111 protein-coding genes, 1 tRNA gene, 3 rRNA genes and 2 pseudogenes (2 of these 117 only partly in view) are annotated in these 115,343 nt (G+C 40.1%); 47 read left to right on the top strand and 70 right to left on the bottom strand.

Going from position 1 to position 115,343, the window contains the following annotated elements; all coding sequences use genetic code 11:
* The 7 genes from rplL to NYR60_RS07240 all read right to left on the bottom strand — a co-directional run.
* Window positions 1-82, bottom strand: the start of a protein-coding gene (gene rplL / locus NYR60_RS07210) for a 50S ribosomal protein L7/L12 (protein WP_015674252.1). It extends 287 nt beyond the left edge of the window; only the first 82 of its 369 coding nucleotides appear in the window; its start codon is at window positions 80-82; its stop codon lies off the left edge, out of view.
* A gap of 60 nt (window positions 83-142) precedes the next feature.
* Complete coding sequence (rplJ, locus tag NYR60_RS07215) at window positions 143-634, bottom strand: 50S ribosomal protein L10 (protein WP_150538281.1); 492 nt, start codon at window positions 632-634, stop codon at window positions 143-145.
* A 288-nt stretch (window positions 635-922) separates the two neighbouring features.
* Complete coding sequence (rplA, locus tag NYR60_RS07220) at window positions 923-1,612, bottom strand: 50S ribosomal protein L1 (RefSeq protein WP_005599212.1); 690 nt, start codon at window positions 1,610-1,612, stop codon at window positions 923-925.
* A 4-nt stretch (window positions 1,613-1,616) separates the two neighbouring features.
* Complete coding sequence (rplK, locus tag NYR60_RS07225) at window positions 1,617-2,045, bottom strand: 50S ribosomal protein L11 (RefSeq protein ID WP_005599211.1); 429 nt, start codon at window positions 2,043-2,045, stop codon at window positions 1,617-1,619.
* 282 nt (window positions 2,046-2,327) lie between these two features.
* Window positions 2,328-2,891: a transcription termination/antitermination protein NusG gene (gene nusG, locus NYR60_RS07230; RefSeq protein ID WP_279466413.1), complete on the bottom strand. Its 564-nt coding sequence runs from the start codon at window positions 2,889-2,891 to the stop codon at window positions 2,328-2,330.
* Between the two features lies 1 nt (window position 2,892).
* Entirely contained in the window at window positions 2,893-3,306 is a 414-nt protein-coding gene (gene secE, locus NYR60_RS07235) for a preprotein translocase subunit SecE (protein WP_279466415.1), read from the bottom strand.
* A gap of 110 nt (window positions 3,307-3,416) precedes the next feature.
* Entirely contained in the window at window positions 3,417-4,436 is a 1,020-nt protein-coding gene (locus NYR60_RS07240; protein WP_279466416.1) for a LacI family DNA-binding transcriptional regulator, read from the bottom strand.
* Window positions 4,437-4,652: 216 nt separating this feature from the next.
* Between NYR60_RS07240 and NYR60_RS07245 the strand changes: the two genes are divergently transcribed.
* The 3 genes from NYR60_RS07245 (at window position 4,653) to NYR60_RS07255 (ending at window position 8,522) form a co-directional block, all read left to right on the top strand.
* The gene (locus NYR60_RS07245) at window positions 4,653-4,925 is read left to right on the top strand and encodes a PTS sugar transporter subunit IIB (protein WP_279445496.1); all 273 of its coding nucleotides are present in this window, start codon (window positions 4,653-4,655) and stop codon (window positions 4,923-4,925) included.
* Window positions 4,926-4,938: 13 nt separating this feature from the next.
* On the top strand, window positions 4,939-6,297 hold the full coding sequence (locus tag NYR60_RS07250) for a PTS ascorbate transporter subunit IIC (RefSeq protein WP_279466417.1): 1,359 nt from the start codon (window positions 4,939-4,941) through the stop codon (window positions 6,295-6,297).
* A gap of 218 nt (window positions 6,298-6,515) precedes the next feature.
* Window positions 6,516-8,522, top strand: coding sequence for an OPT family oligopeptide transporter (locus NYR60_RS07255; RefSeq protein ID WP_279466419.1), 2,007 nt, complete (start codon window positions 6,516-6,518; stop codon window positions 8,520-8,522).
* Window positions 8,523-8,565: 43 nt separating this feature from the next.
* Here the strand turns inward: NYR60_RS07255 and dprA are convergent, their stop codons facing one another.
* On the bottom strand, window positions 8,566-9,720 hold the full coding sequence (gene dprA, locus NYR60_RS07260; RefSeq protein ID WP_279466421.1) for a DNA-processing protein DprA: 1,155 nt from the start codon (window positions 9,718-9,720) through the stop codon (window positions 8,566-8,568).
* 185 nt (window positions 9,721-9,905) lie between these two features.
* On the opposite strand from dprA, the gene def reads away from it, so the two are divergent.
* Together def and rfaD are read left to right on the top strand one after the other, a co-directional pair.
* The gene (gene def / locus NYR60_RS07265) at window positions 9,906-10,418 is read left to right on the top strand and encodes a peptide deformylase (RefSeq protein ID WP_279466423.1); all 513 of its coding nucleotides are present in this window, start codon (window positions 9,906-9,908) and stop codon (window positions 10,416-10,418) included.
* A gap of 140 nt (window positions 10,419-10,558) precedes the next feature.
* On the top strand, window positions 10,559-11,485 hold the full coding sequence (gene rfaD, locus NYR60_RS07270) for an ADP-glyceromanno-heptose 6-epimerase (RefSeq protein WP_279466424.1): 927 nt from the start codon (window positions 10,559-10,561) through the stop codon (window positions 11,483-11,485).
* A 194-nt stretch (window positions 11,486-11,679) separates the two neighbouring features.
* Here the strand turns inward: rfaD and NYR60_RS07275 are convergent, their stop codons facing one another.
* Window positions 11,680-13,086 (bottom strand): surface lipoprotein assembly modifier, encoded by a 1,407-nt coding sequence (locus NYR60_RS07275; protein WP_431831741.1) that lies wholly within the window; start codon window positions 13,084-13,086, stop codon window positions 11,680-11,682.
* Between the two features lie 145 nt (window positions 13,087-13,231).
* Window positions 13,232-14,917 carry a Slam-dependent surface lipoprotein gene (locus NYR60_RS07280; RefSeq protein ID WP_279466425.1) on the bottom strand — a complete coding sequence of 562 codons (1,686 nt, stop codon included), beginning with the start codon at window positions 14,915-14,917 and terminating at the stop codon, window positions 13,232-13,234.
* A 136-nt stretch (window positions 14,918-15,053) separates the two neighbouring features.
* On the opposite strand from NYR60_RS07280, the gene NYR60_RS07285 reads away from it, so the two are divergent.
* The 4 genes from NYR60_RS07285 (at window position 15,054) to NYR60_RS07300 (ending at window position 17,536) form a co-directional block, all read left to right on the top strand.
* Window positions 15,054-15,464: a helix-turn-helix domain-containing protein gene (locus NYR60_RS07285; protein ID WP_279466427.1), complete on the top strand. Its 411-nt coding sequence runs from the start codon at window positions 15,054-15,056 to the stop codon at window positions 15,462-15,464.
* 163 nt (window positions 15,465-15,627) lie between these two features.
* Window positions 15,628-16,122 carry a hemerythrin domain-containing protein gene (locus tag NYR60_RS07290; RefSeq protein ID WP_279466429.1) on the top strand — a complete coding sequence of 165 codons (495 nt, stop codon included), beginning with the start codon at window positions 15,628-15,630 and terminating at the stop codon, window positions 16,120-16,122.
* 371 nt (window positions 16,123-16,493) lie between these two features.
* Window positions 16,494-17,006: a hypothetical protein gene (locus NYR60_RS07295; protein WP_279466430.1), complete on the top strand. Its 513-nt coding sequence runs from the start codon at window positions 16,494-16,496 to the stop codon at window positions 17,004-17,006.
* Window positions 16,997-17,536 (top strand): stationary phase growth adaptation protein, encoded by a 540-nt coding sequence (locus NYR60_RS07300; RefSeq protein ID WP_279466431.1) that lies wholly within the window; start codon window positions 16,997-16,999, stop codon window positions 17,534-17,536. The genes NYR60_RS07295 and NYR60_RS07300 overlap by 10 nt, the downstream gene beginning before the upstream one ends.
* 182 nt (window positions 17,537-17,718) lie before the next feature.
* Here the strand turns inward: NYR60_RS07300 and NYR60_RS07305 are convergent, their stop codons facing one another.
* Together NYR60_RS07305 and NYR60_RS07310 are read right to left on the bottom strand one after the other, a co-directional pair.
* On the bottom strand, window positions 17,719-18,048 hold the full coding sequence (locus NYR60_RS07305; protein WP_279466433.1) for a DMT family transporter: 330 nt from the start codon (window positions 18,046-18,048) through the stop codon (window positions 17,719-17,721).
* Window positions 18,049-18,136: 88 nt separating this feature from the next.
* On the bottom strand, window positions 18,137-18,427 hold the full coding sequence (locus NYR60_RS07310) for a YfcZ/YiiS family protein (protein WP_005602339.1): 291 nt from the start codon (window positions 18,425-18,427) through the stop codon (window positions 18,137-18,139).
* 202 nt (window positions 18,428-18,629) lie between these two features.
* Here NYR60_RS07310 and NYR60_RS07315 point away from each other — a divergent pair, with 202 nt between their 5' ends.
* The 3 genes from NYR60_RS07315 to NYR60_RS07325 are packed head-to-tail and all read left to right on the top strand — an operon-like array spanning window position 18,630 to window position 20,274.
* Entirely contained in the window at window positions 18,630-18,938 is a 309-nt protein-coding gene (locus NYR60_RS07315) for a helix-turn-helix transcriptional regulator (RefSeq protein WP_279457169.1), read from the top strand.
* A complete protein-coding gene (locus NYR60_RS07320; RefSeq protein ID WP_279466435.1) occupies window positions 18,926-19,243 on the top strand; it encodes a HipA N-terminal domain-containing protein in 318 nt (105 codons plus the stop codon). The genes NYR60_RS07315 and NYR60_RS07320 overlap by 13 nt, the downstream gene beginning before the upstream one ends.
* Window positions 19,243-20,274: a type II toxin-antitoxin system HipA family toxin gene (locus NYR60_RS07325; protein WP_279466436.1), complete on the top strand. Its 1,032-nt coding sequence runs from the start codon at window positions 19,243-19,245 to the stop codon at window positions 20,272-20,274. Before NYR60_RS07320 ends, NYR60_RS07325 begins: the two co-directional genes overlap by 1 nt.
* A 46-nt stretch (window positions 20,275-20,320) precedes the next feature.
* Here the strand turns inward: NYR60_RS07325 and NYR60_RS07330 are convergent, their stop codons facing one another.
* The 12 genes from NYR60_RS07330 to NYR60_RS07385 form a co-directional block, all read right to left on the bottom strand.
* The gene (locus NYR60_RS07330) at window positions 20,321-20,953 is read right to left on the bottom strand and encodes a tellurite resistance TerB family protein (protein WP_279466437.1); all 633 of its coding nucleotides are present in this window, start codon (window positions 20,951-20,953) and stop codon (window positions 20,321-20,323) included.
* A 140-nt stretch (window positions 20,954-21,093) separates the two neighbouring features.
* Window positions 21,094-21,378, bottom strand: coding sequence for a putative quinol monooxygenase (locus tag NYR60_RS07335; protein ID WP_279466439.1), 285 nt, complete (start codon window positions 21,376-21,378; stop codon window positions 21,094-21,096).
* Window positions 21,379-21,393: 15 nt separating this feature from the next.
* Window positions 21,394-22,206, bottom strand: a complete 813-nt coding sequence (locus NYR60_RS07340) for an urease accessory protein UreD (RefSeq protein WP_279466441.1) — start codon at window positions 22,204-22,206, stop codon at window positions 21,394-21,396.
* A 166-nt stretch (window positions 22,207-22,372) separates the two neighbouring features.
* Window positions 22,373-23,008, bottom strand: coding sequence for an urease accessory protein UreG (gene ureG / locus NYR60_RS07345; protein WP_279466442.1), 636 nt, complete (start codon window positions 23,006-23,008; stop codon window positions 22,373-22,375).
* A 20-nt stretch (window positions 23,009-23,028) separates the two neighbouring features.
* Window positions 23,029-23,712 (bottom strand): urease accessory protein UreF, encoded by a 684-nt coding sequence (locus NYR60_RS07350; protein ID WP_279439193.1) that lies wholly within the window; start codon window positions 23,710-23,712, stop codon window positions 23,029-23,031.
* Between the two features lie 11 nt (window positions 23,713-23,723).
* Window positions 23,724-24,287 (bottom strand): urease accessory protein UreE, encoded by a 564-nt coding sequence (gene ureE, locus NYR60_RS07355; RefSeq protein ID WP_279466445.1) that lies wholly within the window; start codon window positions 24,285-24,287, stop codon window positions 23,724-23,726.
* A gap of 7 nt (window positions 24,288-24,294) precedes the next feature.
* Window positions 24,295-25,146: a DNA damage-inducible protein D gene (gene dinD / locus NYR60_RS07360; RefSeq protein WP_279466446.1), complete on the bottom strand. Its 852-nt coding sequence runs from the start codon at window positions 25,144-25,146 to the stop codon at window positions 24,295-24,297.
* A 112-nt stretch (window positions 25,147-25,258) separates the two neighbouring features.
* On the bottom strand, window positions 25,259-25,876 hold the full coding sequence (locus NYR60_RS07365) for a glutathione S-transferase (protein ID WP_279466447.1): 618 nt from the start codon (window positions 25,874-25,876) through the stop codon (window positions 25,259-25,261).
* Window positions 25,877-25,972: 96 nt separating this feature from the next.
* A complete protein-coding gene (ureC, locus tag NYR60_RS07370) occupies window positions 25,973-27,691 on the bottom strand; it encodes an urease subunit alpha (protein WP_279466449.1) in 1,719 nt (572 codons plus the stop codon).
* Between the two features lie 11 nt (window positions 27,692-27,702).
* A complete protein-coding gene (gene ureB, locus NYR60_RS07375; protein ID WP_279466450.1) occupies window positions 27,703-28,008 on the bottom strand; it encodes an urease subunit beta in 306 nt (101 codons plus the stop codon).
* 96 nt (window positions 28,009-28,104) lie between these two features.
* Window positions 28,105-28,407 (bottom strand): urease subunit gamma, encoded by a 303-nt coding sequence (gene ureA / locus NYR60_RS07380; protein WP_005599005.1) that lies wholly within the window; start codon window positions 28,405-28,407, stop codon window positions 28,105-28,107.
* A gap of 57 nt (window positions 28,408-28,464) precedes the next feature.
* Entirely contained in the window at window positions 28,465-29,367 is a 903-nt protein-coding gene (locus tag NYR60_RS07385; protein WP_279466452.1) for an urea transporter, read from the bottom strand.
* 506 nt (window positions 29,368-29,873) lie between these two features.
* Here NYR60_RS07385 and NYR60_RS07390 point away from each other — a divergent pair.
* Entirely contained in the window at window positions 29,874-30,773 is a 900-nt protein-coding gene (locus NYR60_RS07390; protein ID WP_279466455.1) for a LysR family transcriptional regulator, read from the top strand.
* An 81-nt stretch (window positions 30,774-30,854) separates the two neighbouring features.
* Here NYR60_RS07390 and NYR60_RS07395 read toward each other — a convergent pair whose 3' ends face one another.
* From NYR60_RS07395 to NYR60_RS07455, 13 genes are all read right to left on the bottom strand, one after another.
* A complete protein-coding gene (locus NYR60_RS07395) occupies window positions 30,855-31,316 on the bottom strand; it encodes a nuclear transport factor 2 family protein (protein WP_279466457.1) in 462 nt (153 codons plus the stop codon).
* A 212-nt stretch (window positions 31,317-31,528) separates the two neighbouring features.
* Window positions 31,529-33,385 carry an SLC13 family permease gene (locus tag NYR60_RS07400; protein ID WP_279466458.1) on the bottom strand — a complete coding sequence of 619 codons (1,857 nt, stop codon included), beginning with the start codon at window positions 33,383-33,385 and terminating at the stop codon, window positions 31,529-31,531.
* A gap of 63 nt (window positions 33,386-33,448) precedes the next feature.
* Window positions 33,449-33,973, bottom strand: coding sequence for an MltR family transcriptional regulator (locus tag NYR60_RS07405; protein ID WP_279466459.1), 525 nt, complete (start codon window positions 33,971-33,973; stop codon window positions 33,449-33,451).
* Window positions 33,973-35,112, bottom strand: coding sequence for a mannitol-1-phosphate 5-dehydrogenase (locus NYR60_RS07410; protein ID WP_279466461.1), 1,140 nt, complete (start codon window positions 35,110-35,112; stop codon window positions 33,973-33,975). The genes NYR60_RS07405 and NYR60_RS07410 overlap by 1 nt, the downstream gene beginning before the upstream one ends.
* An 86-nt stretch (window positions 35,113-35,198) precedes the next feature.
* On the bottom strand, window positions 35,199-37,088 hold the full coding sequence (locus tag NYR60_RS07415; RefSeq protein ID WP_279466462.1) for a PTS mannitol transporter subunit IICBA: 1,890 nt from the start codon (window positions 37,086-37,088) through the stop codon (window positions 35,199-35,201).
* Window positions 37,089-37,379: 291 nt separating this feature from the next.
* On the bottom strand, window positions 37,380-39,212 hold the full coding sequence (gene glmS, locus NYR60_RS07420) for a glutamine--fructose-6-phosphate transaminase (isomerizing) (RefSeq protein WP_279466464.1): 1,833 nt from the start codon (window positions 39,210-39,212) through the stop codon (window positions 37,380-37,382).
* 90 nt (window positions 39,213-39,302) lie between these two features.
* Window positions 39,303-40,064, bottom strand: coding sequence for a DeoR/GlpR family DNA-binding transcription regulator (locus NYR60_RS07425; RefSeq protein WP_279466466.1), 762 nt, complete (start codon window positions 40,062-40,064; stop codon window positions 39,303-39,305).
* 138 nt (window positions 40,065-40,202) lie between these two features.
* Window positions 40,203-40,403 (bottom strand): glycine zipper 2TM domain-containing protein, encoded by a 201-nt coding sequence (locus NYR60_RS07430; RefSeq protein ID WP_279466468.1) that lies wholly within the window; start codon window positions 40,401-40,403, stop codon window positions 40,203-40,205.
* Between the two features lie 144 nt (window positions 40,404-40,547).
* Window positions 40,548-42,572, bottom strand: coding sequence for a UDP-glucose:protein N-beta-glucosyltransferase (locus tag NYR60_RS07435; protein WP_279466469.1), 2,025 nt, complete (start codon window positions 42,570-42,572; stop codon window positions 40,548-40,550).
* A gap of 20 nt (window positions 42,573-42,592) precedes the next feature.
* Window positions 42,593-43,924 (bottom strand): 30S ribosomal protein S12 methylthiotransferase RimO, encoded by a 1,332-nt coding sequence (rimO, locus tag NYR60_RS07440; RefSeq protein WP_279466471.1) that lies wholly within the window; start codon window positions 43,922-43,924, stop codon window positions 42,593-42,595.
* A gap of 199 nt (window positions 43,925-44,123) precedes the next feature.
* Window positions 44,124-44,822, bottom strand: a complete 699-nt coding sequence (gene mtnN / locus NYR60_RS07445) for a 5'-methylthioadenosine/S-adenosylhomocysteine nucleosidase (RefSeq protein WP_279466473.1) — start codon at window positions 44,820-44,822, stop codon at window positions 44,124-44,126.
* Window positions 44,819-45,532 (bottom strand): thiol:disulfide interchange protein DsbA/DsbL, encoded by a 714-nt coding sequence (locus NYR60_RS07450; RefSeq protein WP_279466474.1) that lies wholly within the window; start codon window positions 45,530-45,532, stop codon window positions 44,819-44,821. Before NYR60_RS07450 ends, mtnN begins: the two co-directional genes overlap by 4 nt.
* Before the next feature lie 60 nt (window positions 45,533-45,592).
* Window positions 45,593-45,814 carry a SlyX family protein gene (locus NYR60_RS07455; RefSeq protein WP_279467978.1) on the bottom strand — a complete coding sequence of 74 codons (222 nt, stop codon included), beginning with the start codon at window positions 45,812-45,814 and terminating at the stop codon, window positions 45,593-45,595.
* Between the two features lie 79 nt (window positions 45,815-45,893).
* Between NYR60_RS07455 and fkpA the strand changes: the two genes are divergently transcribed.
* The 5 genes from fkpA to tusB all read left to right on the top strand — a co-directional run bounded on the left by fkpA (window position 45,894) and on the right by tusB (window position 48,430).
* On the top strand, window positions 45,894-46,625 hold the full coding sequence (fkpA, locus tag NYR60_RS07460; protein WP_279466475.1) for an FKBP-type peptidyl-prolyl cis-trans isomerase: 732 nt from the start codon (window positions 45,894-45,896) through the stop codon (window positions 46,623-46,625).
* 112 nt (window positions 46,626-46,737) lie between these two features.
* On the top strand, window positions 46,738-47,397 hold the full coding sequence (locus NYR60_RS07465) for a helix-turn-helix transcriptional regulator (RefSeq protein WP_279466477.1): 660 nt from the start codon (window positions 46,738-46,740) through the stop codon (window positions 47,395-47,397).
* Window positions 47,397-47,774 (top strand): sulfurtransferase complex subunit TusD, encoded by a 378-nt coding sequence (gene tusD, locus NYR60_RS07470; protein WP_279466479.1) that lies wholly within the window; start codon window positions 47,397-47,399, stop codon window positions 47,772-47,774. Before NYR60_RS07465 ends, tusD begins: the two co-directional genes overlap by 1 nt.
* 2 nt (window positions 47,775-47,776) lie before the next feature.
* Window positions 47,777-48,148 carry a sulfurtransferase complex subunit TusC gene (tusC, locus tag NYR60_RS07475; RefSeq protein WP_279466480.1) on the top strand — a complete coding sequence of 124 codons (372 nt, stop codon included), beginning with the start codon at window positions 47,777-47,779 and terminating at the stop codon, window positions 48,146-48,148.
* Between the two features lie 12 nt (window positions 48,149-48,160).
* Entirely contained in the window at window positions 48,161-48,430 is a 270-nt protein-coding gene (gene tusB / locus NYR60_RS07480) for a sulfurtransferase complex subunit TusB (protein ID WP_279466481.1), read from the top strand.
* Between the two features lie 575 nt (window positions 48,431-49,005).
* On the opposite strand, the gene rrf is transcribed toward tusB, so the two are convergent.
* From rrf to mnmG, 15 genes are all read right to left on the bottom strand, one after another.
* Window positions 49,006-49,121, bottom strand: a 5S ribosomal RNA gene (gene rrf / locus NYR60_RS07485).
* Window positions 49,122-49,296: 175 nt separating this feature from the next.
* Window positions 49,297-52,195, bottom strand: a 23S ribosomal RNA gene (locus NYR60_RS07490).
* 190 nt (window positions 52,196-52,385) lie between these two features.
* Window positions 52,386-52,461, bottom strand: a tRNA-Glu gene (locus NYR60_RS07495).
* A gap of 120 nt (window positions 52,462-52,581) precedes the next feature.
* Window positions 52,582-54,121: ribosomal RNA gene (locus tag NYR60_RS07500) — 16S ribosomal RNA — on the bottom strand.
* The 16S, 23S and 5S rRNA genes sit together here with 1 tRNA gene alongside, the layout of an rRNA operon.
* Before the next feature lie 502 nt (window positions 54,122-54,623).
* On the bottom strand, window positions 54,624-55,043 hold the full coding sequence (locus tag NYR60_RS07505; protein WP_279466482.1) for a F0F1 ATP synthase subunit epsilon: 420 nt from the start codon (window positions 55,041-55,043) through the stop codon (window positions 54,624-54,626).
* Window positions 55,044-55,082: 39 nt separating this feature from the next.
* Window positions 55,083-56,456 (bottom strand): F0F1 ATP synthase subunit beta, encoded by a 1,374-nt coding sequence (gene atpD, locus NYR60_RS07510; RefSeq protein ID WP_005599061.1) that lies wholly within the window; start codon window positions 56,454-56,456, stop codon window positions 55,083-55,085.
* 13 nt (window positions 56,457-56,469) lie between these two features.
* Window positions 56,470-57,336: a F0F1 ATP synthase subunit gamma gene (gene atpG, locus NYR60_RS07515; protein ID WP_279466483.1), complete on the bottom strand. Its 867-nt coding sequence runs from the start codon at window positions 57,334-57,336 to the stop codon at window positions 56,470-56,472.
* 22 nt (window positions 57,337-57,358) lie between these two features.
* Window positions 57,359-58,900, bottom strand: coding sequence for a F0F1 ATP synthase subunit alpha (gene atpA, locus NYR60_RS07520; protein ID WP_279466484.1), 1,542 nt, complete (start codon window positions 58,898-58,900; stop codon window positions 57,359-57,361).
* Between the two features lie 12 nt (window positions 58,901-58,912).
* Entirely contained in the window at window positions 58,913-59,446 is a 534-nt protein-coding gene (atpH, locus tag NYR60_RS07525) for a F0F1 ATP synthase subunit delta (RefSeq protein ID WP_279466485.1), read from the bottom strand.
* Between the two features lie 13 nt (window positions 59,447-59,459).
* Window positions 59,460-59,930, bottom strand: coding sequence for a F0F1 ATP synthase subunit B (gene atpF, locus NYR60_RS07530; protein ID WP_279466486.1), 471 nt, complete (start codon window positions 59,928-59,930; stop codon window positions 59,460-59,462).
* 59 nt (window positions 59,931-59,989) lie between these two features.
* Window positions 59,990-60,244, bottom strand: coding sequence for a F0F1 ATP synthase subunit C (atpE, locus tag NYR60_RS07535; protein WP_005599073.1), 255 nt, complete (start codon window positions 60,242-60,244; stop codon window positions 59,990-59,992).
* Window positions 60,245-60,362: 118 nt separating this feature from the next.
* The gene (atpB, locus tag NYR60_RS07540; protein ID WP_279466487.1) at window positions 60,363-61,151 is read right to left on the bottom strand and encodes a F0F1 ATP synthase subunit A; all 789 of its coding nucleotides are present in this window, start codon (window positions 61,149-61,151) and stop codon (window positions 60,363-60,365) included.
* A gap of 24 nt (window positions 61,152-61,175) precedes the next feature.
* The gene (locus NYR60_RS07545) at window positions 61,176-61,559 is read right to left on the bottom strand and encodes an ATP synthase subunit I (RefSeq protein ID WP_279466488.1); all 384 of its coding nucleotides are present in this window, start codon (window positions 61,557-61,559) and stop codon (window positions 61,176-61,178) included.
* A gap of 321 nt (window positions 61,560-61,880) precedes the next feature.
* Window positions 61,881-62,495 (bottom strand): 16S rRNA (guanine(527)-N(7))-methyltransferase RsmG, encoded by a 615-nt coding sequence (gene rsmG, locus NYR60_RS07550; RefSeq protein WP_279466490.1) that lies wholly within the window; start codon window positions 62,493-62,495, stop codon window positions 61,881-61,883.
* A gap of 97 nt (window positions 62,496-62,592) precedes the next feature.
* Window positions 62,593-64,485, bottom strand: a complete 1,893-nt coding sequence (gene mnmG / locus NYR60_RS07555; RefSeq protein WP_279466491.1) for a tRNA uridine-5-carboxymethylaminomethyl(34) synthesis enzyme MnmG — start codon at window positions 64,483-64,485, stop codon at window positions 62,593-62,595.
* 470 nt (window positions 64,486-64,955) lie between these two features.
* Between mnmG and NYR60_RS07560 the strand changes: the two genes are divergently transcribed.
* Window positions 64,956-65,756, top strand: coding sequence for a Cof-type HAD-IIB family hydrolase (locus NYR60_RS07560; RefSeq protein ID WP_279466492.1), 801 nt, complete (start codon window positions 64,956-64,958; stop codon window positions 65,754-65,756).
* A 37-nt stretch (window positions 65,757-65,793) separates the two neighbouring features.
* On the opposite strand, the gene NYR60_RS07565 is transcribed toward NYR60_RS07560, so the two are convergent.
* From NYR60_RS07565 to NYR60_RS07595, 7 genes are all read right to left on the bottom strand, one after another.
* Window positions 65,794-66,576: an amino acid ABC transporter substrate-binding protein gene (locus tag NYR60_RS07565; RefSeq protein ID WP_279466493.1), complete on the bottom strand. Its 783-nt coding sequence runs from the start codon at window positions 66,574-66,576 to the stop codon at window positions 65,794-65,796.
* Between the two features lie 207 nt (window positions 66,577-66,783).
* Window positions 66,784-67,260, bottom strand: a complete 477-nt coding sequence (locus NYR60_RS07570; RefSeq protein ID WP_279466494.1) for a YchJ family protein — start codon at window positions 67,258-67,260, stop codon at window positions 66,784-66,786.
* A gap of 5 nt (window positions 67,261-67,265) precedes the next feature.
* Window positions 67,266-67,640, bottom strand: a complete 375-nt coding sequence (locus NYR60_RS07575; protein WP_279466495.1) for a hypothetical protein — start codon at window positions 67,638-67,640, stop codon at window positions 67,266-67,268.
* Between the two features lie 88 nt (window positions 67,641-67,728).
* Complete coding sequence (gene manZ / locus NYR60_RS07580) at window positions 67,729-68,556, bottom strand: PTS mannose transporter subunit IID (RefSeq protein ID WP_279466497.1); 828 nt, start codon at window positions 68,554-68,556, stop codon at window positions 67,729-67,731.
* A 10-nt stretch (window positions 68,557-68,566) separates the two neighbouring features.
* A complete protein-coding gene (locus tag NYR60_RS07585; RefSeq protein WP_279466499.1) occupies window positions 68,567-69,361 on the bottom strand; it encodes a PTS mannose/fructose/sorbose transporter subunit IIC in 795 nt (264 codons plus the stop codon).
* Between the two features lie 14 nt (window positions 69,362-69,375).
* Window positions 69,376-70,344: a mannose/fructose/sorbose PTS transporter subunit IIA gene (locus tag NYR60_RS07590; protein ID WP_279466500.1), complete on the bottom strand. Its 969-nt coding sequence runs from the start codon at window positions 70,342-70,344 to the stop codon at window positions 69,376-69,378.
* Between the two features lie 191 nt (window positions 70,345-70,535).
* Window positions 70,536-71,885 carry a GntP family permease gene (locus NYR60_RS07595; protein ID WP_279466501.1) on the bottom strand — a complete coding sequence of 450 codons (1,350 nt, stop codon included), beginning with the start codon at window positions 71,883-71,885 and terminating at the stop codon, window positions 70,536-70,538.
* A 177-nt stretch (window positions 71,886-72,062) separates the two neighbouring features.
* Here NYR60_RS07595 and NYR60_RS07600 point away from each other — a divergent pair, with 177 nt between their 5' ends.
* A complete protein-coding gene (locus tag NYR60_RS07600; protein ID WP_279466502.1) occupies window positions 72,063-72,575 on the top strand; it encodes a gluconokinase in 513 nt (170 codons plus the stop codon).
* Between the two features lie 77 nt (window positions 72,576-72,652).
* On the opposite strand, the gene gntR is transcribed toward NYR60_RS07600, so the two are convergent.
* Window positions 72,653-73,651: a gluconate operon transcriptional repressor GntR gene (gene gntR, locus NYR60_RS07605; RefSeq protein ID WP_279466503.1), complete on the bottom strand. Its 999-nt coding sequence runs from the start codon at window positions 73,649-73,651 to the stop codon at window positions 72,653-72,655.
* 137 nt (window positions 73,652-73,788) lie between these two features.
* Between gntR and NYR60_RS07610 the strand changes: the two genes are divergently transcribed.
* From NYR60_RS07610 to napF, 11 genes are all read left to right on the top strand, one after another.
* Entirely contained in the window at window positions 73,789-74,778 is a 990-nt protein-coding gene (locus NYR60_RS07610; RefSeq protein ID WP_279466504.1) for a substrate-binding domain-containing protein, read from the top strand.
* Window positions 74,779-74,898: 120 nt separating this feature from the next.
* Window positions 74,899-75,318, top strand: coding sequence for a D-ribose pyranase (rbsD, locus tag NYR60_RS07615; RefSeq protein ID WP_279466506.1), 420 nt, complete (start codon window positions 74,899-74,901; stop codon window positions 75,316-75,318).
* A 12-nt stretch (window positions 75,319-75,330) separates the two neighbouring features.
* Window positions 75,331-76,812, top strand: a complete 1,482-nt coding sequence (gene rbsA, locus NYR60_RS07620) for a ribose ABC transporter ATP-binding protein RbsA (protein ID WP_279466507.1) — start codon at window positions 75,331-75,333, stop codon at window positions 76,810-76,812.
* A 56-nt stretch (window positions 76,813-76,868) separates the two neighbouring features.
* Window positions 76,869-77,828 (top strand): ribose ABC transporter permease, encoded by a 960-nt coding sequence (gene rbsC / locus NYR60_RS07625; protein WP_275218147.1) that lies wholly within the window; start codon window positions 76,869-76,871, stop codon window positions 77,826-77,828.
* Between the two features lie 24 nt (window positions 77,829-77,852).
* A complete protein-coding gene (rbsB, locus tag NYR60_RS07630; RefSeq protein ID WP_279437004.1) occupies window positions 77,853-78,725 on the top strand; it encodes a ribose ABC transporter substrate-binding protein RbsB in 873 nt (290 codons plus the stop codon).
* Between the two features lie 72 nt (window positions 78,726-78,797).
* Window positions 78,798-79,709 (top strand): ribokinase, encoded by a 912-nt coding sequence (gene rbsK, locus NYR60_RS07635; RefSeq protein WP_279466508.1) that lies wholly within the window; start codon window positions 78,798-78,800, stop codon window positions 79,707-79,709.
* A 232-nt stretch (window positions 79,710-79,941) separates the two neighbouring features.
* Window positions 79,942-82,362: a DMSO/selenate family reductase complex A subunit gene (locus NYR60_RS07640; protein WP_279466509.1), complete on the top strand. Its 2,421-nt coding sequence runs from the start codon at window positions 79,942-79,944 to the stop codon at window positions 82,360-82,362.
* A gap of 9 nt (window positions 82,363-82,371) precedes the next feature.
* Window positions 82,372-82,989, top strand: coding sequence for a DMSO/selenate family reductase complex B subunit (locus NYR60_RS07645; protein WP_279466511.1), 618 nt, complete (start codon window positions 82,372-82,374; stop codon window positions 82,987-82,989).
* Between the two features lies 1 nt (window position 82,990).
* Window positions 82,991-83,824, top strand: a complete 834-nt coding sequence (locus NYR60_RS07650) for a DmsC/YnfH family molybdoenzyme membrane anchor subunit (protein ID WP_279466512.1) — start codon at window positions 82,991-82,993, stop codon at window positions 83,822-83,824.
* Window positions 83,825-83,879: 55 nt separating this feature from the next.
* On the top strand, window positions 83,880-84,485 hold the full coding sequence (gene dmsD / locus NYR60_RS07655; RefSeq protein ID WP_279466513.1) for a Tat proofreading chaperone DmsD: 606 nt from the start codon (window positions 83,880-83,882) through the stop codon (window positions 84,483-84,485).
* 3 nt (window positions 84,486-84,488) lie between these two features.
* Entirely contained in the window at window positions 84,489-84,998 is a 510-nt protein-coding gene (napF, locus tag NYR60_RS07660; RefSeq protein WP_279466514.1) for a ferredoxin-type protein NapF, read from the top strand.
* Window positions 84,999-85,174: 176 nt separating this feature from the next.
* On the opposite strand, the gene NYR60_RS07665 is transcribed toward napF, so the two are convergent.
* The 3 genes from NYR60_RS07665 to NYR60_RS07675 all read right to left on the bottom strand — a co-directional run bounded on the left by NYR60_RS07665 (window position 85,175) and on the right by NYR60_RS07675 (window position 88,312).
* A complete protein-coding gene (locus NYR60_RS07665) occupies window positions 85,175-85,855 on the bottom strand; it encodes a 3-keto-L-gulonate-6-phosphate decarboxylase UlaD (RefSeq protein ID WP_279466515.1) in 681 nt (226 codons plus the stop codon).
* A gap of 111 nt (window positions 85,856-85,966) precedes the next feature.
* Window positions 85,967-86,434 carry a PTS sugar transporter subunit IIA gene (locus NYR60_RS07670; protein ID WP_279466516.1) on the bottom strand — a complete coding sequence of 156 codons (468 nt, stop codon included), beginning with the start codon at window positions 86,432-86,434 and terminating at the stop codon, window positions 85,967-85,969.
* 66 nt (window positions 86,435-86,500) lie between these two features.
* Window positions 86,501-88,312: a PTS ascorbate-specific subunit IIBC gene (locus NYR60_RS07675; protein WP_279466517.1), complete on the bottom strand. Its 1,812-nt coding sequence runs from the start codon at window positions 88,310-88,312 to the stop codon at window positions 86,501-86,503.
* A gap of 470 nt (window positions 88,313-88,782) precedes the next feature.
* Here NYR60_RS07675 and ulaG point away from each other — a divergent pair, with 470 nt between their 5' ends.
* From ulaG to NYR60_RS07695, 4 genes are all read left to right on the top strand, one after another.
* Window positions 88,783-89,874: an L-ascorbate 6-phosphate lactonase gene (gene ulaG / locus NYR60_RS07680; RefSeq protein WP_279466519.1), complete on the top strand. Its 1,092-nt coding sequence runs from the start codon at window positions 88,783-88,785 to the stop codon at window positions 89,872-89,874.
* A 96-nt stretch (window positions 89,875-89,970) separates the two neighbouring features.
* Window positions 89,971-90,717: an HTH-type transcriptional regulator UlaR gene (gene ulaR, locus NYR60_RS07685; protein ID WP_279466520.1), complete on the top strand. Its 747-nt coding sequence runs from the start codon at window positions 89,971-89,973 to the stop codon at window positions 90,715-90,717.
* An 83-nt stretch (window positions 90,718-90,800) separates the two neighbouring features.
* Window positions 90,801-91,661, top strand: a complete 861-nt coding sequence (locus NYR60_RS07690) for an L-ribulose-5-phosphate 3-epimerase (protein WP_279466521.1) — start codon at window positions 90,801-90,803, stop codon at window positions 91,659-91,661.
* The gene (locus NYR60_RS07695) at window positions 91,655-92,368 is read left to right on the top strand and encodes an L-ribulose-5-phosphate 4-epimerase (RefSeq protein ID WP_279466522.1); all 714 of its coding nucleotides are present in this window, start codon (window positions 91,655-91,657) and stop codon (window positions 92,366-92,368) included. Before NYR60_RS07690 ends, NYR60_RS07695 begins: the two co-directional genes overlap by 7 nt.
* A gap of 243 nt (window positions 92,369-92,611) precedes the next feature.
* On the opposite strand, the gene purL is transcribed toward NYR60_RS07695, so the two are convergent.
* The gene (gene purL / locus NYR60_RS07700; RefSeq protein WP_279466523.1) at window positions 92,612-96,508 is read right to left on the bottom strand and encodes a phosphoribosylformylglycinamidine synthase; all 3,897 of its coding nucleotides are present in this window, start codon (window positions 96,506-96,508) and stop codon (window positions 92,612-92,614) included.
* A gap of 269 nt (window positions 96,509-96,777) precedes the next feature.
* Entirely contained in the window at window positions 96,778-98,106 is a 1,329-nt protein-coding gene (gene uhpC, locus NYR60_RS07705) for an MFS transporter family glucose-6-phosphate receptor UhpC (RefSeq protein WP_279466524.1), read from the bottom strand.
* Window positions 98,107-98,276: 170 nt separating this feature from the next.
* Between uhpC and deoC the strand changes: the two genes are divergently transcribed.
* The 9 genes and pseudogenes from deoC (at window position 98,277) to fucO (ending at window position 107,998) form a co-directional block, all read left to right on the top strand.
* Window positions 98,277-98,951 carry a deoxyribose-phosphate aldolase gene (deoC, locus tag NYR60_RS07710; protein ID WP_005613266.1) on the top strand — a complete coding sequence of 225 codons (675 nt, stop codon included), beginning with the start codon at window positions 98,277-98,279 and terminating at the stop codon, window positions 98,949-98,951.
* Between the two features lie 20 nt (window positions 98,952-98,971).
* Window positions 98,972-99,718, top strand: a complete 747-nt coding sequence (gene deoR, locus NYR60_RS07715; RefSeq protein WP_279466528.1) for a DNA-binding transcriptional repressor DeoR — start codon at window positions 98,972-98,974, stop codon at window positions 99,716-99,718.
* A gap of 149 nt (window positions 99,719-99,867) precedes the next feature.
* Window positions 99,868-100,613: pseudogene (locus NYR60_RS07720) on the top strand (DeoR/GlpR family DNA-binding transcription regulator).
* 222 nt (window positions 100,614-100,835) lie between these two features.
* The gene (gene fucI, locus NYR60_RS07725; protein WP_279466529.1) at window positions 100,836-102,602 is read left to right on the top strand and encodes an L-fucose isomerase; all 1,767 of its coding nucleotides are present in this window, start codon (window positions 100,836-100,838) and stop codon (window positions 102,600-102,602) included.
* A gap of 77 nt (window positions 102,603-102,679) precedes the next feature.
* Window positions 102,680-104,112: pseudogene (gene fucK / locus NYR60_RS07730) on the top strand (L-fuculokinase).
* A gap of 134 nt (window positions 104,113-104,246) precedes the next feature.
* Complete coding sequence (gene fucU / locus NYR60_RS07735; protein ID WP_279466530.1) at window positions 104,247-104,681, top strand: L-fucose mutarotase; 435 nt, start codon at window positions 104,247-104,249, stop codon at window positions 104,679-104,681.
* Between the two features lie 51 nt (window positions 104,682-104,732).
* Window positions 104,733-105,383, top strand: coding sequence for an L-fuculose-phosphate aldolase (locus NYR60_RS07740; RefSeq protein WP_279466531.1), 651 nt, complete (start codon window positions 104,733-104,735; stop codon window positions 105,381-105,383).
* A 54-nt stretch (window positions 105,384-105,437) separates the two neighbouring features.
* The gene (gene fucP, locus NYR60_RS07745) at window positions 105,438-106,727 is read left to right on the top strand and encodes an L-fucose:H+ symporter permease (RefSeq protein WP_279466532.1); all 1,290 of its coding nucleotides are present in this window, start codon (window positions 105,438-105,440) and stop codon (window positions 106,725-106,727) included.
* A 119-nt stretch (window positions 106,728-106,846) separates the two neighbouring features.
* Entirely contained in the window at window positions 106,847-107,998 is a 1,152-nt protein-coding gene (fucO, locus tag NYR60_RS07750) for a lactaldehyde reductase (protein ID WP_279466534.1), read from the top strand.
* A gap of 95 nt (window positions 107,999-108,093) precedes the next feature.
* Here the strand turns inward: fucO and mscL are convergent, their stop codons facing one another.
* The 4 genes from mscL to NYR60_RS07770 form a co-directional block, all read right to left on the bottom strand.
* On the bottom strand, window positions 108,094-108,492 hold the full coding sequence (mscL, locus tag NYR60_RS07755; protein WP_279466535.1) for a large-conductance mechanosensitive channel protein MscL: 399 nt from the start codon (window positions 108,490-108,492) through the stop codon (window positions 108,094-108,096).
* Between the two features lie 101 nt (window positions 108,493-108,593).
* Complete coding sequence (gene hemG / locus NYR60_RS07760) at window positions 108,594-109,121, bottom strand: menaquinone-dependent protoporphyrinogen IX dehydrogenase (RefSeq protein WP_279466536.1); 528 nt, start codon at window positions 109,119-109,121, stop codon at window positions 108,594-108,596.
* Between the two features lie 32 nt (window positions 109,122-109,153).
* Complete coding sequence (locus NYR60_RS07765; protein ID WP_279466538.1) at window positions 109,154-110,632, bottom strand: TrkH family potassium uptake protein; 1,479 nt, start codon at window positions 110,630-110,632, stop codon at window positions 109,154-109,156.
* 87 nt (window positions 110,633-110,719) lie between these two features.
* Window positions 110,720-111,346, bottom strand: coding sequence for a YigZ family protein (locus NYR60_RS07770; RefSeq protein ID WP_279466539.1), 627 nt, complete (start codon window positions 111,344-111,346; stop codon window positions 110,720-110,722).
* Between the two features lie 164 nt (window positions 111,347-111,510).
* On the opposite strand from NYR60_RS07770, the gene NYR60_RS07775 reads away from it, so the two are divergent.
* The 3 genes from NYR60_RS07775 to modF all read left to right on the top strand — a co-directional run bounded on the left by NYR60_RS07775 (window position 111,511) and on the right by modF (window position 115,247).
* Entirely contained in the window at window positions 111,511-112,461 is a 951-nt protein-coding gene (locus tag NYR60_RS07775) for a TAXI family TRAP transporter solute-binding subunit (protein WP_279466541.1), read from the top strand.
* A 295-nt stretch (window positions 112,462-112,756) separates the two neighbouring features.
* Window positions 112,757-113,707, top strand: coding sequence for a methionyl-tRNA formyltransferase (gene fmt / locus NYR60_RS07780; RefSeq protein WP_279466542.1), 951 nt, complete (start codon window positions 112,757-112,759; stop codon window positions 113,705-113,707).
* Window positions 113,708-113,789: 82 nt separating this feature from the next.
* Complete coding sequence (gene modF, locus NYR60_RS07785; protein WP_279466545.1) at window positions 113,790-115,247, top strand: molybdate ABC transporter ATP-binding protein ModF; 1,458 nt, start codon at window positions 113,790-113,792, stop codon at window positions 115,245-115,247.
* 61 nt (window positions 115,248-115,308) lie between these two features.
* On the opposite strand, the gene NYR60_RS07790 is transcribed toward modF, so the two are convergent.
* Window positions 115,309-115,343, bottom strand: partial view of an ABC transporter ATP-binding protein gene (locus tag NYR60_RS07790; protein WP_279466547.1) — the final stretch only. The gene runs 616 nt beyond the window's last position; 35 of the gene's 651 nt are visible here — the last part of the coding sequence; its start codon lies off the right edge, out of view; it ends in the stop codon at window positions 115,309-115,311.

The raw sequence follows: 115,343 nt of genomic DNA on the forward strand, positions 1-115,343 counted from the left end.
CCATCGCTGCGATTAATTCAACGATTTCTGATACTGATTTTGAAGCGATCGCTTCGATTAATTGTTCGTTAGTTAATGACATGACAATCAATTCCTAAAGTAAATAAGTTGTTAAACGAGTTAAGAAGTTTTCTGCTAAAAATTATGCAGCTTCTTGTAATTTGTCGCGTAATGCCGCAAGAGTGCGAACAAGTTTGCCTGCCGCAGCTTCTTTCATTGTGCCCATTAAACGTGCAATTGCTTCTTCGTAAGTTGGTAATGTAGCTAAGAATTCTACATCTTGTACTTTACCTTCAAAGGCTGCACCTTTAAGTTCAAACTCTTTGTTTGCTTTCGCAAATTCAGTGAATAAACGAGCTGCTGCGCCCGGATGTTCGTGAGAGAATGCGATAAGAGTCGGACCAGTAAACGTATCTTTTAAACACTCGAACTCTGTGCCTTCAACCGCACGACGTAATAAAGTATTACGTACAACACGCATTGTTACACCAGCTTCACGAGCAGATTTACGTAACTCAGTCATTTTCTCAACTGTTACGCCACGAGAATCCGCGACAACAGCTGAAAGGGCACCTTTGGCAGCTTCGTTTACTTCAGCAACAATCGCTTGTTTGTCTTGAAGATTTAATGCCATTGGTTTTAGCTCCTGATACACTCCACCAAAGTGGAATTTACAAAAAACCTCAAAAAACTTACCGCTTGCATTGCAAGTAGCAATCTTCTGAGCCTAAGGTGTCCAGAAGCAGAAAAATCTGTCTGTTCACCATCTACGTAGGTTTTAATTAAGAATAAGAAAACTTATTCACCTACGGTCTTGGACGGGGCTTAGATAGGCTAAGCACCATCAGCTTGCTCTCGCAAGTTAAGGTCGCAAATTATACAATAATCTACGACCTTGTAAAGTTTTAACTTCTATTAGAAATTAAAGTGATGCTTGATCAACAGCAACACCAGCACCCATAGTGGTAGAGATGCTTACTTTCTTGATGAAGATACCTTTAGCTGTTGTTGGTTTAGCTTTGTTTAACGCCGCTAATAACGCAACTAAGTTATCTTTTAATTGTTCAGGTGCGAAGTCTGCTTTACCGATCGTTGTATGAATAATACCATTTTTGTCGTTACGGTAACGGATCTGACCTGATTTAGCATTTTTAACTGCTTCAGCAACGTTTGGTGTTACAGTACCAACTTTCGGGTTTGGCATTAAGCCGCGTGGGCCTAATACTTGACCTAATTGACCTACAACACGCATTGCATCCGGAGAAGCGATAACAACGTCAAAGTTCATTTCGCCTTTCTTGATTTGCTCTGCTAAATCTTCCATACCGACTAAATCAGCACCTGCTGCTTTAGCGGCTTCTGCATTCGCGCCTTGTGTGAATACTGCTACGCGAGCTGTGCGACCTGTACCATGTGGTAATACTGTTGCACCACGTACGTTTTGGTCTGATTTACGAGGGTCGATACCTAAGTTCACCGCTACGTCTACGCTTTCAACGAATTTAGCTGTTGCGAATTGTTTTAAAACTGCGATCGCTTCGTTGATTTCGTAAGCTTTAGTAGAATCTACGCCAGCTTTAATTGCTTTCATTTTTTTAGTCAATTTAGCCATTGTATTATTCCTCTACGATTAAGCCCATTGAGCGAGCTGTACCAGCGATTGATTTCATTTTAGTTTCGATAGTCGCACCAGTCATATCTGCTGCTTTAGTTTCAGCGATTTGACGTAATTGCTCTTGAGTTACTGTACCCACTTTATCTTTGTTCGGTTTACCTGAACCAGATTTGATACCTACAGCTTTTTTAAGTAATACTGCTGCCGGTGGAGTTTTAGTTACGAAAGTGAATGAACGGTCTGCGTAAACTGTGATAACAACAGGGATTGGTAAACCTTTTTCTAAGCTCTCAGTACGAGCGTTGAATGCTTTACAGAATTCCATGATGTTAACACCTTGTTGACCTAATGCAGGACCAACTGGTGGTGAAGGGTTAGCCATACCAGCTGCAACTTGCAACTTAACGTATGCTTGGACTTTTTTTGCCATTTTATAAGTTTCCTCTAAGTGGGTAATAACGCCGAAAATCGGCTCCCCTGTTACACAAAAAACGAGTTAGCAAGCCAACTCGTATAGACTGATTATTCTAAATAAATTGCGATCATTTTTCAAGCAAAACTATTTGGAATAATAAAATTTTATTGCTGAAAAATTCATATGTACCATAAAAGATACATTACAAAATGAAACAAGCGGTCATTTTTGAAAATTTTTTGCAAAAATTAGGTAAAAATAAACCGCTTGATTTCAGCTAGATTCTGCACAAAACAATTACGCTTGTTTTTCGACTTGACCGAACTCAAGTTCAACCGGTGTTGCACGTCCAAAGATAGATACAGACACTTTTAAGCGACCTTTTTCGTAATCCACTTCTTCAACCGTACCGGTAAAGTCTGCGAATGGACCTTCGGTGACACGAACATTTTCACCCGGTTGATATTCGTTACGATGACGTGGTTTTTCCGCTGTTTCTTGAACACGATTTAAAATACGATCTGCTTCACGTTTAGAAATCGGTGCCGGTTTATCCGCTGTACCGCCGATAAAGCCCATAACACGCGGCACGCTTTTGACTAAGTGCCATGTATCGTCATTCATTTCCATTTGCACTAATACGTAACCCGGGAAGAATTTACGTTCTGTACGACGACGTTTACCGCCTACGTTTTCAACAACTTCTTCAGTCGGTACTAATACTTCACCGAACTGATCTTCCATTTGATGTAATTTGATATATTCACGCAACGTTACTGCAACACGGTTTTCAAAACCTGAAAATGCTTGTAATACATACCAACGCATTTTTGTTACTTCTGTATTTTCTACTTCGCTCATCTTAGAACCTTAAATTTGTTAAAAACGTAACCAATGTAACGATAATAGAGTCGATACCCCATAATACTAACGAAACCACCACACACATTGCTAACACAATTAATGTAGTTTGAGTCGCTTCTGGGCGAGTTGGCCAAATAATTTTTCTAAGCTCTGTACGAGATTCTTTGATAAAGCCAATCGCTTTTTGACCTTGGTTAGTGATTGCTGCAAGTACAACCGCACCAACGATTAATACGACAAGTAATAATACGCGTACAACTAATGAAAAATGCGATGCAAAATACGCATTACCAATCGCAGCTACAGCAAGTAATGCAATCGCGACAAACCATAATGCCCCGTTTACACCCTTACTTTTAACGCCCTTTTCTTCGATCTGTTCAGGGGCTTTCTTGTTAATCTCAGTTGCCATATAAAACCTAAATATTGTAAAAAAGAGAACTATTATTTTGAAAAGCGTTGGATTCTAACATTTTTAGCCTTACTTGCCACGATCTTTTGTGAAATTTTATCCAAAAAAATCTAAACGCTTTTCCTTACTAAGAGTTTTATCGGCAATTCCACAATACGATCTTTTTCCATTATCGTTTCTTGCGTCAGTCTTGCGAGTAATTGCTTACCAGCAACTTTGCCCATTTGTTCATAAGGAATAGCAATTGTAGTTAAATTCGGGTAAGACACGCTACCGACATCTAAACCACCCAATCCGACTACTGCAATATCTTGAGGGACGGAAATATGTCGTCTTAATGCTTCATATAATGCACCACACGCCAATTCGTCCGATAAAAAGACTAATGCATCAATATTTCCCCATTCTAAATAAGCGTCATTAAATAATTGTACGCCTGAGGAAAATGAAATTTCATCCGTAGAATACCGTACTAATTGCGGATCTAAATGTTTACTTAATAAGGTTGTTCGCCAACTTTCCAAATAATGCTGGAAAATAGAAAAATCGTGTTTAGCCCCCAATAAGCCGATTTGTCGATGACCTTGATCTACCAGAAAATCGATCATCGTTTTCATTGCGACTTTACTATCAATACCCACACTCATATCTATTGGTGTTGATTTTTTATGACCGATTTCAACTGTTGGTATATGACTTTTTTTAATCCATTCCGCTGCATTCGGCGGACAATCTAAATTTAATAATACGATTGCTTGCGGTGTGTGATTAATCAGCTCTTGTAACCAAGAGGGTTGATCCGCAACCAATATCACGATTTGTAATTCCAATTTCGCTAAACTTTGGCGTAACGCCGATAAAATCAAGTTATTTTCGGTCGAAGTAATTGATGATGTCACAATCACTAAATTTTGTGAGGAAGCCGATGCAAGTTGTCTAGCGGCAACATTCGGTACATAGCCTAATTCAACTACCGCCTGTTCAATTTTTTTTCGTAGCGGCTCAGAAACTGCTTCAGGTGTACGTAATGCCCTTGAAACCGTCATTTGACCAACGCCAACAAACTTCGCAACATCTGCCAATGTGATTCTTCCCGATGTTTTTCTTGTTCTTGTTGATTCATTTGCCATACGTTCTCCTCATCCTGTGGCGATCTTATCATTAAAAATCAACTTTTCATTTTGGCTATATCAAAAAATCTCATCATAATTATTTTACAGAAAAAATAAAAAATGTTACCGCTATCACACTTTTAAAAATTGCTTGTTGATAGCGGTAACATTTCTCTCTATATTGTATTTAACATCTATTTTTAATCTAATTTCTTTCACTATGAGGGTTTAACAATGAAAATTATGGCTGTATGTGGTAACGGTATCGGTAGTAGCTTTATGATGGAAATGAACATCAAAAAAGTCTTGAAAAAATTAAATGTGGAAGCAGAAGTCGGTCATACGGATCTTGCCTCGGTAACAGCAGATGATGCGGATATTTTTGTGATGGGTAAAGATATTGCCAGTAGTGCAACCAGTTTACCGGCAGAGCGTATTATCATTGTGACTAATTTAATTAGCCCGGTTGAATTTGAAGAAAAACTTACCGCTTACTTCAATCGCTAAAGCGAGGTGAACTATGGACTCTATACTTTTCTTCCTTTTAGATATTTTAAAAGTACCGTCAATTCTGGTCGGTTTAATTGCGTTAACCGGTTTACTTTTACAGAAAAAATCCTTACCGGATACCATTAAAGGTACGGTAAAAACCATTTTAGGTTTTCTTGTATTAAGTGGTGGTGCAACCGTTTTATTAAGTTCGCTTACGCCTCTCGGCGGTATGTTTGAACACGCATTTAACGTGCAAGGCATTATTCCGAATAATGAAGCCGTTGTATCAATGGCAATGGAAAAATTCGGGACAGCAACAGCACTCATTATGGCATTCGGCATGGTTGCCAATATTATTGTTGCACGTTTTACTCGTTTGAAATTCGTTTTCCTAACTGGACACCACACTTTCTTTATGGCGTGTATGGTAGCGGTTATTTTGGTGGTCGCAGGCTTTGAAGGGGTTCAACTTGTCTTTACCGGTGCGTTAACACTCGGTTTAATTATGGGTTTCTTCCCAACGATTGCTCATCGCTATATGAAAAAAATTACTGGTAGCGATGATGTTGCATTAGGTCACTTCGGTACTATTGCTTATGTACTTTCCGGTGCAATCGGTCAATTAGTCGGTAAAGGTTCAAAATCTACCGAAGAAATGAATTTGCCGAAAAACTTAAGTTTCCTACGTGACAGTTCTATTTCTATTTCGCTTACGATGATGGTGATCTATGTATTCTTAGCTCTTGCATCCGGTAACGAATATGTTTCGCAAAACTATAGTAACGGTCAACATTATGTGGTTTATGCGATTATTCAAGCGATTACTTTTGCAGCCGGTGTATTCGTCATTTTACAAGGCGTACGTCTTGTATTAGCGGAAATTGTACCGGCATTTACCGGTTTCTCCGAAAAATTAGTCCCTGATGCAAAACCGGCATTAGACTGTCCAATTGTTTTCCCTTATGCACCTAATGCGGTATTAATCGGTTTCTTAGCCAGCTTTGCCGGCGGTGTCGTCGGATTAGCGGTACTAGGTCAATTAAATTGGGTATTAATTTTACCGGGTGTTGTGCCTCACTTCTTCTGCGGCGCAACTGCCGGCGTGTTCGGTAACGCAACCGGTGGTCGCCGTGGTGCAATTATTGGTGCATTTGCACACGGTATTTTAATCACCTTCTTACCGGTGTTCTTATTACCGGTTCTCGGCTCATTAGGTTTTGCCAATACGACTTTCTCTGATGCGGATTTCGGTGGGGTCGGTATTGTTTTAGGCTATATGGCACAAGTATTTAATAAAGACATTATTACCGCAATTATTGTCGGATTATTTGCTCTTTTAGTTGCTTACAATTACTTAGCAAAAAAACCAGTAAATAACGCCGAATAACGAGCGGTTAATTTTCCATAAAAATTTGCAAAAGTTGCATTAAAATTCAATTTTAAACATTTAAACTAAAGCCGGTTTTCTTAAATCGGCTTTATTTTTTGCGTAATATCACATTTTTATGAAAATATTAGTAAGAATGAGTAAAAAATAGACTGAATAATTATCTACACTTTTTACTTTCTTGATAATATAGACTCCTATTTATTTTTGGAGGACTTATGAATAATCCTACTACTCTACGAGAACTTACCTTAAGGGGTATGATTTTGGGGGCGTTAATTACTGTGGTATTTACCGCTTCTAATGTTTATTTAGGACTGAAAGTGGGGATGACGTTTGCATCATCTATTCCTGCTGCAGTTATCTCAATGGCTGTACTCAAAATGTTTAAGGGATCAAATATCCTTGAAAACAATATGGTACAAACGCAAGCCTCATCTGCCGGTACACTTTCTTCGGTAATCTTTGTGATTCCAGCATTATTAATGATGGGCTATTGGCAAAGCTTCCCATTTTGGCAAACCTTACTTATCTGTATTTCTGGTGGGATTTTAGGGGTAATTTTTACCGTACCGTTACGTAATGTTATGGTGGTAAAAAGTGACTTACCTTATCCGGAAGGCGTTGCCGCAGCGGAAATTTTAAAAGCTGGCGATGAAAGCGATAATAAAGACAGCGGTATTAAAGAAATCGTATCCGGTGGTTTATTAGCCGCATTCGTCAGCTTCCTAACGAACGGTTTACGTGTGGTTGCCGATGGTGCAAGCTACTGGTTTAAAGGTGGTAATGCAATATTCCAATTACCGATGGGCTTCTCTTTTGCCTTACTCGGTGCCGGCTATTTAGTCGGTATGATGGGCGGTATTGCGATGCTAGTCGGCACAATCTTTACTTGGGGTGTTGCCGTGCCATATTTCACCGCAACAACACCAATGCCTGCCGATACGGATATGATTAGTTTTGCGATGGGTTTATGGAAAAGCAATGTTCGCTTTATCGGGGTCGGTACGATTGCGATTGCGGCAATCTGGACTTTACTCGTGCTATTTAAACCAATGGTACAAGGTATGTCACAAGCATTCCGAGCATTGAAAGATCCTGCATTACAAAATGTCGATCGTACTGCACAAGATCTCTCGCCGAAAACAATGCTCTATACTATTTTAGCGAGTATTATTTTAATCATTATTGCATTAGTGAGCTTCTTACAACCGGTCGGTTTACCGATTGAATTAGCGTTCTTATTAGTGGTTATTTGTACCATTTTAGCGGTTGTGGTCGGTTTCTTGGTTGCTGCAGCATCCGGTTATATGGCTGGTTTAGTCGGTTCGTCATCAAGCCCAATTTCAGGTATCGGTATCATCTCAATCGTGATTATTTCCGTAATTTTGATGATGGTCGGTAATGCTGCCGGCTTAATGGAAAATGCAGACGGACAACGTTTCTTAACCGCATTAACCATTTTCACCGCATCAATCGTATTCTGTGTTTCAACCATTTCAAACGATAACCTACAAGATTTAAAAACCGGTTATTTAGTGAAAGCAACACCGTGGCGTCAACAGTTTGCGTTAATTATCGGTTGTATCGTTGGTGCATTAGTTATCACACCGGTATTGGAAATCCTTTACCACGCATACGGTTTTGCCGGTGCAATGCCTCGTGAGGGAATGGATGCGGCACAAGCACTTTCTGCACCGCAAGCGACCATTATGATGACCATTTCCAACGGTATTTTCTCAAACAGCCTTGAATGGACTTACATTTTAGTCGGTGTCGCTTTCGGTATCTGTTTAATTATCGTGGATACCTTACTGAAAAAAGCCAGCGCAGGTCGTTTAGGTTTACCGACTTTAGCGGTGGGTATCGGTATTTACTTACCACCGGTGGTAAACGTACCGTTAATTATCGGTGCATTACTTTCTTGGTTGGTTAATCGTCATATTCAACGCCATGCAAAACGTACTGGTAAAGATGTTGAAGCGGTAAGCAAAAAAGCAGAACGCTACGGCACACTTTTCGCAGCCGGTTTAATCGTGGGAGAAAGTTTAGTCGGCGTACTATTAGCCTTTGTGATCGCTGGTTCAGTAACCTCTGGCGGTTCTGATGCACCGTTAGCATTAAATCTCGAAAACTGGGGTGGAATGGCAGAATTACTTGGTTTAACATTATTTGTGATCGGTTGTATTATTTTCGCACGTCGTGTACTGCAAGCGAAAAAATAATTTCCCTTCTTTGCATTAAACGGCATCTTCGGATGCCGTTTTTTTATTGTCTGACATAACCGCCGCTCACCTGCTTAATTACACTTAATAATTCCAAACTCAGTAACTCAACTAATAGCGTTTCCACTTCCAATGCGGTCGCTTTCGCTAAATCATCAATCGAAATTGGCTCAAGACTAATATGCTCCACAATTTGTTGCTGACAAGCGGTCAATTCCGGCAATTTTCTTACAAGATGATTGACCTTATTTAGCACGTTGGCTTTTGCAAAAAATGGGGCTTTTTCGACCGCTTGTTCTGCTTCAAACAGCACCTGTTGCCGAGGCTGATTCGGCAGTTGATATTGAATCGCCTGTAAAATATCCTCTATCGTTTCGGTTAAGACCGCCCCTTCTTTAATCAGTTTATGACAGCCTTGTGCATACGGATTTTGTACCGAATTCGGTAACGCAAAAACTTCTCGCCCTTGCTCCAACGCATAACGGGCGGTAATCAGCGAACCGCTATTTAATGTGGCTTCCACCACTAACGTACCAAGCGATAAGCCGCTGATAATTCGATTACGACGCGGGAAATTCTCGGCAAGCGGCGGTTGATTCGGAAAAAATTCCGACACTAACGCCCCACCGCTTTCGACAATCTGTTCCGCCAATTTTTTATGTCTTGCCGGATACACTTGATCTAAACCGCTGCCCAACACAGCAATGGTGATACCCTGTTCCGCTACCGCTCTCTGATGACAAAAGCCGTCTATACCGATTGCGAGTCCGCTAGTAACTGCCAAATGATGTTTAACCAATTGCTCACTAAAATAGCCTGCCCAGTATTCACCATAGGTGGAAAAATCTCGGCTACCGACAATTGCAATTTGCGGTAAACTCAAACTGCTTACAGAACCTCTGACAAATAACACCGGCGGTGCGGTGCTGATTTGCCGTAATAAAAACGGATATTCTTCATCAAATAAGCTTAATAAATGTTGATTCGGTTGTTCCGCCCACGCCAATGTACTCTCAATCCAACGCATTTCCGGATTGAACCAGCGTTGAATCTGTTTCTCGTTCCAACCGATTTGTTGTAATTGGCGTTTGTCATATTGGCAAAATTGGGTGAAATCCACTTCGGACAACAGACGAGCTATTCGCTGCGCCCCTAGTTGCGGAATTTGTAATAATTTCAGTAAAGCGATTTGTGGCATTAATCTATTCCCTAAATGAATGATGGTTAATTAAAAGGAAACATAGACAAATAACGATTAAACAGGTAATTTAGTCAGACGTTTTATCTTATTTAGCTATGTTTTTCACAAAATAGCCAATCATAAGAAAACGAATTAATTAACCAATTTATAATTTTTTATTTTTCGATTGAGATCACAAAAAAATGTCAGTTTTAGAAGTTGTACTTTACCCGGATGAAGGGTTAGCAAAAGTGTGTGAGCCTGTTGCACACGTAGATGATGAATTAAATCAGTTCATCGATGATATGTTTGACACGATGTACGAACACGAAGGTATCGGTCTTGCCGCACCGCAAGTGGGCGTATTAAAACGTGTTATTACGATTGATATTGAAGGCGATAAAACTAACCAAGTGGTACTGATTAACCCGGAGATTTTAGAATCATGCGGCGAGACCGGTATCGAAGAAGGATGTTTATCTATCCCTGGTCATCGTGCGTTAGTGCCACGTAAAGAAAAAGTGAAAGTAAAAGCGCTAAACCGTAAAGGCGAAGAAGTGATTTACGATGCGGACGGTTTATTCGCTATCTGTATCCAACACGAAATCGACCACCTCAACGGTGTGCTGTTCGTGGACCACATCTCTGCACTTAAACGCCAACGCATTAAAGAAAAAATGCAAAAACTCAAAAAACAAATTGAGCGTGCGAAATAATCCTACCCATTAAGAAAAAGCGAGCATTGTCTCGCTTTTTCTTTCTTCGCTAACAAGCGGTCTAATTTGTTGCAAAATTTGCAAATCCGCCCCAATCCACCGATAATATCCCCGTTTTTAATTTCAAAAAGGAAAAAGCTATGATTATCGTAACAGGCGGCTTTGGTATGATCGGTAGCAATATCGTCAAAGCATTAAATGAAATCGGCAGAAAAGATATTCTTGTTGTAGATAACTTAAAAAACGGCGAAAAATTCGTAAATTTAGTAGATTTAGATATTGCGGATTATTGTGATAAAGAAGATTTTATCGCCTCTGTTATTGCCGGCGATGATTTCGGCGAGATTGATGCGGTATTCCACGAAGGTGCTTGCTCGGCGACCACCGAATGGGACGGCAAATACTTAATGCACAATAACTACGAATATTCAAAAGAGTTATTACATTTCTGTTTAGATCGCCAAATTCCGTTCTTCTACGCATCAAGTGCAGCAACTTACGGTGGTCGTTCGGATAACTTTATCGAAGAGCGTAAATTCGAACAACCGCTCAATGCTTACGGCTATTCAAAATTCCTATTTGACGAATATGTACGCCAAGTTTTACCGGAAGCAGATTCGCCGGTATGCGGTTTTAAATATTTCAACGTGTACGGTCCGCGTGAACAACACAAAGGTTCAATGGCAAGCGTAGCGTTCCACTTAAATAATCAAATGCTGAAAGGCGAAAACCCGAAATTATTCGAGGGTTCAGAAACCTTCTTACGTGATTTCGTGTATGTGGAAGACGTGGCGAAAGTGAATATTTGGGCGTGGCAAAACGGTATTTCCGGTATTTACAACCTCGGAACCGGCAAAGCGGAATCATTCCAAGCAGTGGCACAAGCGGTGATCGACTTCCACGGCAAAGGCGAAATCGAAAAAATCCCATTCCTGGATCATTTAAAGTCTCGCTACCAAACCTTTACCCAAGCGGATCTAACCAAACTCCGTGCGGCAGGCTATACAGGTACATTTAAAACCGTAGCCGAAGGTACGAAAGAATATATGGCGTGGTTAAATCGTTAATATCTAGCCTTATATTAAAAACAAAGCGTAAGCTGCTATAAGTGCTACTTAATTAGGTGAAAACTACCATAAATGTTAAGAAAAGATGCCTAACGGCATCTTTTCTTCATATAAATATTTAATGATACGAGAGAGAACTCTCACATCATCGTTAGCGATTTTTTGTTGTTTTCTTAGCAAAAACGGCTTACAAGCTACCAACTCTTCTCTACCGTCATAAACCATTCACTTCCCGATCGGCTATAAAAAGCGGAAATATTGCTGTCAATTTTACGATAACGATAATTTAATTTTGGAACAAAACCTTGCCATTGAATTTGGTTATGCCACAAACTAGCATTTACACTATATTCATCATCCAGTCGCTTTTTCGGGAAATAGAAGTTATCCGCTAAGAAATCACGCTTTATATAACGCAAACTGACTCGGCTCACAACATCGCCATAACGCACTAGCGTACCAAGATTAATTCCTTTACGAATAGACGTTTCTGCCTTATCTCTCGTGCGATCTTTACTCAACTCTACCCCACTGAACACCACCCAATTCGGATTGACGGTATAGCTTAACGAAGCCGATAAGCCATTGATATAACCATTATAACGTTGTGCAATATTTTCATCGGCATAGCGTTTCTGTGTATGGTTAAAATTGGCGGAAAATGACCATTGGCGGTTAAGCTGACGGCGAAACTCAATATTTGCACCGTAATTTTGGCTGTAACGTGGCGAAGCGAGCCAGTTTTGTTCAAAGAACGGCAAAATGCCCCAAGATTGCAATGCAGAATGTTTACGATAACCGAATGAACCGTATAACGATTTTTCGCTGTAATCTTGGTTATCCCAATAATGCACACCACTAAATCGTCCTTCAAATGCTACAAAATGATTGCCGCTTAGATTTATTTCTCTACTTGCTCCCAAACCGTAACGAAAACCGTGAGCTTTTTGCGGTAAAGAATCCTCATTTTTTAAGAATCGTAAACCACCGATTTCCACTTCTCGTTCGCTTGAAGCGTTATTTACATTATCGGTTTGTGTATATTGCAATTCTGCATCCGGTTGCCAATTTTGACGCTCTGCCATTGCTTGCAAATAACGTTCAACTAACGGCTGCATTTGCGGATCAAGAGATTTTCTTGCTTGGTTTAATTGCTGTTTCGCTTCACGATATTGTTTATTTTCAAACAACATCACACCCAAATCGAAACGTGGATAAGCTAACTGCGGTTGAGCCTGTAAAATTTGTTGGTAAAGCTCGATCGCCCCGTCATAATCTTGTTCCGCACGCAACATTGCTCCTTTCGCATAGCGATATAAAATCGGATCGAAGTTCGCCTGTTTAGCATAATACTCCAATGCTGGTTTTAGGGCTTGCCACTGTCTATTCACTAATAAAGCAGTAATCGTTTGATCCAAATTCGCTTGTTCGGTTGGTGTAAATATCGGGGGATCAGCGGTTAAATTCGGTGAGTTTTTTGCAAATTCCGCCGGTTTTAGATGATCGGATTTATCCTCAAAAAAGAGTGGCTTAGGCGTGGAAAGGGTTTCTGCTAACAGAGTTGAGGGAAGTATAAAAAAGATAAAAGGTATTGATTTCATTAGATTTTATTAGAAGTGTGTTATATCTGCAGGGACACACTGTGTACGCCCGTAAGCGGTTAAATTTGTACAAAATTTTGCAAATGCAACCGTCAAATACGGACACACGCCGTGTGTCCCTACCATTATATGAAATAGTTAAAAACTATTTTTTGATTTCGCCACGTGTACCGCCGAAGCCGACTACGTCTTTTCCATCAAATGATACTTTACCACTCACTTCTTCAGCATTTTTGCCATAGAAACCAAGAGAATATTCCCCAGATTTATAACTTTGCGTTGCTGTAGCAGAAATACCGGTTCCGTTGATACTACCTTGTTCGAGCGTAATATCATTACCTAATCCAGTAATTGAACCCGACCCTGTTTTATCAGCAAAGTTTACGTTATAAGATAATTTACCTTCAATTGGTGCGTCAGGATCAGAATAACCAACAATCGTGCCATTAAAGGCTTTACCGGAATAAGTTGCACTACCTTGCAATGGCAATGCATTTTCTTCCGTGCGAAGACCTTTTACTTGAATAGCCGTATCACGATTATCATTAAAAATATAACCAGTAGAATTGTTATAAGATACAGAGCCTGCATAATTACCTAATACCGCAGAATAGGACTGATTATAGATAACTTGGTGAGTACGCTGTTCATTGGTCAATCTATTCTCTGTGCCACCAGATGACGCCGATGTTTTACTTGTTAATGAATCTACTGGATAAGAGCTATTAGAGATGCCTTTAAGTCTTTCCGCTTCTGCAAGTACTTTTTCTTTAAGGAAATTATCTAGTGCAGGTTGCTCTTGACCATTAGAAAGATCGACATTTTGTTCAGCAAAATCTTTAGCATCACTATCGGATAAGCCTTTTCCTTTTACAAAGGCAATAAGATCTTTCATTTTTTGTGCAATACGAGCTTCTTCTTTCGCTCTAGCTTCTGCTTCAGCTTTCTCTCTTGCTTCTTGTTCTGCTTTAGCTTTTGCCTCTGCTTCAGCTCGTGCTTTCGCTTCTTGCTCCGCTTTAGCTTTTGCCTCTGCCTCAGCTCGTGCTTTTGCTTCTTGCTCCGCTTTGGCTTTTGCCTCTGCTTCAGCTCGTGCTTTTGCTTCTTGCTCCGCTTTGGCTTTTGCCTCTGCTTCAGCTCGTGCTTTTGCTTCTTGCTCCGCTTTGGCTTTTGCCTCTGCTTCAGCTCGTGCTTTTGCTTCTTGCTCCGCTTTAGCTTTTGCCTCTGCTTCAGCTCGTGCTTTTGCTTCTTGCTCCGCTTTGGCTTTTGCCTCTGCTTCAGCTCGTGCTTTTGCTTCTTGCTCCGCTTTAGCTTTTGCCTCTGCTTCAGCTCGTGCTTTTGCTTCTTGCTCCGCTTTGGCTTTTGCCTCTGCTTCAGCTCGTGCTTTTGCTTCTTGCTCCGCTTTGGCTTTTGCCTCTGCTTCAGCTCGTGCTTTTGCTTCTTGCTCCGCTTTAGCTTTTGCCTCTGCTTCAGCTCGTGCTTTTGCTTCTTGCTCCGCTTTGGCTTTTGCCTCTGCTTCAGCTCGTGCTTTTGCTTCTTGCTCCGCTTTGGCTTTTGCCTCTGCTTCAGCTCGTGCTTTTGCTTCTTGCTCCGCTTTGGCTTTTGCCTCTGCTTCAGCTCGTGCTTTTGCTTCTTGCTCCGCTTTAGCCTTAGCTTTAGCAGCTGCTTCTGCTTTTGCCTTAGCGTCTTGCTCTACTTTAGATTTAGCTGTTTGTACCGTTTGTTGTACTTTTGAAACTGGTTTTGTTACATTACTTGAACCGCCGCCACTGCTCCCACAAGCAGTTAAACTGAGTAAAATTGCGGTGGCAATAGAAATACGTTTAATAGACATAAAGGACACCTCATAAAATAATATGCTTAAAATTAAAGCTGTTCTAATTTATACTAGTGCCATAAAACAGACCATAGACTATTGATTACAGTCTATTACCTTGTTAAGCAAGGTAACCTACCTTAAAAGGGCAATTATGAAAATTAATGAGAAAATCCGCCATTTACGAGAAAATCATCATCTTTCCCAAGAAGTCATGGCAGATAAATTAGGTATGTCGGTAACCGGTTATGCCAAAATCGAGCGAGGCGAAGTGCGTTCCAATTTACCTCGTTTAGAACAAATTTCTGAAGTGTTTGATATGGATATTTGCGAATTATTGTCTTACGGAGAGGAAGGGCAGATTTTCTTTCATAATACAGATAATGATTATAGTAATTCCAATAACTTTTTAACGGTCGGTCATAATAGAAACAACCAAGAAATCGAAAAATTACAACAGTTATTAGTGCATAAAGAAGAGTTAATGGCACAAAAAGATAAGTTAATCGAAAGCCTTGAACGTGAATTAGCATTGCTCAGAAAGCTGACAAGCGGTCAAAATTAGTCAATTTTTTACCGACGATATATCGTAAAAGAAGTTCTTACTTAAATAAGTAAGAACTTTTTGATTTAAGTCTAACCGCTACCCCGTCTTGATTATAGAGCCACTAAATATCCAAATTTATAATTCCTACTAATTTAATCAACTATATTATTAGGAGTTTACGATGTCTGTTTTAACTGATAAAGATTGGCGTACTGCCCCGCTTGGTGAAATTATTGATTTTATTATCCCTCGTTTTCACGATACACATCGCAACCAATTACCGATCCTGATTGAATTGGCGGAAAAAGTGGAATCCGTTCACGCAGATAGTGCTGATTGCCCGAAAGGTTTAGCGGAACTTATTCGTAAAGTTTATGCGGATTTAGTGAATCATATGATGAAGGAAGAACAAATTCTATTCCCATTGATTAAAGCCGGTAGAGGAAAAATGGCGGCAGCACCGATTTCCGTGATGGAAGATGAACACGATGAAGCCGGTAATGATGTCGAAGAAATGCAAAAACTGACCAATAACTTTACTCCGCCTGAAGGCGCTTGCACATCTTGGCGTAATCTATATCAAGGCTTACAAGAATTTGCCGCCGATTTAGATGCGCACGTTGATTTAGAAAATAATAATTTATTCCCTCGTGCGTTAGCAGGTGAGCAGCCTTAATCGAAAACAAGCGGTTGATTTTTAATAAATTTTCAAAAACTAGGATGAAAAACAACCGCTATTTAGAACCCTTTATTCCCTTCCTTAACAATCTAACCCAATCAGCACATAAGCACCTATAGTACTATTAGCACACTTAGCACATTCAGCACCCTCAATAATTTATAACTTATTGAATAAGAAGGAAAAAATAATCTACTCATGTAATATATATTACAACTAAAAAGGTTAGTTGCTAAATATATCGAAACTTAAATAAAATACAGTTATATTTATCACTTAATAGCAAAGTGCAAAATTATACATAACTCATTGAAAAATAAGCACTTTATTGTATCATTCAATTATAAAACTGAACATAAGGAGTTAATATGACAGTAAAAGCAGAAAGACAGAGAAGAAAAACTTATGCAGAAAGAAATCGTGAGTTCATGACAGAATTATGGGGGAATAAGTTAGAGGAATACTCAAGATGGAATAGAACTAAACACGATGGATTCAGTACAATCCCTAGAGCATTACCTCAAATTAATCGAATTTTAGATGCTTTAGCAGGAACAGGAAAACCACTTTCTCAAACATATACGAGTTTATGGTGTAGAACAAATGATGAAGGATTTATTAATGTTACGGACAAAGAAATTTTAGCATACGAGGCTGGCTTTAGTGGACAGAGAGCTGTTACAACATGGCAATCACGCATTAAACTTTTAGAAGATCTTGGTTTTATTACTACCAAATCTGGCACTAAAGGAGACTTCCAATACATTTTATTACTCAATCCCTTTACTGTCATTCAGTCAATATATAAAACAAAAGAGAAAGATCAACGCTATCTCGCACTATTTGAACGGATGCAAGAGGTTGGTTCAAAATGGAATTAGATAAACAAAAACATTTCAAACCTTTTATATATGGTAATCAGATATATGATTTATCTCATTTAGATGCTTGTATTATGGAATATATACAGCCTGCGTTAAAAGACCATAAAGCGATCTGTTATAAATTTTATATCACTTATTCTATGCACTGCTTTACAAAAGATTATCCGGAACAAACAGAGGAGGAAAAATTAGCGTTAATGTATAACACAGAGAGAGAAAGCAGACCTTTTTGTGAAGAAAGATATAAATTATCAAAGCATCTTCCTCAAATTATACAAAAATTACCGGAAAGTTATATTGGTTTTGCAGGATATGATAATTTTGCAACCATTGAAATGATTGATCAACAGACAAAGCAAGCTATTTTTTATAAAGTCACTTTTGTTGCTTATCGGTTTAAACGTAAACTCAGATTACATATCACAAGTGCTTATCCGATACCGAAAAGGGAAAAACTCAAACCGATAGGATTTTTTAAAATCGCGAATAATTTACTAAAAAATAAATCTATCCCAACTCCTAAATAACAAACCCCTCACGAGGAGGGGTTCGCTCAAATACAAATAAATGATTTGAGTATCCAGAGCACCATTACCGGGCTTTGCCTCGACCACCATTGTGGTTGTGGAGTGTCTGTATTACATACAGTCTGTCGCACTCTTGTTTGATTATAAAGAAAACTCTCGATAAGTCAATTTTAAACTTATCACTAAGCGGATGCTTTTGAGAACAGGTTAATCACTAACACGCCGGCAATAATCATTCCCATACCGATAAAGCCTGCCAAATCCGGTTTTTGTCCGAAAGCGAAATACGCCACTATGGCGGTCAGTACGATACCAACTCCAGACCATACCGCATACACAATACCAATCGGCAACGTCTTGGTAATCACCGATAATAAATATAACGCTATCACAAAAGCGCCAATTGCCACTACGGTCGGTAGCGGTTTGCTAAAACCTTCGCTTGCCTTAATGCAATTACTGCCAATCACTTCAATGACAATCGCAAAGCCCAATAAAACCCAAGAGTTCATAAATTTCTCCGAAAACAAAAGCGGTTGGATTTTGCTTATTTTTTGCAAATTTCTAGCAAAATCCAACCGCTTTTCAAATAACTACAATTTAGATTGCACGTGTACCTAATTGGAAAATTACCACTTCCGCTTGGCAACTAAAACGGAAATTCGCGTCCAGTAAAAAACCACCTTCTACCGCTTTAATTTCGCTGGTGATTTCACACGGTTCGCTTTCCGTATCACGAGCTTTTTGGGTTAATTTCACAAGTGCTTGTTCTGCTTCCGCTTGTGTTTCATACACTTTTTCAAATTTCGCATCTCGTTCACTGTTATCAATGATTGAGCCGACATCAAAAGTATTACAACCCACACATTCAACCGGTTTATCTGATTTCATAAAAACCCCTATAAATTTTAGTTAATCATATGAATACTTTAATACTAAATAGATTGTTAAGCAACATACTTGAATCATCATATATGAACTATAAATGTATAATATTATCCGTTATGGGTTAAAAAAGATCTTTATTTTATTAAAAAACTCAAATATGATACTTTTAAAGTTAAATTAAACAAAAATGGTTTACATATAAGCTATGACAGATATAAATTTACTATTAGAAGAACAAATTGATGCATTAAAAACGTTGCAAAAACAACTATTAGTGTATGAACAGGCTAAAAAGCAGCAGTTAATTGAAGGAAAAATCGAAGATTTGACCGCTTTCGGGCAACAACTTAACCAAAAACGTAAAGCGTTAAATATTGATTTATACACATTGGAATTACAAACCAATATTTCATCATCAACATTAAAACGATTGTTTCAAGATCCAAGCCAAGTGAGATTTTCCACCGTGTTACTTGTTGCCAAAACATTAGGAGTTTCATTATGCGCCGTATAAAACGTTCGGCAAAAGTTTTTTTATATGATGAACCGGTCGGGTATCTTTACCAAGATGATATGGGATTTCATTTTTCTTATTTTAAAGATTATGTCGGTATTCCGCTGTCGCTTAGTTTGCCGGTCACGCAACAACACTTTCGTTCAGAACAATTGTTTCCTTATTTTGCCTCATTAATTCCTGAGGGTTGGCTCAAAGCAAAATATAACGTCTTACAAAAAATCGATGAACAGGATCAATTCGGGTTATTACTCAATAATGGGGAAAATATGCTTGGTGCAATCACGATTAAGCGGGAGGAATAATGCAAAATTGCAAAGTGCTGCTCACACCACTTACTGATACAGAACAAAAATCAGGATACAGTCAAAAGGGATTGCTCTATTTAACCGGACAAGCTGACTTTATTCCGGTTTTACCATTCAATCGTCAAGATTTCAGTACGGTAGAGCCTCGTAAACAGCAAGGAATGAGTATTTCCGGTTATCAACCTAAAATTCAATTAGTAATTCACGAAAAGCAATTTCAAAGTATTGCTCAACAAGGTACTTATATCTTAAAACCTTCTCCCGAGGATTATCCATTTTTAGCGGAAAATGAACACGCAACGATGCAGCTTATGGCTAAATTAGGATTTATTGTGCCGGAGAATGGTTTAATTCCGTTCCAAGCAACCTCGGAACAAACGGAATATGCCTTTGTCATTAAACGTTTTGATCGCACAAATGATAATAAGCCTATTCATCAAGAACAGTTAGATGGCGCAATGAGCGTTACGGAAAAATACGGTAAGATAGGAAGCGATAACGAGCAATATATTAGCTATGAACAAGCGGTTAAATTTATCTTAAAACATACCGAAAATAATCTCGCTCAACAACAGGAGTTATTTAGACGGATTGTTTATGCCTATTTACTAGGCAATAATGATTTACACCTACGCAACTTCTCTCTGATTTACTCCAAAACGGGGGAAGCAAAGCTCGCTCCGATTTACGACTATGTTTCCGTTGTACCCTATAAAGCGATATTTGAAGGAACAATTTTAGCTTTACCCTTGCTTGCTAAAGAGGAAGGAAACAAAGAACTCGCCCATGGCTTTACTACACAATACGGTGAATATATCGGACAAGATTTTATTGAATTTGGCGAAAACATTGGGTTAAATCGAAATGTAATATTAAAAAAATTACTACCGCAAATACTAAAAGAAAAGGCGATAGTCGAAAGTGTTTATCAGCATTCCTTTATGCCGTTGGCACACCAAGAACTTGTCTTAAAAAATTACTCTCGGCGTTTACAGTTACTGCAAATCATTGATGAACCTAGCTTGTAACACAAAAGCCTTTAAGTATATTACTTAAAGGCTTTTTCTCACTTAATTAAAAACCAGCTTGTTGTTCCAGTTGTTCTACTAACGCATCGTCTAAACCGAGTGCTTCGGCAAGGTCGGCAAGGAACACTATTTCTTTGCGAGCTAAATCGGCACACACCACTCGAGCGGCTAAATAAACTTGCGCCGCTAATGCCGGGTTGTTACCGACTTGTGCGGCAATTTGTTGTACGGTTGCCGGTTGGTACATCGCTTGTTCAATCCATTGTTGGATTTCCGGATCTTGACCTGCTTCGCCTAAAATCGCTTGTCTTTCTTCATCAGAAATCGCACCGTCAGACGCTGCGGCTGCAATCATCGCTTGTAAAATCACTTGGCTACTTGCCTGAGCATTTTGTTCTGTCACCGCAAAATTTTCTTCACTCACTGGTGCAGCCTGTGTTTGGTTTTGCTGATATTTTTGGTAAGCCTGATAAGCAAGACTACCGATTGCCGCCAATGACCCTAATTTCGCTAAGCTAGAACCGCCGTTACGACCGAAGATCATCGAAAGAATGCCGATTGCCGCCGCACCGCCACCAATTTTGGCGACTTTATCGGTTGTGGTATTGCCGTTCATTGCATTTTTTGCCGATTCTTGGGCAACGCTTAGCACTTGATTTAAAATTTTGCTGAAATCCATAGAGTTTCTCCAATAAGAGTAAAGATAAATATCTTAGCCAACTAAGTGCCTATTTGTACATTAAATGGCTCAGAAGTTCCGTCTTCATCAAAAAACAAACGGTCGTAAATTCTCGTGAAAATACGACCGCCTGTTTTAAATTACAGTAAATCTACAATGTTAATCTCTATCGGTTGACTTAATAACTCAGCAAATTTAGCACCGGCATCAATAAAATGTGCCTGTTGAGCGTGTAAGGCTAAATCTTGTTGCGATTGCCATTGCTCTACAAAAGTATAAACATTCGGCTGACCTTGTACCGCACCACAGCCGTAAGAAATACAACCTTGGTCGTTAAGTGAAGCACGAATTAAGTTTTGTGCTAATGCTTCAAATTCTGCGATTTTATCCGCTTTTACATGACATACTGCATAAACTGCGATCATAATTGCTCTCCTAAATTAAACAATATTGGACTGAGCTTTTAAAACTTGCCCAATCCGCTCAAATAAATGTTGAATGATATCTGCTCGATGTGCAAGCACTCGAACCATTAATCCGCCGTCATTTAACTGAGATACGCCAATTAGCATCTCTTTTTGTTCGGACATTGACTCTTGTAATTCGTTCACGATTGCTTTTATTTCTAAAGCCGTTTTTGCCAAGTTGATATAGGTTAATGATCCCTGATGCGAAAAATCTTCCATTTGGCTCAATGAGGTTAATGCTATTTTTGCCGGCAGCCACTGAATACGGTCGGTCACAAGCGGTCGATTTTGATGAGAAATCCGCAAATAGGACGCAAAATGACGGAAGGCAAATCGCTCGCCGTTTAGCACACGCCCAATCGCCACAATCTCACCGTAAATCAGCTCAGACTGCTCACCCATCTCAATTTCGGTAGTTTGCTTAAATCCGCTGTCTTTATGCAGCACCAACGGATGCGGAAGATAAAACAAGCGGCTATTTTTGCCCAATTTTATGCACGTTTTTTGCGTGGCATAATCGCCATCATTCATTGATTGCACACGGGTAAACGCCTGCGTGTTCAATGAAAGAGAAGTATCATCCGCCAACGAAATCTCAATATCAAGCAGATCGCCTGCCAGTAATCCTGGTGAGGACGACATCTGCATCGCATTCAAGCCGCTTTGCCAAGCATCATCATAAACTGGTAAAGTCATAACCTTAAACGGCGGCGATACAAAATATTGATCGAGCTGCGTTTTGCCCTGTGAGGTTAATTTTGTTGAGAGTAAAAGTTTGCTTTGCATTTTGCAGTCTATTTTTTTAAATCTCCCCCTCTCCCCTCTTTACAAAAGAGGGGAGAGAAACTAGAGAAAATGGAGATCGCCAAATCTCTCTCTAATATGTTCCCCTCTTTAGTAAAGAGGGGAGAGGGGAGATTTGTGCGATGTTCAAGCGATTATTTTTTGAAAATTAACAAACTAAAGATACCGGATCTTCAATATTTTTTAACAATGCGTATTTTTCGATCCAACCGATCACGCCATCAAGGTTTTCGTTTTTCATCAAGTTAGTGAAAATAAACGGCTGACCGTTACGCATACGGCGAGCATCACGCTCCATCACGCTTAAATCCGCTCCCACAAAAGGTGCTAAGTCGGTTTTATTAATCACTAACAGGTCTGAACGTGTGATACCCGGTCCACCTTTACGTGGAATTTTCTCGCCTTGTGCCACGTCAATTACGAAAATGGTTACATCCGCTAAATCCGGGCTAAAGGTTGCTGAAAGGTTATCGCCGCCTGATTCAATAAAAATCAGCTCAACTTCAGGGAAACGAGCCACCATTTCGTCCACCGCTTCAAGGTTCATTGAAGCGTCTTCACGAATCGCCGTATGTGGGCAACCTCCGGTTTCCACCCCCATAATGCGTTCAGGTGGAAGCAAACTGTTTTTCGTTAAAAACTCCGCATCTTCTTGGGTGTAAATGTCGTTTGTGATTACCGCCACGCTGTATTTGCTTGCAATTTCACGGGTTAAACGTTCGATTAATGCAGTTTTTCCCGCACCCACAGGGCCTGCCACCCCAATTTTGATATATTTACGCATTGGTTTTCCTATTATTCAAATTAAGACATATAAAGTCTTGTATAAAGCTGTTCGTGTTGCATTGAGCGGATATCGCTTGCCAGCGTTGCCGCACCGAGCCACTCAGGATCAGGATTTAGGCTATTTTCGACCGCTTGTGCAAGTGGTGTGCGTAGTGCAAATAAAATATCTTGCCCGTCCATTTGGCTTAACGGCACCAGTTTCACGCCGTTAGTCACCACTCCGACTGCCGCATTGTAGTAGAACGCATAGAGTGTTTCGGCTTTGTCGAGATTCATCGCTTGCGCTACCATCGCAAACACAATCGGGAAATAACCCTGACAACGTTTTTCACTGATTGCCTGTTGAAATTCGCTCAGTAACGGGTGATTTTCATAACGAATAAAAATCTTCAGCAATCGTACACCTAATTTATAACTGCCCTCTCGACTCTCACGAGCGATTTTACTGGCAGCAAGTTCTTGATCTAGTTGCAACAATCGGCCTAAATCGTGGTTTGCCATTGCATCAAATGCTAACGACAAATACGCCCCGTCATTGTAAATCCAGTTCTGCATCAGCTGAGTTTGCACGTATTCTTCAAGGCTGGCTCGACTGTTCACTTTGCCTTGTTGCACAAAGGTTTCTAAGCCGTTTGAGTGGTTAAAACCACCAATCGGCAATGTGGGATCGACCAAGTGCAATAACGCCCCAAGTTGCCCCATTCGGGCGAAATCTAGTGCTTGTGCCAATTTCCGTCTCCGTGATGATGATAGCCGTGATGATCGTGCGAATGGCTATGACTGTGCGAATGTCCGTGTCCCTGCGCGGAATTTGCTCGCAACGCTTGGCTTAAACGGCGTTCTGCTTTTTTCGGTTCAAATCCGGCCGCTTGTAGCCATTCAAACATCGGTTTGTCGTACGGCAGCGTGACTTCATCACCATCTAAAAATAATGGCGAATGTTTATTACCGATTTCATAGCAAGCACGAGCCATCTCAGGCAAGGTTTTCGGCGAAAGCACAATCACTTCGCTTGGCACGATTTCAATCGTAATCACTAGGCTCTCGCTCACAAAAACTACATCATCATGCTTCAAACGTTGCCCTTCTTTCAGCAAACGAAACGCCACTTCACGTCCTGATTTCGACGTTTTACGCAATATATTGCGTTCACTTTCATACCATTGCAATTCAACGGTGTCGATTTGTTGATTGATAATTTTGCCTGAGGCTTTTAGCTCGGCAAGATTACCTAAAATATCTTCCATTACTGGGAGGATTGGGTTAAGGATTTGCATAATAATTTTAGTTCTCTTTAGGTAAACTTTTCACGTGTTTCGCTAGTTTCTTATCTTCAGACTTCACTTTTCTTTCAAGTTTTTGTAAATCGGGTTCTGCTGGTAAACTTTCTGGTTTTATTCCGCGTTGCCCCAGCATTTCTCGAATAGTTTTATTATTCTGCACATGCTCATCAGAAATAGCCGTTTCGCCTTGTAAATCATCTTGCAAGGTATTATGATTTGTTATTTCTGTTGCAAGATTTTTCGCTGCAATAGTTAATGTCGGTAAAAAATCTGCTAACGCTCTATTAGGAACAATCCCATATTTTTCTTTCATTGCTTTGGTAGTAAAACCACCAAATAACGCCTGATCACCCTTCGAACGAATACGACCAAAGCCGGCATCATCAACACCTCTTTCATATAAGTTTTTTGAAAGTATTTTTTCAGATTCCCGCAAACGCTCTCTTGCTTCAATACGAACCTGCAACTTCATTCGCTCTTCTATTACTTCTTGCTTACGAGTCTGTACAGCAAAATAACTCTGAGCAAAGGCGATCTCAGGCTTACGAGGATCTCCATTTTGTGCAAGTAAATAACAAGCGTAACGAGTCAGCATAAAATCTTCAATTTTTCTCTGACTACCACTACCCAATTTAACCATTTTCGTGATGCCACGAAAATGGTCTGACACAGGGAAACCACTAGTTTCACAAGCCTCCATTGCTCTTAAAATCGTAAGTTTAAAGTTTTCCCAACGGCTATACCCCAAATAAGGTTGTAAATCGCGAGCAAACCAATACTCAATATTATCTTGATCAATACGCTGCACTAATGCTTCTAGCGATAATTTTAATGTTTGTAATTGTTGATCCATACAAGTTCTCCTTTTAAGTAATATAATTTAATCATTATACTGAAATAATGAACAGTTATCATTCCTCAATGATTTCAAACAATCGTCAAAACATTAGGTCATATAAAAAATATCACACCCTAGGTTTTGTCTCTGCCAACACTACATATTTGTCATTCATTTGTTCCGCCCAAGCGGTCAAATTCGGGTGATGTTTTGCAAGATCGTAACCAAGTTTTTCGGCACGGAACTGCAACCAATCAATTAAGCAAACTGCAGTAATTGTGCCGATATTTAGCTCTGTGCCGAATGGTTCAATCGCTTTTTCAAGCTGTGGTAATGAGCGAATATTACGATCCATTAACTGTTCTTGGCGACTTGTCCACCATTCATTTTCAGGGCGAAGCATACGTTCAGCAATAATCGGAACGGTGTTTTCTAAAATACCGTCCGCAATGTTATGTAACGCTAATGCCGCCCAGCGTGGTTTACCGCTTTCCGGGAATAATTTCGGTTGGTCGCCTTTTTGATCGAGATATTCGCAAATCAACTGGCTACCGAATAACCAATTTCCGCAATTACGTTGTAGAGCGGGTACACGTCCAAGCGGATTGTCTTGGTTGTGTGGTGAATTTGGATCAAATGCTGAACTAATCTTTAATAGTTCGGTTTTAGCTTCTAATTGTTGATGTTTTAATGTGACTAACACTTTACGCACAAAAGGGCTAGTGGTGGAATACCAGAGTTTCATAGGTTCTCCTTTTGAGTTTGGGACGCAAGCATTGCGTCCCTACCAATCACGCTGAATTGAGAATGAAGTAGGGACGCACTGCGTGCGTCCATTTACTTAGAACAAGAAATAACGCTGTGCAAGCGGTACTTTGGTCGCAGGTTCACAAGTAATATGTTCGCCGTCCACACGTACTTCGTAGCGTTCCGGATCTACAGTAATTTCAGGGGTGGCGTTATTGTGAACGAGATCTTTTTTGCCTACATCACGACAGCCTTTTACCGCTAAAGTATCTTTCTGGATACCATATTGGGTTTTGATATCCGCCTCTACACTCGCTTGGGAAACGAAATAAACTGCACTTTCAGTATTCGCTTTCGCATTTGCCCCAAACATTGGGCGGTAGAATACCGGTTGTGGCGTTGGGATTGAAGCGTTCGGGTCGCCCATTTTCGCAAAGCTGATAAAACCTTTTTTCATTACAAATTCCGGTTTTACGCCGAAGAATTGCGGTTTCCATAGTACGATATCCGCCAGTTTACCCACTTCAAGCGAGCCAACGTATTGGCTGATACCGTGAGCGATTGCTGGGTTGATGGTATATTTCGCAATATAACGTTTAATGCGGAAGTTGTCGTTACCCTCATCGCCCAATGCACCACGTTGTTCTTTCATTTTATCCGCTGTTTGCCACGTACGAGTAACCACTTCGCCAACACGTCCCATTGCTTGACTGTCTGAACTCATAATTGAAAACACGCCCATATCGTGCAGAATATCTTCTGCGGCAATGGTTTCAGGACGGATACGGCTATCGGCAAATGCGACATCTTCCGGCACACGTTTATCTAAATGGTGGCAAACCATCAGCATATCCAAATGCTCGTCAATCGTATTCACAGTAAATGGGCGGGTTGGATTGGTTGAAGCCGGTAATACGTTCGGGTACATCGCCGCTTTAATAATATCCGGTGCATGACCGCCGCCGGCACCTTCGGTGTGGAAAGTGTGAATCACACGTCCGTTAATCGCTTTCATTGTGTCTTCTAAGAAACCACTTTCGTTGAGCGTATCAGTGTGGATTGCTACTTGTACGTCCATCTCGTCCGCCACTTTTAACGCTGCATCAATTACCGCCGGTGTTGCACCCCAGTCTTCGTGAATTTTTAAACCTAATGCACCGGCAACCACTTGCTCTTTAAGCGGTTCAAGCGTAGAACAGTTACCTTTTCCGAAAAAGCCGATATTAACCGGTAAGGATTCACAGGCTTGGAACATTCTCGCAATGTTGAATTTACCCGGTGTACAAGTGGTGGCGTGCGTGCCGTCCGCCGGGCCAGAACCTCCACCAATCATGGTGGTAATGCCGTTTTCGATCGCATGTTGTGCTTGTTGCGGACAAATCCAATGAATGTGGGTATCAATACCGCCGGCGGTTGCAATTAAATGCGCACCGTTATGCACTTCGGTACTTGCGCCGATAATCATATTTGGCGTGACATTATCCATCGTATCCGGATTACCCGCCTGACCAATGCCGACAATGCGTCCGTCACGAACCCCAATATCCGCTTTGATAATGCCTAATTTTGCGTCAATAATCATCACGTTAGTGAGAGCAAAATCTAATACATTCGGATTATCACGGGTAGCGGTACTGGATTGTGCCATACCGTCACGTACCGATTTACCGCCGCCGAATTTACACTCATCACCTTTGGTTAACAAATCTTGTTCAATTGTCGCCCATAAATCGGTGTCGCCTAAACGGACTTTATCACCGACTGTCGGACCGTAAGTCGCTACATACTGACTGCGTGGGATTGTTAATGCCATTTTCTTACTCCCTATAATTTGCCGTCGATTTCGTTATGGAAACCGTAAATCACTTTATTACCACCAAACTCAACCAGTTCCACTTCTTTCGCTTCACCAGGTTCAAAACGCACCGCATTGCCTGACGGTACATTTAAACGCATACCGCGAGCCTGCAAGCGGTCGAATTTTAGGGCGTTATTGGTTTCAAAAAAATGGTAGTGCGAACCGACTTGAATCGGGCGGTCGCCTGTATTGACTACTTCTAATTTGACGGTTTTGCGACCCACATTCACTTGTACATCACCGTCTGCTAATTGGTATTCTCCAGGGATCATTTTTTATTCCTTTTCTTTTTATTATGTAGGGGCGAACACAGTTCGCCTTTAACAATTCGCACATTAGGGCGAACACAGTTCGTCCCTACGCAAAAACTAACGAATTGGATTATGCACCGTCACTAATTTGGTGCCGTCCGGGAACGTCGCTTCGATTTGCACTTCGTGCACCATTTCCGCAATACCTTCCATCACATCATCCACCGTCAGTAACGTTGCACCGTATTGCATTACTTCCGCCACCGACATACCGTCACGAGCAGCCTCTTGCAAATGGCTGGCAATATAAGCGATTGCCTCCGGATAATTTAATTTCACACCACGAGCTTTGCGTTTTGCCGCCAGCTCTCCGGCAAGAAACAACATCAGTTTTTCTTGTTCTCTTGAAGTTAAATGCATTTTGTACCTTCTTTTTCTCTCAGACTTTGTTAGATTTTTTTAAAAATAGACCGCTTACTAAGGATTAAGCAATCTGACTAATTTATTTTTATCAAAAGCGGCTTTATCCAGTTTAGATTTTATCGTGAGCAAGCACCAACTTGCGACAATAAAACCAATCGTATAAGTCGGAATCCCCATTTTAGCAACACTAAACTGGATCAAGACCGCAAGTAATACGCCGAAAATCACATAAGCAAAATTTCTTCGTCTTGTACCGGCAAAGGCACAAGCTACTAAAATTGGTGAGAAGCCATAAATCCCATTGGCAAGGCTGTTCTGATCCACACCAAGTAAATGATAAGCAAAGGTTGATCCTATTGCTGCCGCCGCCAAGCCGTACATTGCCGCAATCGGAGAACTAATCGCAATCGCCAAAAATAATAAACCACCGGTAATCGCACTCGAACCAAAATTCACTTCCGCCCAAGCATAAAACGGTGAACGCATCGCATCAATTGTATTAGTGTAGTCACTTAATGCCGGCGTAGTTTGGGTTAAATCCAATAATTCAAAAGAAGAAACACCCCAACAAAACACCCAACTGGCAAGCACAAATGGAAAAGTAAAAGCAACTTTGCCTCGTTTGGTAAATTCACGCATTAATACGGTTGCAAATAGGGAAGAACAGATACCGAGAAGCCAAATTATCGGGTTGGAAGCGTCAAGTTCACCAAAAGTAAACATCACGCACATAAAAGCGAGACTGGCGTTGAAACCGTAAAGGCCTTGTTTGATTTGTTCTGTGGGATAGTGAAGAAAGGATGCGAATAATGTACCGAGTAAGGCACCGAGAAAACAGGACACGCCGAGCGTCCAATGGCTAAAAAACATTGCAATGACAATTATCAAACCGGACAAACCATTTTCTTGCAAAAAGATTTGCCCAATCCCTGTCAAGGAGGTTTTAATTAACTTCATTTTTCTTCCTGTATTTTTTATAAAGTACACTTTATGTACATTTCTTATTGTTTGCATAAGCACTTGATTTTAAATAAATTCTTATTAAGAAATTTATTGTTATTAGCCGAATTTATATCAAATCGCAATCAGTTTACAATAGTTTTTCTTATCCTCAAAATAAATAAATATTATGAAAGCACTTAATATTTTAAATTATAAAATAATTCTTACTCTATATACTGGAACTTTTTTCGATAAATTACAGTCTATTAGTACGTTATCCCAGTCACATTTTAAATGTCTATCAGTTACGCTATTAATCTGATAGCTTAAGATAAAAGAAATGTAATGTGATAAGATAATGCTCCTCATAACGAATATTTTTTCGCCCCTAAAGACAAGCGGTCTTATTCCATTTATTTTCCTCAAAGTAAATCGAATAAGACCGTTTTTATTACCCAAATTCTGATTATTTCTATAAAATAAATAATCATAAAGAAAAAGTTAAATTCCCTTGAAATAATATGTTAAATAAACTTGATGCTTTGAAATATTTTTGTACTGCTGCACAAACATTAAATTTCCGAGAAGCGGCTAACCAACTGGCGGTTTCCCCACCAGTTATTACTCGAGTAATCAATGAGCTGGAAATTGAATTAGGCGAACAACTATTCAAACGCACAACCCGAAATATCGTATTGACTAATTTTGGTGAAGAATTTTTGCTACACGCAAAACATCTATTGGACGATAGTGAAAAGTTATTTAATTTAGGTAAAAAACAACAAGATGAAATGGCAGGTATTGTACGCATTACGCTGCCGAAACTGCGAGATCAAGATGAAATTTTGTTTGAATTATTAAAAGCTTTAGAACCTTATCCGGACCTTGTGATTGATTGGCGGGTCGATACCGCCCGTTTAGATAATGTCAAACATCGCATTGACATTGGTATCCGAGCAAGTCGAGAACCGGATCCGAACTTTATCGTAAGACCGCTTTCCGAAATACATGATATTTTTGTTGCCTCACCCGATTTTATTGCACGCTGGGGGGTGCCGAAAAGCCTTGATGATCTGCGTAAAAATTTCCCGATGAGTAGTCTAATTAATACCACAACGGGACATCCTTGGGATATTTATATTAATGAAGACACTGTGCTTGTTCCACAAAAACTCGGATTTATTACTACCGATCTTTATAGCGAATTACAAGCTGTACTAGCTGGCAGAACTATTGCCCATATTGGGAATATGGTATGTAAACCTTATCTTGAAAGTGGTCAACTGATCCAATTGTTCCCTGAAGCACAATTTGAAAAATGGCAACTTTATGTCTATCGACCTTATCAAGCAGTGACCTCGTTAAGAGTATTAAAGGTATTTGATGTGTTAACTGAAATTATGCAAAAACGTTACGCTTAGCCATAAAAAAAGCGGTCAAATCTTGCAACAAACTTGCAAAAAATGACCGCCAAGGTGAACACGGTTTTTAAATCAACTTATTTACGCTTCTACCGGTTTGACGACAATTTTAGTGATTTGTAATTTATCGCCGTTCTGTTTGGTATCAATATCAAATTTCACGTTCCAATGACCTTGGTTATCCCACATATCGCCGGAAACTTTGGCGGTAACCAATAACTCGTCATAACCTTTAGACTTGATTTTCGACTCAGTAATCATTCCATACTTCATACCACCTTTTTGAATGTTTTTAATCCATTCTTGTTTGCTCATCGTATCGTTTTTTAATGTCACTAACTCAAAATCATCTGATAATAGGCTTTGTAACGTTGTAAAATTAGGATGAATTAAGGCATGATTTAATTGTTCATACGCATCAATCACTTTTTCTTGTTGTGCTTGCTTTGCTTCTACATTCCCAATTACCGGTAAACTTGCAACAACACTCAGGGCAACGCCCAAAAATAGCGATAAAAATATCTGCTTAAATGTCAATTTCATTAGATTCCTCGAATATCTCTGTTTCTCTCTTAATACTTGACTGATATTATAAAGTAATCATTATTAATGATAAGTACATATTTAGTTAATTAACTATTAATAAATATGAAATAATAGGCGAAAACGATTGCTTTAGACAAAGAGAAAACAAGAAAGCGGTCTTCTTTTGCTATTTTGTTACAAAAAATGACCGCTTTATCGGCAAGGAAAAATTAGAATAAAATAGGCACTAAAAAGGCAGTAACGATCATCGTAATTAACGTGAAAGGTAAACCGATTTTTAAGAAATCACTAAAGCGGTAGTTACCTAAAGACACGATCATTGAGTTCACCGGCGAAATTGGGGTCATAAATGCCGCCGATGAAGCGATTGCAACCACCATCACTAAAGCGGTCGGCGAATAGCCTAATTGATTTGCCACTTCTATCGCTATCGGTGCCATTAAAATCGCCGTAGCACTGGTTGAAATAAATAAACCAACGATAGCTGTCAACGCAAACAGTCCCATTAAAATTAACGGATAAGGCGTACTTGAACCGCCGGTAATGGCAATAAATTCCTCTACCATTAAACTTACGCCGCCGGTTTTTTGCATCGCTAACGAAAACGGCATCATTCCGATCACCAGAATTAAAGTCGGAAAGTGAATCGACTCATAGGCAGATTTCATATCAATACAACGAAATGCTCCTAACATCAAACACGCAATAAATGCCGCAATCACATTAGGAACCACACCGCTAATCATCAAGCCGATCATCACAACTAACGATAAAATCGCATAAGGTGCTTGACTGGCTGCCGGCACAACTTGCTTACTTTCTTTCGGCATACCAATTAAAAAGAAATCCTTACGGCTCTGTACCATCGTTGTAATTTTTTGCCATACGCCCATGACAAGCAAAATATCACCGGATCGAATCGTTTCAGTTAACAGATTATTTTGCAGAATCTGTGTATCTCGTTTAATCCCCACCACACTTAAACCGAAACTGGAACGGAAATTTAACGAATCTACCGTTTTACCGATTGTTTCGGTTTCCGGCATCACACCAAGTTCTGCCATACCGACTGATTTTGCTTGTGTAGAGAAATATTCGCCTTTTAACTCAATCGGCTGCAATTTAAATTCCTGACATAATTCAGAAAATCTGTCTTCATCCACCCCAATATCCATTAATAGAATATCTTTTTTCTGTAATTGGTCTTTTCCAAAAGCGGCAAGCGTAATATTGCGGAAATTTTTATAACGCTGAATCGCAATAATATTTAAATGGTAAATTGATCGCAGATTTAACTCATCTATTGTCTTACCTACAAAAGTAGAATCCTGTGGCAAGATAACCATTTTGGCACGTCCATGTAGCTTATATTCATCAATAAATTGTGCCATTGACTCTTCATTATTATTTGAAACGACCGAAGCATTATTACCTAACCAACGGCGAGCAATGAGCATATAAACAATCCCGAGTAACAAAACCACCGCACCAATCGGGGTAAAGCTAAAAAAGCCGAATCCTTCAAACCCGGCCTTGACCAATTCAGCGTGCGTCACTAAATTTGGAGCGGTTGCAATTAAAGTCATCATACCGCTAATCAAGCCGGCAACGGCAAGCGGCATCATAAAACGACTGGGAGAAATATTCATACTGGCACAAATTGCAAGCGTGACCGGGATAAAAATTGCGACAATACCGGTTGAACTCATAAATGCACCTAACGTGCCGATACTCAACATCAATAAAGCTAATACTTTTGCTTCGCTCGCACCTGCAACTCTTAATAACCAATCACTCATTTGATTTGCGACACCGGTACGAGCCAAAGCATCACCAATGATATAAAGTAACGCCAGTAAAATCACATTCGGATCACCAAAGCCGGCTAATGCTTCTTTTGTAGTTAAAATACCGGTTAAACTAAAGGCTAACATTACCAATAGGGCGATAACGTCCATTCGTAATTTGTTTTGAATAAACAAAAAGACAGCGATGGCAAGAATTGCCAATACCCAAAATAAAGGATATTGCATAAAGGAAGGTAAAAATTGCTGAAGGGTTTGCATAATATTCTCTAATTGTAAAAAAATCGGCAAATTATACCGCTTATTATGCAACAAAAAAGCCCCTTATAAGGGGCTTTCTACATCGAGTTTTTCGTTAATTTCCGTAATGGCAAGAATCAAACTGGAACGCATAATCCGTTCCAATCGTATCTGTTGCATCTGAAATAGCATTGAATCTTTATTCTCTACATTCGCAGAAAACTTCAATACATCCGACACCGGGCTTAAATCAATATGATGTAAATCTCGAGCGAATTGTATGATCGCAGGATGAGAAAACGGTAATTCTTCTACCTCATCACTTAGTTGTTGCTTCACTTCAATAAAAAGTGAAATATCTTCAAACACCGGTGCAGAAATCACACCTAGACCTAATAATAACTTTAAACGAACATTTAATTCAGCAAGCGGCCCTTGATGCTCAAACAAAGAATCGACTACCGATTTTAAAGCGAAATCGGTTTTTCGAAACACACGTTGAATAAGTCGTTCAATATTTTGTGCAAACTGATTTACTGAAAGGGCGAAGAACCCTCGTAAAGAGGGAACTTCACTTAATTGTTCGATAAAATTATCTGAATATGGCATTAGTTATATAACGCAACAACTTGATTAATAACGTCTTGGTTGGTTAAACCAGTATATTTCTCAACTGCCGCAGCAACTCCGTTATCTGCAATAAATTGTGCTAATTCGACCGCTTGCGGGTCTTCTTCATTACGATATTGTAGAGCCATAACCACACCATTGACGAGGTTTTTATGCGGTAAACCGTATTCTAACGTGCCTAACAGCGGTTTAATTAAACGATCATTCGGGCTAAGTTTACGAATTGGTTCACGACCTACACGGTTTACATCATCATTTAAGTACGGATTTGCAAAACGTTTTAAGATTTTTTCAATATAAGCGGCGTGTGCTTGTGGGTCAAAACTATAACGTTTAATTAATACCGCACCGCTTTCTTCCATAGTTGCTTTTACTGCCGCTTTCACGCTATCGATAGCAATTGCTTCTTTAATCCATTTCACACCGGCTTGTTTACCTAAATAAGCAGAAATTAAATGACCAGTATTTAACGTAAATAATTTACGCTCAACAAATGCCATTAAATTATCAGTTAATTCCATACCTTTAATATCCGGAATTTGACCTTTGAATTGGGTTTTATCCACAATCCATTCGCTAAACTCTTCTACCGTCACTTCTAACGGATCCGCTTCGTTTAACTCTGCCGGCGGTACGATTCTATCGACTGCCGAATCCACAAAGCCGACAAATTTTTCAATTTCCGCCTGTTGAGAAGCGGTTAAATTTTCAAAGATTTTTGCTTTAAAGAAACTTGTTCCACGCACCATATTTTCACAAGCAATAATATTTAACGGCTGAGTATTACCTGCTTCTAAACGAGCTGCTAACGCTTTCGCAAACAATGGTGCGATAAAGCCTAAAACATTCGGACCAACCGCAGTCGTAATCAACTCAACGCTTTTTACTTGTTCGATAACTGCCGCTTCATCTTTTGAGTTAATCGCCGCAATATTTTTTACCACTTCAACACGGCTCGCATCGCCTACGATTTTTACACCGTATTGTTTATTTTGGTTAATTTGATCAATCTGAGTTTGGTTGATGTCAGCAAAAGTGACAAAAACACCGGAATCCGACAATAATTTACCGATAAAACCACGACCGATATTACCTGCACCAAAATGTAATGCGTTCATTCTATGTTCCTCTTTAATTTGTAAAATATTTGAAAAATTTGACCACTTGCAAGCGAAAATCCCCCACTTACGTGGGGGAAGTTAAATTACTCGCCTTTTAATAAGCGCAATACTTTTTGCGGATCATCAGTTAGCGTGAGAATTTCCATGGTTTTCTCGTCATCTAACGCATTAGTGATCGCACTTACAACTTGGATATGTTCGTTATTACGTGCTGCGATACCGATAACTAATTTCGCCACACCGTCTTCTTCATCCGTAAAACGCACACCTTCACGATATTGGCAGAACACGATACCGGTTTTTAATACTTTATCTTTCGCCGCAATCGTACCGTGCGGTACAGCAATTCCTTCGCCTAAGTAAGTGGAAACTTGCTGTTCACGTTCAAACATTGCCGGAACATAATCTTCTTCTGCAAAACCTAATTTCACTAATTGCTCACCGGCAAATTGAATCGCTTCTTCTTTCGTACGAGCGGTTAAATTTAAGAAGATTTGTGCTTCGGTTACATTTAAACCGGTACTTGCTGCTTCTTCTTGTGGAGCAGTTTCTACTGACGCCACTTTTTCCGCCGACTCAGTATTCGTATTCAATTTTGCCACGAGGCTGTCATAGAATACACCGTCTAAGAAATTATTTAAGGATAAATGCTGTGCGGTCGGCACTTGTTTTTGTGCACGAGCGGTTAAGTCTTTATGTGTCACCACTAATTGTGCATCTTGCGGTAAATCATTGATCGCAATATTTTGTACCTCAATGTTTAAACCGGCTGCTTGTACTTTTTTACGTAACATACTTGCACCCATTGCACTTGAACCCATGCCCGCATCGCAAGATACATAGATTTTACGTACGTTACTGAAATCACCTGAAACCGCTGCAACTGCACCGCCTTTGCTTTGTGCTTTCATTGCCGCCATTTCCGCTTGTGCGTTTTCTAACGCATCTTCAGAACCTTCGTCTTTTTGCATTTTAAGTAACACAGAAGCAATGACAAAGGTAACTGCACATGAAAGGATTACTGAAGCGATTACCGCTAAGTGTGCACCTGATGGAGCCATTGCTAATACCGCAATGATTGAACCCGGAGAAGCCGGAGATACTAAACCGCCGCCTAATAATGTATTAGTTAATACGCCTGTTGCACCACCCGCAATTACTGCAAGGATTAAGCGAGGATTCATTAATACATACGGGAAGTAAATTTCGTGAATACCACCGAAGAAATGAATGATTGATGCAGAACTTGCGGTATTTTTTGCAGAACCTTTACCAAATAACATATAAGCAATCAAAATACCTAAACCCGGACCCGGATTCGCTTCAATTAAGAAGAAGATCGATTTACCTAATTCTGAAGATTCTTGAATACCAAGCGGTGAGAAGATACCGTGGTTGATGGCGTTATTTAAGAATAAGATTTTCGCCGGCTCAACAATCACAGAGGTTAACGCAAGTAAGTTAGCATCCACTAATGCTCTTACACCAGCCGCTAATAAATCTGAAAGTGAAGTCACCACACCGCCGATAAAGCTAAATGAAAGGAGTGCTAACAACATACCGATAATACCGGCAGAGAAGTTATTCACTAACATCTCAAAACCGCTTTTCACTTTACCTTCGATTGCTTTATCGAATGTTTTAATTGCCCATCCGCCAAGCGGACCAACAATCATTGCACCTAAGAACATTGGAATTTCAGAACCGACAATGATACCCATTGTAGTAATTGCACCTACAACCGCACCACGTTCGCCACCAGCTAAACGACCACCGCTATAACCAATTAAAAGCGGTAGTAAATAGGTAATCATTGGACCGACAAGTTTACCCAAACTCTCATTTGGTAACCAACCGGTCGGAATAAATAATGCGGTAATAAAACCCCAAGCGATGAAAGCCCCGATATTAGGCATCACCATATTTGATAAGAAACGCCCAAAACTTTGGACTTTCACTTTTAAGTTAGACATAACTGCTCCTAGAACAACAGTGTGTAAGGTAGATAAATAAGATTGAATAATCTACCGTATAAAGTAGCACCGTCCATCAAAGTTTCAAAAATATTTATCTAAAAAATGTGAAGATGATCACATTAAATTTTTTATCACTCATTTATAAAATGTGACATAGATCACATTTTTAAATGCAACACGCATAAAAGCGTGATCTGCATCACATTTTTAAGCAAGCGGTCAAATTTCTAGATTTTTTGCAAAAAAAAGCCTCTGAAAACTCAGAGGCTTGGTATTCAATATTTGTAATTATTCTACGGTTACTGCTTTCGCTAAGTTACGAGGTTGGTCAACGTCCGTACCTTTAATTAACGCAATATGATATGAAAGTAATTGTAACGGCACGGTATAGAAAATCGGAGCGGTTACTTCATCTACTTTCGGCATTACGATCGTTTTGAAACCGTCTGCATCGGCAAAACCGGCATCGTGATCAGCAAATACATATAGCTGACCGCCACGTGCACGAACTTCTTCGATATTTGATTTCACTTTTTCAAGTAAATCATTTTCCGGTGCAACCACAACAACCGGCATTTCGCTATCGATTAACGCTAACGGACCGTGTTTTAATTCACCTGCGGCGTAAGCTTCTGCGTGAATGTATGAAATCTCTTTTAATTTTAAGGCAGATTCCATTGCAATCGGATAGTACTCACCACGACCTAAGAATAAAGTATGGTGTTTATCCGCAAAGTCTTCTGATAATGCTTCAATTTGTTTATCAAACACTAATGCACTTTCAATCTGTGCCGGTAAGCGTTGTAACGATTGAACGATGTGATGTTCCTGTTCTTCAGATACAGTGCCTTTTAAGCGACCGATCGCCACATTTAATAGCAACATACAGGTTAACTGTGTAGTAAACGCTTTGGTTGACGCCACACCGATTTCCACACCGGCTTTGGTCATAAATGCAAAATCCGATTCACGCACAAGTGAAGAACTCGCTACGTTACAGATTGTCATTGCAGACATATAACCCGATTCTTTCGCTAAACGTAATGCCGCTAACGTATCCGCCGTTTCACCTGATTGTGAAAGTGTTAATAATAAGCTATTCGGACGAGTCACGAATTTACGGTAACGGAACTCAGAAGCGATTTCAACATCACAGCTTACGCCTGCGATTGCTTCAAACCAGTAGCGAGCAACCATACCAGCATTGTAAGAAGTACCGCACGCAACGATCTGTACGTGTTCAACTTTTGCTAAAATTTCCGCGGCATTTGGACCAATCGCATCAATTTTCACTTTACCGTTTTCGATACGACCGTCTAATGTATTCATAATTGCAACAGGTTGCTCGAAAATTTCTTTCTGCATATAGTGACGGTATTGACCTTTATCCGCCGCATCCGCTTCAAAGTTACCTTCGTGAATTTCACGTTCAACTTTTTGACCGTCACGCGTATAAATATCTACTGTTTCACGTGTAATTTCTGCAACATCACCTTCTTCAAGGTAAGCAAAACGGCGTGTTACGCTTAATAATGCTAACGGGTCAGATGCTAAGAAGTTCTCACCGATACCATAACCGATAACTAACGGAGAACCTGAACGAGCAACGATTAAATGCTCCGGTTCGTCTTGATTCATTACTACCGTACCGTACGCACCACGAAGCTGAACCACGGTTTTTTGTACCGCTTCTAATAAAGATTTCGCTGAACGTAATTCCCATTCAACTAAGTGAGCGATAACTTCGGTATCTGTTTGAGATTGGAATACATAACCACGTTCTTGTAAAACTACTTTTAATTCTTCGTAGTTTTCAATGATACCGTTGTGTACTACTGCAATTTTGCCTGAACGATGAGGGTGAGCATTGGTTTCAGAAGGTTCACCGTGAGTCGCCCAACGTGTATGTGCAATACCTGTACCACCCACAAGAGGTTTTACCGCTAAAGCATCATCAAGCTCTTTTACTTTACCGACACGGCGTACAATTTGCATATCGTGTTCGTTATTTAAAACCGCCACACCTGCTGAGTCATAACCACGATATTCTAAACGATGTAAACCATCTACTAAGATTCTTGCTACATCACGTTGTGCTACTGCACCTACAATTCCACACATATTTTTGATTTCCTATGTTAAGTTAAATTAAAAACCGTTATATCTCATTAATGACCTCAAGCGGTCACTTTTCCCTAAAAACTTACCAAACTACGATTCAGCGATAATCACTTCAATCCCGTGCATTTCTATCGCCGTTTTTACCTCTGTGCTAATTTCAGCGTCCGTAATCAGCTTATGAATTACCGACCATTCTAGCTCTAAATTCGGCATTTTTCGCCCGAATTTTTGCGATTCAATTAATACAATGACTTCACGAGAGACCTGAGCCATCACTTGACTAAGTCCGACCAACTCGTTAAACGTGGTCGTTCCCCGTTCTAAATCCAAACTGTCTGCACCGATAAATAATTGGTCAAAATCATACGACTGCAACACTTGCTCGGCGACTTTACCTTGAAACGAATCGGAACGGCTATCCCACGTGCCACCGGTCATCAACACAGTCGGCTCATTATCTAACAAAGTTAACTCATTCGCTAAAAAGAGCGAGTTAGTCATCACCACTAAACCGGTTTGATAAAGTGCTTTTACCATTGCTCCGGTCGTGCTACCACTATCAATAATAATACGATTATGATCACGAATTTGTTTTACTGCCTCATTCGCTATCGCTAACTTTTGTTTCGAAAGCTGTTCATTCGTTTCTTCCAATATTTCAGATGGAATTTTTACTGCTCCGCCATAACGACGCAATAATAAACCGCTTTCTTCTAAAGCGGTTAAGTCTTTACGAATCGTCACTTCCGAGGTTTCAAAGAAATTTGCTAGCGTATCTACGCTTACCTCGCCTTGTTCCTGAACCATTTTCACAATTAAGTGGCGACGTTGCTGTGTATTTCTCTTTGACATTACCTTTCCAAAAATGTTTCGTCTTTACCCAAAAAGTTTCGTTTCAAAACATTTATATTATATTTAGTCTGATTTCGTTATGCAATCAATTCAATAAAAAAAGCCACTCTGCAAATGCAATAAGTGACTTTTTTCCAATTATTTAACTTGGCTACCGATTAATCCGCCAAGTGCTGCTCCGCCAAGCGTTGCACCGGTTGACTCGCCGATCATATGACCGGCAACGCCACCTACTGCCGCTCCGATAGCGGTATTACGCTGTGTTTTACTTAAACCATTACATGCAGAAATCGTTGTTGCTAATGCGACAACTGCTAATACTTTAACAATCGTGTTCATTTTTAATGTTCCTCATCAATATGTTAGTACAAAATTATTGCATTAAGATTGGCACTCTTTAAGACTAAATGAGTAAGAAAAGGTTCGTTAACGTTTATTAAAATAAATAAAAAAGTACGGAGCAACACCCGTACTTTTGATTACTTATACCTTTTTCGTTGCAGATTTTTTAGCTTTTTTGACCGCTGCTTTTAGAGGAGCTTCCTTCTTTACAGATTTACTCGGAACAGATTCTAACTTAGCCGAAGAAACTTTATCTGTCTTTTTCGTTTTTTCTTTTCTTGTCGTTTTAGAAGCAAACTTTACTTTATTTTGCTTTGCCCACTCGGTTACTTTCTCCAGTAAAATTTTCCCCATTGGACTAGGATCGCCACTAAATAAAGTGTTTAAACCGTTATTTTCAATGATATGTCGACGTAACGTCAAACGTTCTTGGTGATTTTCTGCCAAACGAACCGCTCGTTCCACATATTCATCAACCGTATTGGCAATCAACCATTCCGGTAAACCTAAACGTTTAAATAAACCTTCGTCAATATGCTCATGCACTTCCGCACCGGTTTTACAGACACCGACTAAACCTAAAGTGACCATATCAATAATACCGTTGGTATTCCCAAATGGGAATGGATTCAGCATCATATCGCAATTATGTAAAATACCGAGATATTTATGATACGGTGAATGAGGGTGTGCCGTCGCATCATCACCTAAGTACGATTTAATAAAACGTTCTACATACGGGTGAGTGACACCACCTGATTGCCCTAATGCGAAATGGAAATGTACTTTTACATTTGCACGATCCCGAATGACTTTTAGTACCTCTAAAAAGTATGGGTTTAATTTCATTGTGGTAGCAGCGATACCGATATTAACGACTTCAGGCTGCTCACGTAATAAATAGTTTACTTGTTGAGGTGCAAGTGCTGATGGTACATAAGGTAACGCATCTTTAGGTAAACGTAATAACTGCTCACTAAAGCATGCTTCTTCCCCTACATAATCATCTTCTACAACGACATATTCAATAAAATCGGAATGGGTTGTTGCCGGATGGCCCAATGCAACCACTTGAACCGGAGCTAAACGAGTATTACTTGCGAAAATCGTGATTAAATCCATGCCGATACTTGGCATATATAATATAGATGCACCGTTTGTATCACAGATCTCCCGAATAAATTCTAATTTTTCCTTCATATTATTGCCATCAACAATATGAAACTCATCAAATACCTGTTTTCCGTCTTCATTTACCGCTTTATTACCTAAGCCGATTAAATGAAAATGTTCTCTTGCCGCAATCATTGAAGTCGAATGAGTACGATAAATTGAATGGGCTGAATGGAAATGTTCTAGTAACACTACCATAACCGGTTTATCGTTTCGATAACCAATTTTGCTCACATCACGATCTTTCCAATGGTATTCATTTTCGAGATGGCGACGTATAACCTGATTGAGCGCTTTTTTTACATTATGTTTATTACTCGCAATATCATAACTACAATGCATATACACATCATGCGAAATGGCACTCGGTACATTATTTAAATTAGCTAATTGTGCTAAACGTTCCGGAAACCATTGTAAAATAGTATTACGTTTGTTAAATGCCGTTGACGTACCAATAAAACGAGGTGACTGCAATGCAAAACATAATGATGCACACAATTCCGCATCTAATTGCCATAAGGCATCTAAATTAAGATTAACGTTCGATTCCGGTAAATACAAAATACAGAATTTAATCAATGCCGATTTGGTTTGAGCCAAGTGAATATCTAAAGGATTTTCACTAGCTGAATTACAGTTATATGTCTTTAAAATATGATCCGCATTAATAAAAGGTGAACTTGCAAAAATTAATGATAACCAACGTTGGAAAACAAGAAATCTTTGCGCACCTGAATCGGAAATTTCTAAAGCAGGATCGGAAAAAAGTGAGGTAATCGCGACTGCCATACGAGTGCAAAAATATACAATTTTTTCCTGTTCCAATGCTTCAAGCTGTAATGGGTATTCAAATTCAATATGCTGAATACCTCCGAAGTTAGAATCTAACTGCTCCAAAATTAATAGCAATTCAGTACAAGCCTGTTCATAATTTCTTGTATCAACTGCGGCTTCAAACACAGCTAAATTTGGCTTTTTCTTGTTTTCCATAAATTATCCTTAAATTAAACTTAACAAGTTCCCCAAAGATCGTATTCATCTGCATTAGTAATTGTGACTGAAATAATATTACCAACTTTTACTTCTTGGTCTGAAATATTATCAACGTAGACCACACCGTCAATTTCTGGGGCATCCGCCATTGAACGGCCGATAATGCCTTCTTCGTCAATCTCATCAACAATGACTGCAAGGGTTTTACCCACTTTTTGTTGTAAACGTGCTGCTGAAATGCGTTGCTGAACCTGCATAAAGCGGTGGAAACGCTCTTCTTTGATATCTTCCGGCACTTGGCCCGCCATTTCAGTTGCAACTGCCCCTTCCACCGGACTAAATTTAAAGCAACCAACGCGATCTAATTGTGCTTCTTCTAAGAAATCCAACAACATTTGGAAATCTTCTTCTGTTTCGCCTGGGAAACCGACAATAAAGGTCGAGCGTAATGTTAATTCCGGGCAAATCTCACGCCATTTTTTAATGCGTTCTAAGGTTCGCTCAATCGATCCAGGGCGTTTCATCGCCTTTAATACTTTCGGGCTTGCGTGTTGTAACGGAATATCCAAATACGGCAAAATTTTACCTTGAGCCATTAAAGGAATTAAATCATCTACATGCGGATACGGATAGACATAGTGCAGACGAACCCAAATGCCTAAAGTGCCTAACTGCTCGCATAAAGTAATTAAATTATTTTTTATTGGTGCACCATTCCAGAAAACCGTTTTATTTTGATTTTCTTTGGATTGATCCAACGCATAAGCGGAGGTATCTTGTGACACGATTAATAACTCTTTCACACCTGAATCAGCAAGACGTTTCGCTTCATCTAAAACCTGTACAATCGGACGGCTATCTAAATCGCCACGCATTGACGGAATAATACAGAAGGTACAACGGTGATCACAGCCCTCTGAAATTTTTAAATACGCATAATGTTTAGGCGTAAGTTTTACCCCTTGTGCCGGTACAAGACTGGTATAAATATTGCGTTCTGGACGCGGCACATATTTATGTACGTGTTTCATTACTGCTTCATAGCTATGAGGGCCAGTAATTTCCAATACTTTCGGATGTACTTCACGGATTTGGTTTTCTTTTGCCCCTAAACAACCGGTAACAATCACTTTGCCATTTTCTTCCAATGCTTCACCAATTGCCTCTAATGATTCTTGTACCGCACTGTCGATAAAACCGCAGGTATTCACAATCACTAAATCCGCATTTTCATAACTTGGAATAATGTTATAACCATCAGAACGTAACTCCGTTAAAATGCGTTCCGAATCCACTAAATTCTTCGGACAACCAAGACTAATAAAACCAATATTGGGTGCTGTATTCATAAATCTCTCAAACAAAAATATATTTAGGTAATCACATAAAAAAACCTACTGAAAGTCAGTAGGTAAAGGTGGAATATTGTACAAAAATAACCAAAGAATAGCGATAACAAGCGGTCATTTCCCCATTGATTTTTACAAAAATATCTGAAAAAACGACCGATTCCGTCGCATAAGTTCTGATTATCTTATTTCATACGCTCTAATCTAAGGCATTTAACATCGCCACAACGATCTCAGATGATTTCTCAGCGGCAAGCGGTAAAAATTCATCAAATGAGAGATGAGATTCTTTATCCGCCACATCAGAAATTGCACGCACAACCACAAAAGGCACACTAAATGCGTGACAGACTTGAGCGATTGCAGCCGCTTCCATTTCTACCGCTGCCACATTAGGGAAATCGTGACGAATTTGGGCAATTTTCTCTGCACCGTTCACGAATAAATCGCCACTACAAATTAAGCCTGAAACGGCATTAAAACCCGCTTTTTGTGTTTCTTTTAAAGCAACTGAAACTAATTGTTCATCCGGTAGAAATGCGGCCGGATTCGCTGGTAATTGACCCTTTTCATATCCAAATGCCGTCACATCAACATCATGATGGCGAACTTCACTAGAAATAATAATATCGCCAACATTTAATTTCGCATCTAAGCCACCCGCCGACCCAGTATTAATGATCATGTCAGGCTTAGCTAATTCAAGTAAAAGGGTTGTACCAATCGCAGCGGCAACTTTACCGATCCCAGACTGTAATAGTGCGACTCTTGTATTATTAATTTTACCGTCATAAATTTTACAACCGGCAATTTCGGTTACTTTGGCTTCAACCATTAAATTACGTAAAATTTCTACTTCTTGTGCCATTGCACCGATAATACCTAGTTTTAAACTCATTTTTTATCCTCTTGTTTTTCTTGTTGTAATTTCTCTACTAAAAAATCTAATACTGCATAAGTATAGTCATCATTATATAAAGTATTACGTACTAAAATATATTTACCGTCTAATACCGCCATTGGCTTATAAGATGGACGATAAGTAAGAAATATATCTTTATATTGCTGTACTCTTTGCCTTACTTGTTCAGACAAAAATACCTTATTAAATTTAACAACATCTATTCCTTTTTGCTTTAACCAAGTAATAATTGCATTATTGCTACGTATCAGACTCTTTTCATTTTTTCGACCGACACTATCAAATAAATAAAGCTCACTGAGATCTTCTCTCCCAATCTCCATAAATGTCGAGTGCATTTGTGCTGTAAACTGTGAATCTTTATCAAAAGAGGGCGAACGAACTAAAACAACCTTATCTTTATTACGCAAAGCATATTGCTGTAAATAATCATTTGCTTCCGAACAAATTTTGCAATCATATTCAAAGAAATATTGAATATGCACTTTATCGGATTGAATCGCCTTGTCATTTACCCTTTCTTTATATGAGTAATAACCTTTTCCATCCTTAAATAGCGGTTCATTATGTATCGTTTTTTGCAATATGACTTTCGTATCTGTATTTGGATTAGCGAATACAAAATTATTGAGTCCGATTAATACACATCCTATGATCAAGCCAAACTTATTTAGAAAATTGCCCACATTATACCCTTTAAAATCATCTTGCGACTTAGTGCACGAACTTATTAAGAAGTTCATAGCCTAATAGTGAGGTGGTGGAGTTTCTTCCGCTTGAGAAGCAATATTACTTACTTGTGCGCCTTTAAGTTTTTCAGCTAAATGACGCATTTGGGTTTGTAATTTGTCTAACGAAAGTTGATGATGAACTAACGATTGGTTTAATTCTTCAATCGTGATTTCTTGAAATGCAACTTTCGTTTCCAACTCGGCAATACGATTTAATAATTCATTCTCTGTAATCATTTGCATAAAAAGGTTGTATAAAAAAGAAATACACTTTACCCTATCTACCTTTCTTTTAACACATTTATAAGGAAAATCTATGTTAAAAACTAAACTTTCTGTTCTTGCAATTGCAGCCGGCACACTTATTTCAGCTCAAACCGCGTTTGCTGCAGAACAAAAAGCAGATCAAAAATTTATTGATGACTCATCATATGCTGTAGGCGTATTAATGGGTAAAAATATTGAAGGTGTTGTTGCATCGCAAAAAGAATTATTTTCTTATAACCAAGAGAAAATCTTAGCCGGTGTACAAGACACTATCAAAAAAACCGGTAAATTAACCGATGATGATCTACAAAAACAATTAAAATCACTTGATAGCTATCTTGCCGATCAAGAAAAGAAAATTGCGACCGAAAAAAGCAAAGCAACTGTTGAAGCCGGTAACAAATTCCGTGCAGAATATGAAAAACAAGCCGGAGTGAAGAAAACAGCTTCAGGTTTACTCTATAAAATTGAAAAAGTTGGTACAGGTGAATCACCGAAAGCGGAAGATACCGTTAAAGTACATTACAAAGGTACTTTAACAGATGGTACAGTATTCGATAGCTCATATGATCGTGGTGAACCGATTGAATTTCAATTAAATCAATTAATTCCAGGCTGGATTGAAGCAATTCCAATGCTGAAAAAAGGTGGAAAAATGGAAATCGTCGTTCCACCTGAATTAGGTTACGGCGAACGCCAAGCGGGTAAAATTCCGGCAAGCTCAACGCTAAAATTTGAAATTGAATTATTAGATTTTAAAGCTACTGAAGCGAAAAAATAACCCTTGAATCCAAGCGGTCTAATTTGTAAAATTTTTTGCAAATTAGACCGCTTTCTTTTTCGAAGGCTTAGTAATATATCACTAAAATTAATGGTATAAGTCCTAAAATAATATGAAAAAATTTCAAACCTTTAGCGAAGAAGATCACGCTATTCTCGCTTCATACTTTCCAATTGTAGACGGTATTGCCGCCCTAATTGGCGATCACTGTGAAATCGTATTACATTCTTTAGAATTTCTTGAAAACTCAGCTATCTATATCGCAAATGGACATAATACTGATCGTAAAATAGGTTCGCCTCTTACCGATAAAGCACTTAAATCGTTACATCAAATGAAAACGGATAGTGTATCTAAACCCTATTTCACTCGTTCCAAAGGTGGCGTATTGATGAAATCCGTCACGGTTGCGATCCGTAATAGTAAACAGCATGTTATCGGATTTATCTGTATCAATATTAATTTAGATGTGCCGACATCACAATTCCTCAGCTCTTTTATCGCACCGTTACAAGAAGATGAAGATACGGCCGTAAACTTTGCAAGTTCAGTCGAAGATTTAGTCGCTCAAACGATCGAACATACGATTGAAGAAACCATGGCTGATCGTAATGTGGCAAACAACAATAAAAATCGTCACATTGTTATATCGTTATATGAGAAAGGTATTTTTGATATTAAAGATGCTATCAATCAAGTAGCTGATCGCTTAAATATTTCTCGCCATACGGTTTATCTTTATATCCGACAAATTAAACAGGATAACGAATAATGGATTATGTACTTGCAATAAAATCACCAATCTATGGAAGCCAAGGAGCATATTTAGCCTATCAAATTGCCGAAGCCTTATTAGCGGCTAAACACCATATCAAACAGATATTTTTCTTCCAAGACGGTGTAACCAACGCCAATATATTGGTAAATCCTGCAAGTGATGAAATAAATTTAGTGGAAAAATGGCAAAATCTTGCAAAATCACATAACTTAGCTTTACACCTTTGTATTTCTGCCGCACAAAGACGCGGCATTGTCGCTCATCAAACAAGTAAAACCGCACAGAACAATCTTGCCGACGGTTTTATCTTAGCCGAGCTTGGTGAATTTAGCCAAGCCGTGTTAAAAGCAGACAGACTATTAACCTTCTAATAATGAAAAAATATAAACTTGCCTTTCTTTTTACTCAACCGCCTTTTGGCACAGCAACCAGCCGAGAAGGTTTGGATGCTCTACTCGCTGCTAGTGCTTTTTGTGCTGAAGATGAAATCGCTATTTGTTTTTTAAATGACGGCGTATTCAATCTATTAGCACAACAACAGCCAAATAACATATTACAGAAAGATCATATCTCAACCTTTAAATTAATTGATCTATATGATTTAACTGAATGTTTTATTTGTGAAGAATCTATCAACCAAAGAGCATTAAGCAATGCCGAATGGATTTTATCTCATGCAAATATCATCCCTCAAAAGGAACTATTCGAAATTCTTGCACAATCTGAAAAGGTACTGACATTCTAATAAGGAATCCCTATGCTTTATACATTTTCTAAAGCACAATATGAGTTAACTGAACTAAACCAAATACTCACTCAAATGACAGAAAATGATGCTGTAGTCTTATGGCAAGATGGAGTATTGCTAGCGGTTAAATATCCTCAACTTTTTACAAAAGTTAATAATATTTTCTTATTGTCAAACGACATAGAAGCAAGAGGATTAACTAACCTAAATTATCAATCTATCTCACTTTCTGATTTAATCAATATTACCGAGAAATATCATCCGCATATTGCCTTATAAACCATATACCCCTATAGTGCCTATTTCTAATAATTACTTTTAGAAATAAGCACTACTCAGGATAAAACGGTTCCTATCAAACAAATTAATTCCATTTCTAGTAAATTCCGACACAAGCGATCAAATTTAACCTAAGATTTTCAATTCTCCTCTCTCAGGAAACTAAAATATACGTGGATAATTTCAGAAGAGTTATGACTTCAACAATTAGGTAGAAATTTACTACTAGAAAGGTTTTATAGTAGAGAAGTCAGATAGATATCACGTGCCACTACTCGATTCTCAAATAATAACCATAGTCAGTTGATAGATAAAGATTATTGTTAGTTATAATGTCTTGGAATTGATTTTTTGCTTTAATACCCAGGATTTCTAGCCTCAGTTTTTTGATTTGATAGGGACTCTTGGTGTGTTTGTATTTCTTTAAGAATTACTTTGGGTTGCCTTGAACTTTATGTTGCTCACATACCTATTTCTTTTCTTTCTATTTCTCTTTTATCCCGAAAGCAAAAACCCCAGAGCTATCACTAACTCTGGGGTTCCTTTACCTCTTCTTCGCTTTCGCGCTAAATTCAATCTGGCGATGCCCTACTCTCACATGGGGAAACCCCACACTACCATCGGCGTTACTGCGTTTTACTTCTGAGTTCGGAATGGAATCAGGTAGAGCCACAGCACTCTGGTCGCCAGAATATTCTGTTGATGACCTTTATCTTCTTTATTTGTCTTTCTCTTCGTTCTTTATCTGCTTTTTATTCGCACTTTAAATTCGAAACAAGCTGTTTACTGATTTTTTCATCTTCTTTAGTTTTTAGTCTTTTCTAGCTTTTCACTTCGCTCTACGCCCAAAAACACTTGAGCGTTGTATAGTTAAGCCTCTCGGGCAATTAGTATGTGTTAGCTCAACGTATCACTACGCTTACACACCACACCTATCTACGTCGTAGTCTCCAACAACCCTTACAGTCTTATAGACTGGGAGAACTCATCTTAAGGCAAGTTTCGTGCTTAGATGCTTTCAGCACTTATCTCTTCCGCATGTAGCTACCCAGCAGTGCCTCTGGCGAGACAACTGGAACACCAGTGATGCGTCCACTCCGGTCCTCTCGTACTAGGAGCAGCCCCTCTCAATTCTCCAACGCCCACGGCAGATAGGGACCGAACTGTCTCACGACGTTCTAAACCCAGCTCGCGTACCACTTTAAATGGCGAACAGCCATACCCTTGGGACCTACTTCAGCCCCAGGATGTGATGAGCCGACATCGAGGTGCCAAACACCGCCGTCGATATGAACTCTTGGGCGGTATCAGCCTGTTATCCCCGGAGTACCTTTTATCCGTTGAGCGATGGCCCTTCCATTCAGAACCACCGGATCACTATGACCTGCTTTCGCACCTGCTCGACTTGTCTGTCTCGCAGTTAAGCTTGCTTATACCATTGCACTAACCTCACGATGTCCGACCGTGATTAGCAAACCTTCGTGCTCCTCCGTTACTCTTTGGGAGGAGACCGCCCCAGTCAAACTACCCACCAGACACTGTCCGAGACCGCGTTCCGCAATCTTCGTTAGAACATCAAACGTTAAAGGGTGGTATTTCAAGGACGCCTCCACAATCACTGGCGTGACTGCTTCAAAGGCTCCCACCTATCCTACACATCAAAATTCAATGTTCAGTGTCAAGCTATAGTAAAGGTTCACGGGGTCTTTCCGTCTAGCCGCGGGTACACCGCATCTTCACGGCGATTTCAATTTCACTGAGTCTCGGGTGGAGACAGCCTGGCCATCATTATGCCATTCGTGCAGGTCGGAACTTACCCGACAAGGAATTTCGCTACCTTAGGACCGTTATAGTTACGGCCGCCGTTTACTGGGGCTTCGATCAGGAGCTTCTCTTTCGATAACACCATCAATTAACCTTCCAGCACCGGGCAGGCATCACACCCTATACGTCCACTTTCGTGTTTGCAGAGTGCTGTGTTTTTAATAAACAGTTGCAGCCAGCTGGTATCTTCGACCGGTTCAACCTTCAGCGGTAAACGCTTACAATCTACGCCGGCGCACCTTCTCCCGAAGTTACGGTGCTATTTTGCCTAGTTCCTTCACCCGAGTTCTCTCAAGCGCCTGAGTATTCTCTACCTGACCACCTGTGTCGGTTTATAGTACGGTTTAGTATAACCTGAAGCTTAGTGGCTTTTCCTGGAAGCGTGGTATCGGTAACTTCATCTCCGTAGAGACTCGTCATCACTTCTCGGTGTTAACAGAATTCCGGATTTGCCTAAAATTCCCACCTACCGGCTTAAACAGACATCCAACAGTCTGATTACCTAACCTTCTCCGTCCCCACATCGCAATTATACCAAGTACGGGAATATTAACCCGTTTCCCATCGACTACGCTTTTCAGCCTCGCCTTAGGGGCCGACTCACCCTGCCCCGATTAACGTTGGACAGGAACCCTTGGTCTTCCGGCGAACGAGTTTTTCACTCGTTTTATCGTTACTTATGTCAGCATTCGCACTTCTGATACGTCCACCAAACTTCTCAATTCAGCTTCATCCGCTTACAGAACGCTCCCCTACCCAACAATGTTTCCATTGATGCCGCAGCTTCGGTGACTAGTTTTAGCCCCGTTACATCTTCCGCGCAGGCCGACTCGACTAGTGAGCTATTACGCTTTCTTTAAATGATGGCTGCTTCTAAGCCAACATCCTAGCTGTCTAAGCCTTCCCACTTCGTTTCCCACTTAACTAGTACTTTGGGACCTTAGCTGGCGGTCTGGGTTGTTTCCCTCTCCACGATGGACGTTAGCACCCACCGTGTGTCTCCTGAGTATCACTCTTCGGTATTCGCAGTTTGCATCGGGTTGGTAATCCGGGATGGACCCCTAGCCGAAACAGTGCTCTACCCCCGAAGGTGTCCGCTCAAGGCTCTACCTAAATAGATTTCGGGGAGAACCAGCTATCTCCCGGTTTGATTGGCCTTTCACCCCCAGCCACAAGTCATCCGCTAATTTTTCAACATTAGTCGGTTCGGTCCTCCAATTAGTGTTACCCAATCTTCAACCTGCCCATGGCTAGATCACCGGGTTTCGGGTCTATACCTTGCAACTAAACGCCCAGTTAAGACTCGGTTTCCCTTCGGCTCCCTTATTCAGTTAACCTCGCTACAAAATATAAGTCGCTGACCCATTATACAAAAGGTACGCAGTCACCCCATAAAGAGGCTCCCACTGCTTGTACGTACACGGTTTCAGGTTCTATTTCACTCCCCTCACTGGGGTTCTTTTCGCCTTTCCTTCACAGTACTGGTTCACTATCGGTCAATCAGGAGTATTTAGCCTTGGAGGATGGTCCCCCCATCTTCAAACAGGATTTCTCGTGTCCCGCCCTACTTATCTCAAACTTAGTACCACAACCTATTCTTCGAATACGGGACTATCACCCTGTGTCGTTGAGCTTCCCAGCTCATTCTTCTGAATTGATTGCTATCGTTTGAAGGCTCCTCCGCTTTCGCTCGCCGCTACTCACAGAATCTCGGTTGATTTCTTTTCCTCGGGGTACTTAGATGTTTCAGTTCTCCCGGTTTGCCTTATTAAGCTATGTATTCACTTAATAATAGTAGATTCTTCATCTACTGGGTTTCCCCATTCGGATATCTTGGATTAAACGCTTCTTATCAACTCATCCAAGCTTTTCGCAGATTAGCACGTCCTTCTTCGCCTCTGATTGCCAAGGCATCCACCGTGTACGCTTAGTCACTTAACTATACAACCTCAAATGTTTTCAAAACTTATTTAAATTCATTCAATGCGTATTTTATTCAACTAAACACTTGACTGCTTTTGTTCAGTCAAGATTTTTTAACTACTCAGACTTTCTTTCGAAAATCTCTCAGTTTTTCAGCTTGTTTCCAATTTTTTAAAGAACAATTTAGACAACAAAAGTCATCTTTAAATGGCGTCCCCACGGGGATTCGAACCCCGGTTACCGCCGTGAAAGGGCGATGTCCTAGGCCTCTAGACGATGGGGACAGCATTTAAAGATGCTTTCCACTTTGCCATTCAAGAGCCGTAAATTCTATTCAATCTACAACTACTTGTCAATATCTATCAAACAATCTGTGTGAACACTTGCAGTCGCTCAATTCTTGGTAAGGAGGTGATCCAACCGCAGGTTCCCCTACGGTTACCTTGTTACGACTTCACCCCAGTCATGAATCATACCGTGGTAAACGCCCCCCTTGCGGTTAAGCTATCTACTTCTGGTACAACCCACTCCCATGGTGTGACGGGCGGTGTGTACAAGGCCCGGGAACGTATTCACCGCAACATTCTGATTTGCGATTACTAGCGATTCCGACTTCATGGAGTCGAGTTGCAGACTCCAATCCGGACTTAGACGTACTTTGTGAGATTTGCTCCATGTCGCCATATTGCTTCCCTCTGTATACGCCATTGTAGCACGTGTGTAGCCCTACTCGTAAGGGCCATGATGACTTGACGTCATCCCCACCTTCCTCCAGTTTATCACTGGCAGTCTCCTTTGAGTTCCCGGCCGAACCGCTGGCAACAAAGGATAAGGGTTGCGCTCGTTGCGGGACTTAACCCAACATTTCACAACACGAGCTGACGACAGCCATGCAGCACCTGTCTCAGAGCTCCCGAAGGCACTCCCGTATCTCTACAGGATTCTCTGGATGTCAAGAGTAGGTAAGGTTCTTCGCGTTGCATCGAATTAAACCACATGCTCCACCGCTTGTGCGGGCCCCCGTCAATTCATTTGAGTTTTAACCTTGCGGCCGTACTCCCCAGGCGGTCGATTTATCACGTTAGCTTCGGGCACCAAACTTATAGTCCAATCCCCAAATCGACAGCGTTTACAGCGTGGACTACCAGGGTATCTAATCCTGTTTGCTCCCCACGCTTTCGCACATGAGCGTCAGTACATTCCCAAGGGGCTGCCTTCGCCTTCGGTATTCCTCCACATCTCTACGCATTTCACCGCTACACGTGGAATTCTACCCCTCCCTAAAGTACTCTAGTTGACCAGTATGAAATGCAATTCCCAGGTTAAGCCCGGGGCTTTCACATCTCACTTAATCAACCGCCTGCGTGCCCTTTACGCCCAGTTATTCCGATTAACGCTCGCACCCTCCGTATTACCGCGGCTGCTGGCACGGAGTTAGCCGGTGCTTCTTCTGTAGTTAACGTCAATTGATAATGCTATTAACATTACCACCTTCCTCGCTACCGAAAGAACTTTACAACCCGAAGGCCTTCTTCATTCACGCGGCATGGCTGCATCAGGGTTCCCCCCATTGTGCAATATTCCCCACTGCTGCCTCCCGTAGGAGTCTGGACCGTGTCTCAGTTCCAGTGTGGCTGGTCATCCTCTCAGACCAGCTAGAGATCGTCGGCTTGGTAGGCCTTTACCCCACCAACTACCTAATCCCACTTGGGCTCATCTCATGGCATGTGGCCTTGCGGTCCCACACTTTAATCCAAAGATATTACGCGGTATTAGCTACAGTTTCCCGTAGTTATCCCCCTCCATAAGCCAGATTCCCAAGCATTACTCACCCGTCCGCCACTCGTCAGCAAATTAGCAAGCTAATCCCTGTTACCGTTCGACTTGCATGTGTTAAGCCTGCCGCCAGCGTTCAATCTGAGCCATGATCAAACTCTTCAATTCAAAAAGTTTAATCGCTCAATAAACTGCTTAGCTAAGTTCACTTCTCTTACCTAACTAAGTTAAGTAAAAGATAAATATGAATTTCTAGTTTAAGCACCTATTAAGACTTCAAGTTTTAAATAATATTTTTAAAATTAAGTCAATCAACAAGTGCCCACACAGATTGTCTGATATATTGTTAAAGAACAAAAAGAAACGACGCACTGGAAATCAATTTTAAATCGTTCACAACAGTGCGTCGTTGTGTGTGGTGCATTATAGAGAAATATCAAATCCTTGCAAGTACTTTTTGCAAAAAATTTAGAAAAATTTACCGCTTGCTAATTTTTAGAACAAAACGAACAAATTATTAACAATTATCGAATAAAACTTAATTCTTTCATTTAATTCTAAGAACATTTTTCTGCAACGATATATAAGAATAGCTTAATAAAATATAAAAGAGAGGAATATTAAGAAGTAGAAAAAGAAAAACCTCAGTGAAATACTGAGGTTTTTTTGATTAACGTCGATTTGCTAATTTTGAATTTACAATTTCGTAAACACGTAATTTAGCAATTTCACGAGATAGTTTCGCAGAAAGCTCTGCATTATTTGATTTGCTTAATGTATCTTCCGCTTTGCGTTTTGCAGCAAGAATTCGTTGTTGATCTAACTCTTCACCACGAATTGCAATATCGGCTAGAACTGTCACGATGGTAGGCTGCACTTCTAAGAAGCCGCCAGACACATAGATAAACTCTTCTTTACCGTCTTCAAGCGTATACTTAACCATACCCGGTTTAATAGACGTTAATAAAGGGGTATGCCCTGCATACACACCTAATTCACCATCTATACCTGTTACACGTACACTAACTACATCACCTTTGAAAATTTCTTTTTCAGCACTTACGATACTAAGCTCAAATTTAGATGCCATGTTGTTCTCCTTTAGTTCCTAATTGAGGTTAGGGAACAATTACATCTTGCTCGCTCTTTCCACTACTTCGTCAATTGAACCCGCCATATAGAACGCTTGTTCCGGAATATGGTCAAATTCACCTTCCAAGATACCTTTGAAGCCACGGATTGTATCTTTTAATGATACATATTTACCTGGAGAACCGGTAAATACTTCCGCAACGAAGAACGGTTGTGATAAGAAACGCTCAATCTTACGTGCACGAGCAACCACTAATTTATCATCTTCAGATAACTCATCCATACCTAAAATAGCAATGATATCTTTCAACTCTTTATAGCGTTGTAATGTACCTTGTACGCCACGTGCCACATTATAGTGTTCTTCACCAACAACTAACGGATCTAATTGACGAGAAGTTGAGTCCAATGGGTCAACCGCTGGGTAAATACCAAGAGATGCTATATTACGACTTAATACAACTGTCGAGTCTAAGTGTGCGAAAGTTGTTGCCGGAGATGGGTCTGTTAAGTCATCCGCTGGAACGTAAACCGCTTGAACAGAGGTAATAGAACCTGTTTTAGTTGAAGTAATACGTTCTTGTAATACACCCATTTCTTCTGCAAGTGTCGGCTGATAACCCACCGCAGATGGCATACGACCTAATAATGCAGATACCTCTGTACCAGCTAAGGTATAACGATAGATGTTATCTACGAAGAATAATACATCACGACCTTCATCACGGAATTTTTCCGCCATAGTTAAGCCGGTTAACGCTACACGAAGACGGTTACCTGGTGGCTCATTCATCTGACCGTAAACAAGTGATACTTTGTCTAATACGTTAGAATCCGTCATTTCGTGATAGAAGTCATTACCTTCACGCGTACGCTCACCAACCCCTGCAAATACTGAGTAACCAGAGTGTTCGATCGCGATATTACGGATTAATTCCATCATATTAACGGTTTTACCTACACCCGCACCACCGAATAAACCGACTTTACCACCTTTCGCAAATGGACAAATTAAGTCGATAACTTTGATACCAGTTTCAAGTAATTCCGTGCTGTTTGATTGTTCTTCGTAGCTTGGTGCTGCACGATGAATATCCCAACGAGCTTCTTCGCCGATAGGGCCTTTTTCATCGATTGGCTCACCTAATACGTTCATAATACGACCAAGTGTCTTCGTACCAACCGGTACTTGAATCGGATTCCCCGTATTTTCAACTTTTAAGCCACGTTTTAAACCGTCTGATGTACCTAATGCGATACAACGCACAAGTCCACCACCTAATTGCTGTTGAACCTCAAGGGTTAAACCCGATTCAACTTTTAAGGCATCATATACTTTTGGTACTGCATCTTGCGGGAATTCAACGTCGATTACCGCACCGATAATCTGTACAATTTTTCCTGTTGCCATTACCTATTCTCCATTAAATTGCTGCGGCACCCGCAACAATTTCGTTTAATTCATTTGTAATGCTTGCTTGGCGAGCTTTGTTATACACTAGTTGTAATTCATCAATTAATGTACCCGCATTATCTGTTGCGGCTTTCATTGCTACCATTCGAGCGGCTTGTTCAGAAGCAAGGTTATCGACAACTGCTTGATATACCTGAGTTTCTAAATAACGAACAAGTAAACTGTCCAATAAAACTTGTGGACTTGGCTCATAGATATAATCCCACGAACCTTTTGTTTCTAATTCATCATCTTCTAGTTTAGGTAATGGAAGTAATTGTGCAATAACAGGTTTTTGCGACATGGTATTTTCAAAACGGTTATAAGCGATATAAACCGCATCCACTTCACCATTGCGATAAGCGTTAATCATTTCATTAACTGCCCCAACAATACGTTCCATTTCAGGATTATCGCCTAAGCCTGTTACCTGAGATCTCACAGTTAAACCGAGATTTTGGTAAAAACTCACACCTTTTGAACCTACTAAGCCAAGCTCAACACTAACGTTTTTATCTTTCCACGTTTTAAATTCATTCAAAGTTGCTTTGAATAAATTGATATTAAGACCGCCACATAAGCCACGATCGGTTGATACGACAAAGTAACCAACTTTTTTAATATCTCGTTCAGTTAAAAACGGGTGCTTATAACCAATGCTTCCTTTAGCAATATGGCTAATCACCTTACGGATTGTTTCCGAATAAGGACGACCGGCAGCCATACGCTCTTGCGTTTTACGCATTTTAGAGGTAGCAACCATTTCCATTGCTTTAGTGATTTTTTGGGTATTTTTCACACTCGCAATTTTGGTTCTTATCTCTTTAGCACCTGCCATAATCTTTCTCCGCTAGTCGTGATTACCACGCACCGTTCTTTTTGAAGTCTTCTACGATAGCTTTTAATTGATCCTTGATTGAATCGTTATAATCGCCAGATTTTGCTAAATCCTTCATAAAATCAGTGTGATTACTATTAGCGAAAGCAAGTAAAGCAGCTTCGAATGAGCCGATACGCTCAAGTTCTACATCATCTAAATAACCAAATTCAGCCGCAAAAAGAACTAATGCTTGCTCACTTACCGGCATTGGCGCAAATTGTTTCTGTTTAAGTAATTCTGTTACTTTCTGGCCATGAGAAAGCTGTTTACGAGTCGCATCATCTAAATCTGATGCAAACTGAGCAAACGCAGCTAATTCACGGTATTGAGCTAATGCTGTACGAATACCGCCTGATAATTTCTTAATTGCTTTCGTTTGAGCTGCAGAACCTACACGAGATACCGAAATACCTGGGTTTACCGCCGGACGGATACCTGAGTTAAATAAGCTCGATTCTAAGAAGATCTGGCCATCAGTAATTGAGATTACGTTTGTAGGAACGAATGCCGATACGTCACCTGCTTGTGTTTCGATAATTGGTAATGCCGTTAATGAACCGGTTTGACCTTTTACTGCACCGTTAGTAAAACGTTCTACATAATCCGCACTTACACGTGCTGCACGCTCTAATAAACGAGAGTGTAGGTAGAATACGTCACCTGGGAATGCTTCACGACCTGGCGGACGACGTAGTAATAATGAAATTTGACGATAAGCAACCGCTTGTTTAGATAAATCATCATAAACAATTAACGCATCTTCGCCACGGTCACGGAAATATTCACCCATTGCACAACCTGAATATGGTGCAAGGTATTGTAATGCTGCAGATTCAGAAGCTGATGCTACAACCACGATTGTATTTGCTAATGCACCATGTTCTTCTAATTTACGCACTACGTTAGCAATCGTAGATGCTTTTTGACCGATTGCAACATAGATACATTTAATACCTGAATCTTTCTGTGCAATGATCGCATCGATTGCTAATGCTGTTTTACCTGTTTGACGGTCACCGATAATTAACTCACGTTGACCACGGCCGATTGGTACCATTGAGTCAACCGCTTTATAACCTGTTTGTACAGGTTGATCTACCGATTGACGATCGATAACACCCGGCGCGATAACTTCAACCGGAGAGAAACCATCGTTCTCGATTTCACCTTTACCATCGATTGGTTGACCAAGTGTATTAACTACACGCCCCAATAAACCGCGACCTACTGGCACTTCTAAGATACGACCGGTACATTTTACTGACATACCTTCAGCTAGATCCGCATAAGGACCCATAACCACTGCACCAACGGAATCACGTTCTAAGTTTAGAGCAATCGCATAACGATTACCTGGCAACTCGATCATCTCGCCTTGCATTACATCAGCAAGACCATGGATACGGATAATACCATCGCTTACTGAAACGATTGTCCCTGTGCTTTGAGCTTCGCTCACCACATCAAATTGGGCAATACGTTTTTTAATCAACTCACTAATTTCTGTTGAATTTAGTTGCATTTTTTATTCCTCTTACAAGCTCAACGCTGACGCTAAGCGATTTAACTGACCACGGCTACTACCATCAATAACAACGTCATCATATTTAATAATTACACCTGCAATCAGGCTGTTATCGATTTGGTTGGTTAAACGAACTTTTTGACCTAAGCGTTTTTCCATCGCTACTGCGATTTTATCTTCTTGTGCTTGACTTAATTCGCTTGCCGAAACAACCGTTACCTCTTTTACTGCTTCATGTTCAGCACGTAATGATATAAAAGCATCAAATACTGCTGGCAATACTGCTAGACGTTTGTTTTCAGCCATTACACGAATGAAATTTTGCCCATATTGATCAAGTTGGTCGCCACAGATTTTAAGAAAAGTTTCTGAAATCTGACCGCTTGCAAGGGAAGAATTGATATATTCTACCACCTGTTCATTCTCAGCGACTAATGCTGAAAACTGTAACATTTCTTGCCATTTATCCAACTGACCTTGTTCTAAAGCAAAATCAAAAGCTGCTTTAGCGTAGGGGCGAGCTACTGTACTTAATTCTGACATCTGCCCCACCTTGTTATAGTTCTGCAACTAGCTTATCAATAATGTCATTGTTCGCTGCTTGATCAACAGAACGACCAACAATTTTCTCCGCACCTACAACTGCCAATGCAGCAACTTTTTGGCGAAGTTCTTCTTGAACACGCTTGCGTTCGCTCTCAACTTCCGCACGACCTTGTTCAATAATACGTTGGCGTTCAATTTCAGCTTCTGCTTGTACAGATTCTAAAATTTCATTACGACGTTTAGTTGCTAAATCAATAATTTTCTGTGCTTCTTCTTTCGCTTTAAGGATTTCTTGATCCGCTGCAGCTTTAGAATCTGCTTGTTCTTGTTTCGCTTTTTCAGCTGATGCTAAAGCGTTAGCGATATTCGCTTGACGCTCTTCGATCGCTTTAATAAGCGGTGGCCAAACATATTTCATACAAAACGCAACGAATAGTGCGAATGCAATAAGTTGACCAATTAGTGTTGCATTTAAATTCACAACGCCCTCCTGAAAGTCGGTTAAGTTATTCAACGAATAACGGAAAAGAGAGACCCGACTTATTTCAATAAATCAATGAACGGGTTCGCGAAGATGAAAAGTAAAGAGATACCTACAGCGATCATTGCGATAGCATCTAAAAGACCTGCCACGATGAACATCTTAGTTTGTAAACTACTTGCTAATTCAGGTTGGCGAGCAGATGATTCTAAGAATTTACCACCTAAGATAGCAAAGCCGATAGCTGTACCAAGAGCAGCGAAAGCTAATAAGATTGACGCACCAATAATTGTTGCTGTGATTACTGATTCCATAATGTTCTCCATTAAGATTGAGGAATTCGCCCGAAGGCAGGTTGTTGTTAATAAAAATAATTCAAGCGATCAAACTTTTGCAAAACATTGAGAAAATTTAACCGCTCTTTAGGTTCGTTTAATGATCCGCTTTGTTATAAGCGATACTCAAATAAACAATCGTTAGCATCATAAAAATAAAGGCTTGAAGCGTAATAACTAAGATATGGAAAATAGCCCAAACCAAATGCAATGGAATACCTAACGCTTGTAATGCAAAGTTATCCGCCATATACATTACTGCGATCAGGATAAAGATTAGCTCACCCGCATACATATTACCGAATAAACGGAATGCTAAAGAAATCGGTTTTGCAAGTAGAGTTACCGTTTCAAGGATAAAGTTTACTGGAATAAATGCCCAATGATTAAACGGATGGAGCGTATATTCTTTTACTAAGCCGCTAAAACCTTTTGATTTTACGGTATAGAACAGAATTAAGAAGAATACGCAAATAGACATACCTAATGTAGCACTGATATCAGCTGTAGGTACGGCACGAAGGTAATGGATACCTAACATATTCGCTAACTGAGGTAGGAAATCTACTGGAACTAAGTCAATGGCATTCATAATAAATACCCAGCAGAAAATAGTGAGTGCAAGTGGAGCAATTACATTACGAGGTCCATGGAAGTTATCTTTAACTAGACCATCGACCCATTCAATGATGATTTCCACTAAACATTGCAATTTTCCGGGTACTCCCGCAGTTGCATTTTTCGCAACCTTAGAAAATACAACAAGGAAAATAACACCAGCAAGAAGAGAGAAAAAGAGCGTATCTAAATGAACAGCCCAAAAACCATCACCTGAAGCTAAAAAACTCAAGTGGTGGCTAATATATTCTGCGGTAGTTCCAGCCATAATGAATCCTTTTAGAATAAAAAATTAACGAGTACTTTTACTTAATATAAATGGAATGACATTATTTAAAAATAATGCCACTAAATATCCGACAAAAAAGAACACAATATGAAGAGAAGGAAGTAATTTAAAACACAAAATCACTAATAAGATGGCCGTTAGCCATTTTATCCCTTCACCACGGTAAAAATCGGCCATTTTTGCCTGTTTTCTTGTGGTCTTTTTGAAGAAAATCCAATAAACAAACACACAATGAGGAAGGAAACTTGATATAGCTCCACTAATGAAAGAAATACCATCGATTCCTCTCCAAACGATAAAAACACCGAAAATTATTAAAAGAAGTAAAATTTCAGTTTTTAGCACCCTGATATAGTGTTGTTTAGCTTTATTTATTACAGCAGACATATAATTTCCTAATTCACCAGGCTAATGCCCCTGTAAAAAATGAAATACTCATTCAGAATTATACGATACAAAACAATGGATTAAAATATGAAAACGACACAAAAAAGCGTTTTTTGCTGATTTTGTTACAAAAAGGTTAATTTTGCGATTATTAGTAGAAAAATAGAAGAAAAAGGAGCTATCCTTCAATAATCTTATTCACATTTTATTTACATATTGGTATGTTTTTAACTAAAAGAATGATTTAAATACGCCCGTATAATTGAATCTCAAATAATTGACTTTTCAATAAAGCAAAAAGTAAAACCTTACACTTTAAATCTAGTATTTAGTCAGTAGCACAAGGTTACGTTCGCCTATCAACTCCGGTACAGAAAGAGGAATGACTTGTTCTAATTTAATCGTTTTTTTAATCTCTTGTACTTCACTATCGGAAAAAATACCTTTAAGAGCATAAAACTTACCCTGAGGATTAGGTAAATGGTAACACCAGTCCACCATATCATTTAAGCTGGCAAAAGCTCGGCTTAATACCCCGTCAAAGGTTTGTTCCGTATACTCTTCCACACGAGAAAGCACAGGAGTTACATTAGTGATACCTAACTCACGTAACGCATTTTTGATAAAGGTAATACGTTTACCAAGGCTATCCAGCAATACAAATTGTTTATCCGGATTTGCAATCGCAAGTGGAATACCTGGTAATCCTGGTCCGGTGCCGACATCAATAAACTTTTCGCCCTGTAAATATTCGCTTACCACTAAACTGTCTAAAATATGCTTCACCAACATTTCATCTGGATTACGCACAGAAGTAAGGTTATAAGCTTTATTCCATTTATCTAATAAACGTACGAAACCAACCAACTGCTCTTTCTGCTGATCGGTCAAATTAATTTTCGCCTGCGCTAGCAAGCGGTCTAATTTTTGTTTCATTTTGCAAAAATCCTTATGGTTTACACAATAAAACACGGAATACACTGAAAGTAACCATTGAATTAATTTCCGTATATTCCGTGCTTCCTCAGCTAAATTATAATTCGCCTCGTTTCAGCATACCTTGCTTTTTCAAATTCACGAGAAGAATTGAAATCGCAGCCGGTGTAATACCTGAAATACGGCTTGCCTGCCCAATCGAAACTGGACGATGTTGCATCAGCTTCGCACGTACTTCGTTTGAAAGGCTCTCAACCTTGTCATAATCAAATTCAGCCGGAATTAAGGTATTTTCATGACGTTTGTGACGTTCAATCTCATTTTGCTGATGTTCGATATAACCTTGGTATTTAATCGAGATTTCAACTTGCTCCACAGCCTGTTTATCTTCCAATGCCGGTGCAAATGCCGCGACTTGCGTGAGTTTGTCATAAGTCACTTCCGGACGACGTAATAAGTCTTCACCGCTCGCTTCACGAGTAAGCGGACTACTTACAAATTCATTGACTGCCGCTAAATGTTCCGATTGCGGGTGAATCCAAATTTGTTTTAGACGTTCTCGCTCACGCTCGATATTTTCCATTTTTTGATTAAATCTCGCCCAACGAGCGTCATCAATCAAGCCTAATTCGTGAGCAATAGGTGTTAAACGAATATCAGCGTTATCTTCACGTAGCAATAAACGATATTCCGCACGTGAGGTAAATACACGATACGGTTCTTTTGTGCCAAGTGTACAAAGGTCATCAACCAATACACCGGTATAAGCAAGATCACGTGTAGGGAACCACGCCTCTTTGCCTTGAACCTGTAATGCTGCATTAATACCCGCTAACAAACCTTGTGCAGCCGCTTCTTCATAACCGGTAGTACCGTTAATCTGACCGGCAAAGAATAAGCCTTCAATCGCCTTGGTTTCCAATGTCGGTTTTAGATCACGCGGGTCGAAATAATCGTACTCAATTGCATAACCCGGTTTGATAATGCGTGTGTTTTCCAAACCTTTCATTGAATTTACGATCCCCATCTGTACGTCAAACGGTAAGCTGGTTGAAATCCCGTTAGGATAAACTTCAATTGTGCTTAAACCTTCCGGCTCGAGATAAATTTGGTGGCTGTTACGATCGCTGAAACGCATTACTTTATCTTCGATCGACGGACAGTAACGAGGACCGATCCCTTCAATGATACCTGTGTACATAGGGCTACGATCTAAACTATTGCGGATCAAATCGTGCGTTTGTTCATTAGTATGCGTTATATAGCAAGGGATTTGGCGCGGATGAAGATCAACTGAGCCCATAAATGACATTACCGGCAAATCTGCGTCACCATGCTGTTTTGCCAACACGTCAAAATTGATCGTACGAGCATCCAAACGTGGTGGTGTACCGGTTTTAAGACGATCAACACGTAAGTTCAGATCACGTAAACGATCTGCTAGCATTGTCGCAGCCGGATCACCTGCTCGACCGCCAGCATAGTTATCTAAACCGATATGAATTTTACCGGCAAGGAAAGTACCTGCAGTTAATACTACCGAACGTGCTTTAAAGGTTAATCCCATTTTAGTGACTGCACCGACCGCACGATTATTTTCAACTAAAATATCAACCACTTCTTGTTGGAAAATATCTAAATTTGGCTGATTTTCTAGTGCTGTACGTACCATTTGGCGGTAAAGTACACGGTCTGCTTGTGCACGAGTTGCACGCACCGCTGGTCCTTTTGAGCTATTTAAAGTACGGAATTGGATCCCTGCTTGGTCAGTTGCGATTGCCATTAAACCGCCCATTGCATCGATCTCTTTTACTAAATGTCCTTTACCGATACCACCAATCGCTGGATTACAAGACATTTGCCCCAAAGTATCTACATTATGTGTTAGGAGTAGGGTTTTTAATCCCATTCGGGCAGGAGCTAATGCAGCCTCTGTCCCTGCATGACCGCCACCAACGACAATTACATCATAAATTTCATGGTAAATCATATATCTGCCTTTATATTTTTATCTTTTAAATGAGAAAAAAGAAAGATCATTATTCTACCTTAAAACAATAAGATCGTGAAAAGGCATTTTTAAGATCTTCAAGCTGATCTAAATGACGATCTAAGGATCACCTATAATAAAAGAGATCTTTATATAAAGATCTTTTATTATTATGATTATTAGTAATCGATAGTGATGAGGATAACCATATATTTACAAATAATATCAATGAGTTAGACAAGATCTATTCTTGTAAAGATCCTGAAATCAGTGTTGATCTTACTTGTGGATAAATAACATAGTTATCCACATAAGAAGAATTAAAATAAGTTATTATTGAATAGATCTCAGCTTATTCTAGCTAAAACACATAACTTATCCACATAAGAAAATAATGTTTTTATGCTGATTTAATAAACAAAATCACGTATGATATATTTTATTAACTAGAAAAATTACGGAGAAAAATCATGGAAACATATCAGTATTTAGCCGTTTTTAGTGATATCGATGGTACTTTATTAAATAACCAGCATCAAATTACACCTCATACTCAGCAAGCGATACATTCTTTGCTACAAAAGCATATTCCATTTATTCCTGTTTCTGCTCGTCCTCCACTTGCTATTACACCTTATACAAAGCAACTTCAAAGTAAACATGAGATCATCTGTTATAGTGGGGCGTTAATCTTAGATCAAGATCTTAAACTGTTATATAGTGTGTCTATTGATGCTAGGGATCTCGAAAAATTAGATCAACTACTGGTGGATTTTCCGTTTCTTTCGATTAATCATTATTCAGGAATTGATTGGTTTAGTAATGATTTGAGTAATCCGTGGACACTGCAGGAAGCTGAAATTACCGGTCTAAAAGCGGTCAAAAAGCCACAGAATTTAACTAATGTACATAAAATTTTAGTAATGGGCGAGGCGAACCAAATTCAGTCACTGGAAATCTTCTTAAAACAGCATTTACCGCATCTTTCTATTCATCGATCTAAAAATGAATATTTAGAAATTATGAATAAGCAAGCGACAAAATCGGCGGCTATCCGTTTTATGCAACAACGATTAAATGTAACTCAAGAACAGATCATTGCTTTTGGTGACAATTTTAATGATTTAGATATGTTGCAGTATGCAGGATTAAGTATTGCGATGGGAAATGCGCCGGATGAGGTCAAAGCAGTTGCGAAGCGTATTACCGCCTCAAACAATGATGATGGTATTGCATTAATCTTAAATGAAGTGTTTCATCTGAACACATAGTAGAAAGCCTCGGAAGTACCGAGGCTTTTCGTTAATCTTATTTGACGCTAATGTCACGACCGAAGAATTGTTCACCTAATTTTTTCAGTGTGCCGTCTTTGTGTAATTCGTTAATCGCAGTGCTAAGTTTATCTAATGCTTCTTGGTTGCCTTTATTTGCAATAAAGCCTGCGCCGACTTTTTCAGGAGATTCCCAAACAATTTTTAAACCTGATTTTGGATTTTTCTTGAGGTAATCTAATAACGCTAAGTTGTCGTTAAATGTTGCATCAGCACGTTTTTGTTGAATCAATAATAAACCTTGTGCCATACCATCAATCGGAACGATATTCGCACCATTATCACGTGCTAACTCACCGTAGTTTGAACTTAAAGTTTGTGCGGTTTTAACACCTTTTACATCTGATGCCTGCTTGATTTTCTGTTCGTCATTACGCACAACTAATGCAGCACCAGACCAGCTATAAGCGGCTGATTTATCAAAAGTCGCTTGACGTTCCGGAGTCGTTAACCCCACTTGGTTTGCGACTAAATCGAAACGATCCGCTTTTAGACCTGCCAACATAGCATCCCATTGGGTTTCTTTAAAATCAACTTTCACGCCTAATTTTTCTGCTACCGCACGTGTTACTTCCACATCATAACCGGTTAATTTACCGCTTGCGTCGTGATAGGTAAATGGCGCATAAGTGCCTTCAGTACCGACTGTAATGGTACCTTTCGCATTAATTCGGTCGAGTAATGTTTCTTTTGCAAATGAAGTTGCTGAAGTTGCTAACGCAATAGCAGATACTGCAATGATAGATAATTTTTTTAACATAGTAGGAATCCTCTTAATGGGAGAAAATTAATAGATAAAATGTATTAAGCTTTGTTTGAACGAATTATTAGAGAAATTAATCTTGGCTTCAAATAACTAAATGGAATAATAATGAGCAAAATGTTGTAAAAGGGAGGAATTGTTTTAGAATGGAAGACGTAAGCGATCATTTTTGCGTAAAATTAGGCAACAAAATGACCGCTTGTACTATGATAAATAGGCTCCGCAACAATGTTTAAATTTTTTACCTGAACCACATACACAATTTTGTTTTTGAGAAGGGAGAGGGACAGTTGGATCAACGAAATACCAACGGTTATTTACTTGTACAAACACTGATAATTCATGATGAGCTTCAATACCATTTTCCGTCTTAAAGAGGGCTTTAAATTCAACTAAGCTGTGTAATTTACTGATATTCGGTTTATGTGCAAGGATTTCTAATCCTGCCCATTGAGTCGTTTCTCCCCATGATTTCATTGCATCTCGATTTAAAAATTTCTGCTGGCTAGGGACAGTTGTATCGACAATGTAATCAATATTGACCAAAGTATAAGCTGAATAACGGGAACGCATCAACTGTTCTGCGGTTGTCGGAATAGCATGTTTTAGATGAAACGGCTGGCAACATTCTGCATAAGGTTTGCCTGATTGACATGGGCAAGCGGTTAAATTTTCTGACATATTTACTACTCTGATTTGGTCGAATCGCTTACAAATTTAAGCAAAGCATTAATTTCATTTTTAGCTTGTTCCGACAGTACTTTGTTATCGTTTAGCATTTGTGTACCACGTAAGCGGATAAATTCTAAATAATCTTTGTTTTGGGTTTGTTCATATTGCTGTTTTGCCGCATACATCTCGGTAAAATATTTACGAGTTTGACTAATTAACATCTTTTGCCCGAACATCACAATAATCGCTAATGCAAGTGCAATTACCGATCCGTAGCCGTCAGTCGGGTAATATAAAACGCCGGCAATAATAAACAATGCAGTAACTAGCATTGAGCTATTTTTAATGTAGGGCTGTTCGGGGGCTTTGAGAGTTTTTTTTAAATCCATTGCAAAATTTCCTGTAAATTTGACCGCTTGTATTATAAAAAAATACCCCCTCTAGGATAAAGAGGGGGGAATGATTTGTATGGGTAGATTAAGCTAAGATACCTAACCAATAACCTAAAATCCCCACTCCGAATAAGCCGAAGATAATGTACATCGCATTCACTTTCTTACGTAATAACCACATACATAAGAAGGTTAGCAATAATGCTGCTAAACCCGGTAATAAGTCGTTAAGCACGCTTTGCACGGTAGTAACCACTTCTTCGCCCATTGCATTTTTATAACGAGAAAGCTCAAACGGTATATTGATACTGGTCCACTTCGACACCAAGGAACCCATCACAAATAAGCCGAGAATAGAAGCGCCTTGCGTTACTTTTTGCAGACGTCCGCCACCCATATCCGAAACGATTTCCGTCCCTTTTTGATAGCCGTATTTAAAGCCGTACCAACGGGTAAGCGCACGGCAAAGGTTAATGCCGATAAAGAATAATAATGGGCCTAATAGGCTACCGCTAATCGCTAAACCAGCACCCAGTGCGGCTAATACCGGACGTAATGTCCCCCAGAAAATCGGGTCGCCGACACCGGCAAGTGGCCCCATTAAACCGACTTTTACCCCACTAATTGCCGCATCGTCAATCTCGGCACCGTTCGCACGTTCTTGTTCCATCGCTGCGGTTACGCCCATAATTGCCGAACCGACCCAAGGTTGCGTATTGAAAAACTCTAAGTGGCGTTTTAAAGCCGCTGCTTGATCTTCTTTACGGCTGTAAAGACGTTTAATCGTTGGGATCATTGATACGCAGAAGCCCATTGATTGCATACGTTCAAAGTTAAATGAACCTAAGAGGAAAGTTGAACGCCAATAAGTCGCACGAATATCCGCACTGGTAAGTTGTTTTTTCTCTGACATAATTTGCTCCTTATAGACCTTCTAACTCGTTATCTGCTAATTTTTTCGTAGTACGAGGTGCAGCTACCGATTGGTTAAATTGTGGGTTTAATTGGATGTAAAGCATTGCTAAACACGCACCTAAGAAACCAAGACCGACTAAGTTGTAGTTTGAGAATGATGCAATCACAAAGCCCATAAAGAAGAATGGCATTAACGCACCAGCACGCATCATATTGATGACCATCGCATAACCTACCACTACGATAAAACCACCTGCGACTTGTAAGCCACGAGTAATCACTTCTGGAATAGCATTTAATGCTTCGGTTACTGTATCAGTGCCTGCCACAAGTGCTACAAAGAAAGTTGGAATCGCCACACGTAATGCTTGTAGAGAAAGACCGGCAAAGTGGCAGAACTCAATTCCACGGAAGTTAGCTTGTTCAGCAAATTTATCCGCTTTATGTTGTAAGAAGATGGTTAAAGTACGCACGAAAATGGTTAATACCTGACCTGCCGCTGCAACAGGAATAGCGATTGCAATTGCCGTACCTTTATCTTGTCCGCCTTTGATTACTAAGATTGCCGCAATCACAGATGCCAATGCTGCATCCGGTGCCATTGCCGCACCAACGTTCATCCAGCCTAAGGCTAACATTTCTAGTGTACCGCCCACGATAATACCGGTTTGCAAGTCACCTAACACCCAACCGATTAAGGTACAAGCTACAAGCGGGCGGTGAGTTTGGCGTTCATCAAGTACAGAACCCATACCGCAAATTGCGGCAACTAAGGTTACTAAAATAATTTCAATACTAGTCATAAGAAAATCCTTAATTAGAATTTGATTGCATCAAGACGTGTTTTATCAAGCGGTTCTTTTTTGTTTGCCGCCACTTGTTGTAACGACATATCTACACCTAACTCGAGAAGTTTGTAGAATGCAGCTAAATCGGTTTGGTTAATCGCCACCGCTTGAGAGATAAGTTTATCGCCTTCACGGAACGTCATACCGCCGACATTGACATTTTTAATGTTCACGCCGCCTTCAATTAAGCGAACGATATCTGACGGATTGGTAACGAGCCAAATGATGTTTTTACCAGCGTATTTAGGGTTATGCCAAACTTTGATCGCTTTATCGACCGTAATCACATAACCTTTTAAATGTTCAGGAACAATTTGTAGCAACAGCTCACGGCGAATATCATCATTTGCCACTTCATCACTGATCGCAAAAATCGCTTCGCATTTCACCGTTTTCGCCCAAGATGTCATCACTTGACCATGGATTAAACGGCTGTCGATACGCATTAATGAAATATTCATACGACCATTTGGATCATAGTTTGCTGGAAGAGAAGAGGATTCTTCGGAAGCCGTTTCTGGCTGTGAAACCGGAGCGGCTGGCTCAGGATTATGAAAAGTTTTTACACTTAAGTGCCCGACTTCTTTTGCCGTTGCTGCCAGTTCGGTTGCCGTTTTTGCATCGGCTGAAGCGTCAATCACTTCAAGTAACATAGGTAAGTTTGTACCGGTAACAATATCGTCTTGCGGACGTTTTGTTACAACTCGAGCCGCCGCATTGTACGGACTACCACCAAATAAATCGACCAAGAATAGCACGCTGTCGGTAGGTTGGAGCGTTGCAATAATCGCTTCATATTTTTCGACTAACGTATCTTGACCTTCTCCTGGCACAAAGATAACCGGATGAACATTATCCGTTTCTCCATATACCATTTGTGCGGAATTAACCAACTCAAGGGCTAATTTGCCGTGAGCGGCAATGATCAAATGCACCATTTTTCACCTCTGTGATTTTTATGTCCAAAGTGTTTTTGCTAAATCGCTTTAGCATTCTGTGCGAGAATATGCAAACGGTTGCTTGTTGGCAAATGCTTTATAAAGAATGTGAGGATTAATAGATCTAGATCATAAAAAAAGCCCCTCAGTCAGTTGTACTAAGGGGCTAGATAAGGATATTGATGAATGGCTTATAATAAAATACTACCAATTAAAGCAATGATAAAGCCAACTACACCAATCGAAGTTTCTAACGCTGTCCACGTTTTTAAAGTGGTTTTAGTATCCATTTCTAAGAAACGGCTCATTAACCAGAAACCGGAATCATTCACGTGAGAAAGGACGGTCGCACCGGAGGCAATCGCAATCACGATAAAGCACAGGTCAAACTGGCTTAAATCGGTTGAAGCAGCGACACTCGGTGCAATTAAGGCTGCTGCGGTAGTTAATGCCACAGTAGCCGAACCTTGTGCAACTCGCATTGCCACCGCAATGATAAACGCCGCCACAATAATTGGCATACCGGTATCTGAAAGCATTGAAGATAACACATCACCGATACCACTGGCACGTAATACGCCACCAAACATACCGCCTGCACCGGTTACCAAAATAATCGAGCAAATCGGGCCTAACGCATTGTTACATAAACTTTCGATTTGTTCGTAACTACGCTCACCACGTAATAACATAATCGCTAGTAATAAGGTAATTAATAACGCGACTGGTGTTTTACCGATTAAACGCAGGCTTTGTACCCAAAGTTCTGAACCATCAATCACTTTTGCCACGCTTAAGGTATTTAAACCGGTATCAAATAAAATTAAGAAGATCGGTAATACTAAAATAAATAAGACACGTCTAAATGAAGGTGGTGCTTGTACCGAAGTTTCACTAATTGCCGCTGCATTTAAAAATGCTTTCGGTAACTCCACGTGAACCCGTTTACTGATAAACATACTAAATAAATATGTACCAATATACCAAGTCGGAATGGCACAGATTAATCCGACAATGACCATCAATCCCATATTTACCCCAAGTAAATCACCGGAAGCAACCGGACCCGGATGTGGCGGTAGAAATGCGTGCATTACTGCAAATGCACCGGCAACTGGAAACGCATAACGTAGTACTGAACCACCAAATTGTTTTGCTACGCTAAAGACAATCGGTAACATTACAACTAAACCGGCATCGAAGAAAATTGGGAAACCGAAAAGTAATGCTGCGACACCTAATGCAAACGGTGCTTTTTGCTTACCGAATTTATTAATTAGCGTATCGGCTAATACTTTTGCGCCACCTGTAATCTCTAATAAGCGACCAATCATTGCGCCTAAACCAACAAGTAAAGCAACGGAAGCTAGCGTATTTCCGAAGCCAGTTAATAAGGTTGGTAGAATTTTATCGACTGGAATACCAGCCGCCAATGCGGTTAGTAAACTGACAATTAGCAATGCAACAAACGCATGTACTTTAAATTTTATAATCAATATTAACAGTGCAATGATTGCAACCGCCATAATGAAAATTAACATAAGAACCTCGAACAGAAGTATTAAATTGTTACTGGTAACATAAATTTAAACGTTTGCGATGTAAATAGATTGTTAGAATTAATTTTGAAAATGAGATCTATGTCACAAAATTAAATGTTACCTGTAACATCAAGTGGCAAAATCTGTTATGTTGAGGGGAAATAGGAGGAAGCTCAAATGAAATCTGGTCAAAGTTTTATTTTAATGGGTGTTTCAAGCACCGGTAAAACCACAATAGGGAGTGAAGTGGCTCGCCGTTTAGGCATTAAATTGATTGATGGCGATGATTTACATCCGAGAGCAAATATCCTCAAGATGGGACAGGGGCAACCTCTTAATGACGAGGATCGTTTCCCTTGGTTGGAACGGATTAATGATGCCGCCTTTAGTTTAGAACAAAAAAATGAAATCGGCATTATTGTTTGTTCGGCATTGAAAAAGAAATATCGTGATCAAATTCGCCAAGGCAATCAAAAGGTGATGTTTATTCATTTACACGGTTCATTTGAGCTTATTTTAGAACGCATGAAAAAACGCAAAGGGCATTTTATGAAAACAGAAATGCTGAAAAGCCAGTTTGATACGTTAGAAGTGCCACAGGCGGACGAGCCTGATGTGATTTCGATTGATATTAGTGGCAGTTTTGAAAATGTTGTGCAATTGTGCGTACAGGCAATTCAAGCACAATGATAAATAGAATGGAATGTTGAGTAGCAAGCGGTTATTTTTTGTGAGTTTTTCGCAACATTTAACCGCTTTTTTATTGTTTAAACTGTTTCGCCAATATGAATTTTATAGCCAAGATTGATAACTTCGTCTTGAATATTACCGCCATTTAGACTGCTTAATAATTGTTCGGCGGCAACTTTGCCGATTTCAAAGCGAGGGGTAATGACACTTGCAAGTTGAGGTGTTATTGATTGACCAACATCGTGTCCGTGAAAGCCTGCAATCGCAATTTGTTGCGGCACTTTAATGCCTAAACGTTGACATTCAAACAATGCACCGATGGCTAAATCGTCATTGGTGCAGAAAATACCATCGATATTCGGATATTTTTCTAACGCAATGTGTAATTGACGCGCACCCAACGTAAATGAAGAGGATTCTTCAGTGGCAATAGTATAAGGCGTTAGTTTATGCTTTTGCATGGCAAGTTCGTAACCACGCATTTTTAAACGAGTACGTTTATCCATTCTTGCCGAAAAATAGACCACTTGGCGACAACCTCGATTAATCATGGTTTCAACCATCGCTTGAGCTGCAAAAATATTGTCAAAACCGACCGCTTGTTGTTGTCCTTGTTCACTAATATCCATGATTTCAACCACCGGAATTTTCGCAACACTTAACATTTTAAGCGTACGTTCACTATGGTGATTTTCCGATAAAATTAAGCCGTCCACATGATAAGAAAGGAGAGATTCAATGCGTTGTTCTTCTTTTTGTTCGCTATAGCCGTAGTGGGCGAGCATGGTTTGATAACCGGCGGCATCGGTTACGCTCTCAATCCCTTTTAGCACATCGGCAAAAACTTGGTTGGTTAAAGACGGCAGCAACACGCCAATCGCTTTACTTTTGGCATTAGACAGAATATCCGGCGCACGATTCGGAATATAACCGAATTGTTCAATCGCAACGGCGATTCGTTTACCGGTCTCTTCGGCAACCGAGGAGGGATTACGTAAATAGCGACTGATGGTCATTTTAGTAAGGCCTAAATGTTCAGCAATATCTTGTAAAGTTGGACGTTTATGTTTGCTCATAATGTGAAATTTTGTGAAGTATGTCGCTATTTTAACGGAAAGTATGATTTTATGTTTTATTTGCAAAATAACAAGCGGTAAGATTTTAGCAAAATTTTGCTAAAACCTATTTTGTAAACACCTATAAAGGCAATTTTATGGCAACCATGAAAGATATAGCTCGTATTGCGGGCGTTTCCACTTCTACCGTTTCCCACGTGATCAATAACTCACGTTTTGTGAGTGACGAAATTCGTCAGAGGATTGAAAAAGTAGTTGCGGAACTTAATTACACGCCTTCATTGGTAGCTCGCAGCCTGAAAGTAAAAGAAACCAACACAATTGGTATGTTAGTTACCACCAGTAGTAACCCATTTTTTGCGGAAGTGGTACGTCACGTGGAGCGTTATTGCGAACGTCATAATTATCATTTAATTTTGGTTAATACCGATGGTAATAGTGCCAATTTGGAACAACATTTAGACCGCTTGTTACGTAAGCAAGTGGACGGTTTATTATTGATGTGTTCCGAACCGCAAGATTTGGACGAAAGTGTGATGGCAAATATTCACTTGCCAATAGTGGTGATTGACTGGTGGCAACAGGCGTTAAATGCGGACAAAGTGCATGAAAATTCAGAATTAGGCGGCTATCTTGCGACAAAAGCGTTAATTGATGCCGGCTATCGCGAGATTGCGGTGATTACCGGCGAACAATCGAAATCCCATACTTTAAACCGTTTACAAGGCTACAAGCGGGCGATTTTAGAGGCAAATTTACCAATTCACCCAGAATGGATTGTGGAAGGTCGCTTTGATTACCAAGCCGGTTTAGCGTGTGCCAGTCAATTACTTAATGCTAGTTCTCGCCCTCAAGCGATTTTTGCGATGAGCGATAGTATTGCAATCGGCGTATATCAAGCCGCTTGGCAAGCCGGTTTACGTATTCCGCAAGATATTGCGGTGATCGGTTACGATAATATCGAATTAGCACAATATCTCGCACCGCCACTTTCCACCATTCATCAGCCCAAAGCCCGTTTGGCAAAAAATGCGGTGGAACAGTTAATCGCCCGTATTCATCAGCCGGACAAAGCCTATCAAGAAATCGAACTTACCCCCGAACTTGTTGTTCGCCGTTCTTTTTAAAAAATTTGTGATAGACCTCTCAAATCCGATAAGAAGCATTTGCTTTTTTAGATGATTTTTTCTATTTTTTATTCATCGAAACGTTTCGATGAGAAATAAAATCACCTAAATGGAGGAAATATGAAAAAAACAGCGGTATTAAATGCACAACTTTCCGGTGTGATTGCCAGCCTAGGGCATACGGACGGCTTAGCCATTTGTGATGCTGGCTTACCGATTCCTTCTGAACAACAATGTGTTGATTTAGCCCTGACTAAAGGTGTACCAAGTTTTTTATCGACCTTGGAAGTGGTGCTAACTGAACTCTTTGTCGAACGTATTTTATTGGCAGAAGAAATTAAACAAGCTAATCCGACTATTGAACAGCAGTTGCTTGAGATGATCAATAAACTTGCTCAAACTCAAGGTCGTCAAATCGACATTGAATATGTGGTACATAGTGAATTTAAGCAACGTAGTAATCAAGCGAAAGCAGTAGTGCGTACCGGTGAGTGTTCGCCGTATGCGAATGTGATTCTTTACTCAGGCGTACCGTTCTAGAGCGAGAAAAATATGAAAACCTTGTTGAAAATCAAGGGGATTGATAAAGCCTTTCCGGGTGTACAAGCATTAAAAAATGCTTGCCTGAATGTGTATGCTGGTAGAGCAATGGCATTAATGGGCGAGAACGGTGCGGGCAAATCAACCCTGATGAAAATTTTGACCGGTATTTATCAACGGGATGCCGGTACGATTGAATACCTTGGTAAAGCGGTCAGTTTTGCTAATCCGAAAGCCTCGCAAGAAGCCGGTTTAAGTATTATTCATCAAGAACTCAATATTCTGGGTAACTTGTCGATTGCGGAAAATATCTTCCTCGGGCGTGAATTTACCAATGCTTGGGGCGGTATTGATTGGCGTAAAATGTATGAAGAGTCCGACCGCTTGTTAGTACGTCTTGGGGTGAAACATTCCAGTCGCCAAGCAGCAAACGAATTATCGATCGGCGAATTACAAATGGTGGAAATTGCCAAAGCCTTAAGTTTTGAATCACAGGTGATTGTAATGGACGAACCGACCGATGCGCTGACCGATACCGAAACCGAAGCATTGTTTAGTGTAATTCGAGAACTCAAAGCGGAAGGACGAGGCATTGTTTATATTTCTCACCGTTTAAAAGAGATCTTCCAAATTTGTGATGATGTAACCGTATTGCGTGACGGTCAATTTATCGGTGAAAGTACGGTGGCGGATTTAACCGAAGATCGTTTAATTGAGATGATGGTTGGGCGTAAGTTAGAAGATCAATATCCGCATATTGATAATCCGATCGGCGAGGTTTGTTTGTCAGTGAAAAACTTATCAGGTAGCGGTGTGAATAACGTTTCGTTTGAATTGCATAAAGGCGAAATTTTAGGTGTTTCCGGTTTGATGGGCGCAGGGCGTACCGAGTTGATGAAGGTATTGTACGGCGCATTATCGAAAACCGCCGGCGAAGTGTTATTAGACGGCAAAACGATTAATAATCGCTCCAGCCAAGACGGCTTAAATAACGGCATTGTGTATATTTCTGAAGACCGTAAAGGTGACGGCTTAATTTTAGGTATGTCGGTCAAAGAAAATATGTCGCTGACCGCTTTGGAATATCTGTCGAATTGGGGACGTATTAACCACGAAAAAGAAAAAATGACCGTGGTGGATTTTATCGATTTATTTAATATTAAAACCCCGAGTCCGGATAAGATTATCGGCGAATTATCCGGCGGCAATCAGCAAAAAGTGGCGATTGCCAAAGGCTTAATGACTCGCCCGAACGTGTTGATTTTAGATGAACCGACCCGAGGTGTGGACGTAGGGGCGAAAAAAGAAATTTATCAACTGATCAACAAATTTAAAGCCGAAGGGTTAAGCATTATTTTAGTCTCAAGCGATATGCCGGAAGTATTAGGGATGTCCGATCGCATTATTGTAATGCGAGAAGGAGCCATTCGTGGCGAGTTTTCTCGCACAGAAGCCACCCAAGAAAAATTATTATCCGCCGCAATCGGCAAATAAGTTAGACGCTTTTACAAGCGGTCAAATTTAGCAAGAATTTTGCAAAAGGAATCAATATGAACAAAGCATTTAATCTAAAAAAATTCCTGATAGAACAACGTTCGATCATTGCATTACTCGCATTAATTGCGGTGGTGTCATTTTTAAATCCGAATTTTTTTAGTGTCGATAACTTACTGAATATTCTACGCCAAACGTCAGTGAATGCGATTATCGCAATCGGTATGACGTTTGTGATTTTAATTGCTGGGATTGACCTTTCGGTTGGTTCAGTCTTAGCACTAACCGGAGCGGTAGCGGCAACTTTAATCGGTTTAGATCTCTCGATTTATTTAGTGGTACCGGCAGTATTACTATTCGGTGCGGCAATCGGTTTGTTAAACGGTGCGTTAGTTGCCTTCGGTAAAGTACAGGCGTTTATGGCAACGTTAATCACTATGTTGTTATTACGTGGTATCACCATGATTTATATGGAAGGTCGCCCGATTTCTACCGGTTTTTCCGACAATGCCGATTACTTTGCCGAGATTGGTACCGGCGAATTATTCGGTGTGCCGGTGCCGGTTTGGTTAATGTTTATCTTATTTGCTATCGGCTGGTTTATTCTGACCCAAACTCGTATCGGTCGTTATATTTATGCGCTTGGCGGTAATGAATCGGCAACTGCACTTTCTGGTATCAACGTGAATAAAATCAAACTATTTGTGTTTGCGGTTAGCGGTGTGTTAGCAGCACTAGCAGGTTTAATTGTCACCTCTCGTTTAGGTTCGGCACAACCGACCGCCGGTACCGGTTATGAACTTGATGCGATTGCTGCGGTTGTGGTCGGTGGAACCAGTTTAATGGGCGGTAAAGGTCGTATTATCGGCACACTAATTGGTGCGTTAATTATCGGCTTCCTCAGCAATGCGTTGAATTTATTAGATATTGACTCTTACTATCAGCTTGTCGCAAAAGCGTTAGTAATTTTAGCAGCGGTTATTTTGGATAACTTCCTTGGCCGTAAAAAAGCGTAACCTACCTCTCAAAAGGAGATTTCTATGAAAAAATTAACTTCTTTAGCCCTTGCTCTAGGTTTAGCATTCGGTGCAAAAGCAATGGCACAAGACACATTAGCATTAGCGGTTTCTACGCTGGATAACCCGTTCTTCGTTACCTTAAAAGAAGGTGCAGAGAAAAAAGCCAAAGACCTCGGTTACAAATTAGTGGTGTTAGATTCCCAAAATGACCCGGCGAAAGAATTAGCGAACGTGGAAGATCTCACGGTGCGTGGTGCGAAAGTATTACTAATCAACCCGACTGATTCGGAAGCGGTTGGTAATGCAGTAGCGATTGCGAATAAGAAAAATATTCCTGTCATTACTTTAGACCGTGGTGCGAATAAAGGTGAAGTGGTGAGCCACATCGCTTCCGATAACGTTGCCGGCGGTAAAATGGCGGGCGATTTTATCGCAGAGAAAGTCGGTAAAAATGCCAAAGTTATCCAATTAGAAGGGATTGCCGGCACATCAGCAGCACGTGAACGTGGCGAAGGCTTTAAACAAGCGGTAGCGGCAAATCAATTTGAAGTATTAGCCAGCCAACCGGCAGATTTTGACCGTACTAAAGGCTTAAACGTAACTGAAAACTTACTGGCAAGTCACGGTGCAGCTAAAGCGATTTTCGCTCAAAATGATGAAATGGCATTAGGTGCATTACGTGCGGTAAAAGCGGCAGGTAAAGATATTATCGTTGTCGGCTTTGACGGTACGGATGATGCAGTGAAAGCGGTAAAAGGCGGCAAACTGGCGGCAACTATCGCACAACAACCGGATAAAATCGGTGAGTTAGGCGTAGAAACAGCGGATAAATTGCTTAAAGGTGAAAAAGTCGAAGCGAAAATCCCAGTACCGTTAAAAGTGATTAGTCAGTAATTTTGGCTCCGGAACCGTTATTTTGACGGTTCCGGCATCGCTAGGTTTGTTTGAGGTCGGTTTGAGGTAATTATGAAAAAACTTTGTGTGTTAGGCAGCGTAAATGCGGATCATGTTATTCGAGTCCCTTATTTCCCGAAAGCGGGCGAAACGCTGAAAGGCGGCAATTATCACATCGCTTATGGTGGCAAAGGTGCGAACCAAGCGGTAGCTGCGGCTCGTGTACGAGATACATCATTAGTTGATGTGGATTTTATCGCTTGTATCGGCGCTGATGATATTGGGCGAGCGATGAAACAAGCGTTTGTACAAGACGGCATTAATCCCGAACACATTGTTGAAGTGGCTGATCAAATGACCGGCATTGCGATGATTCAAGTGGCGGATTCAGGCGAAAACAGCATTGTTATTTCCGCCGGTGCGAATGCAAAGCTAGATGAAAGCGTAGTGGCACAACACAAAGCCACGATAGAGAACGCAGATTGCTTACTGGTTCAGCTCGAAACGCCGTTACAAGCGGTCGAAAAGGCTCTAAAAATTGCGAAAGCTCACCACACCCAAGTGATTTTAAATCCTGCACCGGCACAGCCGCTCTCGGACGAAGTTTTAGCGAATATCGATATGATTACCCCAAATGAAACCGAAACCGCCTTACTGACCGGTGTTCAAGTAGTTGATGAACAAACCGCCCAACAAGCGGCGAATGTGTTCCATCAAAAAGGGATTCAAACCGTATTAATTACTTTGGGGGCGAAAGGGGCGTTTTTAAGTGAAAACGGCAACGGTGAAATCATTGCCGGCTTTAAAGTCATACCGGTGGATACCACCGCCGCCGGCGATACCTTTAACGGCGCACTGGCGGTTGCTTTATTAGAAGGCAAATCAATGCGAGATGCCGTAATGTTCGCTCACAAAGCCTCTTCGATTTCCGTCACCCGTATGGGCGCACAAAGTTCGATTCCTACTCGAGCAGAGTTAGTTTAGTCGTTTAACTTCATTAACAAGCGGTTAGATTTTTGTAGCAACTTGCAAAAAGTTGACCGCTTATTTTTCTGATCCCTACCTTGTTATAAAAATCATTATCATTAACATAAGTTATTGATCCTTATCAGCTTTTATCTAATTTCCGCACAAATTTTCTTATCGTCTTTACAAAGTAATTATAGAATCAAGACATACCCTTATTGAGTTATTTTTAATTTTATTTGGAGTGAATATGTCAATTACAAGACGTGGGTTCCTAAAAGGAACATCAGCAAGTATGACCGCATTAGCGGCATCCGGCGGTATCGCTCTCCCTTTTGTTGCTAAAGCTGAAACAAAAGATAATGTTACTGGGCAACAAGCTCAGGATGAAAAAGTGGTTTGGAGTGCTTGTACAGTAAACTGTGGTAGCCGTTGTCCGTTAAGAATGAATGTAAAAGATAATCAAATTTTATATGTGGAAACGGATAATACCGGTACGGAAACCTATAATCTTGATCATCAAGTTCGTGCTTGTTTACGCGGTCGTTCAATGCGTCGCCGTGTTTATAATCCTGATCGTTTGAAATATCCAATGAAACGTGTAGGTAAACGCGGTGAGGGTAAATTTAAACGGATTTCTTGGGATGAAGCATTAACGGAAATCGCACAATCATTACGTAAAAATATTGAGAAATACGGTAATGAAAGTATTTATCTCAACTATGGTACCGGCACATTAGGCGGAACCGTCACAAAATCTTGGCCGCCAGGTTCGACTTTAGTTGCGCGTTTAATGAATTGTATCGGTGGTTATTTAAATCATTATGGCGACTATAGTACCGCACAAATTGCGGTCGGTTTAGATTATACCTACGGCGGTGGCTGGGCATTAGGTAACGGCTTAGCTGATATTGAAAACACAAAACTCATCGTTCTTTTCGGTAATAACCCTGCAGAAACTCGTATGAGTGGCGGTGGTTTAACCTATTGTTTTGAACAAGCTAAAGCGAAATCAAATGCGAAGGTGATTATCATTGACCCTCGTTATACAGATACAGGTGTAGGTAAAGAGGATGAATGGATTCCTATTCGTCCAGGAACTGATGCGGCGTTAGTATCTGCACTTGCTTATGTATTAATTACCGAAAATATGGTCGATCAGGCATTTTTAGATAAGTATTGCGTTGGCTATGATGAAAAAACATTACCGTCAGATGCACCTAAAAATGGTCATTATAAAGCTTATATTTTAGGTCAAGGCGATGATGGCATTGCTAAAACACCTGAATGGGCGTCTAAAATTACCGGTATCCCGGTTGATCGTATTATCAAATTAGCTCGTGAGATTGGTCAAACCAAACCAGCTTATATTTCTCAAGGTTGGGGACCTCAACGCCGTAGTAATGGAGAGTTAATTTCTCGTGCGATTGCTATGTTACCGATTTTAACCGGCAATGTTGGTATTAGTGGCGGTAATACTGGAGCAAGAGAAAGTGCTTATGGAATACCGTTTGTAAGAATGCCTACTTTAACTAACCCTGTGCAAGCAAGTATCCCAATGTTCTTATGGACGGATGCGATTGTTCGTGGTCCAGAGATGACCGCAACCACAGACGGCATTCAGGGTGTTGAAAAATTATCCGCACCAATTAAAGTCATTTGGAATTATGCAAGTAACTGCTTAATTAACCAACATGCTGAAATCAATCGTACCCACGAAATTCTACAAGATGAGTCTAAATGTGAATTAATCATTACGATTGATAACCATATGACTTCAACTGCGAAATATAGTGATATTTTATTACCGGATTGTATGACTTCAGAACAGATGGATTTCTGTTTAGATGCTTATGTCGCCAATATGAACTATGTTATTTTTGCCGATCAAGTAGTTAAGCCTTCATTTGAGTGTCGTAATATCTACGATATGTTAAGTGATTTAGCTGAAAAACTGGGTGTAAAAGAACAATTTACGGAAGGCAGAACTCAAGAACAATGGTTACGCCATATTTATGAACAGTCCCGCCAAAAATTACCTGAGCTTCCAACCTTTGAAGAATTTAGACAACAAGGAATCTTCAAAAAAGTGGATCCAAAAGGTTTCTATATTGCTTATAAAGATTTCAGAAATAACCCTGAAGCCAATCCATTAAAAACCCCATCAGGCAAAATTGAAATCTATTCCTCTCGTTTAGCGGAAATTGCTCGTACTTGGAAATTGGAAAAAGATGAAGTGATTCATCCGTTACCAATTCATACCGATAGCTTTGAGCATTATGGTGATCCGTTAATGCAAAAATATCCGTTACAACTTTCTGGTTTCCATTATAAAGCTCGTACTCACTCGACTTACGGTAATGTTGATGTTCTCAAAGAAGCAAATCCGCAAGAGATTTGGATTAATCCAATTGATGCACAAGCGAGAGGAATTCAAAACGGGGAATTAGTTCGTATCTTTAATGATCGTGGCGAAGTGCGTATTAATGCTAAAGTTACCCCTCGTATTATTCCAGGAGTCGTGGCATTAAGTGAAGGTGCTTGGTATGCACCAGATAAAAATGGTGTGGATTATTCAGGTTGTATTAATGTCCTTACTGCACAACGCCCATCGCCATTAGCGAAAGGCAATCCGCAACATTCCAACTTAGTGCAAATTGAGAAATTATAGAGGTGAACTATGGAACAATATGGTTTTTATTTCGATTCTGAACGTTGCACAGGTTGTAAAACTTGCGAATTAGCGTGCAAGGATTATAAAGATTTAGGTACTGATGTGAATTTCCGCCGTATTTATGAATATGCCGGTGGGAATTGGGTGCAAGGCAATGATGGTTGTTGGAACCAAGATGTCTTTGCTTACTATATGTCGATTTCGTGTAACCATTGTGACGACCCTGCGTGTGTGAAAGTGTGTCCGACCGGTGCGATGCACAAAAATGCAGACGGTTTTGTGATGGTAAATGAAGACACCTGTATCGGTTGTCGCTATTGCAGTATGGCGTGCCCTTACGATGCACCACAATATAGTGCAAGCAAAGGGCATATGACTAAATGTGACGGTTGTTATTCTCGCGTGAAAGATGGACAAAAACCGATTTGCGTCGAATCTTGCCCGTTACGTGCATTAGATTTTGCACCGATTAAAGAGCTACGTGCAAAATATGGTGATCAGGCATCGATTGCACCGTTACCGTCAGCGGATTTAACTAAACCGAATTTAGTGGTTAAAGCCAATAAACACGCACGCCTAAGTGGCGATACAACTGGGTTCTTAGCGAATCCAAGAGAGGTGTAATATGAATGCAGGATTACATGAATTACCGTTGGTTTTCTTTACGGTGTTAGCCCAAACAGCGGTCGGATTTTGGCTGATTTTTACCTTTGTGATGTGCAAAGGGACGAGTCCGAAAAGCCAAGGTTATTTACATAAAGGACTGTTTATCGCATTGTTATTGTTAGGGTGTGGTTTTATTGCGTCCGTGACACACTTAGGCTCGCCATTGAGAGCATTTAACTCATTAAATCGTGTTGGCAGTTCTATGATGAGTAATGAAATTGCCAGCGGTGCAGTATTTTTCGCTTTAGCCGGTATTTATTGGTTATTCGCCGTATTAGGCAAAATGTCACAAGGATTGAACAAAGTGTGGTTAGTGGTGACAGCCTTGGTGGGTATCGTATTTATGTATATGATGAATAACCTTTATCATTTACCTACCGTACCGACTTGGAATAATGCTATTACGTCTTGGCAATTCTATTTAACCGTTGTGCTTGGAGGCTGTGCGTTAGCGGTGGCGGTATTAAGCACAAACCCGCACCAGGATTATCAAGTAAAATGTAGCCCTTGGTTATATGTGCTAGCAGTATTCTGTGTCGCGGTAGTAGTGATTTACCAAGCATTTGGATTAGCACATATCCATAGTTCGGTACAACAAGCGGTCAATTTAGTGCCGGATTTTGCCATTATGCAAGTGTTACGCCTCTGTTTATTAGCGGTGGCGGCAGCATTGATTGTAAAAGGTAGAACATTACCGTTACTTTCACTCGCTGTACTTATCACATTAGCAGCTGAAATGATTGGACGTGTACTATTCTATGGTTTACATATGACCTCCGGCATGGCGGTATAAACTAAAATATAATGGTGGGGAAACCCACCGTTATGAGATAAATAAGGAAAATAAAATGCAAAACGAATTACAACAATGGATTTCAATCAGCGGAAGATTATTAGGCTCATTATTTTACTATGAACCGAGCGATGACAATGTACAGTCGGCTTTGCATTTTTTCCAACAAGAAAATTGGGCAAATGAATGGGGAGAATTAGCCAATGAATCCCAAATTAAGCAGTTAATTGCCCAAGGTTTAACCCAAGATTTATCTGAACAATATCAACGTCTGTTTATTGGACCGGAGCAACTTATTGCACCGCCGTGGAGTTCAGTCTATCTTGATCCTGAATCAGTTATTTTTGGTAATTCGTTATTGGATTTACGTAATTTTTTACGCAAGCACCAAATTGCGTTAACTCAGAACGAAACTGAGCCGGAAGATCATATTGGCTTAATGTTATTACTTGCCGCTTATCTTGCAGAAAGTAAACCTGCATTATTACCGGAATATTTGAGTAAATATTTGTTGATTTGGGCGGAACATTATTTCGATTTAGTCGCTCAACAAACGGATTTTCCGTTCTATCAAGGTTTAGCGTTGCTGGCCCAACAAACCTTAAAAGATTGGCAACAACAGTTAGCAATTATTATTCCTCAAGTGTCTTTTTATCGTTAAGCTATGTTAGGCAAAAACAAATTACCACCACTTGAAATCACACCGAGAGTTTTTTCTCGTCGGGAGTTATTTACCGGTTTTTTTCGCCAAACGAAAGCTCATCAAAACCCAATTCGAGCAGAAAACCGACCGCCTTTTGCCGCACCGGAACACTTATTCCAAGTTGCTTGTGACGGCTGCGGCAAATGTGTCACAGCTTGTCCAATGGGGGTTATTGATATTCGCCAACAACAAGCGGTATTAGATTTAACTTTCTCCGCTTGTACACTTTGTGGCAAATGTGCCGAAAGCTGCCCGACTCAAGCCCTACATCTCTCTTTTAAAAAAGATACAGAACTCCGCCCTCAATTCTCAAATGATTGCTTACAAACAAAAGGGCAACCTTGTGATAACTGTATCCAAAGTTGCCCTCAACAAGCGATTTCATCTGAACTTACCATTAATAATGATCTCTGCAACGGCTGCGGAGAATGTAAACAAGCCTGTTTTATGGCGGCTGTGAGTTTGAAGTAATAATATAAGTACTACAAGAAATGCTTTTATTCTCCTAGGGAGATAAGCCGAGCTAGATTAAGTATATTAGTTCCGAGGGGGGATTATAAAAATACCGGTAAGAGTTAAATTACCGGTATTTTTCATCTATATGAATCGAAGATTATCTAATTAAAACGAGTTTAATTAAGTTGAACTTAAGCCCAATACTTATCAATTTCGGCACGAATCGCTTCCGCAGTTTGTTTACCTTTTTCACCAACTAAAGCTCGACCAGCAATAAAGGCTTTCGCATTTTTAATTTCTTTAAATAAATGAATATCTTCCGGTACAATACCGCCGGTAATTGATAATTCTAAACCTAATGCAGAGAGTTGTTTCATAAGTTCCACATCTTCCGCAGTCCAGCCTTTGCCGGCTAATTCAGCGTCTCTAGAACGATGGTAGATTGCTTGTGTAACCCCTAAGTCAACCCATTCTTTCGCATCTTTTTCTACTGTCCAGTTACCGTAAATTTCGATTTGGATTTCTTTCTTCACTTTTAATTCAGGATGTGCCGCATTAAAATCATCCGCCACTTTCTTACATGCAGCTTTGGTTGCCGGATGTGCTGCTGCTGAAACTGTTAACCAGTCTGCACCTGCCTCGAAAGCCATTTTTGCTAAAATAGCACCGCCGTCCGTGGTTTTTAAATCGCATACGATAATATGATTTGGGTGTAATGCTCGTAAAGTTGAAACTGCTTTCATTCCTTCCGCACAGGCAAGAATCGTACCGCATTCAATAATTTCTACTACACTTTCTGCTTGTTTTGCATCTGCAACCGCTTTTTCTAGACTTAATGAATCTAATGCAATTTGAAGTAATGGTTTTGACATATTTTGTTCCTTTTATGAATTTTTAAATTGTACTTTATTCCTCTCTCTCGTTATCGGTAGAGAGATTGCTTGTTGAAGAGTTTAGCGAAACAAGCAGAGAGAGGGAATATCTTAACCAGCTAACGCCTGATCAATCACCGCATAAATATCTTCTTTAGTCTGACAACGTAAGATTTTATCTAAATCTACCCCAGTATCGCTATCCGGATTGTCCAATACTTGAGTAATTTCCATTAAACCTTCCATATGTTTATCGGAATCACTACCGGCTAATGTAACAAATACCGAAACAGGCTCATCTTCTCCATCAAAATAAATAGGCTCTTTTAAGGTTACTAAGGCGAACGAGGTTTTAATAACACCTTCTTCCGGACGAGAATGTGGCATAGCAAGACCCGGTGCAAGAATGATATATGGCCCCATTTTTTCAATATTTTCAATAATACTGGTGTAATAACGAGCTTCAATCGCACCTGATTTTTCTAAAACATCCGTACCTAATTTGATTGCTGCTTTCCAATCTGCCGCACTTTGATTTAAAAGAATTGAATTATTTTCGATAAGTGATTCTTTTAACATAGTTTTACTTCCTTTATGTGAGAAAATTTATTTGAATAATCCGCCCCAGTTCAGAGGCGGACGGTGTTATTGATATTTTTTAATAAGAGCTAACAATTCATCACCAAAAGTATTCGGATTTAACATATTTTGTACGCCTAATACCGAGATATGCTCATTTGCTACAATCTCATTTTGTAAGTGTTTAGAACACACAATGATATCTACCGAACCGACCTTACCTTTATGATCAGTGACCGCACAGGAATCCATCACATTTGGAATACCACGTTTATCAAGGTATTGTTTAATTTTCATTTTCATCATCATAGATGAACCTTGACCAGAGCCACATACCGCTAAGATACGCACCGCTTTTGTATCATTTTCCACATTGCTTTCTGTTGTTTGAGTAGGTTCAGCTTCTTGTTCTACCGGTTCACCGAAACCGTATAATTGGTCTACGGTTTTGCCTTCTGCTTTCGCTCTTGCTTCGTCGGTACGTAATTGTTTACCTGCAAATGCCATATATACAAGTGCTAACACAATACATACGAAAGTTGCACCAGTCGGGCTAAAGAACATACCTTGGATAATTGGTGGGAATAATAACGCCCAATCTGCCATACCCATCCAGCCGTTAAAGCCTACACCGCCTTCTGTACTGGTAATTAAGCTTACTACCCATGCAGAACCGAGTACTTCAATAATCCCCATCACGAAACAGATTTTCATCACCGCTTTCCAACCACCGAAATGGTTTGCGAATACACCGATTGTTGCGTTAGAGAAGAACATCGGGATAAAGCCCGGAATAATTAATACCGCAGCTGAAGCGTCACCGCCACCGAATTGTTGATAAGCGATTAATCCACCTACCGCAACAAACTGACCTATAGCACCCCACATAAAACCGAATACCACCGCATTTGGTGAGAATGCATAAGTTGCCGCACAGTCAATAGCTAATACTGCATTTGGAATTAAACGTTCAGAAATCCCTTTGAATGATTCAGATAATTCTGCTACGAACATACGCACACCAAGCACGATAACTTGGATTGCCACCGCAAATTTTAAGCCGGTTTCAAAGATGTAAATTGTCCAGTGTGTTTTACCTGCCATTTGTTGTAGGTTATCTAAACCGAATGACATTAGGATAATACCGAAGAACACCGTCATTACGATCGCGGTTGCCGAAATACTGTCGTGGAAAATATGTAACCATTTAGGTAAGTTGAGTTTATCAACCGTTTCTTCTTTTTTACCTAATTTCGGTGCAACTTTTGCCGCTAACCAAGACGCAAATTGTTGTTGGTGACCGATAGAGAAACCCGCACCGCCGGTAATTTGTTGGGTTGCTTGGTACATCATATTAGAGAAGATACCCCAATAAAGTGCCATAATGATTGCAGTATATACAACCACTTCCCATGGTTTTGAACCAAGTACCCAGAATACTACAGCAACCAAGCCAGCTTGTTGGAACATAATATGACCGGTAAGCATAATAGTACGAATACCGGTAAAGTGTCTGAATAATACAAGTAGGATATTAAGGAATAAGGCTAAAATTACCGCATAGCCCACATATGCATAAGCATCCCCCATAGTACTCATTGTAGCTTGCCAACTTGTATATGGGTCAATCACCGCACCTTTTAGGTTGTGATATTTAGATAAGCCTTCAATAACTGGTTTAAAGTTTTGTACAAGTGTACCTGAACCGACTTGTACCAACATAAAACCTACAATCGTTTTGATTGTACCTTTTAAAATAGTTGTTAAATCTTTTTTTAGGAATATATAACCGATACAAGCAACAAGCCCCAGTAATAATGGTGCTTTAGACAAGACTTGGTCATTAATTGCCATAAAGATACTCATTAATGTATCCATAGCGAGCCTCTCTGTTTTAATGTTGAGTAGTAATGATGAGATTTAGAAAATCTCATAGTTTTATTGGTTAAGCTAAATATAAAACGTAGTATATTTTTACTACGGTGCAAATGATAAACAGTAACATCTTCTTGAAAAAGATTAATTTTGATTATTTGTGAACAAGATCACAATTTATTTTTCATTCCTATGATTTTTCTGCTCATTTGTTAAATAAATGTATGCAATGTTAGGAGGCAATAACTATGATATTTTATTAAGTTATTGATATATAAGTAAAATTGTGAGGTATTCGTAATTGGGGTACGTTTAAGAAAAATATCAGTGATTCTGCAATTTAATGAGATTAAATAAAAAGTTAGAGGTAGATCACATTTTTCAAAAAAATCATTTTACAAAAAATGATGATTATTTATGATTGTAAGTGATTAAAACTTAATATCTTCCTTCAAAAACATTAGGAGTTTACTATGGCAAAAGTTAATGAAATCACACGAGAAAGCTGGATCCTTTCTACCTTTCCAGAATGGGGTACTTGGTTAAATGAAGAAATTGAGGAAGAAGTGGTGCCGGAAGGTAACTTCGCAATGTGGTGGTTAGGTTGTGTAGGCGTGTGGATTAAAACACCTGCAGGTGCAAACATTTGTATGGACTTATGGTGTAGTCGTGGTAAGTCTACTAAGAAAGTAAAAGATATGGTGCGTGGCCATCAAATGGCGAATATGGCTGGGGTGCGTAAATTACAACCGAATCTACGTGCACAACCGATGGTATTGGACCCATTTGCAATTAACGAAGTAGACTTCATTCTTGCATCTCACTATCACAGCGATCATATTGATGTAAATGTTGCTGCTGCTATCGTAAACAATCCTAAGTTAAATCATGTGAAATTTGTTGGTCCATGGCACTGTGGTGAATTATGGAAAAAATGGGGCGTACCAGAAGATCGTATCATTGTTGTAAAACCGGGTGATGTTGTAAAAATTAAAGATGTAGAAATTCACGCATTAGATTCCTTTGACCGTACCTGTTTAGTGACCTTACCGGTTGAAGGTGCTGAAGAGCAAGGCGGTGAGTTAAAAGGTTTATGTCCATCTGATGAAGAAATGGGACGTAAGGCTGTAAACTATGTCTTCAAAACACCGGGCGGTAATATTTATCACGGTGCAGACTCGCACTACTCAATCCAATTTGCGAAACACGGTAAAGAATTCGATATTGACGTAGCGTTAAATAACTATGGTGAAAACCCAGTGGGTATCGCAGATAAAATGACTTCTATCGACTTACTCCGTATGGCAGAATGTTTACGTACAAAAGTGATTATCCCAGTTCATCACGATATTTGGACAAACTTTATGGCAAGCACGCAAGAAATCATTGATTTATGGCGTATGCGTAAAGACCGATTACAATACAAATTCCATCCGTTTATTTGGGAAGTAGGTGGTAAATATGTTTATCCTCGTGATAAAGACCTAATTGAGTACCACCATCCACGTGGCTTTGACGATTGTTTCGAGCAGGAACCAAATATTCAATTTAAATCAATGCTTTAATTGAAACCAAGCCACTCTTAAAAGATATAAGAGTGGCTTATTTTTCGGTTCATTGTGCATGATTTAAAATGAGATATTGCAAAAAGGAACATGGTAATGAACGAAAATTTTAGACATAAAAAATTATTGTCCTTACTGGAAGCAAAGCAAATGCTTTCAACCTTGGAAATTATGAATCTTTTAAATATCTCGCCGGCAACTGCTAGACGAGATATTAATAAACTGAGCGAACAGAAAAAATTACGTAAAGTGCGTAACGGTGCAGAAGCAATTAACAAACATACGTCATTAACACAAGAAAAAACCATTAATAATTTGGAAGAAAAACGCCGTATCGCCGAAGCAGCAAGTAAATTATGCAAAGAGGGAGACAGCGTGATTTTAACCTGTGGCTCCACGATGCAATTATTAGGGCAGGTACTATGCGGTCAAAAATTGCAAATTATTACTAATTTTCTACCGCTTGCCAATGAGTTAATTGAGCAACAACACGATGATGTAGTGATTATGGGCGGACAATATAATAAAAATAAGCAAGTCACGCTTTCACTTAATCAACAGAACGAATTTATGTATGCGGCAAATATTATGTTTACCAGCGGTAAGGGGTTTACGCAAGAAGGTTTATTTAAAACCGATATGATTATTGCCAATTCAGAAGCACAAATGTCATCAAAAGCCAGTAAATATGTCGTGTTATTGGACAGCACTAAACTGGGTAAAGAAATCGGTATGTTATTTAGAGAGATTGATGATGTGGATATACTTATTACCGGCAAAGAAGCTGACCCTAAAATGCTTAAACTTATTCGGGATAAAGGGGTGGAAATCATTCTTGCTTAAAACAATAAGATATACGAATATATACAAGCGGTTAAAAAAACGTTATTTTTTACTAAAACCATTATTTGAACTAGGGGATGAATATGAGAAAACATAAGTTAGGAATTTACGAAAAAGCATTACCTAAAAATATTTCTTGGCAAGATAGACTCTCTATTGCCAAAGCATGCAGTTTTGATTTTGTCGAAATGTCTGTGGATGAAACAGACGAACGTTTAGCTCGTTTAGATTGGACAAAGGAACAGAGAATAGAATTAGTTAAAGCAATTATTAATACTGGAGTAACGATTCCATCTATGTGTTTATCTGGTCATCGTCGTTTCCCATTCGGTTCTCATGATGAAGCTACTCGTCAAAAAGCCTATGAAATTATGGAAAAAGCGATCCAACTTGCAGTAGATTTAGGTATTCGTACCATTCAATTAGCCGGCTACGATGTGTATTATGAAGAACAAGATGAAGGTACAATTCAACGCTTCCAACAAGGTTTAGAATGGGCAACCGAACTGGCGGCAAGTAATCAAGTAACTCTTGCTGTAGAGATTATGGATACCAAGTTTATGAGTTCGATTAAACGTTGGAAAAAATGGGACGAAATGATCAAATCACCATGGTTTACCGTCTATCCGGATATCGGCAACGTTTCGGCTTGGAATGATGATATTGAAGCCGAATTTGCCCTAGGTATTGATAAAATTTCAGCAATTCATTTAAAAGATACTTATAAGGTCACTGAAACTTGCAAAGGACAATTCCGAGATGTACCGTTTGGTAACGGTTGTGTGGACTTCAAAGGTTTCTTCGAGATCTTGGCAAAATTAAATTATCGTGGTGCATTCTTAATTGAAATGTGGACGGAAAAAGCGGAAGAACCAATCGCGGAAATTATTAATGCTCGCCGTTGGATTGAACAAAAAATGAAAGAAGGTGGTTTCCAATGTTAACAGAATTATCTCCAAAATTACTTGCGATGCGAGATCGCGTATTTAAAGCAAATCTTGAATTACCAAAATATAAATTAGTCACGTTTACTTGGGGTAACGTGAGTGAAATCGACCGTGAAACCGGTTATGTTGCGATTAAACCTTCCGGTGTAGAATATGAAACAATGAAACCGGAAGATATCGTATTTGTTGATTTACAAGGCAACCGAGTATTTGGCGATAAAAAACCATCGTCCGATACCGCAACTCACTTAGAATTTTACCGTCAATTCCCGAATATCGGTGGCGTAGTGCATACCCATTCACGTCATGCAACCGCATGGGCACAAGCCGGTGAAGATATTCTTGCTTTAGGTACAACACAAGGTGACTATTTCTATGGATCTGTACCTTGTACACGCCGTATGACCCCAGAAGAAATTGCTGGTGAATATGAATTAGAAACCGGTAAGGTAGTAGTAGAAACATTCCGTAAACGCGGTATTAATCCGGACATGGTTCCGGGCGTATTAGTCCATTCGCACGGGCCTTTCACTTGGGGTAAAGATGCACATGAAGCAGTCCACAATTCAGTGGTATTAGAAGAAGTGGCATATATGAATTTTGTTAGCCATCAAATCCGCCCAAATATCGGTTCAATGCAACAAGAATTACTTGATAAGCATTACCTACGCAAACACGGTGCGAATGCGTATTACGGTCAATAATTATTCATAATATCTTTTATATATTTAGCGGTTAATTTTTCCTTAGATGTTGTAAATGTTTAAGGATATTTAACCGCTTTTTTTAACATTACAACGCAATACTACCCATCATCTAGACGAGTTGATAATTGATTAGGATAGAAAAGAACTCATCGGGAGATAGTACTATTAGGATAATAATAAAGCTAATAAAAAAGACAACCACCTTTCAGTAGTTGCCTTTTCTCATCAATTTACACTTAATTATTTAAGTGCCACTCTCGCATTTCTAAACAATCTCATCCACGCACCGTCCTCAGTCCAATTATCAGGACACCAAGAGTTAGATACTGCACGGTAAACACGTTCTGGGTGTGGCATCATGATAGCGACACGTCCATCTGTGTTTGAGATTGCGGTGATGCCGTTTACCGAACCGTTAGGGTTAGCTGGGTAAACTTCGGTCGGTTGTAAGTTGTTGTCGATATATTGTGCGATCACAAGTTTTTGTGCGGTTAAGCCGGCAAGTTGTTGTGCCGATTTGAACTCCACCTGCCCTTCACCGTGTGAAACGGCAATCGGCATATGTGAACCCGCCATACCTTGGAACCAATGGTTGTTGGTTTCGTTGATTTTCACTAAGCCAACACGAGCTTCAAAGCGTTCCGATTTGTTACGCACGAAACGTGGCCAGTTTTCCGTACCTGGGATAATTTCCGCTAGGTTTGAAGCCATTTGGCAACCGTTACACACGCCTAATGCAAGCGTGTTCGGATTCGCAAAGAATTGACTGAACTGTTCACGTAACATTGGGTTGAATAAAATCGATTTCGCCCAACCGCCACCAGCGCCGAGTACATCACCGTAAGAGAAGCCACCACACGCTACTAACGCATTAAAATCTTTCAGATTTCTTCTGCCTGCCATTAAGTCTGACATATGTACGTCAATCGCATTAAAGCCGGCACGGTCGAATGCTGCCGCCATTTCGTAATGGCTGTTTACGCCTTGTTCACGTAAGATTGCGACAGTCGGTTTTACACCTTTATTGATAAATGGAGCCGTAATATCTTCGTTAACATCATAGGTTAAGAAGGTTGATAAACCTTTGTTATTCGGGTCTTTTTTAGTTTCAAACTCTTGATCCGCACATTCCGGATTATCACGTAAGCGTTGCATTTGGTGAGTTAATTCCGCCCAAATTCCACGTAATTCAGAACGTTTTTCGCTCAATAATTTACGGCTGCCACGGCTAATTTCAAATACATCACCTTCCGTTACAGCTCCCAATTCTTTCGTTAAACCTAACAAATTATGTGCTTTTAACACTTCACGAACATTGGCTAATTCATTATCGGCAACTTGGATTACCGCCCCTAATTCTTCATTGAATAATACCGCTAAATCATCATCACCTAACGCTGAAATATCAATTTCTACACCGCAGTTGCCGGCAAATGCCATTTCCGCAAGAGTGGTAATTAAACCACCGTCAGAACGGTCATGATAGGCTAATAATTTACGTTCAGTAACTAATGCTTGCATCGCATTGAAGAAATTTTTGAGGCTTTCCACATTTACTACATCCGCCGGTTTATCACCGAGTTGTTTATAAACTTGTGCTAATGCAGTTGCACCTAAACGGTTTTTTCCTTCGCCTAAATCAATGAGTAATAAACGGGAGTGGCCTTTATCGGTGCGTAATTGTGGCGTAACGGTTTTACGCACATCTTCCACACGTGCAAATGCTGAAATTACTAACGAAAGCGGTGCAGTGACTGATTTTTGCTCACCATTTTCTTCCCATGTAGTACGCATTGACATTGAGTCTTTACCCACCGGAATCGTAATACCTAACGCCGGGCAAAGCTCTTCACCAACTGCTTTTACCGCTTCATAAAGACCGGCATCTTCGCCAGCGTGACCTGCCGCTGACATCCAGTTTGCTGAAAGTTTGATGCGTTTTAAGTCACCGATTTCAGTCGCCGCAATATTGGTGATTGATTCCGCCACCGCAAGACGTGCAGACGCACCAAAATCTAATAAAGCAACCGGCGCACGTTCACCCATCGACATTGCTTCACCGTGGTAGCTGTCTAAACTTGCTGTAGTTACCGCACAGTCCGCTACCGGAATTTGCCACGGGCCAACCATCTGATCTCGTGCCACCATACCGGTTACCGAACGGTCACCGATGGTGATTAAGAAGGTTTTTTCTGCGACAACCGGTAAACGTAACACACGATGTAGCGCTTCTTTTAATTGGATTTGTTGGCTATCAAGCGGTTGATTTTCAACAGTTTTTGACGAAACATCACGATGCATTTTCGGTGTTTTACCGAGTAACACGTTCATCGGCAAATCAATAGGGTTATTGTCGAAATGATCGTCTTTAAGGGTTAAATGTTTCTCTTCGGTCGCTTCACCGATCACTGCAAACGGCGCACGTTCACGCTCACATAATTCGGTAAATAACGCTAATTTTTCCGGTGCAACCGCTAATACATAACGTTCTTGCGATTCATTACACCAAATTTCAAGCGGTGACATACCTTTTTCGTCACATAAAATTTTACGTAAATCGAATTTACCACCACGATCGCCATCGTGAACTAATTCCGGCATTGCGTTAGATAAACCGCCCGCACCTACGTCGTGAATAAATAAAATCGGGTTGTCTTCACCTAGTTGCCAACAACGGTCGATCACTTCTTGGCAACGGCGTTCCATTTCTGGGTTTTCACGTTGTACCGAAGCAAAGTCCAAATCTTCTTTTGATTTACCGGAAGCCATAGACGAAGCCGCACCGCCGCCTAAGCCGATGTTCATTGCCGGACCACCAAGTACGATTAATTTCGCACCGACCGGAATTTCACCTTTTTGCACGTGTTCTGCACGGATATTACCGATACCACCTGCGAGCATAATCGGTTTGTGGTAACCACGTACTTCTTCACCGGCAAAGCTGTTGACTTTTTCTTCATAAGTACGGAAATAGCCTAATAACGCCGGACGACCGAATTCGTTATTAAATGCCGCACCGCCCAATGGGCCTTCGATCATAATATCGAGTGCTGAAGCGATACGATTCGGTTTTGAAAGTGGGTTTTCCCACGGTTGTTCAAAGTTTGGAATCACAAGGTTAGACACCGAGAAACCGGTTAAACCTGCTTTTGGTTTTGCACCGCGACCGGTTGCACCTTCGTCACGAATTTCACCGCCTGAACCGGTCGCTGCACCTGGGAACGGTGAAATTGCAGTCGGGTGGTTATGGGTTTCCACTTTCATTAAGATATGCGCATCTTCTTGGTGCGCACGGTATTGACCGTCTTGATCCGGGAACCAACGACCAACTTTTGAGCCTTCCATTACCGCCGCATTATCTTTATAAGCTGAAAGCACGTAGTCCGGCGTTTTCTCGAAGGTGTTTTTAATCATTTTGAATAATGATTTTTCTTGTTTTTGACCGTCAATCGTCCAATCCGCATTAAAGATTTTATGGCGACAATGTTCTGAGTTCGCCTGTGCGAACATATAAAGTTCGATGTCATTCGGGTTACGATTTAAAGCGGTGAAATTTTCCACTAAATAATCAATTTCATCATCCGCTAACGCTAAACCTAAGTTCACGTTCGCTTCTTCTAACGCTTTACGACCGCCGTTTAAAATATCTACGGTAGTAAACGGTTTAGGTTCCTGTTGAGTAAACAAACTTGCTGCTTGCGCTTCGTTATCTAATACCTTTTCTAACATACGGTCGTGTAATAAACCTTTTAAGGTTTCAATTTGTGCCGCCGTCGGCTCTGCGCTGAATTCAAAATAGTAAGCTAAACCACGTTCGATACGATTTATCGCTTGTAAGCCGCAGTTGTGTGCAATATCGGTCGCTTTTGAAGACCATGAAGAAATTGTACCAATACGAGGTGTAACGATTAAGCAAAAGCCGGTCGGCTCGTGTTCAGCAAGAGTCGGACCATAATGTAAAAGTTCTTTAATTTCAGCAGTTTGAATCGCACTAAGTTCAGTATTTAAGTCAACAAAATGCACATATTCCGCATAAACCGATTTTACCGGTAACGCATTTTGCTGGAATTTGGTTTGGAATTGGTTAAGACGAAATTCAGAGAGGGCTGGAGAGCCACGAAAGGTTTGTACAGTCATTGTTGATTCCGTATTTGAGAAATAAAAAAATTCTTGTCCATTATAGCGGATAACGCAAACGTTTGCATTGCAAAAATTTAGGGAATTTTGACCGCTTGTTTTTAGCGTAAATATGCGATCAATTTTTGAATTGATAACCTTAATTCTGTCAAGTAATAGAGTTATAACACTCAGCGAAGTCAAGCATTAGATTTTGATTGTTAAAAAATAAAACCCTGTATAGAGGATATACAGGGTTATTATTTATAGTAAGTAGATCTGTTAGTTAATTAAGCATTTACTTTTTGATTTTTGTATCGTTGTAAAAAATACACTAAAACTAACAATAAGGCACAAGCTAATGAAATTACAAATAATGTACCAAAGAATCCATTCCATTTAAATTCCTCAATAACAAGAGAAAGAGGTAAACCAGCAATCGCTGCACCAATATAAGCAAATAAGCTTACAAAACCTGTTGATGCACCTGAAGCATATTTATGTGAATTCTCTGCAGCAGCCATTGCAATCAAGAATTGAGGACCAAAAATAAAGAAACCCATTAAGAAAAATAATGTAGACATCAATAGGCTATTGTCACTTGGTACAAACCAAAGAGATAATGCCACAGCAATAATACCCACAACATAGATAATATTCATCTGAGTACGATTACCTCGGAAAAATTTATCTGATCCCCAACCGGCAAATAAAGCTCCCAAGAATCCACCAATTTCAAAAAAGGCAATAGTTGCATTAGCTTCTAATAAGTTATAGTGGTGAATTTCTTTTAAATATAGGTTACCCCAATCGTTGATACCCGTACGTACGATATAAACTAGAGCATAGGAAATAGCTAAAGCCCAAATAATATTGTTTTTAAACACGTAGTTTTTTAAGATTTCCCAAGTTGAAAGTCCAACTCCTTCACTTTCGTGTTTTTTCTCATCAATATCATTACGCCATTCACCAACTGTTGGTAAACCCATTGATGCGGGGCGATCTCGTAATAGTATACAAAGTCCTAAACCAACAATTACAGCGATAACGCCAGGAATAATCATTCCATAACGCCACCCTAAGCTAAGCGTTACCGCACCAGCAATAATAGGAATAAGTGCTCCACCTACGTTATGTGAAGTATTCCAAATTGCCCACCATAAACCTCGTTCATTACGAGAGTACCAAGTATTTAAAATTTTTGAACAAGGAGGCCAGCCCCAACCTTGGAAAAAGGCGTTAATCATCCACAATGTGACAAACATAAACAGAGATGAACTCATACCAAACAGGATATTTACAACCCCAGTTGCCATTAGACCTAATCCCATAAAATAACGAGGATTTGATCTATCTCCGATAACGCCAGAGAGGAATTTTGATGCACCATAAGTAAGATAAAATGCAGTTCCCATAATCCCAATATCAGCTTTTTGTAAACCAAGATCTGCCAGCATTTCAGGCATAACAAAGTTAAAACCTTTACGCGTAAAATAAAAGACAGCATATCCTATATAGCTAACTAACATTAGATGTAGTCTCCAATAGCGATATGCTTTATCTATTTCTTCTTTTGATTTAGTTATTGGTAAATCTGGAGCTTCTTTGAAAATAGCCATAATGATCCCCTTATTATTGAATGTTATTAAAGTAACAAAATTAACTATATTTAATTCTAATCAATTTATAATGTTAAAAAAGTGACATTGATCACAGTTTCTGAAATTTTTTGCTGTATTATTAAAAACACAAAAAATTAGTTAATATCAACCATTGAGGAGAAATTCTTATGAAACCGAATGAAATTGCGAAATTTATTGATCATACAGCGTTAACAGCAGAAAAAACTGAGCAAGATATTCTGCAGCTTTGTGATGAAGCGGTAGAAAATCAATTCTTTTCGGTATGTATTAATTCAGGGTATATACCTTTAGCAAAACAAAAACTAGCCAGTTCAAATGTTAAAATCTGCACAGTGGTCGGCTTCCCTCTTGGGGCGAATTTATCATCGGTAAAAGCATTCGAAGCAAAAGAAGCGATTAAAGCTGGTGCTGAGGAAGTTGATATGGTCATTAATGTTGGATTGATTAAATCTAATAAATGGGAAGCGGTTAAGGCAGATATTCAGGAAGTTTTACGAGCTTGCGAAGGGGCTTTGTTAAAAGTTATCTTAGAAACTTGTTTGTTAACTAAAGAAGAGATTGTAAAAGCTTGTGAAATTTGTCGAGAATTAAACGTCGGTTTTGTTAAAACATCGACAGGTTTTAATCGTGGCGGAGCAACCATAGAGGATATTGCTTTAATGCGTAAAACAGTCGGATCTGAAATCGGTGTAAAAGCCTCAGGAGGCGTTAGAGATACGGAAACAGCATTAGCTATGATTGAAGCCGGAGCAACCCGAATTGGAGCAAGTGCAGGGATTGCGATTATTAATGGATTAAAAGACAATAGTAGTAATTACTAATAAGAGATAATGAGCCTGTTATGGATAATAAAATACAGTCACGCATTCAAAGACTTGAATTTTTACTCAAGAAAATGGATAAGGTGCATTTACGTGATGCTGCGGATATTCTGAATGTATCGGAAATGACGATCAGACGGGATATTAATGCCAGTGCAGGCTCAATCGTGTTATTAGGCGGCTATATTGTTCGTGATCCACAAAAAACTAATGAAGCGAATTATCAGATTTTTGAACAAGAAACCAAGCATATTGCAGAAAAAATGCAGATAGGAAGTCTTGCTGCTAAATTGGTTGAAGATGGGGATATCGTTTTTTTTGATTGTGGTTCAACGATTCCTTTTATTGCATCTCAAATTGATCCGTCTGTTACGTTTACAGCCATATGCTGCTCAATCAATACTTTTATGGTGTTACAAGAGAAGCCTAATTGCCAAGTAATTTTATGCGGAGGTAATTATTCTCGTCATAATTCTTTTATGACTCCTATTCAGCTAACCAATGAATTAGATGTTATTTGTACCACAAAAGCGTTTATTTCCGCGGCAGGTATTGATTTAAAGAAAGGTATTACTTGCTTTAATTTTGAAGAGGCAAAAACGAAACAAAAGGCCATAGCAAAAACGCAGCAGGCAATTTTAGTGTTTGATCATTCAAAATTACATAAAATCCAAAAAGCCTATGTCGGAGATTTTTCTCAGTTTGATTTATGTATTTCAGATCAAGAGCTACCGGAAGATTTTAGTAAGAAATTTAATATTAATTAATCCTTTTAAATACAAACGGCGAGTATTTGCTTGTCGTTTGTATTTTTAAAATAATGTGATCGGACTCGAATATTTGAATTTCGTTGCTCGACAGTCCATTTGCAAGCGGTTAGATTTAGCTACAATTTTGTAAGAAGTTGGTTAAAGTTATGGAAAGCCGTTGTTCATTGATTATTAAATATTTAGAAGAATTTAAGCAAGCTAGTGTGCTTGAACTTGCTGAGCAGTTTGGGGTATCGGTTGAAACGATTCGCCGAGATTTAAATAAGTTGGCAAAGGACGGATTATTACACCGAACTCATGGTGGGGCAGTAAGTAATAAACAGCGGGATGTAGGAAGATCTTTCATTGTTCGTCAAAGAATGAACAGCAACGCGAAAAAAAGATTGCGGAAAATGTGGTTAAACATTTATTTCCGGAAGCAACCATTGCGTTAGATGCCAGCTCAACCGCTTGGAATGTGGCACAACGAATACCGAATATCCCATGTAAAGTAGTGAGTAGCTCGATGCGGATTATTTATAGTCTATCGCATCAACCGCATATTGAAACGATTGCGACCGGTGGTGTTTATGTTGAAAAATATAATGCGTTTTACGGCCCGCTTTCCGAGCAGTTATTATCCCGTTTAAAGATTGATATTGCGATTATTTCCTGTACCGGTGTTGCAGATGGTGCGATTTGGGAATCGAACGAGGTAAATATTGCCTTTAAGCGAAAACTCTTAGCAAATAGTAAACAAGTCTTTTTATTAGTTGATCACAGTAAACTTGAACGTAAAGATCGGTTCAAAATGGCGGACTTATCTGAGGTAGATAAGTTATTTGTCAATCAACTCCCTTCCCAAGCACTCCAAAACTATTGCAAGCAAAATAGTATAGATATTGTACTTTAATTTGCTATTTTTCTATCAAATGCCCGATTTTTTGCATATTTTGGCAAAATCGGGCATTTGTTTTTCCAGTTTGTTCCCAAAAAAAATGCTGATTTCTGTGATCGTACTCACAAATTTATAACGAGTTTGGAGTATTCCTTTGTTAAAAATCTTCTCTGTGCATAATAGCCCTTGTCGAAACACTCATTTCTCTTTTCTTTCAACCAATCAGGAGATTTTATTATGACAACCTTGAAATCAACTCCAGTAAAAATTGGTATCCGCCCTACAATTGACGGTCGCCGTATGGGGGTTCGTGAATCTTTAGAAGAACAAACAATGAATATGGCAAAAGCGGTTGCCGAATTATTGCAATCGGAAATTCGTCATCCGAACGGTGATTTTGTTGAATGTGTGATTGCAGACACAACTATCGGTGGTGTTGCGGAAGCAGCAGCTTGTGCTGAGAAATTTAAACACGAAAACGTAGGGGCAGTAATTACCGTTACCCCTTGCTGGTGTTACGGTTCGGAAACCATCGATATGGATCCGCATATGCCGAAAGCGATTTGGGGCTTTAACGGTACCGAACGTCCGGGAGCTGTCTATTTAGCCGCAGCATTAGCAGGACATAGCCAATTAGGTTTACCGGCATTCTCAATCTACGGTACGGAAGTTCAAGAGGCGAATGATCAGTCTATTCCGGCAGATGTTCGTGAAAAATTATTACGTTTCGCACGTGCCGGTTTAGCGGTTGCGAATATCCGCGGCAAATCTTATTTGTCAATCGGTTCCGTTTCAATGGGGATTGCCGGTTCTATCGTAAATCAACCGTTCTTCCAAGAATACCTCGGTATGCGTAACGAATACGTTGATATGACTGAAATTAAACGCCGTTTAGATCGAAAAATTTACGATGAAGAAGAATTTAAACTTGCGATGAGCTGGGTAGAGCAATATTGCAAAGACGGTATTGATGTAAATGCTCCACAAAACCAACGTAGTCCGGAAGAACGGGCCAAACTTTGGGAAGATGTGGTGAAAATGACCATTATCGGACGTGACTTAATGGTGGGCAATCCACGTTTAGCCGAACTCGGTTATGTAGAAGAATCAATGGGTCATAACGCTGTGGCAGCTGGTTTCCAAGGACAACGCCAATGGACCGACCATTTACCTAACGGCGACTTTATGGAAGCGATTCTAAATTCGACTTATGACTGGAACGGTGTACGTGCACCGCACATTTTAGCTACTGAAAATGACTCATTAAATGGTGTCGGTATGTTGTTGGCAAACCAATTAACCGGTCAAGCACAAATTTTTGCAGACGTTCGTACCTATTGGAGTGAAGATTCAGTTGAACGTGTAACCGGCTGGCGTCCAGAAAGTGGTTTCTTACACCTATTAAACTCTGGTTCGGCTGCATTAGATGGTACCGGTCAGCATACGGATAAAGACGGCAATCCGGTTATTAAACCGGCTTGGGAAGTGACCGAAGAAGATGGTAAACGTTGCTTAGAAAATACACGTTGGTGTCCGGCTGTACACGAATACTTCCGTGGCGGCGGTTTATCTTCTCAATTCTTAACCAAAGGCGGTATGCCGTTCACTATGCACCGTATCAACATTATTAAAGGTCTTGGTCCTGTATTACAAATCGCAGAAGGTTGGTCAGTCGAATTACCTCAACACGTACACGAAACCTTAAGCAAACGTACCGACCAAACATGGCCTTGTACTTGGTTCGTCCCTCGTTTAACCGGTAAAGGTGCGTTTACCGATGTATATAGCGTGATGGCGAACTGGGGTGCAAACCACTGTGTAGCGACTTACGGTCACGTGGGTGCGGACTTAATTACTTTAGCTTCAATGTTACGTATTCCGGTATGTATGCATAACGTTGAAGATAAAGATGTTTTCCGTCCAAGTGCTTGGAACGGTTTCGGTCAAGATAAAGAAGGCCAAGATTACCGTGCTTGTGCAAACTTTGGTCCATTATATAAATAAAAAATATCTTCCCTCTCCCTTTACGGGGGAGGGGGTGTTACCCACTTTAGAAGGGAAGTAAAGGGAGAATAATATTTATGTCTATTGCCCTTATTTTTGACTGCGGTGCAACTAATCTACGTACCATTGCCATTGATCAGTACGGTAAAATTCTTGCTATGCAACATCTTGCCAATAATACCCAAGCCAGGAAGAAAGCCCGGATTATCACATTTGGGATATTGAAGAAATTTGGCAGAAATTGATGCAGTGTGCAAAAAACACCCTTTCACAACTTTCAGAATTACAACGCCAATCTATCGTAGGGATTTCCGTGACAACTTTTGGAGTGGACGGCACGATTTTTGATAAAGCCGGCAACCAGCTTTATCCGATTATCTCTTGGAAATGCCCTCGTACCTTACCGATTATGGCGGAATTAGCCGACAAAATTGATGTAGAAGCACTTTATCAACGTAATGGCGTAGGACATTACAGCTTCAATACATTGTTTAAATTGTTATGGCTTAAACAATATAAACCGGAACTTTATGCACAAGCAGATAGTTTCTTGTTTATTTCCTCTATTTTGACTTATCGCTTAACCGGTGTGCAAAGCACCGACCGCACTATGGCTGGGACTTCGATGATGACTAATATCGAAAATGATCATTGGGATAAAGATGTTTTAGCGTTATTGGATTTAACGGAAGCACATTTTCCACCAATGAAAAGTGCCGGTGAAGTGATTGGCACATTGACGACAGAGTTAGCTGAACAACTCGGTTTAAGCGATCAAATTCCGGTAATTTCTTGCGGTCACGATACACAATTTGCCATTTTCGGTTCCGGAGCGGGTTACAACCAGCCGGTATTAAGTTCAGGAACTTGGGAAATTTTAATGTCACGTTGCCAACAAGCTAAACCGGAATGGCAATTCGTTAATCACGGATTAACGATTGAATTTGATAGTAGATCCGGTGCGTTTAATCCTGGTGTGCAGTGGGTTGCTTCAGGCGTAATGGAGTGGCTCGGTAAACGCTTCTTTGCCGATGTGGTCGGTCAGGATAATTATTACAGCACGATGATTACCGAAGCACAATCTGTACCGGCAGGTGCGAACGGTGTGAAATTAGTCGGTAATTTTGACGGGACGACAACAGAAAGCGGATCGATAACCGGTTTATCGATGCATACCAGTCGCGGCGAAATTTACCGTGCCGGATTGGAATATATGGCGTATCGCTTGAAAGCAGGTTTAGCTGTATTAGAGCAAGTCGGACAATTTAATGCGGAAAGTTTGATTTGTGTCGGTGGCGGTTCAAAGAACGCTCTTTGGAATCAAATTCGTGCCGATGTATTAAATCGACCGCTTGATGTGGTTGATTTTCCTGAAAGTACCGTATTAGGTGCAGCAATGTTTACCTTTGCCGGTGCAGGCGTATTCTCATCTCCTGAACAAGCACAACAGGCAATGAAACCAAATGTACAGCGAGTTGAACCATCTAATAACAGTCAGTTTTATCAATAATCATTAAGTGACGAATCCCTAATAATTTTAGCTGCAAGCGGTTAAATTTCTTGCCGGCTTTGCAAAGTGTTGCCTAAAAACGACCGATTGCTGAAATTTTAGGCATCAGTTCTAGGAAAAAACAGGAGTTCAAAATGTTAAAAGGTATTCATTCGGCAATTTCGCCCGAGTTACTCAAAGTGTTAGCAGAAATGGGACACGGTGATGAGTTAGTGCTTTCCGATGCCCATTTCCCTGCACATTCGATTCATTCAAAGGTTATCCGTGCGGACGGTATCGGTGTCGCCACTTTATTAGAAGGAATTTCGGCACTGTTTGAATTTGATCAATATGTTGATGCTCCCTTATCAATGATGCAAGCCGTACCGGGCGATACGTTGGATTCGAGTGTCGAAGAACGCTATTTAGCCGCGATTAGAAAAGTAAACGGTACTGCACCGAAAGTAGAACGGGTTGAACGTTTTGCCTTTTATGACCGTGCAAAAACGGCTTATGCCGTAGTCATTACCGGCGAATTGGCAAAATACGGCAACATTATCATCAAAAAAGGGGTTACGCCCGTTAAGTAAGATTTAAAACAGTCAACAAAATTCATCATAAAAAAATTAAAGGAGTTCACTATGAATCGCAGAGAACTAGCTCGACAAATAATTGATACTTGCCTTGAAATGACTCGCCTTGGTTTAAACCAAGGAACAGCTGGTAATGTCAGCGTACGTTATCAGGACGGAATGTTAATTACCCCGACCGGTACGCCGTATGAACAGATGACGGAAGACAGTATCGTTTATGTGGATAAAAACGGTAAACATGAAGGCGGTAAATTACCATCAAGCGAATGGCAATTCCATTTAGCGGTATATGAAGCACGTCCGGAATTAAATGCGGTTGTGCATAATCACGCATTAAATTGTGCTGCCGCTTCTATTCTTGGCGAAGATATTCCGGCTATCCACTATATGATTGCGTGTACCGGAACTGATCATATCCCTTGTGTACCTTATGCCACTTTCGGTACACATAAATTAGCCGATTATGTGCGTGAGGGAATCAAACAAAGTAAAGCGATTTTACTCGCTCATCACGGCTTAATTACCGCAGATAAAACTTTGGATAAAGCATTAGGTATTGCCCACGAAGTTGAGGTGATTGCAGAGTGGTATTTAAAACTATTGGCAACAGGCAGACCACTTCCGACTTTATCCAAAGAGGAGATGCAAACCGTATTAGAGAAATTTAAATCTTACGGTTCTTGGGTCGAAGAAAAATAAATGTAATCGAGAAATGTAATGACATATCCATAAACTATTAAGAAGGAACGTCCTATGACAGCTAAGGTTCTTGAGAAAAAATTTGTGGTGCCTTTTATTCTAATCACCACGCTATTTGCCCTTTGGGGGTTCGCAAATGATATTACTAACCCAATGGTAGCGGTTTTCCAAACTGTAATGGAAATCCCAGCTTCTGAAGCCGCACTTGTACAATTTGCGTTCTATGGTGGTTACGGTACTATGGCAATTCCGGCTGCATTGTTTGCTAGCCGTTATAACTATAAAGCCGGCGTTTTATTAGGGTTAGCTCTCTATGCCATTGGGGCGTTCCTGTTTATCCCAGCGGCAAAATATGAACAATTCTCGTTCTTCCTTTGGTCGCTTTATATTCTTACTTTCGGCTTAGCGTTCTTAGAAACTACTGCGAATCCATTCATCCTTTCTATGGGCGATCCAGCAACGGCAACTCGTCGTTTAAATTTAGCACAATCTTTTAATCCGCTTGGTTCCATTACCGGTATGTTTGTTGCTTCACAAATCGTTTTAACTAACCTTGAATCGGAAAAACGTGATGCAGCAGGTAACTTACTGTTCAATAGCTTATCAGCAGCAGAAAAAGCGGTAGTGAGAACTAATGACTTAGCGATGATTCGTAACCCGTATGTGGCGATTGGTATTGTGGTATTAGTGGTATTTATCATTATCGCACTTTACAAAATGCCGGCAACCAAAATGGATGAACACGGCAAAATCTCAGTCAAAGAATCCTTTGGTCGCTTAATTAAAAATGCACGCTATCGTGAAGGTGTGATTGCACAAGTATTCTATGTCGGTGTGCAAATTATGTGTTGGACCTTCATTATCCAATATGCGGAACGTCTTGGCTTAACTAAAGCAGAAGCACAAAACTGGAATATTGCGGCAATGGCTCTCTTTATCAGTAGTCGCTTTATTAGTACAGCGATAATGAAATATCTTAAAGCGGAATTAATGTTATTCCTCTTTGCAGTCGGTGGTTTTTTCAGCATCTTAGGGGTTATGTTTATTGATGGTATGAGCGGTTTATATTGCCTTGTATTAACGTCCAGTTTTATGTCACTAATGTTCCCGACTATTTATGGTATTGCACTTGACGGTCAACGCGAAGAATCGGCACTCGGTGCGGCTGGTTTAGTGATGGCTATCGTGGGCGGTGCGTTAATGCCTCCGCTTCAAGGTTCGATTATCGATATGGGTACGGTTGCGGGTATGCCGGCGGTAAACTTCTCATTTATCCTACCGTTAATTTGCTTCGTCGCTATCGCTATCTACGGTTTCCGTTGCTGGAAAGTGTTAGTCAAATAGAGATAAAAGGAGCCATCAAGCGGTCGAGTTTTCCATAAAATTTGCAAGAAAATCGGAAAATAAGACCGCTTACCTTCCTTATCGGAAAATGAATTTTTAACTTTAAGAAGGAATATTTTATGTCAAATCGTTTGATTCTGAATGAAACCAGTTACCATGGTAAAGGTGCGATTCAGCATATTGTGTATGAAGTCAAAAGTCGCAGTTTCAAAAAGGCGTTAGTGGTAACTGATAAAGATTTAATTAAGTATAACGTCGCTTCAAAAGTAACTGATTTATTAGATGTGGCAGGATTGCCGTATGAAATTTTTGATGAAGTAAAGGCGAATCCTTCGGTAGATGTGATCAAAGCCGGTGTGGAAAAATTTAAAACATCTGGTGCGGATTATCTGATTGCTATCGGTGGCGGTTCGCCAATTGATAGTGCAAAGGCAATCGGTATTATTATCAATAACCCGGAATTTAGCGATGTGTTATCGCTTGAAGGCGTTGCACCAACGCATCAAAAATGTGTTCCTATCATTGCAGTACCGACTACCGCAGGTACGGCAGCAGAGGTTACGATTAATTATGTGATTACTGATGAGGAGAAAAAACGTAAGTTTGTTTGTGTGGACGTACATGATGTACCGGCAGTTGCAGTAGTTGATCCGGATATGATGTCTTCTATGCCGAAAGCCTTAACTGCGGCAACAGGTATGGATGCGTTAACGCATGCAATCGAGGGATATATCACTAAAGCAGCGTGGGAATTAACCGATGCGTTACATTTAAAAGCGATTGAAATTATTGCTCGTAGCTTACGTGGTGCAGTAGAAAATGATCCGCAAGGGCGTGAGGGAATGGCTCTTGGTCAATATGTTGCCGGTATGGGTTTCTCAAATGTCGGTTTGGGTGTAGTACACGGAATGGCACATCCTCTTTCTGCTTATTACGATACGCCGCACGGTATCGCAAATGCGGTGTTATTGCCTTATGTGATGGAATTTAATAAAAATTACACGGGTGAGAAATATCGTGAAATCGCACGCGCGATGGGCGTGAAAGGCGTGGATGAAATGACTCAAGCGGAATACCGTGATGCGGCGGTAGCAGCGGTAAAACAGCTTGCGATAGATGTTGGGATTCCGGAAAAACTTTCACAAATCGGAGTAAAAGAAGATGATTTGGTTGCGCTTTCTATTGATGCGTTTAACGACGTATGTACGCCGGGAAATCCGAGAGATTGTACGGCGGAAGAAATATTGGAAGTATATAAATTAGCTTTCTAATGAGGCTTTTAATTAGCCTATTTCTCAACCAAAAACGGCGAGCTAATGCTCGCCGTTTTAATCTTTGGATAAGATGAGCCATAGCTCTTTCTTATTTAGTTTTGTTTATTTTTTAATAAATCACGAATTTCAGTTAATAATTTTTCTTGTGCTGTTGGTTCCGCTGGTGCAGCTTCTGCTGGTTTTTTCAGTTTGTTAATTACTTTAACCATACCGAATACTGCGATTGCGATAATTAAGAAATCAAAAATATTTTGAATGAAAGCACCGTATTTTAACATGACCGCTTCAGCACCTTCTTTTGCTGGTGCGATTTCAACCGCAAGATCTTTAAAATCTACGCCGCCGATTAACCAACCGATAGGTGGCATGACTACGTCACTTACTAATGATGATACGATTTTACCAAATGCACCACCGATGATTACACCGACAGCCATATCTACTACGTTACCTTTTACCGCAAATTCACGGAATTCTTTTAAAATGCTCATTGCTTTTCCTTTTTCTTAAACACACACCCAAATTGGGCAATAAGTATTCAATTATAGAGTAAGTGTTAATAAATTATTAACACTTTTAACTAAATTTACACTTAACTAATTTGGTTTAAGTTTTGTCCGAATCGACTCACTTGTTGCCAATCGGTGTATTCATATTCTTTACTTGCATCGGTTTCACCTTTGGTTAACTTCATAATGAGTTGAATACATAATCTGTCGAGCAAGGTATAGCGTGGATAAAGTAACGCACCGGCAATCACTTCTATTTGAGTCGGTTGCCACTTGATTCTAGCAAGAAACTTGCGGGTATAAGTGTTAGTTTCCGGCGTTTTGCGGTTGTCTTTACGAGCGGTCAGATTTACGCTAAAAAATGCAGAAGGTTTTTGATTTAAAACCTGATGATGTTGTTCGATAAATTGATAGACTAAATCATTAAAATGTCCGTAACGAATTGATGCACCGATGACGATTTGATCTGCATTTGCAAGTTTCTCGGCAAAATTGACCGCTTGTGCTTGTAATGAAATCAGTTCGACTTCGTGGTTTATTTCTTGTGCTAATTTATCTGCGATACGTTTGGTTTGACCGTCAGTCGTAAAATAGAGAATAAGTGTTTTCATTGATTTGTTCCATAATAGGCGACCATTGTCGCTTAGTCTTTCCAGAATACCGGACTTAAAATTACTAAGAGTGTAAATACTTCTAAACGTCCGCATACCATTGCGATCGTGAGTATCCATTTCGCACCATCTGGCACTTGGGTAAAGTTTGAGCTAACACTACCTAATGCTGGGCCTAAATTATTTAGTGAAGCGACAACGGCATTAAAGGCATCAAAGGTTTCCATACCGAAGGCGATTGAACCGAGCCAGCAGACAATAAACACAAAGACATAAGCGGAGAAAAATGCCCAAATACCTTCTTCGATACGCTCTGAGAAAATATGTGCCCCTAATTTAATCGGTTTTACGGAATTTGGATGTACGAAACGGTGGATTTCTCGGTTTGCCTGTAAATATAACAACATTACTCGAATCACTTTCAAGCCGCCTCCGGTAGAGCCTGCACAACCGCCAATAAAGGATGCCATCACTAATAATATCGGTAGAAATGACGGCCATTGGCTGAAATCATTCGTGGTAAAACCGGCTGTAGTTGAAATGGATACTGACTGAAATAACGCGTGTTGAAATGTAATTTGAGAGTTTTCAAAATAGTTATGGGCAAGCAGAATTAAAAAGCAAATGACAAATAACCCTAATTGAATCACCGCAAAAGAGCGAAATTCATAATCTTTCCAATACAATCGTTTAAAAATATTACCGGTGAGTTTGTTATTTTTATCTTTTAGTTGATCAATTAAGGCAAAATGTAAGCCGAAGTTAATCGATGAAATCAGTAAAAACACCACGGTAATAATATTAATCACGGTACTATCAAAATAGCCCATACTGGCATCATGGGTAGAAAATCCACCGATAGCAATGGTAGCAAAACTGTGACAAATCGCATCAAACCAGCTCATTCCTGCCATTTTAAAGGCTAAGGCACATAAAACGGTCAGCGTAAAATAAATTTGCCATAGCAGTTTGGATATTTCTGCTATGCGAGGACGCATTTTTTGATCTTTTAACGGCCCCGGCATTTCTGCCCGATAGAGCTTACCTAAACCGATTAATGGAATAATCGCAATCGCTAAGACGATGATTCCCATACCGCCCAACCATTGTAAAAACTGGCGATAAAATAAGATCGCTTTCGGGAGATTGTCTAAGCCGGTGATTACTGTCGCACCGGTGGTGGTTAGCCCCGAAAAAGACTCAAAAATGGATTCGCTGAGATTGAGATTAGGATGTTCTAAAATGATAAATGGAACTGCCCCTAATGAGCCAAGTACCACCCAGAATAGCACCACAATTAAAAAACCTTCACGTGAACGCAATTCATTTTTTTGATGGCGGCTAAACCACCAAAGTAATGTTCCTACGCTAAACGTCAGCAAAAAAGATTGCAGAAATTCTCGACCGCCACCATCGCCATAAATTAAGGCGACAAAAGCCGGAAGTAACATCGTGAAAGAGAAGCTCATAATCAAGATGCCGACAATACGAATAATGGATAAAAATTGCACAAAAACCTCAGTTTAATTGGGATAGGCGATTTATAAGCGGTTAAGTTTTGGGAGATTTTAGCAAAAAGTCACCATGAATACATTGAATTACTTTGCTTGCTCTGATTCTTTGTCTTTTGTAAGCACAAGTTTTCCGGCAAAACGTTGAGTAATTTGCTGAGTAAACAGATTAAGTTCCGCTGGATTAATGGCTAACGTGACTGCAATTTTATCGCTAAATTGCTGATCGAGAGTCAAAATATCATATTCGTTTATCATATGTTGTAAGCTATTAAACTGGTCGTATTCACAGACCAAGCAAAAATTCTGACGCAATACTTTTCGCTGTTTCTCCAGTTGTAATAATGCTTGTTGCACACCACCGCCATAGGCTTTGACTAACCCCCCCGTACCTAATAGCACACCGCCATAATAACGCACGACAACCGCAGTAATTTCGCCTAGCCCGGAGCCGAGTAAATAATTTAGCATCGGTTTACCGGCTGTTCCCGACGGTTCACCGTCATCAGAAAAACCATATTGTTGTGAATCATTCGGTGTGCCGGCAACGGTTGCCCAACACCAATGACGTGCCTGAGGATGTAGCGTTTTAATTTCTGCCACAAACGCTTTTGCTTGTTCCATACCATCAGTATGGGCAAGATAAGTGAGAAAACGACTTTTTTTGATCTCTTCTTCAAAAATAACCGTTTTTTGAGGGATAAAATATTCCATAAACTTAGCCAACGAATGTACAAATTAATGATCATACCTGAATTTGGAGAAATTTGGCGAAAACAGACCGCTTATGTATAAAAAATGGAGAAAAAAGTTGCATATATTGTACAAAAAAGTATATCTTCAAGGAGCAAATACAATTCTATTTTGAGGGGTTCTCTATGAAAATATCTTATAAACTTTCCCTTTTAGCCGGTTTATTGCTTACAGGGATTGTTCACGCAGAACAAACCACACTTAAATTAGGTACCGGTAGTGACAGCGGACTTTATTTTGTGACCGGTAATGCAATTTGCCAATTTGTCAATCGCAGCGAAAATCACACCGCTTGTAAAGCCTTAGCCAGCGATGCTTCGGTCGATAATCTGAATAAAATTGCCAATGGTCAGTTAGAAATGGGGATTGTGCAGTCGGATTGGCAATATCATGCTTATCACGGTACCAGTTCATTTGAAGGCAAACAGAACGACAAATTACGAGCGATTTTCTCGATTTATCCCGAGCCGTTTACCTTAGTCGTACGCAACGATTCCGCTATTCAATCAGTCGATGATTTGCAAGGTAAAAAAGTCAATGTCGGCGTGGATGGTTCCGGTACACAAGCAACAATGAATGTATTACTCAAAACCAAAGGCTGGACGGAATCGAATTTTAAAGAAGCGTTAAAACTCACACCGGCTGAAATGGGTAACGCATTATGCGAAAAAGATGTGGATGCGATTAGCTATAATGTCGGTCACCCGAATGCAGCGTTAAAAGAAACCGCGAATAGTTGCGATATTCGCTTGATTCCGGTTACCGATGAAGTGGTGAGCAAATTAGTCGCTGATCAAAGTTATTACGCTAAAGCGACCATTCCGGCTAAAGTGTATAAAGGTGTTGAACAAGCGGTCGATTCTTTCGGGGTTTATGCAACCTTAGTCACTTCCAGCGATATGAGTGAAGAACAGGTTTACCGAGTGGTGAAAGCGGTATTTGAAAACTTTGATCGCTTCAAAAAATCGCATCCGGCATTTGCTCATTTATCCGAAACGGAAATGGTCAAAAATGCCCTCTCCGCTCCGCTCCATTCAGGTGCAGTAAAATATTATAAAGAGCGTGGTTGGTTGTAAGTTGATACAGGATAAATCGTATTGATGATGGCACACGTCCCTCTCGAGTTCCTTTATTTAAATGATCACCCTCGCCCCTTGTGGAAGAGGGATAGATTTTTCTTCGTATAGAAGAAAAATCAGGGAGAGGGGTAAGCTAATACCACGCACGGCAAGTCGTACGTGGTTACGATCAGCCTCTAGCTGAGTAAGCCACCCTGTGGCTCTAAGTGTCTAAAAATATGTCGCACAAAACACAGTTGCCACATTTCTTCTGTTACAATTCCGTTATCCATTCACTTATTAACGAAAAATCATGTCAAAACTTAATATTATTTTTGCCGGCACACCTGATTTTGCCGCACAACACTTACAAGCGTTATTAGATTCAGAACATAATGTAATTGCGGTTTATACCCAACCGGACAAACCTGCCGGCAGAGGCAAAAAATTGCAGGCTAGCTCGGTTAAACAATTAGCCGAACAACATAATATTCCGGTATATCAACCAAAATCCCTACGTAAAGAAGAAGCACAAGCGGAATTAAAAGCACTAAATGCCGATGTAATGGTTGTGGTGGCTTACGGTTTAATCCTACCGGAAGCGGTACTGAATGCTCCGAAATACGGTTGCTTAAATGTACACGGCTCATTATTACCTCGCTGGCGTGGTGCAGCACCGATTCAACGTTCGATTTGGGCGGGCGATCAGGAAACCGGCGTGACCATTATGCAAATGGATATCGGCTTAGATACCGGTGATATGTTACACAAAGTTACCACACCGATTGCCACAGATGAAACCTCCGCTTCGTTATATGCCAAATTAGCCGAACTTGCACCGCCGGCATTATTAGAGGTGTTAAACGGTTTAGAAAGCCAAACGTTTAAAGCGGAAAAACAAGATGAAGCGCTTTCCAACTATGCGGAAAAACTCTCAAAAGAAGAAGCAAAATTAGACTGGAATTTGACCGCTTGTCAGCTGGAGCGCAATATTCGAGCGTTTAACCCATGGCCGATTAGCTTCCTCTCGCTAGAGGTGGACGGTGTAGAACAAAATGTGAAAGTGTATCAAGCGAATGTGTTACCGCATCAAGCTAAAGCTGCCGGTACGGTATTACAAGCGGATAAAAACGGCATTCAAATTGCAACGCAAGATGGAGTGTTAAATATCACGCAATTACAACCTTCCGGTAAAAAACCGATGTCCGTACAAGACTTCCTTAACGGACGTGCCGATTGGTTTGCAGTAGGTAAACAACTCTAAAAGATGAAGCTGGAAAACATAACGCACACCCCTAATAATTATTCCATTGGCGTTGTGTTTTCCGTCATAACAGGAACACAATATGCCAAACATCAACATCCAAAACGCTCTATTTTCCCTTGCTCAGCACAATAAACTGTCGATTGAATCGCTTGAGATCAGTACTCACGATTTTTGGGTAATTGTCGGCGGTAACGGATCGGGTAAAACCGCCTTCACCCAAGCACTACACCATTCACTTTCACTATATTCGGGCGAATACCAAAATAGCTTCCAACATATCGCTTTACTTTCTTTTGAGCAGCAACAAAAGATCATTGAGCAAATTTTTAAAAGCCGAAATAATGATATGGTTTCACCGGATGATTTCGGTTTAACCGCCCGTCAAATTATCTTAAACGGTAGCGAAAAAACACAGTTATGCGAAGAATATGCAGCGAAGTTACGCATTCAACCGTTATTAGATCGCCCGTTTATTCAGCTCTCGACCGGCGAAAGCCGCAAAGTGTTATTTTGCCAAATGTTGGTTAGTGAACCGGATTTATTGATTCTAGATGAGCCTTTCGAAGGGTTAGACCAAGCCTCGGTCGCTTATTGGCAAGACGTGATGGCACAACTCGGCAAGCAAATGGCGGTGGTACTGATTTCTAACCGTTTTAACGACATCCCAGACTGTGCTACACATATTGCCTTATTGGATAATCTGCAACTGATTTTACAAGGCGAACGCCAAGCGATTGAGCAACAAGCGGTCTATTCTCAGCTAAAATTTGCAGAACAAAATGTGAATGCACCATTGCCGGACAGTGCTGCACCGCTGATTCAACTCCCTCCGAATACCAATCCGTTCGAATTGAAAAATGTGATGATTCGTTACGGCGAAAAAACCATTATTGATGATCTGACTTGGACAGTTGCCCCAAAACAACATTGGTGGATTAAAGGCCCGAACGGAGCCGGCAAATCGACCTTGCTTTCGATTATTACCGGTGACCATCCGCAAGCCTATGCTAATTACGTACATTTATTCGGACGTCAGCGTGGTTCGGGCGAAACGATTTGGGAGATTAAGAAAAATATCGGCTATGTGAGTAGCCAATTACATATGGATTATCGGGTGAATTGCTCGGCGTTAGATGTGATTTTATCCGGCTTTTTTGATTCAATCGGTGTTTATCAACAAGTACCGAGTGCCTTACAGCTCAAAGCAATGGAATGGCTGGAACGCTTGCATTTAGCCAATCTGGCGAAAAAACCGTTCCGTTCACTTTCATGGGGACAACAACGTTTATTATTGATTACTCGAGCTATGGTAAAACATCCGCCGATTTTGATTTTAGACGAACCGCTGCAAGGTTTGGACGGTGTAAACCGCAAATTGGTTAAACAGTTTATCGAACAGCTTGTGACTAATAGCCAAACCCAGTTGCTATTTGTTTCACACCAAGATGCTGACGCCCCAAATTGCATCACGCATTTATTTGAGTTTGTTCCGCAAGAGAATGGTGGTTATCGTTACGTACAGACGGCGTTAAATTAGGTTTTTGACCTTTAAAGGAAATCCCCCCTCTTTAGTAAAGAGGGGATATGTGCGTGGACTATTAAAGCGTTGAGTTATAGAACTTATAAGCCTCGT

It is taken from the genome of Actinobacillus genomosp. 2 (assembly GCF_029773605.1).
In the GTDB taxonomy this organism is placed as follows: Bacteria; Pseudomonadota; Gammaproteobacteria; order Enterobacterales; family Pasteurellaceae; genus Actinobacillus.

What these genes read in the sequence shown, in the direction of transcription:
- rplJ (WP_150538281.1), bottom strand. Translation starts at nt 634, where the DNA reads ATGGCATTAAATCTTCAAGACAAACAAGCGATTGTTGCTGAAGTAAAC.
- rplA (WP_005599212.1), bottom strand. Translation starts at nt 1,612, where the DNA reads ATGGCTAAATTGACTAAAAAAATGAAAGCAATTAAAGCTGGCGTAGAT.
- rplK (WP_005599211.1), bottom strand. Translation starts at nt 2,045, where the DNA reads ATGGCAAAAAAAGTCCAAGCATACGTTAAGTTGCAAGTTGCAGCTGGT.
- nusG (WP_279466413.1), bottom strand. Translation starts at nt 2,891, where the DNA reads ATGAGCGAAGTAGAAAATACAGAAGTAACAAAAATGCGTTGGTATGTA.
- secE (WP_279466415.1), bottom strand. Translation starts at nt 3,306, where the DNA reads ATGGCAACTGAGATTAACAAGAAAGCCCCTGAACAGATCGAAGAAAAG.
- NYR60_RS07240 (WP_279466416.1), bottom strand. Translation starts at nt 4,436, where the DNA reads ATGGCAAATGAATCAACAAGAACAAGAAAAACATCGGGAAGAATCACA.
- NYR60_RS07245 (WP_279445496.1), top strand. Translation starts at nt 4,653, where the DNA reads ATGAAAATTATGGCTGTATGTGGTAACGGTATCGGTAGTAGCTTTATG.
- NYR60_RS07250 (WP_279466417.1), top strand. Translation starts at nt 4,939, where the DNA reads ATGGACTCTATACTTTTCTTCCTTTTAGATATTTTAAAAGTACCGTCA.
- NYR60_RS07255 (WP_279466419.1), top strand. Translation starts at nt 6,516, where the DNA reads ATGAATAATCCTACTACTCTACGAGAACTTACCTTAAGGGGTATGATT.
- dprA (WP_279466421.1), bottom strand. Translation starts at nt 9,720, where the DNA reads ATGCCACAAATCGCTTTACTGAAATTATTACAAATTCCGCAACTAGGG.
- def (WP_279466423.1), top strand. Translation starts at nt 9,906, where the DNA reads ATGTCAGTTTTAGAAGTTGTACTTTACCCGGATGAAGGGTTAGCAAAA.
- rfaD (WP_279466424.1), top strand. Translation starts at nt 10,559, where the DNA reads ATGATTATCGTAACAGGCGGCTTTGGTATGATCGGTAGCAATATCGTC.
- NYR60_RS07275 (WP_431831741.1), bottom strand. Translation starts at nt 13,086, where the DNA reads ATGAAATCAATACCTTTTATCTTTTTTATACTTCCCTCAACTCTGTTA.
- NYR60_RS07280 (WP_279466425.1), bottom strand. Translation starts at nt 14,917, where the DNA reads ATGTCTATTAAACGTATTTCTATTGCCACCGCAATTTTACTCAGTTTA.
- NYR60_RS07285 (WP_279466427.1), top strand. Translation starts at nt 15,054, where the DNA reads ATGAAAATTAATGAGAAAATCCGCCATTTACGAGAAAATCATCATCTT.
- NYR60_RS07290 (WP_279466429.1), top strand. Translation starts at nt 15,628, where the DNA reads ATGTCTGTTTTAACTGATAAAGATTGGCGTACTGCCCCGCTTGGTGAA.
- NYR60_RS07295 (WP_279466430.1), top strand. Translation starts at nt 16,494, where the DNA reads ATGACAGTAAAAGCAGAAAGACAGAGAAGAAAAACTTATGCAGAAAGA.
- NYR60_RS07300 (WP_279466431.1), top strand. Translation starts at nt 16,997, where the DNA reads ATGGAATTAGATAAACAAAAACATTTCAAACCTTTTATATATGGTAAT.
- NYR60_RS07305 (WP_279466433.1), bottom strand. Translation starts at nt 18,048, where the DNA reads ATGAACTCTTGGGTTTTATTGGGCTTTGCGATTGTCATTGAAGTGATT.
- NYR60_RS07310 (WP_005602339.1), bottom strand. Translation starts at nt 18,427, where the DNA reads ATGAAATCAGATAAACCGGTTGAATGTGTGGGTTGTAATACTTTTGAT.
- NYR60_RS07315 (WP_279457169.1), top strand. Translation starts at nt 18,630, where the DNA reads ATGACAGATATAAATTTACTATTAGAAGAACAAATTGATGCATTAAAA.
- NYR60_RS07320 (WP_279466435.1), top strand. Translation starts at nt 18,926, where the DNA reads ATGCGCCGTATAAAACGTTCGGCAAAAGTTTTTTTATATGATGAACCG.
- NYR60_RS07325 (WP_279466436.1), top strand. Translation starts at nt 19,243, where the DNA reads ATGCAAAATTGCAAAGTGCTGCTCACACCACTTACTGATACAGAACAA.
- NYR60_RS07330 (WP_279466437.1), bottom strand. Translation starts at nt 20,953, where the DNA reads ATGGATTTCAGCAAAATTTTAAATCAAGTGCTAAGCGTTGCCCAAGAA.
- NYR60_RS07335 (WP_279466439.1), bottom strand. Translation starts at nt 21,378, where the DNA reads ATGATCGCAGTTTATGCAGTATGTCATGTAAAAGCGGATAAAATCGCA.
- NYR60_RS07340 (WP_279466441.1), bottom strand. Translation starts at nt 22,206, where the DNA reads ATGCAAAGCAAACTTTTACTCTCAACAAAATTAACCTCACAGGGCAAA.
- ureG (WP_279466442.1), bottom strand. Translation starts at nt 23,008, where the DNA reads ATGCGTAAATATATCAAAATTGGGGTGGCAGGCCCTGTGGGTGCGGGA.
- NYR60_RS07350 (WP_279439193.1), bottom strand. Translation starts at nt 23,712, where the DNA reads ATGGGGCAACTTGGGGCGTTATTGCACTTGGTCGATCCCACATTGCCG.
- ureE (WP_279466445.1), bottom strand. Translation starts at nt 24,287, where the DNA reads ATGCAAATCCTTAACCCAATCCTCCCAGTAATGGAAGATATTTTAGGT.
- dinD (WP_279466446.1), bottom strand. Translation starts at nt 25,146, where the DNA reads ATGGATCAACAATTACAAACATTAAAATTATCGCTAGAAGCATTAGTG.
- NYR60_RS07365 (WP_279466447.1), bottom strand. Translation starts at nt 25,876, where the DNA reads ATGAAACTCTGGTATTCCACCACTAGCCCTTTTGTGCGTAAAGTGTTA.
- ureC (WP_279466449.1), bottom strand. Translation starts at nt 27,691, where the DNA reads ATGGCATTAACAATCCCACGCAGTCAGTATGTAGCGACTTACGGTCCG.
- ureB (WP_279466450.1), bottom strand. Translation starts at nt 28,008, where the DNA reads ATGATCCCTGGAGAATACCAATTAGCAGACGGTGATGTACAAGTGAAT.
- ureA (WP_005599005.1), bottom strand. Translation starts at nt 28,407, where the DNA reads ATGCATTTAACTTCAAGAGAACAAGAAAAACTGATGTTGTTTCTTGCC.
- NYR60_RS07385 (WP_279466452.1), bottom strand. Translation starts at nt 29,367, where the DNA reads ATGAAGTTAATTAAAACCTCCTTGACAGGGATTGGGCAAATCTTTTTG.
- NYR60_RS07390 (WP_279466455.1), top strand. Translation starts at nt 29,874, where the DNA reads ATGTTAAATAAACTTGATGCTTTGAAATATTTTTGTACTGCTGCACAA.
- NYR60_RS07395 (WP_279466457.1), bottom strand. Translation starts at nt 31,316, where the DNA reads ATGAAATTGACATTTAAGCAGATATTTTTATCGCTATTTTTGGGCGTT.
- NYR60_RS07400 (WP_279466458.1), bottom strand. Translation starts at nt 33,385, where the DNA reads ATGCAAACCCTTCAGCAATTTTTACCTTCCTTTATGCAATATCCTTTA.
- NYR60_RS07405 (WP_279466459.1), bottom strand. Translation starts at nt 33,973, where the DNA reads ATGCCATATTCAGATAATTTTATCGAACAATTAAGTGAAGTTCCCTCT.
- NYR60_RS07410 (WP_279466461.1), bottom strand. Translation starts at nt 35,112, where the DNA reads ATGAACGCATTACATTTTGGTGCAGGTAATATCGGTCGTGGTTTTATC.
- NYR60_RS07415 (WP_279466462.1), bottom strand. Translation starts at nt 37,088, where the DNA reads ATGTCTAACTTAAAAGTGAAAGTCCAAAGTTTTGGGCGTTTCTTATCA.
- glmS (WP_279466464.1), bottom strand. Translation starts at nt 39,212, where the DNA reads ATGTGTGGAATTGTAGGTGCAGTAGCACAACGTGATGTAGCAAGAATC.
- NYR60_RS07425 (WP_279466466.1), bottom strand. Translation starts at nt 40,064, where the DNA reads ATGTCAAAGAGAAATACACAGCAACGTCGCCACTTAATTGTGAAAATG.
- NYR60_RS07430 (WP_279466468.1), bottom strand. Translation starts at nt 40,403, where the DNA reads ATGAACACGATTGTTAAAGTATTAGCAGTTGTCGCATTAGCAACAACG.
- NYR60_RS07435 (WP_279466469.1), bottom strand. Translation starts at nt 42,572, where the DNA reads ATGGAAAACAAGAAAAAGCCAAATTTAGCTGTGTTTGAAGCCGCAGTT.
- rimO (WP_279466471.1), bottom strand. Translation starts at nt 43,924, where the DNA reads ATGAATACAGCACCCAATATTGGTTTTATTAGTCTTGGTTGTCCGAAG.
- mtnN (WP_279466473.1), bottom strand. Translation starts at nt 44,822, where the DNA reads ATGAGTTTAAAACTAGGTATTATCGGTGCAATGGCACAAGAAGTAGAA.
- NYR60_RS07455 (WP_279467978.1), bottom strand. Translation starts at nt 45,814, where the DNA reads ATGATTACAGAGAATGAATTATTAAATCGTATTGCCGAGTTGGAAACG.
- fkpA (WP_279466475.1), top strand. Translation starts at nt 45,894, where the DNA reads ATGTTAAAAACTAAACTTTCTGTTCTTGCAATTGCAGCCGGCACACTT.
- NYR60_RS07465 (WP_279466477.1), top strand. Translation starts at nt 46,738, where the DNA reads ATGAAAAAATTTCAAACCTTTAGCGAAGAAGATCACGCTATTCTCGCT.
- tusD (WP_279466479.1), top strand. Translation starts at nt 47,397, where the DNA reads ATGGATTATGTACTTGCAATAAAATCACCAATCTATGGAAGCCAAGGA.
- tusC (WP_279466480.1), top strand. Translation starts at nt 47,777, where the DNA reads ATGAAAAAATATAAACTTGCCTTTCTTTTTACTCAACCGCCTTTTGGC.
- tusB (WP_279466481.1), top strand. Translation starts at nt 48,161, where the DNA reads ATGCTTTATACATTTTCTAAAGCACAATATGAGTTAACTGAACTAAAC.
- NYR60_RS07505 (WP_279466482.1), bottom strand. Translation starts at nt 55,043, where the DNA reads ATGGCATCTAAATTTGAGCTTAGTATCGTAAGTGCTGAAAAAGAAATT.
- atpD (WP_005599061.1), bottom strand. Translation starts at nt 56,456, where the DNA reads ATGGCAACAGGAAAAATTGTACAGATTATCGGTGCGGTAATCGACGTT.
- atpG (WP_279466483.1), bottom strand. Translation starts at nt 57,336, where the DNA reads ATGGCAGGTGCTAAAGAGATAAGAACCAAAATTGCGAGTGTGAAAAAT.
- atpA (WP_279466484.1), bottom strand. Translation starts at nt 58,900, where the DNA reads ATGCAACTAAATTCAACAGAAATTAGTGAGTTGATTAAAAAACGTATT.
- atpH (WP_279466485.1), bottom strand. Translation starts at nt 59,446, where the DNA reads ATGTCAGAATTAAGTACAGTAGCTCGCCCCTACGCTAAAGCAGCTTTT.
- atpE (WP_005599073.1), bottom strand. Translation starts at nt 60,244, where the DNA reads ATGGAATCAGTAATCACAGCAACAATTATTGGTGCGTCAATCTTATTA.
- atpB (WP_279466487.1), bottom strand. Translation starts at nt 61,151, where the DNA reads ATGGCTGGAACTACCGCAGAATATATTAGCCACCACTTGAGTTTTTTA.
- NYR60_RS07545 (WP_279466488.1), bottom strand. Translation starts at nt 61,559, where the DNA reads ATGTCTGCTGTAATAAATAAAGCTAAACAACACTATATCAGGGTGCTA.
- rsmG (WP_279466490.1), bottom strand. Translation starts at nt 62,495, where the DNA reads ATGAAACAAAAATTAGACCGCTTGCTAGCGCAGGCGAAAATTAATTTG.
- mnmG (WP_279466491.1), bottom strand. Translation starts at nt 64,485, where the DNA reads ATGATTTACCATGAAATTTATGATGTAATTGTCGTTGGTGGCGGTCAT.
- NYR60_RS07560 (WP_279466492.1), top strand. Translation starts at nt 64,956, where the DNA reads ATGGAAACATATCAGTATTTAGCCGTTTTTAGTGATATCGATGGTACT.
- NYR60_RS07565 (WP_279466493.1), bottom strand. Translation starts at nt 66,576, where the DNA reads ATGTTAAAAAAATTATCTATCATTGCAGTATCTGCTATTGCGTTAGCA.
- NYR60_RS07570 (WP_279466494.1), bottom strand. Translation starts at nt 67,260, where the DNA reads ATGTCAGAAAATTTAACCGCTTGCCCATGTCAATCAGGCAAACCTTAT.
- NYR60_RS07575 (WP_279466495.1), bottom strand. Translation starts at nt 67,640, where the DNA reads ATGGATTTAAAAAAAACTCTCAAAGCCCCCGAACAGCCCTACATTAAA.
- manZ (WP_279466497.1), bottom strand. Translation starts at nt 68,556, where the DNA reads ATGTCAGAGAAAAAACAACTTACCAGTGCGGATATTCGTGCGACTTAT.
- NYR60_RS07585 (WP_279466499.1), bottom strand. Translation starts at nt 69,361, where the DNA reads ATGACTAGTATTGAAATTATTTTAGTAACCTTAGTTGCCGCAATTTGC.
- NYR60_RS07590 (WP_279466500.1), bottom strand. Translation starts at nt 70,344, where the DNA reads ATGGTGCATTTGATCATTGCCGCTCACGGCAAATTAGCCCTTGAGTTG.
- NYR60_RS07595 (WP_279466501.1), bottom strand. Translation starts at nt 71,885, where the DNA reads ATGTTAATTTTCATTATGGCGGTTGCAATCATTGCACTGTTAATATTG.
- NYR60_RS07600 (WP_279466502.1), top strand. Translation starts at nt 72,063, where the DNA reads ATGAAATCTGGTCAAAGTTTTATTTTAATGGGTGTTTCAAGCACCGGT.
- gntR (WP_279466503.1), bottom strand. Translation starts at nt 73,651, where the DNA reads ATGAGCAAACATAAACGTCCAACTTTACAAGATATTGCTGAACATTTA.
- NYR60_RS07610 (WP_279466504.1), top strand. Translation starts at nt 73,789, where the DNA reads ATGGCAACCATGAAAGATATAGCTCGTATTGCGGGCGTTTCCACTTCT.
- rbsD (WP_279466506.1), top strand. Translation starts at nt 74,899, where the DNA reads ATGAAAAAAACAGCGGTATTAAATGCACAACTTTCCGGTGTGATTGCC.
- rbsA (WP_279466507.1), top strand. Translation starts at nt 75,331, where the DNA reads ATGAAAACCTTGTTGAAAATCAAGGGGATTGATAAAGCCTTTCCGGGT.
- rbsC (WP_275218147.1), top strand. Translation starts at nt 76,869, where the DNA reads ATGAACAAAGCATTTAATCTAAAAAAATTCCTGATAGAACAACGTTCG.
- rbsB (WP_279437004.1), top strand. Translation starts at nt 77,853, where the DNA reads ATGAAAAAATTAACTTCTTTAGCCCTTGCTCTAGGTTTAGCATTCGGT.
- rbsK (WP_279466508.1), top strand. Translation starts at nt 78,798, where the DNA reads ATGAAAAAACTTTGTGTGTTAGGCAGCGTAAATGCGGATCATGTTATT.
- NYR60_RS07640 (WP_279466509.1), top strand. Translation starts at nt 79,942, where the DNA reads ATGTCAATTACAAGACGTGGGTTCCTAAAAGGAACATCAGCAAGTATG.
- NYR60_RS07645 (WP_279466511.1), top strand. Translation starts at nt 82,372, where the DNA reads ATGGAACAATATGGTTTTTATTTCGATTCTGAACGTTGCACAGGTTGT.
- NYR60_RS07650 (WP_279466512.1), top strand. Translation starts at nt 82,991, where the DNA reads ATGAATGCAGGATTACATGAATTACCGTTGGTTTTCTTTACGGTGTTA.
- dmsD (WP_279466513.1), top strand. Translation starts at nt 83,880, where the DNA reads ATGCAAAACGAATTACAACAATGGATTTCAATCAGCGGAAGATTATTA.
- napF (WP_279466514.1), top strand. Translation starts at nt 84,489, where the DNA reads ATGTTAGGCAAAAACAAATTACCACCACTTGAAATCACACCGAGAGTT.
- NYR60_RS07665 (WP_279466515.1), bottom strand. Translation starts at nt 85,855, where the DNA reads ATGTCAAAACCATTACTTCAAATTGCATTAGATTCATTAAGTCTAGAA.
- NYR60_RS07670 (WP_279466516.1), bottom strand. Translation starts at nt 86,434, where the DNA reads ATGTTAAAAGAATCACTTATCGAAAATAATTCAATTCTTTTAAATCAA.
- NYR60_RS07675 (WP_279466517.1), bottom strand. Translation starts at nt 88,312, where the DNA reads ATGGATACATTAATGAGTATCTTTATGGCAATTAATGACCAAGTCTTG.
- ulaG (WP_279466519.1), top strand. Translation starts at nt 88,783, where the DNA reads ATGGCAAAAGTTAATGAAATCACACGAGAAAGCTGGATCCTTTCTACC.
- ulaR (WP_279466520.1), top strand. Translation starts at nt 89,971, where the DNA reads ATGAACGAAAATTTTAGACATAAAAAATTATTGTCCTTACTGGAAGCA.
- NYR60_RS07690 (WP_279466521.1), top strand. Translation starts at nt 90,801, where the DNA reads ATGAGAAAACATAAGTTAGGAATTTACGAAAAAGCATTACCTAAAAAT.
- NYR60_RS07695 (WP_279466522.1), top strand. Translation starts at nt 91,655, where the DNA reads ATGTTAACAGAATTATCTCCAAAATTACTTGCGATGCGAGATCGCGTA.
- purL (WP_279466523.1), bottom strand. Translation starts at nt 96,508, where the DNA reads ATGACTGTACAAACCTTTCGTGGCTCTCCAGCCCTCTCTGAATTTCGT.
- uhpC (WP_279466524.1), bottom strand. Translation starts at nt 98,106, where the DNA reads ATGGCTATTTTCAAAGAAGCTCCAGATTTACCAATAACTAAATCAAAA.
- deoC (WP_005613266.1), top strand. Translation starts at nt 98,277, where the DNA reads ATGAAACCGAATGAAATTGCGAAATTTATTGATCATACAGCGTTAACA.
- deoR (WP_279466528.1), top strand. Translation starts at nt 98,972, where the DNA reads ATGGATAATAAAATACAGTCACGCATTCAAAGACTTGAATTTTTACTC.
- fucI (WP_279466529.1), top strand. Translation starts at nt 100,836, where the DNA reads ATGACAACCTTGAAATCAACTCCAGTAAAAATTGGTATCCGCCCTACA.
- fucU (WP_279466530.1), top strand. Translation starts at nt 104,247, where the DNA reads ATGTTAAAAGGTATTCATTCGGCAATTTCGCCCGAGTTACTCAAAGTG.
- NYR60_RS07740 (WP_279466531.1), top strand. Translation starts at nt 104,733, where the DNA reads ATGAATCGCAGAGAACTAGCTCGACAAATAATTGATACTTGCCTTGAA.
- fucP (WP_279466532.1), top strand. Translation starts at nt 105,438, where the DNA reads ATGACAGCTAAGGTTCTTGAGAAAAAATTTGTGGTGCCTTTTATTCTA.
- fucO (WP_279466534.1), top strand. Translation starts at nt 106,847, where the DNA reads ATGTCAAATCGTTTGATTCTGAATGAAACCAGTTACCATGGTAAAGGT.
- mscL (WP_279466535.1), bottom strand. Translation starts at nt 108,492, where the DNA reads ATGAGCATTTTAAAAGAATTCCGTGAATTTGCGGTAAAAGGTAACGTA.
- hemG (WP_279466536.1), bottom strand. Translation starts at nt 109,121, where the DNA reads ATGAAAACACTTATTCTCTATTTTACGACTGACGGTCAAACCAAACGT.
- NYR60_RS07770 (WP_279466539.1), bottom strand. Translation starts at nt 111,346, where the DNA reads ATGGAATATTTTATCCCTCAAAAAACGGTTATTTTTGAAGAAGAGATC.
- NYR60_RS07775 (WP_279466541.1), top strand. Translation starts at nt 111,511, where the DNA reads ATGAAAATATCTTATAAACTTTCCCTTTTAGCCGGTTTATTGCTTACA.
- fmt (WP_279466542.1), top strand. Translation starts at nt 112,757, where the DNA reads ATGTCAAAACTTAATATTATTTTTGCCGGCACACCTGATTTTGCCGCA.
- modF (WP_279466545.1), top strand. Translation starts at nt 113,790, where the DNA reads ATGCCAAACATCAACATCCAAAACGCTCTATTTTCCCTTGCTCAGCAC.